125 protein-coding genes, 3 tRNA genes and 2 pseudogenes (2 of these 130 running past the window's edge) are annotated in these 107820 nt (G+C 67.3%); 52 read left to right on the forward strand and 78 right to left on the reverse strand.

Annotated elements, in window-relative coordinates; genetic code table 11:
* From ACQUSQ_RS02860 to ACQUSQ_RS02910, 11 genes are all read right to left on the reverse strand, one after another.
* Positions 1–224, reverse strand: partial view of an RNA polymerase Rpb4 family protein gene (locus tag ACQUSQ_RS02860; RefSeq protein ID WP_435066993.1) — the 5' portion only. 133 nt of this gene lie to the left of the window's left edge; the window shows 224 of its 357 coding nt (coding positions 1–224); the start codon lies at positions 222–224; its stop codon lies off the left edge, out of view.
* Between the two features lie 7 nt (positions 225–231).
* Positions 232–522 (reverse strand): 50S ribosomal protein L21e, encoded by a 291-nt coding sequence (locus ACQUSQ_RS02865; protein WP_435066995.1) that lies wholly within the window; start codon positions 520–522, stop codon positions 232–234.
* A gap of 50 nt (positions 523–572) precedes the next feature.
* Positions 573–839 carry an elongation factor 1-beta gene (locus tag ACQUSQ_RS02870; protein ID WP_435066996.1) on the reverse strand — a complete coding sequence of 89 codons (267 nt, stop codon included), beginning with the start codon at positions 837–839 and terminating at the stop codon, positions 573–575.
* A 2-nt stretch (positions 840–841) separates the two neighbouring features.
* A complete protein-coding gene (locus ACQUSQ_RS02875; RefSeq protein ID WP_049936424.1) occupies positions 842–1021 on the reverse strand; it encodes an HVO_2753 family zinc finger protein in 180 nt (59 codons plus the stop codon).
* A 62-nt stretch (positions 1022–1083) separates the two neighbouring features.
* Positions 1084–2304: a tripartite tricarboxylate transporter permease gene (locus ACQUSQ_RS02880; protein ID WP_435066997.1), complete on the reverse strand. Its 1221-nt coding sequence runs from the start codon at positions 2302–2304 to the stop codon at positions 1084–1086.
* Positions 2305–2392: 88 nt separating this feature from the next.
* Complete coding sequence (gene rpl12p, locus ACQUSQ_RS02885; RefSeq protein WP_435066998.1) at positions 2393–2734, reverse strand: 50S ribosomal protein P1; 342 nt, start codon at positions 2732–2734, stop codon at positions 2393–2395.
* A gap of 18 nt (positions 2735–2752) precedes the next feature.
* Positions 2753–3802, reverse strand: coding sequence for a 50S ribosomal protein L10 (locus ACQUSQ_RS02890; protein WP_435066999.1), 1050 nt, complete (start codon positions 3800–3802; stop codon positions 2753–2755).
* Complete coding sequence (locus ACQUSQ_RS02895) at positions 3799–4437, reverse strand: 50S ribosomal protein L1 (protein ID WP_435067000.1); 639 nt, start codon at positions 4435–4437, stop codon at positions 3799–3801. Before ACQUSQ_RS02895 ends, ACQUSQ_RS02890 begins: the two co-directional genes overlap by 4 nt.
* A gap of 111 nt (positions 4438–4548) precedes the next feature.
* Positions 4549–5313 (reverse strand): ABC transporter ATP-binding protein, encoded by a 765-nt coding sequence (locus ACQUSQ_RS02900; protein ID WP_435067001.1) that lies wholly within the window; start codon positions 5311–5313, stop codon positions 4549–4551.
* Positions 5313–6029 (reverse strand): ABC transporter permease, encoded by a 717-nt coding sequence (locus ACQUSQ_RS02905; RefSeq protein ID WP_435067002.1) that lies wholly within the window; start codon positions 6027–6029, stop codon positions 5313–5315. The genes ACQUSQ_RS02900 and ACQUSQ_RS02905 overlap by 1 nt, the downstream gene beginning before the upstream one ends.
* A gap of 2 nt (positions 6030–6031) precedes the next feature.
* Positions 6032–6958, reverse strand: a complete 927-nt coding sequence (locus ACQUSQ_RS02910; protein ID WP_435067003.1) for a substrate-binding domain-containing protein — start codon at positions 6956–6958, stop codon at positions 6032–6034.
* A gap of 139 nt (positions 6959–7097) precedes the next feature.
* Between ACQUSQ_RS02910 and ACQUSQ_RS02915 the strand changes: the two genes are divergently transcribed.
* Positions 7098–7793, forward strand: a complete 696-nt coding sequence (locus ACQUSQ_RS02915) for a TOBE domain-containing protein (protein WP_435067004.1) — start codon at positions 7098–7100, stop codon at positions 7791–7793.
* A gap of 116 nt (positions 7794–7909) precedes the next feature.
* Positions 7910–8944 (forward strand): NADH:flavin oxidoreductase/NADH oxidase, encoded by a 1035-nt coding sequence (locus tag ACQUSQ_RS02920; RefSeq protein ID WP_435067261.1) that lies wholly within the window; start codon positions 7910–7912, stop codon positions 8942–8944.
* Between the two features lie 4 nt (positions 8945–8948).
* On the opposite strand, the gene ACQUSQ_RS02925 is transcribed toward ACQUSQ_RS02920, so the two are convergent.
* From ACQUSQ_RS02925 to ACQUSQ_RS02965, 9 genes are all read right to left on the reverse strand, one after another.
* Complete coding sequence (locus tag ACQUSQ_RS02925; protein ID WP_435067005.1) at positions 8949–10289, reverse strand: DUF362 domain-containing protein; 1341 nt, start codon at positions 10287–10289, stop codon at positions 8949–8951.
* A 45-nt stretch (positions 10290–10334) separates the two neighbouring features.
* Positions 10335–10823, reverse strand: coding sequence for a 50S ribosomal protein L11 (locus ACQUSQ_RS02930; RefSeq protein ID WP_435067006.1), 489 nt, complete (start codon positions 10821–10823; stop codon positions 10335–10337).
* A gap of 74 nt (positions 10824–10897) precedes the next feature.
* On the reverse strand, positions 10898–11956 hold the full coding sequence (locus ACQUSQ_RS02935) for a M20/M25/M40 family metallo-hydrolase (RefSeq protein WP_435067262.1): 1059 nt from the start codon (positions 11954–11956) through the stop codon (positions 10898–10900).
* Positions 11957–12008: 52 nt separating this feature from the next.
* On the reverse strand, positions 12009–13796 hold the full coding sequence (locus tag ACQUSQ_RS02940) for an ATP-binding protein (protein ID WP_435067007.1): 1788 nt from the start codon (positions 13794–13796) through the stop codon (positions 12009–12011).
* 45 nt (positions 13797–13841) lie between these two features.
* Entirely contained in the window at positions 13842–14981 is a 1140-nt protein-coding gene (locus tag ACQUSQ_RS02945) for a DUF5305 domain-containing protein (RefSeq protein ID WP_435067008.1), read from the reverse strand.
* Between the two features lie 56 nt (positions 14982–15037).
* On the reverse strand, positions 15038–16186 hold the full coding sequence (locus ACQUSQ_RS02950) for a signal peptidase I (protein WP_435067263.1): 1149 nt from the start codon (positions 16184–16186) through the stop codon (positions 15038–15040).
* 8 nt (positions 16187–16194) lie between these two features.
* Positions 16195–17493 (reverse strand): DUF1102 domain-containing protein, encoded by a 1299-nt coding sequence (locus ACQUSQ_RS02955; protein WP_435067009.1) that lies wholly within the window; start codon positions 17491–17493, stop codon positions 16195–16197.
* Positions 17494–17558: 65 nt separating this feature from the next.
* On the reverse strand, positions 17559–18116 hold the full coding sequence (locus ACQUSQ_RS02960; RefSeq protein ID WP_435067010.1) for a hypothetical protein: 558 nt from the start codon (positions 18114–18116) through the stop codon (positions 17559–17561).
* 23 nt (positions 18117–18139) lie between these two features.
* A complete protein-coding gene (locus ACQUSQ_RS02965; protein WP_435067011.1) occupies positions 18140–18724 on the reverse strand; it encodes a hypothetical protein in 585 nt (194 codons plus the stop codon).
* A gap of 285 nt (positions 18725–19009) precedes the next feature.
* Here ACQUSQ_RS02965 and ACQUSQ_RS02970 point away from each other — a divergent pair, with 285 nt between their 5' ends.
* The 3 genes from ACQUSQ_RS02970 (at position 19010) to ACQUSQ_RS02980 (ending at position 20482) form a co-directional block, all read left to right on the forward strand.
* A complete protein-coding gene (locus ACQUSQ_RS02970; protein WP_435067012.1) occupies positions 19010–19546 on the forward strand; it encodes a DUF7344 domain-containing protein in 537 nt (178 codons plus the stop codon).
* Positions 19543–20073, forward strand: a complete 531-nt coding sequence (locus ACQUSQ_RS02975) for a hypothetical protein (protein ID WP_435067013.1) — start codon at positions 19543–19545, stop codon at positions 20071–20073. Before ACQUSQ_RS02970 ends, ACQUSQ_RS02975 begins: the two co-directional genes overlap by 4 nt.
* A gap of 70 nt (positions 20074–20143) precedes the next feature.
* A complete protein-coding gene (locus ACQUSQ_RS02980) occupies positions 20144–20482 on the forward strand; it encodes a DUF7113 family protein (RefSeq protein WP_435067014.1) in 339 nt (112 codons plus the stop codon).
* Here the strand turns inward: ACQUSQ_RS02980 and ACQUSQ_RS02985 are convergent.
* Positions 20479–21708, reverse strand: coding sequence for a DNA double-strand break repair nuclease NurA (locus tag ACQUSQ_RS02985; RefSeq protein ID WP_435067015.1), 1230 nt, complete (start codon positions 21706–21708; stop codon positions 20479–20481). The genes ACQUSQ_RS02980 and ACQUSQ_RS02985 overlap by 4 nt on opposite strands.
* Before the next feature lie 87 nt (positions 21709–21795).
* On the opposite strand from ACQUSQ_RS02985, the gene ACQUSQ_RS02990 reads away from it, so the two are divergent.
* Entirely contained in the window at positions 21796–22449 is a 654-nt protein-coding gene (locus tag ACQUSQ_RS02990) for an HAD family hydrolase (RefSeq protein WP_435067016.1), read from the forward strand.
* On the opposite strand, the gene ACQUSQ_RS02995 is transcribed toward ACQUSQ_RS02990, so the two are convergent.
* Positions 22446–22811 carry a hypothetical protein gene (locus tag ACQUSQ_RS02995; RefSeq protein WP_435067017.1) on the reverse strand — a complete coding sequence of 122 codons (366 nt, stop codon included), beginning with the start codon at positions 22809–22811 and terminating at the stop codon, positions 22446–22448. The genes ACQUSQ_RS02990 and ACQUSQ_RS02995 overlap by 4 nt on opposite strands.
* Positions 22812–22842: 31 nt before the next feature.
* Positions 22843–23298, reverse strand: a complete 456-nt coding sequence (locus ACQUSQ_RS03000; protein WP_435067018.1) for a DUF2240 family protein — start codon at positions 23296–23298, stop codon at positions 22843–22845.
* A 112-nt stretch (positions 23299–23410) separates the two neighbouring features.
* On the opposite strand from ACQUSQ_RS03000, the gene ACQUSQ_RS03005 reads away from it, so the two are divergent.
* Positions 23411–23782, forward strand: coding sequence for a 30S ribosomal protein S8e (locus ACQUSQ_RS03005; RefSeq protein WP_435067019.1), 372 nt, complete (start codon positions 23411–23413; stop codon positions 23780–23782).
* A gap of 16 nt (positions 23783–23798) precedes the next feature.
* On the opposite strand, the gene ACQUSQ_RS03010 is transcribed toward ACQUSQ_RS03005, so the two are convergent.
* The gene (locus ACQUSQ_RS03010) at positions 23799–24800 is read right to left on the reverse strand and encodes a PhoU domain-containing protein (protein WP_435067020.1); all 1002 of its coding nucleotides are present in this window, start codon (positions 24798–24800) and stop codon (positions 23799–23801) included.
* 318 nt (positions 24801–25118) lie between these two features.
* Between ACQUSQ_RS03010 and ACQUSQ_RS03015 the strand changes: the two genes are divergently transcribed.
* Genes ACQUSQ_RS03015 through phoU form a run of 5 tightly spaced genes read left to right on the forward strand, consistent with a single transcriptional unit; the run spans position 25119 to position 30344 of the window.
* Positions 25119–26117 carry a PstS family phosphate ABC transporter substrate-binding protein gene (locus tag ACQUSQ_RS03015; RefSeq protein ID WP_435067021.1) on the forward strand — a complete coding sequence of 333 codons (999 nt, stop codon included), beginning with the start codon at positions 25119–25121 and terminating at the stop codon, positions 26115–26117.
* 53 nt (positions 26118–26170) lie between these two features.
* The gene (pstC, locus tag ACQUSQ_RS03020; RefSeq protein ID WP_435067022.1) at positions 26171–27130 is read left to right on the forward strand and encodes a phosphate ABC transporter permease subunit PstC; all 960 of its coding nucleotides are present in this window, start codon (positions 26171–26173) and stop codon (positions 27128–27130) included.
* A 1-nt stretch (position 27131) separates the two neighbouring features.
* Entirely contained in the window at positions 27132–28730 is a 1599-nt protein-coding gene (pstA, locus tag ACQUSQ_RS03025; protein ID WP_435067023.1) for a phosphate ABC transporter permease PstA, read from the forward strand.
* Positions 28731–28739: 9 nt separating this feature from the next.
* Complete coding sequence (gene pstB / locus ACQUSQ_RS03030; RefSeq protein ID WP_435067024.1) at positions 28740–29609, forward strand: phosphate ABC transporter ATP-binding protein PstB; 870 nt, start codon at positions 28740–28742, stop codon at positions 29607–29609.
* A 48-nt stretch (positions 29610–29657) separates the two neighbouring features.
* Positions 29658–30344 (forward strand): phosphate signaling complex protein PhoU, encoded by a 687-nt coding sequence (gene phoU / locus ACQUSQ_RS03035; RefSeq protein ID WP_435067025.1) that lies wholly within the window; start codon positions 29658–29660, stop codon positions 30342–30344.
* On the opposite strand, the gene ACQUSQ_RS03040 is transcribed toward phoU, so the two are convergent.
* Positions 30341–30991: a helix-turn-helix domain-containing protein gene (locus ACQUSQ_RS03040; protein ID WP_435067026.1), complete on the reverse strand. Its 651-nt coding sequence runs from the start codon at positions 30989–30991 to the stop codon at positions 30341–30343. The two genes, phoU and ACQUSQ_RS03040, sit on opposite strands and share 4 nt — an antisense overlap.
* A gap of 83 nt (positions 30992–31074) precedes the next feature.
* Here ACQUSQ_RS03040 and ACQUSQ_RS03045 point away from each other — a divergent pair, with 83 nt between their 5' ends.
* Genes ACQUSQ_RS03045 through ACQUSQ_RS03055 form a run of 3 tightly spaced genes read left to right on the forward strand, consistent with a single transcriptional unit; the run spans position 31075 to position 32298 of the window.
* Positions 31075–31680, forward strand: coding sequence for a methyltransferase family protein (locus tag ACQUSQ_RS03045; RefSeq protein ID WP_435067027.1), 606 nt, complete (start codon positions 31075–31077; stop codon positions 31678–31680).
* Positions 31681–31705: 25 nt separating this feature from the next.
* Complete coding sequence (locus tag ACQUSQ_RS03050; RefSeq protein ID WP_435067028.1) at positions 31706–32077, forward strand: nuclear transport factor 2 family protein; 372 nt, start codon at positions 31706–31708, stop codon at positions 32075–32077.
* Positions 32077–32298, forward strand: a complete 222-nt coding sequence (locus ACQUSQ_RS03055) for a hypothetical protein (protein WP_435067029.1) — start codon at positions 32077–32079, stop codon at positions 32296–32298. The genes ACQUSQ_RS03050 and ACQUSQ_RS03055 overlap by 1 nt, the downstream gene beginning before the upstream one ends.
* On the opposite strand, the gene ACQUSQ_RS03060 is transcribed toward ACQUSQ_RS03055, so the two are convergent.
* The 15 genes from ACQUSQ_RS03060 to moaA form a co-directional block, all read right to left on the reverse strand.
* Complete coding sequence (locus ACQUSQ_RS03060) at positions 32295–33251, reverse strand: zinc-dependent metalloprotease (RefSeq protein ID WP_435067030.1); 957 nt, start codon at positions 33249–33251, stop codon at positions 32295–32297. The genes ACQUSQ_RS03055 and ACQUSQ_RS03060 overlap by 4 nt on opposite strands.
* A gap of 91 nt (positions 33252–33342) precedes the next feature.
* Positions 33343–34116, reverse strand: coding sequence for a 30S ribosomal protein S2 (gene rpsB, locus ACQUSQ_RS03065; RefSeq protein ID WP_435067031.1), 774 nt, complete (start codon positions 34114–34116; stop codon positions 33343–33345).
* On the reverse strand, positions 34113–35318 hold the full coding sequence (gene eno, locus ACQUSQ_RS03070) for a phosphopyruvate hydratase (protein ID WP_435067032.1): 1206 nt from the start codon (positions 35316–35318) through the stop codon (positions 34113–34115). The genes rpsB and eno overlap by 4 nt, the downstream gene beginning before the upstream one ends.
* A complete protein-coding gene (locus ACQUSQ_RS03075) occupies positions 35315–35494 on the reverse strand; it encodes a DNA-directed RNA polymerase subunit K (RefSeq protein WP_092630716.1) in 180 nt (59 codons plus the stop codon). Before ACQUSQ_RS03075 ends, eno begins: the two co-directional genes overlap by 4 nt.
* Positions 35491–35682 (reverse strand): DNA-directed RNA polymerase subunit N, encoded by a 192-nt coding sequence (locus ACQUSQ_RS03080; RefSeq protein ID WP_435067033.1) that lies wholly within the window; start codon positions 35680–35682, stop codon positions 35491–35493. The genes ACQUSQ_RS03075 and ACQUSQ_RS03080 overlap by 4 nt, the downstream gene beginning before the upstream one ends.
* A 12-nt stretch (positions 35683–35694) precedes the next feature.
* Positions 35695–36093: a 30S ribosomal protein S9 gene (locus tag ACQUSQ_RS03085; protein WP_435067034.1), complete on the reverse strand. Its 399-nt coding sequence runs from the start codon at positions 36091–36093 to the stop codon at positions 35695–35697.
* Complete coding sequence (locus tag ACQUSQ_RS03090) at positions 36087–36524, reverse strand: 50S ribosomal protein L13 (RefSeq protein ID WP_435067035.1); 438 nt, start codon at positions 36522–36524, stop codon at positions 36087–36089. Before ACQUSQ_RS03090 ends, ACQUSQ_RS03085 begins: the two co-directional genes overlap by 7 nt.
* Positions 36521–36871: a 50S ribosomal protein L18e gene (locus ACQUSQ_RS03095; RefSeq protein ID WP_435067036.1), complete on the reverse strand. Its 351-nt coding sequence runs from the start codon at positions 36869–36871 to the stop codon at positions 36521–36523. The genes ACQUSQ_RS03090 and ACQUSQ_RS03095 overlap by 4 nt, the downstream gene beginning before the upstream one ends.
* 20 nt (positions 36872–36891) lie before the next feature.
* Positions 36892–36976 (reverse strand) — tRNA-Leu (locus ACQUSQ_RS03100).
* A 134-nt stretch (positions 36977–37110) separates the two neighbouring features.
* On the reverse strand, positions 37111–37860 hold the full coding sequence (locus tag ACQUSQ_RS03105) for a DNA-directed RNA polymerase subunit D (RefSeq protein WP_435067037.1): 750 nt from the start codon (positions 37858–37860) through the stop codon (positions 37111–37113).
* Positions 37861–37864: 4 nt separating this feature from the next.
* Entirely contained in the window at positions 37865–38257 is a 393-nt protein-coding gene (locus tag ACQUSQ_RS03110) for a 30S ribosomal protein S11 (protein ID WP_092630734.1), read from the reverse strand.
* Positions 38254–38781, reverse strand: a complete 528-nt coding sequence (locus ACQUSQ_RS03115) for a 30S ribosomal protein S4 (RefSeq protein ID WP_435067038.1) — start codon at positions 38779–38781, stop codon at positions 38254–38256. The genes ACQUSQ_RS03110 and ACQUSQ_RS03115 overlap by 4 nt, the downstream gene beginning before the upstream one ends.
* Before the next feature lie 3 nt (positions 38782–38784).
* Positions 38785–39306: a 30S ribosomal protein S13 gene (locus ACQUSQ_RS03120; protein ID WP_435067039.1), complete on the reverse strand. Its 522-nt coding sequence runs from the start codon at positions 39304–39306 to the stop codon at positions 38785–38787.
* 17 nt (positions 39307–39323) lie between these two features.
* Positions 39324–39408 (reverse strand) — tRNA-Ser (locus ACQUSQ_RS03125).
* 150 nt (positions 39409–39558) lie between these two features.
* The gene (gene moaA / locus ACQUSQ_RS03130) at positions 39559–40527 is read right to left on the reverse strand and encodes a GTP 3',8-cyclase MoaA (protein ID WP_435067040.1); all 969 of its coding nucleotides are present in this window, start codon (positions 40525–40527) and stop codon (positions 39559–39561) included.
* Positions 40528–41016: 489 nt separating this feature from the next.
* On the opposite strand from moaA, the gene ACQUSQ_RS03135 reads away from it, so the two are divergent.
* Genes ACQUSQ_RS03135 through ACQUSQ_RS03150 form a run of 4 tightly spaced genes read left to right on the forward strand, consistent with a single transcriptional unit; the run spans position 41017 to position 44522 of the window.
* Positions 41017–42045: an Mrp/NBP35 family ATP-binding protein gene (locus ACQUSQ_RS03135; RefSeq protein WP_435067041.1), complete on the forward strand. Its 1029-nt coding sequence runs from the start codon at positions 41017–41019 to the stop codon at positions 42043–42045.
* 43 nt (positions 42046–42088) lie between these two features.
* Positions 42089–42730: a uracil-DNA glycosylase gene (locus ACQUSQ_RS03140; protein ID WP_435067042.1), complete on the forward strand. Its 642-nt coding sequence runs from the start codon at positions 42089–42091 to the stop codon at positions 42728–42730.
* A 49-nt stretch (positions 42731–42779) separates the two neighbouring features.
* Entirely contained in the window at positions 42780–43535 is a 756-nt protein-coding gene (locus tag ACQUSQ_RS03145) for a hypothetical protein (RefSeq protein ID WP_435067043.1), read from the forward strand.
* A 39-nt stretch (positions 43536–43574) separates the two neighbouring features.
* Positions 43575–44522: a hypothetical protein gene (locus ACQUSQ_RS03150; RefSeq protein ID WP_435067044.1), complete on the forward strand. Its 948-nt coding sequence runs from the start codon at positions 43575–43577 to the stop codon at positions 44520–44522.
* A gap of 3 nt (positions 44523–44525) precedes the next feature.
* Here ACQUSQ_RS03150 and ACQUSQ_RS03155 read toward each other — a convergent pair whose 3' ends face one another.
* On the reverse strand, positions 44526–44669 hold the full coding sequence (locus tag ACQUSQ_RS03155) for a DUF7557 family protein (protein WP_435067045.1): 144 nt from the start codon (positions 44667–44669) through the stop codon (positions 44526–44528).
* Between the two features lie 420 nt (positions 44670–45089).
* Here ACQUSQ_RS03155 and ACQUSQ_RS03160 point away from each other — a divergent pair, with 420 nt between their 5' ends.
* Both ACQUSQ_RS03160 and ACQUSQ_RS03165 read left to right on the forward strand, forming a co-directional pair.
* Positions 45090–45482, forward strand: a complete 393-nt coding sequence (locus ACQUSQ_RS03160; protein WP_435067046.1) for a winged helix-turn-helix transcriptional regulator — start codon at positions 45090–45092, stop codon at positions 45480–45482.
* Between the two features lie 190 nt (positions 45483–45672).
* Positions 45673–45978 carry a putative quinol monooxygenase gene (locus ACQUSQ_RS03165; protein WP_435067047.1) on the forward strand — a complete coding sequence of 102 codons (306 nt, stop codon included), beginning with the start codon at positions 45673–45675 and terminating at the stop codon, positions 45976–45978.
* 112 nt (positions 45979–46090) lie between these two features.
* On the opposite strand, the gene ACQUSQ_RS03170 is transcribed toward ACQUSQ_RS03165, so the two are convergent.
* Both ACQUSQ_RS03170 and ACQUSQ_RS03175 read right to left on the reverse strand, forming a co-directional pair.
* The gene (locus tag ACQUSQ_RS03170) at positions 46091–46366 is read right to left on the reverse strand and encodes a hypothetical protein (protein WP_435067048.1); all 276 of its coding nucleotides are present in this window, start codon (positions 46364–46366) and stop codon (positions 46091–46093) included.
* Positions 46367–46552: 186 nt separating this feature from the next.
* The gene (locus ACQUSQ_RS03175; protein ID WP_435067049.1) at positions 46553–46924 is read right to left on the reverse strand and encodes a hypothetical protein; all 372 of its coding nucleotides are present in this window, start codon (positions 46922–46924) and stop codon (positions 46553–46555) included.
* Between ACQUSQ_RS03175 and ACQUSQ_RS03180 the strand changes: the two genes are divergently transcribed.
* Positions 46923–47105 carry a hypothetical protein gene (locus ACQUSQ_RS03180; protein WP_435067050.1) on the forward strand — a complete coding sequence of 61 codons (183 nt, stop codon included), beginning with the start codon at positions 46923–46925 and terminating at the stop codon, positions 47103–47105. The genes ACQUSQ_RS03175 and ACQUSQ_RS03180 overlap by 2 nt on opposite strands.
* Before the next feature lie 295 nt (positions 47106–47400).
* On the opposite strand, the gene ACQUSQ_RS03185 is transcribed toward ACQUSQ_RS03180, so the two are convergent.
* A tRNA-Arg gene (locus ACQUSQ_RS03185) sits at positions 47401–47475 on the reverse strand.
* 93 nt (positions 47476–47568) lie between these two features.
* Here ACQUSQ_RS03185 and ACQUSQ_RS03190 point away from each other — a divergent pair.
* On the forward strand, positions 47569–48522 hold the full coding sequence (locus ACQUSQ_RS03190; protein WP_435067051.1) for an ATP-binding cassette domain-containing protein: 954 nt from the start codon (positions 47569–47571) through the stop codon (positions 48520–48522).
* Positions 48519–49271 (forward strand): ABC transporter permease, encoded by a 753-nt coding sequence (locus tag ACQUSQ_RS03195; RefSeq protein WP_435067052.1) that lies wholly within the window; start codon positions 48519–48521, stop codon positions 49269–49271. Before ACQUSQ_RS03190 ends, ACQUSQ_RS03195 begins: the two co-directional genes overlap by 4 nt.
* Positions 49272–49286: 15 nt before the next feature.
* Here ACQUSQ_RS03195 and ACQUSQ_RS03200 read toward each other — a convergent pair whose 3' ends face one another.
* The 4 genes from ACQUSQ_RS03200 to ACQUSQ_RS03215 all read right to left on the reverse strand — a co-directional run bounded on the left by ACQUSQ_RS03200 (position 49287) and on the right by ACQUSQ_RS03215 (position 53203).
* Complete coding sequence (locus ACQUSQ_RS03200) at positions 49287–50795, reverse strand: PH domain-containing protein (RefSeq protein WP_435067053.1); 1509 nt, start codon at positions 50793–50795, stop codon at positions 49287–49289.
* The gene (locus ACQUSQ_RS03205; protein WP_435067265.1) at positions 50792–51202 is read right to left on the reverse strand and encodes a PH domain-containing protein; all 411 of its coding nucleotides are present in this window, start codon (positions 51200–51202) and stop codon (positions 50792–50794) included. Before ACQUSQ_RS03205 ends, ACQUSQ_RS03200 begins: the two co-directional genes overlap by 4 nt.
* 123 nt (positions 51203–51325) lie before the next feature.
* Positions 51326–52426 carry an aminotransferase class V-fold PLP-dependent enzyme gene (locus ACQUSQ_RS03210; RefSeq protein ID WP_435067054.1) on the reverse strand — a complete coding sequence of 367 codons (1101 nt, stop codon included), beginning with the start codon at positions 52424–52426 and terminating at the stop codon, positions 51326–51328.
* A gap of 39 nt (positions 52427–52465) precedes the next feature.
* A complete protein-coding gene (locus tag ACQUSQ_RS03215; protein ID WP_435067055.1) occupies positions 52466–53203 on the reverse strand; it encodes a DUF7260 family protein in 738 nt (245 codons plus the stop codon).
* 249 nt (positions 53204–53452) lie between these two features.
* Between ACQUSQ_RS03215 and ACQUSQ_RS03220 the strand changes: the two genes are divergently transcribed.
* Positions 53453–54361 carry a DUF4349 domain-containing protein gene (locus ACQUSQ_RS03220; RefSeq protein ID WP_435067056.1) on the forward strand — a complete coding sequence of 303 codons (909 nt, stop codon included), beginning with the start codon at positions 53453–53455 and terminating at the stop codon, positions 54359–54361.
* Here the strand turns inward: ACQUSQ_RS03220 and ACQUSQ_RS03225 are convergent, their stop codons facing one another.
* A complete protein-coding gene (locus tag ACQUSQ_RS03225) occupies positions 54362–56248 on the reverse strand; it encodes a DEAD/DEAH box helicase (RefSeq protein WP_435067057.1) in 1887 nt (628 codons plus the stop codon).
* A gap of 40 nt (positions 56249–56288) precedes the next feature.
* Complete coding sequence (locus ACQUSQ_RS03230) at positions 56289–57653, reverse strand: NtaA/DmoA family FMN-dependent monooxygenase (protein WP_435067058.1); 1365 nt, start codon at positions 57651–57653, stop codon at positions 56289–56291.
* 144 nt (positions 57654–57797) lie between these two features.
* Between ACQUSQ_RS03230 and ACQUSQ_RS03235 the strand changes: the two genes are divergently transcribed.
* The gene (locus tag ACQUSQ_RS03235; RefSeq protein WP_435067059.1) at positions 57798–59348 is read left to right on the forward strand and encodes a BCCT family transporter; all 1551 of its coding nucleotides are present in this window, start codon (positions 57798–57800) and stop codon (positions 59346–59348) included.
* Here the strand turns inward: ACQUSQ_RS03235 and ACQUSQ_RS03240 are convergent.
* Entirely contained in the window at positions 59345–60493 is a 1149-nt protein-coding gene (locus ACQUSQ_RS03240) for a pyridoxal phosphate-dependent aminotransferase (RefSeq protein WP_435067060.1), read from the reverse strand. The genes ACQUSQ_RS03235 and ACQUSQ_RS03240 overlap by 4 nt on opposite strands.
* Positions 60490–60894, reverse strand: a complete 405-nt coding sequence (gene ribH / locus ACQUSQ_RS03245) for a 6,7-dimethyl-8-ribityllumazine synthase (protein WP_435067061.1) — start codon at positions 60892–60894, stop codon at positions 60490–60492. The genes ACQUSQ_RS03240 and ribH overlap by 4 nt, the downstream gene beginning before the upstream one ends.
* Before the next feature lie 92 nt (positions 60895–60986).
* Between ribH and ACQUSQ_RS03250 the strand changes: the two genes are divergently transcribed.
* The 5 genes from ACQUSQ_RS03250 to ACQUSQ_RS03270 are packed head-to-tail and all read left to right on the forward strand — an operon-like array spanning position 60987 to position 67890.
* Positions 60987–62780: a flippase activity-associated protein Agl23 gene (locus ACQUSQ_RS03250; RefSeq protein WP_435067062.1), complete on the forward strand. Its 1794-nt coding sequence runs from the start codon at positions 60987–60989 to the stop codon at positions 62778–62780.
* Positions 62781–62825: 45 nt separating this feature from the next.
* Positions 62826–64166 (forward strand): ArsR family transcriptional regulator, encoded by a 1341-nt coding sequence (locus tag ACQUSQ_RS03255; RefSeq protein WP_435067063.1) that lies wholly within the window; start codon positions 62826–62828, stop codon positions 64164–64166.
* Between the two features lie 56 nt (positions 64167–64222).
* Complete coding sequence (folP, locus tag ACQUSQ_RS03260; protein ID WP_435067064.1) at positions 64223–66664, forward strand: dihydropteroate synthase; 2442 nt, start codon at positions 64223–64225, stop codon at positions 66662–66664.
* A gap of 32 nt (positions 66665–66696) precedes the next feature.
* Positions 66697–67482 carry an NRDE family protein gene (locus tag ACQUSQ_RS03265; RefSeq protein WP_435067065.1) on the forward strand — a complete coding sequence of 262 codons (786 nt, stop codon included), beginning with the start codon at positions 66697–66699 and terminating at the stop codon, positions 67480–67482.
* Between the two features lie 57 nt (positions 67483–67539).
* On the forward strand, positions 67540–67890 hold the full coding sequence (locus ACQUSQ_RS03270) for a helix-turn-helix transcriptional regulator (protein WP_435067066.1): 351 nt from the start codon (positions 67540–67542) through the stop codon (positions 67888–67890).
* A 27-nt stretch (positions 67891–67917) separates the two neighbouring features.
* Here the strand turns inward: ACQUSQ_RS03270 and psmA are convergent, their stop codons facing one another.
* Positions 67918–68688: an archaeal proteasome endopeptidase complex subunit alpha gene (gene psmA / locus ACQUSQ_RS03275; protein WP_435067067.1), complete on the reverse strand. Its 771-nt coding sequence runs from the start codon at positions 68686–68688 to the stop codon at positions 67918–67920.
* 278 nt (positions 68689–68966) lie between these two features.
* Here psmA and ACQUSQ_RS03280 point away from each other — a divergent pair, with 278 nt between their 5' ends.
* Positions 68967–69740 carry a phytanoyl-CoA dioxygenase family protein gene (locus tag ACQUSQ_RS03280; protein ID WP_435067068.1) on the forward strand — a complete coding sequence of 258 codons (774 nt, stop codon included), beginning with the start codon at positions 68967–68969 and terminating at the stop codon, positions 69738–69740.
* A gap of 13 nt (positions 69741–69753) precedes the next feature.
* Here ACQUSQ_RS03280 and ACQUSQ_RS03285 read toward each other — a convergent pair.
* The 9 genes and pseudogenes from ACQUSQ_RS03285 to ACQUSQ_RS03325 all read right to left on the reverse strand — a co-directional run.
* A pseudogene (locus ACQUSQ_RS03285) lies at positions 69754–70089 on the reverse strand (Rpp14/Pop5 family protein); the annotation flags it as partial.
* The gene (locus ACQUSQ_RS03290) at positions 70086–70787 is read right to left on the reverse strand and encodes an RNase P subunit p30 family protein (protein ID WP_435067069.1); all 702 of its coding nucleotides are present in this window, start codon (positions 70785–70787) and stop codon (positions 70086–70088) included. The pseudogene ACQUSQ_RS03285 and the gene ACQUSQ_RS03290, both read right to left, overlap by 4 nt.
* 38 nt (positions 70788–70825) lie before the next feature.
* Entirely contained in the window at positions 70826–71938 is a 1113-nt protein-coding gene (locus tag ACQUSQ_RS03295) for a M20/M25/M40 family metallo-hydrolase (RefSeq protein ID WP_435067070.1), read from the reverse strand.
* Positions 71935–72819 (reverse strand): diaminopimelate epimerase, encoded by an 885-nt coding sequence (dapF, locus tag ACQUSQ_RS03300; RefSeq protein WP_435067071.1) that lies wholly within the window; start codon positions 72817–72819, stop codon positions 71935–71937. Before dapF ends, ACQUSQ_RS03295 begins: the two co-directional genes overlap by 4 nt.
* Complete coding sequence (lysA, locus tag ACQUSQ_RS03305; protein ID WP_435067266.1) at positions 72816–74063, reverse strand: diaminopimelate decarboxylase; 1248 nt, start codon at positions 74061–74063, stop codon at positions 72816–72818. Before lysA ends, dapF begins: the two co-directional genes overlap by 4 nt.
* Before the next feature lie 2 nt (positions 74064–74065).
* A complete protein-coding gene (locus ACQUSQ_RS03310) occupies positions 74066–74899 on the reverse strand; it encodes a 2,3,4,5-tetrahydropyridine-2,6-dicarboxylate N-succinyltransferase (protein ID WP_435067072.1) in 834 nt (277 codons plus the stop codon).
* Positions 74896–75651 (reverse strand): 4-hydroxy-tetrahydrodipicolinate reductase, encoded by a 756-nt coding sequence (gene dapB / locus ACQUSQ_RS03315; protein WP_435067073.1) that lies wholly within the window; start codon positions 75649–75651, stop codon positions 74896–74898. Before dapB ends, ACQUSQ_RS03310 begins: the two co-directional genes overlap by 4 nt.
* Positions 75648–76550 (reverse strand): 4-hydroxy-tetrahydrodipicolinate synthase, encoded by a 903-nt coding sequence (gene dapA / locus ACQUSQ_RS03320; protein WP_435067074.1) that lies wholly within the window; start codon positions 76548–76550, stop codon positions 75648–75650. The genes dapB and dapA overlap by 4 nt, the downstream gene beginning before the upstream one ends.
* A 220-nt stretch (positions 76551–76770) precedes the next feature.
* Positions 76771–77271, reverse strand: a complete 501-nt coding sequence (locus tag ACQUSQ_RS03325; protein WP_435067075.1) for a DUF7549 family protein — start codon at positions 77269–77271, stop codon at positions 76771–76773.
* Positions 77272–77384: 113 nt separating this feature from the next.
* Here ACQUSQ_RS03325 and ACQUSQ_RS03330 point away from each other — a divergent pair, with 113 nt between their 5' ends.
* From ACQUSQ_RS03330 to ACQUSQ_RS03340, 3 genes are all read left to right on the forward strand, one after another.
* A complete protein-coding gene (locus tag ACQUSQ_RS03330; RefSeq protein WP_435067076.1) occupies positions 77385–77858 on the forward strand; it encodes a DUF5793 family protein in 474 nt (157 codons plus the stop codon).
* 3 nt (positions 77859–77861) lie between these two features.
* Positions 77862–78488 (forward strand): uracil-DNA glycosylase family protein, encoded by a 627-nt coding sequence (locus ACQUSQ_RS03335; protein WP_435067077.1) that lies wholly within the window; start codon positions 77862–77864, stop codon positions 78486–78488.
* Between the two features lie 402 nt (positions 78489–78890).
* The gene (locus ACQUSQ_RS03340) at positions 78891–79175 is read left to right on the forward strand and encodes a DNA-directed RNA polymerase subunit L (RefSeq protein ID WP_435067078.1); all 285 of its coding nucleotides are present in this window, start codon (positions 78891–78893) and stop codon (positions 79173–79175) included.
* Here the strand turns inward: ACQUSQ_RS03340 and hisF are convergent.
* Positions 79172–79987 carry an imidazole glycerol phosphate synthase subunit HisF gene (hisF, locus tag ACQUSQ_RS03345; RefSeq protein WP_435067080.1) on the reverse strand — a complete coding sequence of 272 codons (816 nt, stop codon included), beginning with the start codon at positions 79985–79987 and terminating at the stop codon, positions 79172–79174. The two genes, ACQUSQ_RS03340 and hisF, sit on opposite strands and share 4 nt — an antisense overlap.
* An 89-nt stretch (positions 79988–80076) precedes the next feature.
* Here hisF and ACQUSQ_RS03350 point away from each other — a divergent pair, with 89 nt between their 5' ends.
* Positions 80077–80235, forward strand: coding sequence for a DUF7550 family protein (locus ACQUSQ_RS03350; RefSeq protein ID WP_435067081.1), 159 nt, complete (start codon positions 80077–80079; stop codon positions 80233–80235).
* On the opposite strand, the gene ACQUSQ_RS03355 is transcribed toward ACQUSQ_RS03350, so the two are convergent.
* Together ACQUSQ_RS03355 and purL are read right to left on the reverse strand one after the other, a co-directional pair.
* Positions 80232–80393, reverse strand: coding sequence for a hypothetical protein (locus tag ACQUSQ_RS03355; protein WP_435067082.1), 162 nt, complete (start codon positions 80391–80393; stop codon positions 80232–80234). The genes ACQUSQ_RS03350 and ACQUSQ_RS03355 overlap by 4 nt on opposite strands.
* 45 nt (positions 80394–80438) lie before the next feature.
* Positions 80439–82559: pseudogene (gene purL, locus ACQUSQ_RS03360) on the reverse strand (phosphoribosylformylglycinamidine synthase subunit PurL); the annotation flags it as partial.
* Positions 82560–82649: 90 nt separating this feature from the next.
* On the opposite strand from purL, the gene ACQUSQ_RS03365 reads away from it, so the two are divergent.
* Together ACQUSQ_RS03365 and ACQUSQ_RS03370 are read left to right on the forward strand one after the other, a co-directional pair.
* Positions 82650–83333 carry a PHP domain-containing protein gene (locus ACQUSQ_RS03365; RefSeq protein WP_435067083.1) on the forward strand — a complete coding sequence of 228 codons (684 nt, stop codon included), beginning with the start codon at positions 82650–82652 and terminating at the stop codon, positions 83331–83333.
* Positions 83333–84403 carry an asparagine synthase C-terminal domain-containing protein gene (locus ACQUSQ_RS03370; protein ID WP_435067267.1) on the forward strand — a complete coding sequence of 357 codons (1071 nt, stop codon included), beginning with the start codon at positions 83333–83335 and terminating at the stop codon, positions 84401–84403. The genes ACQUSQ_RS03365 and ACQUSQ_RS03370 overlap by 1 nt, the downstream gene beginning before the upstream one ends.
* Here ACQUSQ_RS03370 and ACQUSQ_RS03375 read toward each other — a convergent pair.
* Positions 84400–84861 (reverse strand): NUDIX domain-containing protein, encoded by a 462-nt coding sequence (locus ACQUSQ_RS03375; RefSeq protein ID WP_435067084.1) that lies wholly within the window; start codon positions 84859–84861, stop codon positions 84400–84402. The two genes, ACQUSQ_RS03370 and ACQUSQ_RS03375, sit on opposite strands and share 4 nt — an antisense overlap.
* Positions 84862–84947: 86 nt before the next feature.
* Here ACQUSQ_RS03375 and ACQUSQ_RS03380 point away from each other — a divergent pair, with 86 nt between their 5' ends.
* A complete protein-coding gene (locus ACQUSQ_RS03380; RefSeq protein ID WP_435067085.1) occupies positions 84948–85094 on the forward strand; it encodes a hypothetical protein in 147 nt (48 codons plus the stop codon).
* Between the two features lie 7 nt (positions 85095–85101).
* Here ACQUSQ_RS03380 and ACQUSQ_RS03385 read toward each other — a convergent pair whose 3' ends face one another.
* The gene (locus ACQUSQ_RS03385; RefSeq protein ID WP_435067086.1) at positions 85102–86088 is read right to left on the reverse strand and encodes a transcription initiation factor IIB; all 987 of its coding nucleotides are present in this window, start codon (positions 86086–86088) and stop codon (positions 85102–85104) included.
* Positions 86089–86243: 155 nt separating this feature from the next.
* On the opposite strand from ACQUSQ_RS03385, the gene ACQUSQ_RS03390 reads away from it, so the two are divergent.
* Positions 86244–87347 carry a CobW family GTP-binding protein gene (locus tag ACQUSQ_RS03390; protein ID WP_435067087.1) on the forward strand — a complete coding sequence of 368 codons (1104 nt, stop codon included), beginning with the start codon at positions 86244–86246 and terminating at the stop codon, positions 87345–87347.
* Positions 87348–87350: 3 nt separating this feature from the next.
* On the opposite strand, the gene ACQUSQ_RS03395 is transcribed toward ACQUSQ_RS03390, so the two are convergent.
* From ACQUSQ_RS03395 to trpB, 4 genes are all read right to left on the reverse strand, one after another.
* Complete coding sequence (locus ACQUSQ_RS03395; RefSeq protein ID WP_435067088.1) at positions 87351–87509, reverse strand: hypothetical protein; 159 nt, start codon at positions 87507–87509, stop codon at positions 87351–87353.
* Between the two features lie 57 nt (positions 87510–87566).
* Entirely contained in the window at positions 87567–88727 is a 1161-nt protein-coding gene (locus ACQUSQ_RS03400; RefSeq protein WP_435067269.1) for a glutathione-independent formaldehyde dehydrogenase, read from the reverse strand.
* Between the two features lie 5 nt (positions 88728–88732).
* Positions 88733–89161, reverse strand: a complete 429-nt coding sequence (locus ACQUSQ_RS03405; RefSeq protein ID WP_435067089.1) for a GlcG/HbpS family heme-binding protein — start codon at positions 89159–89161, stop codon at positions 88733–88735.
* A 362-nt stretch (positions 89162–89523) separates the two neighbouring features.
* A complete protein-coding gene (gene trpB / locus ACQUSQ_RS03410; protein ID WP_435067090.1) occupies positions 89524–90675 on the reverse strand; it encodes a tryptophan synthase subunit beta in 1152 nt (383 codons plus the stop codon).
* A gap of 96 nt (positions 90676–90771) precedes the next feature.
* Between trpB and gatC the strand changes: the two genes are divergently transcribed.
* The 4 genes from gatC to ACQUSQ_RS03430 are packed head-to-tail and all read left to right on the forward strand — an operon-like array spanning position 90772 to position 94683.
* Positions 90772–91050 carry an Asp-tRNA(Asn)/Glu-tRNA(Gln) amidotransferase subunit GatC gene (gatC, locus tag ACQUSQ_RS03415; RefSeq protein ID WP_435067091.1) on the forward strand — a complete coding sequence of 93 codons (279 nt, stop codon included), beginning with the start codon at positions 90772–90774 and terminating at the stop codon, positions 91048–91050.
* Entirely contained in the window at positions 91047–92315 is a 1269-nt protein-coding gene (gene gatA / locus ACQUSQ_RS03420) for an Asp-tRNA(Asn)/Glu-tRNA(Gln) amidotransferase subunit GatA (protein WP_435067092.1), read from the forward strand. Before gatC ends, gatA begins: the two co-directional genes overlap by 4 nt.
* A 41-nt stretch (positions 92316–92356) precedes the next feature.
* Positions 92357–93031, forward strand: a complete 675-nt coding sequence (locus ACQUSQ_RS03425) for a potassium channel family protein (protein ID WP_435067093.1) — start codon at positions 92357–92359, stop codon at positions 93029–93031.
* Positions 93031–94683, forward strand: coding sequence for a potassium transporter TrkG (locus tag ACQUSQ_RS03430; RefSeq protein ID WP_435067094.1), 1653 nt, complete (start codon positions 93031–93033; stop codon positions 94681–94683). Before ACQUSQ_RS03425 ends, ACQUSQ_RS03430 begins: the two co-directional genes overlap by 1 nt.
* 194 nt (positions 94684–94877) lie before the next feature.
* Here the strand turns inward: ACQUSQ_RS03430 and ACQUSQ_RS03435 are convergent, their stop codons facing one another.
* The 7 genes from ACQUSQ_RS03435 to ACQUSQ_RS03465 form a co-directional block, all read right to left on the reverse strand.
* Positions 94878–95300, reverse strand: a complete 423-nt coding sequence (locus ACQUSQ_RS03435) for a hypothetical protein (RefSeq protein ID WP_435067095.1) — start codon at positions 95298–95300, stop codon at positions 94878–94880.
* On the reverse strand, positions 95300–96046 hold the full coding sequence (locus ACQUSQ_RS03440; RefSeq protein ID WP_435067096.1) for a cell surface protein: 747 nt from the start codon (positions 96044–96046) through the stop codon (positions 95300–95302). The genes ACQUSQ_RS03435 and ACQUSQ_RS03440 overlap by 1 nt, the downstream gene beginning before the upstream one ends.
* A gap of 44 nt (positions 96047–96090) precedes the next feature.
* Complete coding sequence (locus ACQUSQ_RS03445; RefSeq protein WP_435067097.1) at positions 96091–98754, reverse strand: alkaline phosphatase PhoX; 2664 nt, start codon at positions 98752–98754, stop codon at positions 96091–96093.
* A gap of 238 nt (positions 98755–98992) precedes the next feature.
* Positions 98993–100597: a TrkH family potassium uptake protein gene (locus ACQUSQ_RS03450; RefSeq protein WP_435067098.1), complete on the reverse strand. Its 1605-nt coding sequence runs from the start codon at positions 100595–100597 to the stop codon at positions 98993–98995.
* Positions 100598–100646: 49 nt separating this feature from the next.
* Positions 100647–101984, reverse strand: coding sequence for a Trk system potassium transporter TrkA (gene trkA / locus ACQUSQ_RS03455; RefSeq protein WP_435067099.1), 1338 nt, complete (start codon positions 101982–101984; stop codon positions 100647–100649).
* Positions 101985–102054: 70 nt separating this feature from the next.
* Positions 102055–102591, reverse strand: coding sequence for a type II toxin-antitoxin system RatA family toxin (locus ACQUSQ_RS03460; RefSeq protein WP_435067100.1), 537 nt, complete (start codon positions 102589–102591; stop codon positions 102055–102057).
* Positions 102592–102630: 39 nt separating this feature from the next.
* Positions 102631–102888, reverse strand: coding sequence for a hypothetical protein (locus ACQUSQ_RS03465; protein WP_435067101.1), 258 nt, complete (start codon positions 102886–102888; stop codon positions 102631–102633).
* 87 nt (positions 102889–102975) lie between these two features.
* Between ACQUSQ_RS03465 and coaBC the strand changes: the two genes are divergently transcribed.
* From coaBC to ACQUSQ_RS03505, 8 genes are all read left to right on the forward strand, one after another.
* Positions 102976–104139 carry a bifunctional phosphopantothenoylcysteine decarboxylase/phosphopantothenate--cysteine ligase CoaBC gene (gene coaBC / locus ACQUSQ_RS03470; protein ID WP_435067102.1) on the forward strand — a complete coding sequence of 388 codons (1164 nt, stop codon included), beginning with the start codon at positions 102976–102978 and terminating at the stop codon, positions 104137–104139.
* Between the two features lie 111 nt (positions 104140–104250).
* Entirely contained in the window at positions 104251–105333 is a 1083-nt protein-coding gene (locus ACQUSQ_RS03475; RefSeq protein WP_435067103.1) for a monovalent cation/H+ antiporter subunit E, read from the forward strand.
* Positions 105333–105656 (forward strand): cation:proton antiporter, encoded by a 324-nt coding sequence (locus tag ACQUSQ_RS03480; RefSeq protein WP_435067104.1) that lies wholly within the window; start codon positions 105333–105335, stop codon positions 105654–105656. Before ACQUSQ_RS03475 ends, ACQUSQ_RS03480 begins: the two co-directional genes overlap by 1 nt.
* On the forward strand, positions 105653–105973 hold the full coding sequence (mnhG, locus tag ACQUSQ_RS03485; RefSeq protein WP_435067105.1) for a monovalent cation/H(+) antiporter subunit G: 321 nt from the start codon (positions 105653–105655) through the stop codon (positions 105971–105973). The genes ACQUSQ_RS03480 and mnhG overlap by 4 nt, the downstream gene beginning before the upstream one ends.
* On the forward strand, positions 105970–106506 hold the full coding sequence (locus tag ACQUSQ_RS03490; RefSeq protein WP_435067106.1) for a DUF4040 domain-containing protein: 537 nt from the start codon (positions 105970–105972) through the stop codon (positions 106504–106506). The genes mnhG and ACQUSQ_RS03490 overlap by 4 nt, the downstream gene beginning before the upstream one ends.
* Complete coding sequence (locus tag ACQUSQ_RS03495; RefSeq protein WP_435067107.1) at positions 106503–107033, forward strand: MnhB domain-containing protein; 531 nt, start codon at positions 106503–106505, stop codon at positions 107031–107033. The genes ACQUSQ_RS03490 and ACQUSQ_RS03495 overlap by 4 nt, the downstream gene beginning before the upstream one ends.
* Positions 107034–107399, forward strand: coding sequence for a sodium:proton antiporter (locus ACQUSQ_RS03500; protein ID WP_435067108.1), 366 nt, complete (start codon positions 107034–107036; stop codon positions 107397–107399).
* On the forward strand, positions 107392–107820 hold the 5' portion of the coding sequence (locus ACQUSQ_RS03505; protein ID WP_435067109.1) for a proton-conducting transporter transmembrane domain-containing protein. Its footprint extends 1065 nt past the window's final position; 429 of the gene's 1494 nt are visible here — the first part of the coding sequence; it begins with the start codon at positions 107392–107394; its stop codon lies off the right edge, out of view. Before ACQUSQ_RS03500 ends, ACQUSQ_RS03505 begins: the two co-directional genes overlap by 8 nt.

Below are 107820 nucleotides of genomic sequence, written 5' to 3' on the forward strand. Positions count from 1 at the left end.
GATTCGTCCACCTGCTCGAGTTCGAGCAGTTCCTCCACGAGTTCGCGCGACTCCTCGGCTTCGAGGACGGCGAACGTGTTGGCGTGTTCGATGGCTCGCGCGAGTTCGTACCGCATCTCGCGGTCGGGGTCTGCGGCCCGCTCGGCTTCGACCTCGGCGAGGAGTTCCTTGACCTCGGAGACGGTGACGAACTCCTCGTCGAGTTTTTCCTTAAATATAGTCATCGCGCGACTACTGCTGGGCCTTGAGGTGTGCCGCGCCCACGATGAGCGTCTTATCTTTGCCGCCGTCGTTGATTTCGACCTTGAAAGCGCGACCCTGCATTCCGACGACAGTTCCGGTGTGCCCGTTGAATCGGGGGTGGAACCGGCCGTCGGAGACGCTGGGGTCGAGCGTCAGGTGAACTTTCTGACCGTCGTCGTACTCCTGAATCGCGCGCTGGGGCGGGGAGGCGCCACGCTCTCGGGGGTCGTTCGAGAGCTTACCGCGCGTCCCCTTCAGCGGCCCATTTGAACTCGGCATTGTCGTGTGAGTGATTACTGCGGTGGCGATTATAAATGGTGCGTTACGCGTTAGATGCGACCGACGTTCTCGACGGCGACGCTCTCGACGCCGTCGACGCCCGAGAAGGCTTCCTCGACGGCCTCGGTGCCCCCGGCGTCGTCGGGGACGATGACCGTCGGCAGGAGCGCGACCAGACCGAACGCGACTTCGTCACGCTCGAAGCCGTTGATTTTCGCGCCCTCGGGGAGCGACGCCTCCAGTCGGTCTTGCAGGTCGTCGAGGTCAACGTCCGGGCTCTGGGGCATGACCTTCATCTTGGCAGCGACCTTTCCCATGGTTACGGCCCCCTGAATCCGCAGTCCGGGCATTCATAGAGGTTGCTCTGTTTGCGGCACTTCGCGCAGCGGTAAATCTGCTGGCCGCAGTCCGGGCACTTGAACGCAGCGGCGCTCATCCCGGAGATGTTGATGCCACAGGAGACACACTGGCGCTCCTGTTTTCCTTCCGTCTGGCTCATACGCTAACGAACCCGCCCGCGGCTTTTAATCGTTGTCTTTCGGGCTTCGATGACGACCCACATCAGCGAACGATAGCTGGCGCGAGGACGGCCATGAGATGGACGCGGCGCACGCCGACCAGCGGCGGCAACAGACCGACGACGGCCGCGAGCGCGAACACCGCGAGTCCCAGCCAGCCGGCGAAAATATAGGCCAGAACGACCAGCAGTCCGCCCGTCGCGAGCGAGACGCGAGTGTGGTCGAGTCGGCCGACGGTGCGAAGGTAGGCGTCGCCCACGGAGACGACGAGCGCGAACCCCACCGCCGACGCGAGACACGCCGTCGCGACGAGGAGGCCGGCCGCCGCGGGCACCTCGGCCCGGTCCATCGCGACCATCACGCCCGTTCGCGGCGTTCCGAGCGCGAGCAGGGCGAACAGGGCAAACAGTGTGTTTGCCGTGTTCGCACCGCTGGATGCGACGAGGAAACCGCGCGCTCCCGAATCGCCGGGGACTGCGGGCAGGACGAGCACCGTCCCGACGGCGGCGGAGACGCCGGGCAGGTAGCCGACCAGCGCGCCCGCGCCGGCGCCCGCTCCCGCCGTGCCGGCCAGCGTCCGCCGGTCGAGCGTCACCGTCGGGTCGGCCTGTGGCGGTATCCCCTCCCCGTCGAGCGCCTCGACCAACACCGGCGCCCCGAACAGACCGGCAAAGAGCGGCGCGAGGACGCCACCCGCGGCGACCGGCCCCGAGAGCGACAGGTCCAGAACCGCCCACCCGAGCGCGCCGGCGACGGCGAGCACACAGACCGCCGCGGCCCGCCGTCGCCACGTCGGTTCGGTGGCGACGAGGATACCGCCGACGACGGCGAGCGTGACCGGCAGGTGTCGACGGAGCGTCGGGTACGCGGCTTCGACGGCGCGGGTCAAGGGCACCGCGACGACGAGGGCGACGACGACGGCGAGGCCGCTTCCGAGCGCCGAGAGCCGGAGGGCCTCCCGCCCCCGCCCGTCGAGGACGAGCCGATGGCCCGGGAGCGTGACTGCCGCCGTGGCCGGGTCGGGGACGCCGAGTGCGAGGGCGGGCACCACGTCGAGAAACGTGTGGACGACGCCCGCGGCGAGCATCGCGGCGCCGAGCGCGACGGTCGGTCCCGGCATCACGGGGACGACGGAGGCGAGCAAGAGCGCGAAGTTGTTGGCGTGCAGGCCGGGCGTCAGCCCGCTGCAGGTGCCGAGTGCAACGCCAGCGAGAGCGTACGCGAGCGTCGTCACCCCGGTAGTCGGGAGCGAGACGGGGAGCATCCCGCGGAGGTGGCGGCGTGACCGCTCTTGAATCTACGCGTCGCTGGCGACGTGGCACCGAAAAAAATCGAATCTGGAAGTGGCCGAGTTAGCCGAAGAGTTCGCCGAGACCCTCGCCGCTGGCCTCTTCGTCCTCTTCGTCCTCTTCTTCGGCGGCTTCCTCTTCCTCGGCGGCTTCGGCTTCCTCGCCACCGTCGCCGTCCTCGTCGGTGTCCGAGGAGCCACCGGCAGCGGCGCCGCCTGCGGCGGGTGCGGCGGCGGCCGTGTCGATGGCTTCCTCGATGTCGACGTCTTCGAGAGCCGCGACCAGCGCCTTGACGCGGGACTGCTCCACGTCGACACCGGCGGCTTCGAGGACCGCGGTCACGTTGTCTTCGTTGATCTCTTCGCCAGTCTCGTTCAGGATGAGTGCTGCGTAAACGTATTCCATTGTCGTGTATCTCCGTTGTTAGTCGAACATTGCACCGAGGCCTTCGCCGGCGTCACCGTCGTCCTCATCGTCGTCGGTGTCGGTATCGGCGTCCGTCTCGGTGTCGTCCGTCGTCTCTGCTTCGTCGCTCGATTCTTCAGTCTCTGCTTCCTCGGTGGCTGCGGGCGCTTCGACGCCGCGCAGTTCCTCAGGAAGCGCCTCGTCGTCGTCGATTTGGGCCGCGAGCGCGCGAACCTGTCCGTCGGCCTGCGCCACGAGGTCCGGCATCAGCTCGGGGTCCTCGATGGCGGCAAAGAGACCGACTGCCTTGGCCTGCCCGGCTGCCTTGGCCAGCAGCGTCCCCGCCGTCCGAGCGGTGGGGTACGATGCGTTGACCGAGAGGTTCCGAGCGGCGGCCGCCGCGGACTCGACGTCGGCGCGGTACTCGTCCACGTCGATGGCGAGTTCCTCGGGGGCGAACAGGACGCCCTCGGAGTACACCGAGCGCAGGTCGAGGCCGACTTCCTTCGGCTCGATGCCGAGTTCGCCGAGGACGTTGGCGAGTTCGTCGCTGACCTCGCCACCGGCTTCGAGTACGGTCGAATCGGCGGTGACCTGAATCGAGCCGTCCATGATGCGGGCTTCCGCGCCCACCTGCTGGAGTTCGCCCACGAACGGACCGGGGTCGACGCCGGTGTCGCCCTCCGGAATCACGATGTCGTTGGGCGCGATTTCGCCCGCGTTGATGGGAGCGGGCGTCTTCGAGGCTTCGAGCTGCTGGAACAGACCGAACGGATTGTCGTCGGTTCCGATAAGCGCCACCTGCCCGTTGACGAACTCCGAGAGCTGTTCGTGGCCCTCGTCGACCTCCTCGAGCGCTCGGCGGACGAGCGTGTTGCGGCTCATCCGCACTTCGGCGCTGCCGTGGAGGTCACGGCGCATGTTCTGGAGCTGGCGGCTCGGAATGCCGGCGACGCCGACGATGCCGACGCTGCTGTAAGACCGGATGAAGTCGACGAGTTCGTCGACCTCCTCCTGTTTCCACTGGGGAATCGTCTCCGTCTTGCGGACGGCCTCGCTCTCGCTCATGCGGGCACCTCCACGGACGGACCCATGGTCGTTTTGACGTAAATCGCGTCGATGTTGAGCGGCCCCTTTTCCAGAGCGGCTTCGAGTCGACGGACAATCACGTCGATGTTGTCGGCGATTTCCTCGGCGTCCATGTCCTCTGCGCCGACGCGCGTGTGGAACGTGCGTCGGTCACGGCTTCGGAGCTGGACGGTGTTTTTCATTCGGCTCACCGTCTCGACGACGTCGTCGTCGGGCTGGAGCGGCGTCGGCATCTTACCGCGCGGCCCGAGGACGGTCCCGAGATAGCGACCGATATCCTGCATCATCGACGCTTCCGCGACGAAGAAGTCCGTTTCGTCGGCGAGGTCCTTCGCGGCGTCGTCGTCGTCCCCGAGTTCTTCGAGTTCGTCGGGGTCGAGGACGTCGTCCGCGACGTCTTCCGCACGAAGTGCGGTCTCACCGGTAGCAAAGACGACGATTTGTGTCTCCTGACCGGTTCCGGCCGGCAGGACGACACTCTCGTCGACACGATTCGACGGGTCGTTGAGATCTAGATCACGCAGATTCACGGCGAGGTCGACCGTCTCGCGGAAGTTCCGCGGCGGGGCCTCGTCGAGGGCGTGATTGACTGCTTCCTCTATTGTATCTGCCATCTTTCACCTCCGTAGTACGCGTAGTGCTCCTACGGGTCAGTGAAACAGGCGGTGGCCTGTCTCATCGGAACGAGGTGGAAGTCGGACTTAAACCCGTCGAAGCGCCGACAGTCAGTACACGAGTTCGCCGGAGACGAACTTCGCGGTCCGCTCGTCGCTCGGGTTCTCGAACACCTGTTCGGCCGGGCCGAACTCCGCGATGCCGTTGCCGAGAACGACGGCGACTCGGTCGGCGATGCGCTCGGCCTGATGCATGTCGTGGGTTGCGATTCCGATGCCGATACCGCGGTCCCGAGCCTCGAGTATCGCCTCCTCGATGAGGTCCGTGTTCCGCGGGTCGAGGTCGGACGTCGGCTCGTCGAGGAGGAGATATCGCGGCTCGTAGGCGAGCGCCCGCGCGAACGAGACGCGTTGGGCCTCACCGCCGGAGAGCGAGCGCGCCTCCTGATTCACCTTCTCGGTCAAGCCGACGAGGTCGAGCGCTTCGGTGACGGCCTCGGGCGTGCCGTTCGACCCCGCAATCGACCAGAGTTCGTCGCGGAGCCGGTCGCGCCACGACTGTCGAACCCGCAGGCCGTACTCGACGTTCCGGGCGACGGTGGCGTCGAACAGGCTCGCCTCCTGAAACACCATCCCGATTCGGCGGCGAAGCCGCAGGCGTTCGTCCTCGTCCAGCGACCAGATTGGCTTCCCGTCGATTCTGACCTCACCCTCGGTCGGTTCGAGAAAGAGCGCGAGGATGCGCAGAATGGTGGTTTTGCCGACCCCCGAGGGGCCGATGATGGCCACCACCTCGCCGGGGTCGATAGAGAGCGAGAGGTCCTCGACGACCGTCTCGCCGTCGTACGCGTGGGTGACGTGCGACAGTTGGACCATCAGCGCATCGCCCCCTCGTCGCCGAGACGAACGACGATAGCGTTGACCGTCAGCACGATAGCGAGCAAGACGACGCCGAGCACCATGGCCGTATCGTACTGCCCTTGTCGCGCTTCGAGTTGTATGGCCGTCGTCAGCGTCCGCGTCTTCGAGATGCCGTCCGAGCCGGTGATGTTGCCACCGACGATGAGCACCGACCCAACCTCGCTGATGGCGCGGCCGAAGCCGGCGAGAACTGCCGTCGCGATGCCGTAGCGGGCCTCCTTGATGATGACCAGCGCCACGTCGAGTCGCGTCCCGCCGAGCGCGTGGGCCGCGTCCCGGACGTTCGTGTCGACGCCGGCGATGGCCGCGAGGCTGATTGCCGTAATCGGCGGCGTCGCGAGCACGAACTGCGACATAATCATCGCCTCTTTGGTGAAGATGAGTTCCAAGTCACCGAGCGGTCCCTGATTCGAGACGATAAAGAGGACCATGAGCCCGACGACGACGCTCGGAAAGCCCATGCCGGTGTTGATGATTGACTTCACGAGCTGTTTGCCCCGGAAGTCGGTAAAGCCCATCAGCATCGCGATTGGGAGACTGAACAGCGTACTCAGCCCCACCGCGATGAGACTCACGTACAGCGAGACGTAGATGATACTCCGGACGTACCCCTCTCTGAAGGGGAACTCGACGAACGCGGGGAGCAGTTGTGCGACCGGTTCGAGTAGCACGCTTACTGGCTTGTGGAGTTGCTACTCCAGCCTTCCGGAACGTACTGCTGGAAGTCGGGGTCCTCCGAGAGCGCTTCGGGGAAGAACAGCTGCTCGCCGTTCATGGTGTAGTTCGAGATGCTGTCCTGTGCGTCGGGACTCGTAATCCAGCCGATGTAGGCCATGGCGAGGTCGTAGTTGGTGTCGGAGTGAACCGCCGGGTTCACCGCCATGATGCCGTACGGGTTGGAGAGAATCTCCGGCCCGCCCTCGATGGGGCCTTGGACCAGAATCACGAGGTCGATTTCCGAGCGCTGAGAGATGAAGGTCCCGCGGTCCGAGAGCGTGTAGGCACCCTGCTGGTTGGCGACGTTGAGCGCCTCGCCCATGCCGCTCCCGGTCTCCTGATACCAGTCGCCGCCGGGGTCGGTGCCCGCGGCCTCCCAGAGGTTCAGTTCCTTCGTGTGGGTCCCGGAGTTGTCACCGCGGGAGACGAACGCCGACTCCGACTCGGCGATGGCGTTGAGCGCCTCCGTCGCCGAACTCATACCCTGAATCCCGGCCGGGTCGGACTCGGGACCGACGATGACGAAGTCGTTGAACATCAGGTCGCGGCGGTTGACGCCGTACCCGTTGCGCATGAACTCGTCTTCGAGCCCTCGGGCGTGGACCATCACCACGTCGGAGTCGCCGTTCCGAGCAGATTCGAGCGCCGCGCCCGTCCCCTGTGCGACGGCGTCGACAGTCACACCGTACATCTCCTCGAAGTCGCCGTGGATGGCGTCGAGAAGCCCCGTGTCGTAGGTACTCGTCGTCGTGGTGAGCGTGAGTGTCTCGCCGGCGACACCGGCGCCGCCTTCACTCTGACCGCCGGTGCCGGAACAACCGGCCATACCAGCGACGACTCCGCCACCGAGCGCTGCGATAAACTGACGACGTTGTATCGTCATGGAAATAACCATGCGAGATACCGATAAAATAAGTTTCGATAAGTCGATTTAGGGAGCCCTTAGTAACCTCTAACAATTTCATTTTCAGTCTAACGTAACCGGTAGCAAGACCTTTGCTTGCGCGACCTGTAGCTTTCCCATGGAGTTTTCGACCGAGTTCGACGCTCGAATCGGTCAGGGCGACGTGACGCTCAGCGCGCGCGACGTGGCGTTGCTGCGGGCCATCGACGACCACGGGTCGATTAACGCCGCAGCGACAGCGCTGGAGCGGTCGTACTCGCGGGCCCAACAGCGCATCGTGACGCTGGAGGAGACCTTCGGCTCGCTCGTGACCCGCGAGCGCGGCGGGTCGGGCGGGGGCGGGAGTCGCCTCACCGACGACGCTCGCACCCTTCTCGCGCGATACGACCGCCTGCGCGCGGAGTTCAGCGGCGTCGCCGAGACGGCGGAGACGGTTCTGGACGGGGTAGTCGTCGACCGCGAGGGCGAACTCGCGACGGTGGAGACGACGGCGGGCACCCTTCGAGCGCTCGTCCCCGACGACAGCGGGACCGACGAGGTTCGACTCACGATCCGGGCCGACGCCGTGACGCTCCAGTCGACGTCGGACGCGGCCGGGTCTGACCGGACGAGTGCCCGCAACCGACTGGAGGGAACGGTCCGGGCCGTCGACGCCGGCGAAGCCGTCGCACTCGTCGACGTCGACGTCGGGAGCGTGACGCTCTCGGCGCTCGTTACGGACGCGAGCGTCGAAACCCTGAATCTGGCCCCCGGCACGCCGGTCGTCGCCTCGTTCAAGGCGACGGCGACGCGGGGCGTCCCCGCCGAGAAGTAGGCCACACCTTCGCCGGTTCCGGCAGGTGTATCGCCGCCGCGCCACAACGTCGACCCGTGTCAGCCGACCTGTTTACACCGCTCGAACTGCGTGGCACCGAGATACCGAATCGCGTGATGGTGTCGCCCATGTGCCAGTACTCCTGCGAGGGCCGTGACGGCCTCGCCACCGATTGGCATCACACCCATCTCGCCAGTCGCGCCGTCGGCGGCGCCGGTCTCGTCATGTCCGAAGCCACCGCCGTCGAAGCGCGCGGCCGCATCACGCCCCACGACCTCGGCATCTGGAGCGACGACCACGTCGACGCCCTCGCCGACATCACCGCCTCGATTCGCGACCACGGGAGCGTGCCCGGCATCCAACTCGCCCACGCCGGCCGAAAGGCGTCCAAGACCCGCCCGTGGGAGGGAAGCGACCCACTCACCGACGACGACGGTTGGGAGACGGTCGCGCCCAGCGACGACCCGTGGCCCTACGAGTCGGAGACGGTTCCGACCCGAGCGATGACGACCGACGACATCGACGACCTGATAGAATCCTTCCGGGCCGCCGCCGAACGCGCCCACGAGGCGGGCTTCCGCGTCGCCGAAATTCACGCCGCCCACGGCTACCTGATTCACGAGTTCCTCTCGCCGATCACCAATCAACGGGACGACGAGTACGGCGGCGGGTTCCGCGACCGGACCCGGCTCCTCCGCGAAATCACGACCGCCGTCCGCGAGGTGTGGCCCGCGGACGACCCGGTGTTCGTCCGGATTTCGGCGACCGACTGGCTGCCCGATCGCGAGTCGTGGGACGTCGGCAACTCCATTCGACTGGCCGACGACCTCGCCGAACTCGGCGTCGACCTCATCGACGTGAGCGCGGGCGGCATCCACCCCGACCAGCAGATTCCGTCGACCGGCCCCGGCTATCAGGAGCGCTACGCCCGCCGCATCAAACAGGAGTCGGAGAGCGATATCGCCGTCGGCGCCGTCGGCGGCATCACCACGCCCGAACAGGCCGACGCCCTCGTCCGTAACGGGCGCGGTGACCTCGCCATCGTCGGCCGCGAACACCTCCGCGACCCCTACTTCGCCCTCCACGCGGCACAGGAACTCGACCGCCTCGACGACGTCGAGATTCCGCCCCAGTACTACCGCGCGTTCTAACCCGTCAGTCGTGGCCGCCGCTATCGGGCGACGGCGCCGCGAAATCGCCCGAGTCGTCGAACGCGACCGGTTCGGGTTCGCTAATTACGCGCAGGTCGTCGCGCTCGCGCGCCGCCTCGACCAGCGGCTCGGAGGCGTAACACCGCTCTAACCGCATCGTGTCGGTGACGCGGAGGACTCGCGCCTCGTCGCCCGAAACGGGGCCGATGGTGCCGAGCGCCCCGAACAGGCCCGCGCGGTCGTTCTCGACCACCGGCGGGAGCCGCACCCCGCGGACGGTGCTGGCGGTGATGGCATTGATGAGCGACTTCGACCAGTCGAGGGTCGCCTTCACCTCTTGATGGGCGAAGTCGGCCTGTCCCATCCCCATCGCGTTCCCCTTCGACTTCTCGGTCAGGCCCCGGAGGTAGATGCGCTTGACCGTCGGCGACTCGGGTTCGGGTTCGTTTATCGTGAAGTGTCGCCGCCCGGTGACGTTGGTGTCCATGCCCTGCCCGCTCACGTCCTTACCGATGCGGTCGACCACGAGGACGTCCAAGTCGTCGTAGGGGAGTTTGGGCATTCGGTCGTGAGCCATTTCGAGGAGTTCGCGCTCCCGTTTCAGGAAACCAGAGGCGGGGACGCCCTCGATGAGCGTCGTGTCGTCGTGTTCGTCCTCGACGATGGCGACGCCGCCGGCGACGGGTAGGGAGTCGAGCAACAGGCTCGCGATTTCGGGGAGCATGTTGCGGAGGCTCCAGTCGACCGCCCAGTCGTGGGCCATCTTCGCCCCGCGTTGTTTCCCCATGCCGATGACGAGCATCTTCGAGAGGCCGCTCTCCACCTCGCCGCCGAAGTCGGTGTGGGGCTTGATTCGGTTGACCATCACGATGCTGTCAGCGGCAACGGCGTTGGCGTCGGCGTACACCGGCACGCCGCGTTCGGGCGTCTCGCCCACCGTCTCGACGTCCATCGTCGCGCGAATCTCGCAGCCAATCGACTCCTCGGTGACGCCGAGGGTGGCGAGTTTGTCTCGCTGGCCCTCGGCGGTCGCCCCGCCGTGACTCCCCATCGCCGGGAAGACGAAGGGTTCGTACCCCCGTTCGCGGACGCCACCGACGACGCCGCGGACGATGGCGGCGAGGTTGGCGATGCCGCGACTGCCGGCGCCGATGGCCACTTCGCCACCCTCGGGCACGCCCTCGAAGTCGAGGTCGTAGGCGGCGTCGGACGCTCGGGACTCTATCTCCTCGGTCGGAATCGGGTCGGTGTCCCAGACCTGTTCGACGACGCCCATGCGCGGCATGGCGATGTCGCCGACGGTCGTTCGGATGGTGTCCTCGGGGACGACGAGCGAATCAGTCATCCCGAGACGATTATCGGGACGTGGAAAAGAAACCCGCGGTCGGCGTTACGCGGCGGCCTCGTCCGCGAACCGGTCGTCGTACTCGCCCTCGTCGATGCGCTCTTTGAACTCTCGGGGGTCGTTGCCCTCGATAGTGACGCCGAGCGAGACGCAGGTGCCGACGACTTCCTTCGCGGCGTTTTTCAGGTCGTACGCGAGCAGGTCGGACTGCTTCTGCTCGGCAATCTTCTGGACCTGTTCGACGGAGAGGTCGGCGACGAAGTTCTCTTGGGGTTCGCCGCTGCCCGTCTCGAAGCCGGCTTCGTCCTTGATGAGTTCCGCCGTCGGCGGAACCCCCACTTCGATGGTGAACGAGCCGTCGTCCTCGTATTCGACGGTGATGGGAACTTCCATCCCGTCGAACGCTTCGGTTTCGTCGTTAATCTGCTGTACGACGGCCTGCACGTCCACGGGCGTCGGACCGAGTTCCGGCCCGAGCGGCGGGCCAGGCGTGGCCTCGCCGCCGGGAACGAGCACTTCGATAGTTCCAGCCATATCGCATCAAACCCGCGGGCGACTTTTAACGGTTTTCTTTCGACGTACGGGTGTGACTCCCGGTCACAGACCCCTCACACGTCGACGGCGAACGACTCCACGTCGCCGGCGCGCTCGGCCATCGCCCCGAGAAGCGTCGCCACGGCGTCCAAGTCGTCGGTGTCGACGACTTCCACCGGCGTATGCATATAGCGGTTCGGGAGGCCGAGATTCAGCGACGGCGTCCCGCCCCGTGACGTGTAGAAGGCGTCGGCGTCGGTGCCCGTCCGACTCCCCGCCGCCTGCGTCTGCACGTCGATATCGGCGTCGTCGGCCGCGTCACGTGCTAGTTCGACCACGAGCGGGTGGTTGACGCTCCCGCGCGTCACGACCGGCCCCCCACCGAGTTCGACCGGCCCCTGTGCCTTCTCCGGAATCCCCGGCGAGTCCGTCGCGTGTGTCACGTCCACCGCGACGACGGCGTCCGGGTCGAGGTCGAACCCGACCATCTTCGCGCCCTGCAGGCCGACCTCCTCCTGAATCGTCGAGACGGCGTACACCGTCGCCGAGACGTCCGTCTCGACGGCGCGGCGCAGACCCTCCGCGACGGCCCACGTCCCGACGCGGTTGTCGAGTGCGCGCGCCGAGACGTGGGAGCCGTGCAGGTCCTCGACGGTGGTCGAGACGGTGACGGGGTCGCCGACCGACACCAGCGACTCGGCCTCGTCGCCGTCGGTCGCGCCCACGTCGACGTACTGCTCCTCGATGTCGTCGTAGCTCTCTTCCTCACCCTTGCGCAGGTGAATCGCCGTCTGCCCGACGACGCCCGACACCGGTTCGTCGGCGTGAATCGTGACGTGTTGCCCCTTCGAGACGGTGCGGTCGGCGCCGCCGATGGAGCCGATGCGGACGAAGCCGTTATCGTCGATTCGGCGGACGATGTAGCCGATTTCGTCGGCGTGGCCGGTGAGTGCAATCTCGGTGTCTGCCTCGCCCTCGTGGACGGCGACGGCGTTGCCGTAGTCGTCGGTCCAGACGTCGTCCGCGAACTCCGAGACGTAATCTATCCAGACGCGCTGTCCCCGAGTCTCGAAGCCAGACGGACTCGGCGTCTCCAGCAGGCGGTCGAGAAACGCTCGCCGCTCGGATTCCAAGGCCATGCTTTCGCGTACGCGAGCGCGGCCATGAACCCAGCGGTTCCGGGCGTCAGTCGCCGTGTCGCGTCACGCAGGTCGACAGCCCCGTCAACTCTACCGGCTCGGAGTTGTCCGGCGAGTAGACCACCATCTGCCCTTTCTCCATGTAGGGCACCTTGTCCTCCAGCGTCGGGGGGATGTTGACGCTCTTGATGGCGTCTTCGTCGCCGAGGTTGAGAACGAGTTTCGTGTTCACCTGTTTGAACACCGAATCCGCGACGTCCTGCGGGTCCTGCGTGATGAGGAAGAGTCCGAGACGCTCCTTGCGCCCCTGTTTGGCCGCTTCGGTGAACTTCGTGATGACCTTCCGGGCCTGCACGCTCTCGGCGTCGGTGAGGAAGTTGTGGGCCTCGTCCATCCCCACGATGAGCGGCGTCTCCTTGATGCGGTCGTACGCCGGGTCGTTCGACAGTTTCTCGTCAACGAGCAGGCTCGCGACGGCCAAGACGACGAGTTCCGTCGCCCGCGAGTCGTTGACGTGGTAGGTCGGGACGACGGTCAATCCACCGGGTCGGACGAGTTCGTGGACGAGGTCCGTGACGGGGCGGGCGTCTTGGTCGAAGACGCGTCGGAACGCGCTCCCGAGGGCGCGGCGGCGGACGGCGTCGAACGTCGCCTCGTGGACCCGGCCCGACTCGTCGAGTTCCTCGCGGAGCGCGGGGTCATCGAGATACGTCGTGAACTGGTCGTAGGTGGCGTCGGCGCCGTAGTCGTCGAAGAATCGCCCGAGGAGGTAGTCGAGTGCCTGATACTGGTTGTCGTTGAGGCGGGCGCCCGCGACAAGCCACGGCCGGTGTTCGACCATGCTGAACGGAATGGTGAAGGGGACCTGCTCGGCGCGGTGGGAGCCGCCGCCGTAGGCCGCGTCGCCGATTGCGGGCACGAACGCGATGGTGTCGTCGTGGCCGCCGTGGGCGACGCCCTCGCGGTCGAGTCGGCGAGCGGTCGCGTCGTCCATCGAGGGGTTGTCGTCGTGCATCTGGGCGTACTCGTCCTGCGGGTCGAACTGGACGACGGCCGTCGACACCTCGCGCCCGTCGGCCATCGGATACGTCGTGTCGAGATACTGGCGGAGGACGTTCTTCGAGGCGTGTGTCTTGCCCGACCCCGTGCCGCCGGCGACGAGGGTGTGCCGAAAGACGAGGGGGTCGCCGTCGGCGTAGTCGTCTTTCAGCCGGTAGTCGATTGTCGGCGGACTCGCCGCCGTCCGCACCGTCTCGCCCCCGACCGAGAGGTGACCGAGGAAGACGCCGTCGGACGGGATGGCGAGTCCGGTCTTGATTTGCTCGGCGTCCGTCGCCTCGCCGACGACGGCGCCGGGTTTCGGCACGCGGTCGACCATCCGACGCTTCAGTTCGGTGTCCCCGTCCTCCCCCTCCTCGAACAGCACCGCCACCGGGTCGAGGGAAGCGACGAACTTGTAGTCGCGCTCGGTGAAGCCGTCGCGGCGCATCGCCCGCCGGGCGTGAATCTCGGTCGCGTCGTCGGCTTCGAACTCTTGGTCGTACTCCAGCGCCGTGATGCGACAGAACAGCGTCTCCTCGTCCGGATAGGGGACGAGGAGGTACTTGCCCAGCCGGACCGACTCGCGGTTGTCGCTGGTGACGAAGGCCTTGAGCGCCGTGTCGTCGCCGTCCTCGGCCACGCGAAGCCCCTGTGAGACGGAGATGGAGCCGAGCCCGCGGTCCGAGCCCGAAGGCGAGACGTCGTACGATTCGAAGTCGTCGGCCGACGAGTCGCCGGCGTCGTCGGCGTCGTCGTCCGCGGAGAAGTCGGTGAAATCGCCGAGGTCGGACATGGTCCCTACCACGGAGGTGGGGACCAAACCCCTTTCGCCCCGTCGTCAGGATGCGTCGCCCTCGGCCGCGTCGACCTCTCCCTCGTCGTCACCGAGCATCGCATCGAGCCCCGCAGTCGGCGGTTCGAACACGTACAGAAGCCCCTCGTGAGTGACGTAGAAGACGCCGTCCTCGGGGTGTTCGAACACGCGAGCGTCCACGTCGATTGCGGTGTCGACCAGTCCGGCGAGCGAGTCGACTTCGACTCGGGGTCGGTCGAGGACGTCGTCCGGCAGACGAGCGGTCGTTATCCAGTCGTCGAACTCCGCACGGGTCGACTCGAACTCGAGCATCGTTCGGTCCGCCTCGGAGACGGTAAAGCGGTCGTCGTAGCGGCCGTAGCCGAGGCCGACTGCGCCGACCAACCCCACGAGTAGCGCGAGTGGCCCGCCGAGTCGATAGAGCGGGCCGTACTCTCGCTCGCGAGTAATCTGCTCCGTCGTCGACCCGGTGAGGGACTCGCCCTCGACGGCGCCGGGTTGATAGGTCGACCCGTCGACGACGATTGGGAGCCGGTACGTCGCGCTGCGGTCGACCGACTCGCCGTTTATCTCTCCCTCCACATCGATGTCGCTACGGACGACGATTTCGGACGACCCGGGCATTCCGCCGAGGCTTTCGTCGATTGTATCTATCCGGGACTGGACCTGACTCACGTTCCGGGAGAACGTCGCCGTCGCCGATTCTCCGGGGCCGACGTCGCTCGCCGTCGTGGTGTCCAGTGGCTCCTCGATGCGCCAGTACTCGGTGGTCGAATCCTCTTCTTCGGAAATCGACCGCAGAACGAGTGTCTGGCTGACGGTCACGTCGACGGACCCGCCGTCGCTCGCCTGATATTCGAAGACGAACGTGCCGTCGAGCCGAGGGCTCGCAGCGAAGAAGTACGCGGGCCGGTCGGTGAGTTCCGTATCGACGTCGAACAGCGGGTTCGGTTCGGTGACGGTGGCCGACGTGGTGTAGGTTCCGTTCCCTTGCCAACGCGCGACCTCTCGCTGTTCGGTAGTGGTTCCCGGCGACTGATACGCCGTATAGGTCGCGAATCCCCCGACTGCGGCCAACACGACAGCCAACAGAACGATGACCCAGAGCCACTGGTCGAGCGCTGCGCGGACACGTACCTCTGTTCTGTCTCCCCCCGACGACATTGAAACCTCGTTTCTGACGGGTGGTTAAGAAACTTGAGTATCCGACAACTTCGCGATTAGCGCAGCCGACTCGCCAGCCGTCGGAGTTTCGACGGCCGGTCGTGTGACCGGTCCCGAATCCGACCGGTACCGACGAGAACCGTCCCGAGGAGATACACCGTGCCACCGATGACGAAGTCGATGGCGACTATCGGTGCCCACGGGTGGAGTCGATAGAGGGCGTCGATGACGCCACCGGGCAGGACTGCCAGATACCGATGCTCGACGAGATATCGACGGTAGTACCCCGTCTCCGGCGGCGCGTGGAGCGTCATGGTGGCGTTGACACTCGCTCGTCCGCCGACGTAGACTCGCTCCGGGTCGACTTCGACACCATCGCTTCCCGGCTCTAGATACACGTAAACGGGGACGAGGCCGGCGTTCGGGACGGTGTACTCGAGGTCCGACGACTCGCCCTGTGGTATCGTCGTCGGGCGGTCCGATTCGAACTCGGCGCTGACGATGCCGAACTGCTGGGAGCCCGCGGGGACGACCATCGCCGCCGTCGCCGTCGAGACGACGAGCAACGCCATCCCGAGGAGGATGAGTTGGGTCGACACCCCGTCGTCCCGGCTTCGCGACCGCTCGCGGGACGGCCCCCCGCCCGCAAACAGGAGGTCGAGGACGTAGACGACCGCCGAGAGACCGAATGCCAGATAGAGCAGTCCTTGCGACCCGAGCAGCGAGCGCATGCCGAGCGTGGTCGCGAGCCATCGCTGAGCGCCACCGACGACGCTCTGGAGCCCCATCACGGCCGTTCCGAGATGCGGAATCACGACCGCCGTGCCACCGATTTGGAGCGCCTCGGCGACGATTTGGGCGTCCTTCACCGGGGGTTCGCCCCCATCTTGGTCGGTAAACGGGTTGGCGTCGCCGCGTGTCACGTACCCTTCGTCAGTCTCCCCGACGACTCGATGGGTCGTGAGCCCGCCGCCCTGAATCTGCTCGGCGCGGAAGACGACGATGTCCCCGCTCTCGGGCGGGCCGGTGAGCGCCGAGGGCACGGCGATGAAGCCGTCGCCGGGCTCCATCGTCGGCGACATACTCCCCGTCTCGACGTAACTCAGGAGCACCGGCTGCCCGAGCATCTGCCCCGCGAGCAGCGAGATGACGAGGACGACGACCAGCAGTTCGACAGCCAGCGAGAACGCGCGTCGGGGCGACATTGCGGTGGTCATCGAGTGGACGTGTCAATCCGATAAAAATGGTTGGACGCTTCAGCGACCACGGACACCCCTCCATCCGAACACCACCAAACCGAGACTAACTCCGGCGCGGTCGCCAGCCGCCCAACCGATATCGCATCGAATATTGCCCCGAGAGCGGTCGTCGAAGGCGACCCGGCTCCTGCAGATTCGCGGTTGACGCCGTGAGAGTCGACCGCTGAGCGCTCGATGTCCGCGGCCGAGTCGTCCGCCGGCACCGGATCGCTCGAATCGACACTCGTCTCGGCGTCGGCATCCCGCTCCTCGTCGACACGGGTCGTCGTCTCGGTAGCCCGGCCCGTCCGTTCGACGGCGACGACGAACGTCGAGAACCCCGTCGACTCGGCAGACACGGCCCGTCCATCGTCCAGTTTCTCGACGGCGAGCCGACTCGACTCGTTTCCGCTGTACCGGTAGACTGTCAGTCTCTCCGTGCTGGCGTTCACCCCAGCAACGCCGAAGCGGAAGACAGCGCTATCGACGGTATCGCCGCCGACCGTGGGTGTGACTCGCACTGCTCCGAGGACGCGCGCCTCATCGATATCGGCGTCGGCCGGCACCCCCGCCTCGACGTCGAAGCCCAGATTCCCGGTCCCCGTTCGACGTACACGCAGTTCCTCGAGCGTGAGCGTGCGCCCGTCCGTCTCGTTGACCACCAATCCGTCGAACTGCACCGCGACCGTCTCGCTGGTCGAGACGTCGGAGGCCATCACCAGACGGCGGTCGGCGGCCGGGCGCCCGATGCGGATAGATGGGTCACCGCCGTCGCCCTCGGTATCGGAACTCTCGGCCTGCGTCGCTCCAACTCGCTCCGAGTCGGTGACCGTCGCGTGAACCTCGAACGCGTCGATTCGGCCGTCGAACTCCCGCGCGTCGATAGCGAGTCCGACCGTCTCGGACTCGTTCGAACCGAGGACGACGGCGTTCGTCTTCGACTGAACCGGTCGCCCGTCCGCAAGAAACGTCACTGCGTCGGAGTCGGCCGTAAACCACACTCTCGCGCGCTCCTCACCGTCGTAGCGAACCCGGAACACGTCGCCGAGATTCGTCAGTCCGTCGTCGTTGACGCCGTCGGCATCGAGCGCCGGATTCGACGCCGAGACGTCGATAGTGAGTTCGCCGTCGGCGTCGAGATAGGCGTAGTCGCTCGCTGGCGAGAGGTGTATGTCGTCAGTTACGCCGTCCGTCGCGAGCGGCGTCGCACCCGTGGAGATGGCTGTCGCTCCCGCGAGTGTGAGGGCTACGAGCAGGGCGACATCTCGTCTCATTCGTCGACTCGAAAGCCCACCGGCGGAGTCGAACCGCCGAAAAAGACCGTCGTGGGGGAATGCCGTCAGACCGCTTGTGCGATTATCTGGATGGTCTCTTGGAAGCTGCCGATGGCCACACCGTGGGTCGTGATTCGGACACCGACATCGACCGATTGGCCGACATTCAGCACAATCGGGCTGTCTCGTAGGGCTGTCCGGCTGGAGTCGGTCACGTCATACAACTCGAACTCCAGCCCGGAGTTCGACACGTCGTTCGAGTAGACCTCGACCGGTTGTGTTCCCTGATTTTCGATACGGAGGAGTCCCATCACCGGGTTGCTCGCTCCGATTTCGTCGACGTCTTGGTCGAACTCGTAGACCGAATCGGTACCGAGCCCGAGGTCGGGGTCGGCAGCCCGCTCGCTCATGCTGGGGAAGCGAAACTTGACTTCGCCACCGTCTTCGACACTTCGACCCCCATCACCCAGCTCTGTGAGCGTCAGCAGTGCGTCGCTGTCGCGAGCGATTTCGACCGACAGCTGTCGGTCCGCCGTGGTGGCAGTGAAGGCACCCGTTCCCAGAGTGGCGCCCCCAATACCAGTAATCGCTCCCAACCCAGCGATGAAGACTCTTCGTTTCATTTCTGAACCCTCGTTTGGAAGGTCTACGTGCCGCTCGTGCTGCTTTCTGCAGTGAAGTTAGAGGGAACGTCGTTCGAGTCGGTGACGGCGTGGATTCGAAGCTCGCCGTTACCGAACTTCGAACCCATCATGCCGTCCTCGACGTCCAGGAACATCCCGACCGTGACAGACTGTCCGGTCGGAATCTTCTGGGCAACTCGGGAGGCACCCTGTGACGAAACCGCACCGCCGTTGCTGCCGTACGTCGTCAGGGTCTCACTCCGGTCGTCGTCGGGGTAGAAGTACACCTGCGTTTTGAAGCCGTTGCCGGTGAGCGTGAACCAGACCCAGATGTCCTGCGTGCCGTTGTTGGTAATCTGGAAGAGGCTGTCGATCCACGTCTCCGCGTCCGTGTTGACGTTCGAGACGTCGATGTCGATTTCCCCACTGCTACCGTCACTCGTCAGGTAGGCGGCGTTGGGATGATTGCTGTTCCCGGGCGCCGGGCCGAGCCCGAGCATCGCGGAGTTGTCGTCTTCGATGGTCACGTCGAGGCCACGGTCCGCGGTGACACTCGTAAACGCACCTGTACCAGTTGCGGCCGCCGCGCCGGCGACCAGCGATCCCACACCAGCGATGAACTTTCGTCGTTGCATAGTCGTTCACGTGCCCCGTCTGGAGCACATCTCACCCCTGAACCCCTACCCCGTTTGTAGTGAGCCGATTGAAGGGAGTACAACGGGTGTCCGAAGCGATTCGAAGCCCGGTTGAACCCCGGTAATGACTGATTACCGCCGGTTCAAGCGGTGCTTTCTCGACCTTCTAACACAGCCATCGAACCCGGTCGGTGGCGCTTACTTATGTGGGATACCGGCATGAGATGCACTTGCAATGGACGGGGGGACCTCAAAGGGATGAGTCTGGCACGAGACGACGTGTACGAGGTGCTGAGTAACCGTCGCCGCCGGTTCGCCATTCACTATCTGCGGCGAAACGGCGCGAAGGCGGCGCTCGGTACACTCGCCGAACACGTCGCGGCTTGGGAGAACGGTATCGACGTCGCGGCCGTGGGTGCGGACGCGCGAAAGAACGTCTATACGTCGCTCCAACAGTTCCACCTGCCGAAGATGGAGGAACTGAATTTAGTGATTTTCGACCGCCGCGCCGGCGAGGTAGAACTCACCGACGAGGCCGACAGCGTCGACGTGTATCTGGAAGTCGTCGAGGGCCACGACGTTCCGTGGAGCCTCTACTACCTCGGCGTCGGTGGACTGACGGGGTCGGTGATGCTCGGGCACGCACTCGGCCTGCCGCCGTTTGCAGGCCTGAGCGACGTGGCGTGTGCGGTGTTTACCGTCGCCGCCATCTCGGTACTGGCGCTGGTCCACACCTACTACACGCGGGGGATGCGACTCGGAACGGAGGGTGAACCGCCGGAAATCGAGCAATGAGCCGATACCTCCGGCGCCTGACCGTGGTGCTTGCCCTCTGCGTAGTGGCGAGCATGTCCTTCGGCGTCGGAGGGTACAGTTCGGTCGATGCCGACCGGAACGTCTCGGTATCCGTCGTCGAGGACGAGGACGCCTATCTCGCGTTCGACGACAGTCTCGGCTGTGGCGTGGGCAACAACGTCCTCGTTCGGAATCAGTTCGTCGGCAATACGACCATCGAGCGTATCGAGGTGGACGTCACGGCCGTCGGCGGTTACGTCCGCGTCGGGGTGCGAGGACCGGGCACCCAACTCGCTCCCGGCGACTCGACGCAACTCACGTTCCTCGGCCCGTACGAACCCGGCGATGCAGCTCGGATGCAGGTGAAGCCTCCGACGGGGAACGTCTCCGGTGCGGACAGCCTGAACATCGAACTCCTCGAAGCCACGGGACAGGGGGTCAGCGTCTCCGTCGCGACACAGTCGTACGTCGTGAACTGTCCCGGTGGACCGAGCAAGAGTACCGGCAACGACGGACAGGGCAACTGAGTCGGACGCCGACGCTCGGGGCCGAGCCCGGCACACGCACCTTTTACGTCTCCCACACGTACCCGAGCCAATGCTACTCATCCGGGGCAACGGCGGCGGCACGACGCTCACCGGAACCGTGTACGAACGGGGGGAGAACGCCCCCTCGTTTCAGGGAGCGCCGGACGAAGACGCCGCCTACGTGTGGGTGTGTGACGAATTTTACGAGGTGCAGAGCGGCGGGTCGACGACCCAAATCGACGGCCGCGAGATTCAGATTGCCTTCGAGTCCCCGATGCCGCGCGGGTTCGACACCCGCGAACAGGCGATTGCGGCGGCGAAAGAGCATCTCCGAACCCAGTTCGCACGGGTCGGCGTCCCGGAGGCGACGGTCGATATCGAAGTCGAGAAGGCCGACCCAATCGACTAGAACTCACCCTCCCAGCGCACGTCGTCGTAGGTGCGGACGAAATCCGAGTCGAGTCGCTCCTCGAACTTCCGTCTGAGCGCCGTCTTCTCGTCGACGCCGATGCGTGCGAGGGCGTCGGCTCGCTCCACCACCGGTGGCGGCCCGCGCGACACCGCGACGTCGCGCAGTATCTGACGCGTGAGTCGGTCGCGCGACGCCTCGTCTCGCGTCAGGCCGGCCGGCGCCTCCACCCGATAGCACAGGTCTTCGCGGGGGTCGTAGACGACGAAAAACGTCACTTCGTAGTCGGCAGGGTCGCGCTCGCGGTCGACACCGAGTGCGTCGCCGTCGGCGGCGAGGGTGCGGTCCGACCCGCCTCGCGAGTAGAACCAGTTGGTGAAGGTGAGTCGGTGGTCGTCGCCGTCGGTCGGCTCCAAGAGTCGGGTGAAGAAGGCGGTGTCGTCGACCCACGGCGCGTCGACGCCTTTCTGTCGGAGCGTCCGCGTGATGAGTTTCGGCGAGGGGTTCTTGACGAACCCCGCGAGGGCGACGTCCCGGTCCAGCAGTCGCTCGACGAGTCGGACGTAGTTTTCGACGATGGCTCGGGGTTTGGCCTCCGTCGTCAGCGCGCCGAGTTCGGCGTCGCGGTCCTGCCAGTTGAGGAGTTCCTTCGGGTACAGCGGGCCGTCGAGGACGAGACAGTCGTCGACGGCGTGTGCGTGTTCGAGGGCGTGCGAACTCTCGGCGAGATAGAGCGCGAGGGCGTGGACGACGCCCTCGGCGTAGCGGTTGACGCGCGGGGCGTGAAGCACCTTCCGGCGGAGATAACCCTCGTCTCGCTTGACCCACTCGGAGTCGAGGGCAAGCGTCGGGTCGTTGGCGTGGACCGTCGTCACCAGACTCCGGGCGCGATGGAGGTCGAGGTCGGAGGGGTCGGCGGCCATCGCGGCGTGGGCCACGTCGAGCACCAGCCCGTTCTTGAACGTGGTCGGGTTGATGGTGCCCGAATCGAGGCCGTGGACGGTCGGATAGGGGTCGTCGACGAGCGCGACGTCGTCGACGGGGACCGAGCGAAGGCGCCGGTCGCCGAGGGGTTCGACCACCGGCCGCCCGTCGACGCGGAGCGGGTCGAGCCACTCCTCGAACGCCACCTGCGCCAGGTCGTCGTGGTCGGTGTCGTCGACGCGGGTCGCGAGATAGCCCGCGAGGTCGGCAATCCCGTCGACGTGGACCGGGTCGAGCGTCATGGCCACCCATCCAGCGCGAGACACAAAGAGCGTCGTGGTCGATGGAGAAGACGGCACCCTCATACTCGGGGAGCGTCTACTGAGGGTATGAACACCGCCGCGGTCGCGTTCGACCTCGACGACACGCTGGCGGTCACGCGCACCGACCGCGAGACGCTGCTTCGTGAAGCGCTCGATGCGGTGGGCGCACCCCAGCGGTCGCGACAGGCGTATCTCGACGCTCACGCCGACAATCTGACGGCCGAGAGCCGAGAACCCGTCTTCGAGCGACTGCTCGCGGGGACGGAGGCCGACCCCGCGGCGCTGGCGCGGGCGTACCGCGAGCGGGTGAACGCCGCCCTCGAACCCGTCCCGGGCGTCGAATCGATGTTGGCGACGCTCCGCGAGGAGTACCGACTCGGCCTCCTGACGAACGGACCGGTCGTCGCCCAGCGGTCGAAACTCGACGCGCTCGGCTGGACCGACGTGTTCGACGTCGCGCTGGTGACGGGAGAGCTGTCGGCCGGCAAGCCGAATCGGGCGGCCTTCGAGACGCTCCTCGACGAACTCGGAAGCGAGGCCGGTGAGACGGTGTTCGTCGGCGACGACGTGACGGCGGACGTGGAGGGCGCGACTGACGCCGGCATCGACGCGGTGCAGGTGTGTTACTCCGGCGGCCCGGAGCGCACGCCGTCGGCTATCGCTCACGTCGACCGGCCGAACCTGCCGACGCATCTGCCGACGATTCTCGCCGAGCGCTAAACGGCGGCTTCGACGACGCGGAGCGCCCGCTTTACCTCGGCACCGTTCTCGATGAAGACGACCGTTCGCGGCGGGTCGACGGCCTTGGGTCGGACGCGAAGTCCCGCCTCGCGAGCGGCGTCGAGAGTTGCGTCCGCCCCTCGCTCGAATTCGATGCGGGCGCGGTCGGGGTGGACGAACACCGTCGCGAGACGCTCGTCGGCGACGCGAACGCGGTAGGCCATCGCGCCGTCTGCCGTCGGTTCGACATCGGGGTCGGCGTCGGTGACCGTCACGGGGTCGAGTCGCCCCTCGTGGCCGACGAGTTCGGAGGCGAGCAGTTGGGCGATACGAACGCCGTCGTCGAGTTCGGTCGTGACCATGGGTGGGATACGCGCTCCGGCACCGTCAACGTCAGGAATCGCCGTCGGTGAGGTCGGCGAGCGCGCGGTCGGCGGCGTCGCCGACGCCGACGCCCCGCTGACGTGCGTAGAGAATCGCCGCGGCTTCGATGGTGATCCCGAGCGCTCGCTGGTGTTCGTTGATGTCGGCGACGGCCTGCTGTTTCTCGACGCCGGCGTCGACGAGCGCCGAGAGGACGCGCTCGAACGTCGACTGCTCGCGGAGGACGGACTCGTCGGGGACGAACCCGTCGGGGATGGTGACGCTGGCCGGGTCGAAGGCAGCGACGAGTTCGTCGTCGTCGCGGGAGAGGAGCCCCCGTCCGACGGCGACGTCGACGAGGCGCTTGGCCTGGTCGGGCGTGAACCAGTCCCGGTCCAGCGATAGCGCGACGACGAACTCGCCCTCGCCGAGGCGGTCACGCCCCCGGTCGCGGAAGGGTGCGGCCACGGCCACCTCGAGACTCATGGACCAGAATCGGGCGACCGGTCCACTAAATCCTGTCGTGTCCGGGGCGTGACGACCGCCCTACCGGCCCACGTTCGACAGTCTCAAGTACCTCCTTGGACTGGCTAGCCGTATGAAAGACCAGGGACGCTCCACGCGGAAGCGCACTGGGGGCCGCCTCCGGCCCTTCCGAAACAAGAAGCGGTACCAGCTCGGACGCCAGCCCGCCGAGACGACGCTCGGCGAGCCCCGCTTCCAGACTATCGACGCCCGTGGTAACGAGACGAAGACCCGCGCCCTCGCCACGAACGTCGCTCACGTCGCCGACGGTGGGGAGACGGTCGAGGCCGAAATCGAGAACGTGACCGAGAACCCGTCGAACATCAACTACGTCCGACGGAACATCATCACGAAAGGCGCCATCATCGAGACGAGCGAGGGGCGCGCTCGCGTCACCTCCCGACCGGGTCAGAGCGGTCAGGTCAACGCGGTCCTGCTGGACTGAGCGGGAACGGTTCCTTCTACGGTGTCGGCGCTGCCTTCTGGAGCGCCGTCTCCGCGATGTTACCGCCGTAGTCGGCGCTTCGTGACAGCGAGTCGACGACCAGCCCCAGCAGTTGCGCCCGTGTCGGGTCGAGTTCGCGGAGGAGTTCGTCGATAGAGCGGGCGTGGCTGTCGATGCCCTGTACCGACTCGCGGGCCTCGTTGGCCCGGCGGGTGGCGTCGTCGCTGTCGTCGAGGAAGAGCGCCTCCATCGCCCCGTCGACGACGGCCGCGGCGTCGTCGTGCAGGTCTTCGAGTGCGTCGGCCACGTCGGCCGGGAGCGATTCGTCGACGTTGAGCGAGAGGTGGGCAATCTTGGTCGCGTGGTCGGCAATGCGTTCGAGCTGTCGAGCCGCGGACTGGTAGTCGAAACACACCTCGCGGGAGACGCCGAGTTCCTCGGCGGCCCGCGGGCTCCGAAGCGTCGACCGGAAGATGCGCGAGACGACCATCCACAGGCGGTCGACGTCGTCGTCGCGCTGAATCACGTCGCGCGCGAGGTCCTCGTCTCGCTCGACGAGCGACGTCACGGCGTCTTCGAGCATCGACAGCGCGATGAGACGCATTCGGGTGACGGCGTTGTTGATGGACAGCTCCGAGGAGTCGAGCAGGTCACGAATCACCACGCGGTCACGCGTCTCCTCCAGCACTTCGAGCCCGACGAGACTCTGGGTGGCCTGTCGGATGGTCCGTCGCTGGTCGGTCGTGATGCGTGCGCTTTCGAGGGCAATGATGTCGAATCCGCTGACGTACATGGTCATCACGGCGCGGATGAGTTCCTCGCCGGAGAGGTCACCCACGTCGAGCGTTCCCTCGGTCCGCTCGTCTTCGGTCCGGGGGGTCATGAACAGGGAGTCACCCTCTGGATAGAACGCCACCTCACTGCCCGCCGACACGCCGTTGTCGGTCGCCCAGTCCTTCGGAATCGACACCGTGTACGTCGACCCGCCCGTCACCTGCACCTTTCGGGTTTCGACCATACTCGGAGACAGTGAAGTCGCTAAAATAAAACCTCGCATATCTATATACCTCTGCCGCTACGTTGCTTCGGGTAGGACACCGAACGAACCGGTCAGACGGGATATAACAGCAATATAGAGCCTCTTAAACCCGAGAGGAGTGAATCTCGGATTGGGGGCGGAAGAACCCTTTATATCGATACATAGCTGTTTTATTGCTCTTTCAGTACCCCTACTGCCAATTCTACTGTATCGTGGCGCTCGTTATCGCATCCCATTCCAATATCTATATAGAAATCATAGTAGGGTACTTACGTTCCAGTCGGCCATCCACGGGTGATGACGAAGCAATCCACGAGTGGACGTGTGTCGCGCCGAACGTTTCTCGCGTCGGCCGGAACGGTCGGCGCAGTCGGACTCGCTGGCTGCACGCAGAGTGGCTCCGATGGAAACGGCAGCGGCGACGGTCTCTCCGGCACCATCGACATCGCGGGGAGTTCGACGGTGTTCCCGCTGGCGACGGCGATGGCCGAGCGCTTCCAGACCGACCACTCGGGAGTCAACATCAACATCCAGTCGACCGGGTCCGGCGGTGGCTTCGCCAATCACTTCTGCCCCGGTCGCACCGACTTCAACAACGCCTCGCGCCCCATCCAGCCCGAGGAGGAGCAGGCGTGTTCCGAAAACGACGTCACGCCAGTCGAACTCACCGTCGCGACGGACGCGCTGACGGTCGTCGTCAACAACGACGCCGACTGGCTCGACTGCATCACCGTCGAGGAACTCCGCCAAATCTGGTCGGCCGAGGAGTCGCCGTCGACGTGGAGCGACGTGAACTCCGACTGGCCCGACGAACCGCTCGAACTCTACGGCCCCACCGACGCCTCCGGGACGTACGACTACTTCATCGAGGCCATCATCGGCGAGGAGGGTCCGGGCCACCGACAGGATTACTCCGCGACCGAACAGGACCGAACCATCATTCAGGGCGTCGACGGCTCGCAGTACGCCATGGGGTATCTCGGCTTCGCCTACTACTCCCAGAATCAGGACCGCGTGAAGGCCCTCGGCGTCGACGACGGCGACGGCTGTGTCGAACCGTCGCTCGAAACCGCTCGCGCGGGCGAGTACACCCCCCTCTCCCGACCGCTGTTCACCTACGTCAAGCAGTCCTCGCTCGCCGAGGAACACGTCGCCGAGTTCGCTCGCTACTGGCTCGAGAACGCCACCAGTCAGGATATCGTCGCCAACGAAGTCGGCTACGTCCCCCTGAGCGATTCGGACCAGCAGGAAGCGATGGACGCGCTCGAAGCGGCCATCGAGGAAGCGCAGGGCTAGCGACGACCGAACGAAGAGTTTTTTCGCCCCAACCGAAAATCCGAACCCAGTAGATGAGCACGGACGACATCCAACGGGACCTCACCCGCCGAACGGAAAACGCGCCGCAGGAGCTTCTGACTCGCTCATTTTTCTTCCTGTGCGCGGTACTGTCCATCGTCACCACCATCAGCATCATCCTCATGCTGACCACCGAAGCGGCGAAGTTCTTCACCATCACCGCGCCGCTGATGGGCATCGAAGGCCCGACTGCCTCCGTCGTCGACTTCCTCACGGGAACCGAGTGGGTCATCAACAACGAGCAGTTCGGCGTCCTCCCGCTGGTGTCGGCGACGCTCGCCATCACCATCGGCTCGGCCGTCGTCGCCATCCCCCTCGGCGTCGCCACCGCAATCTATCTCAGCGAGTACGCCAGTCCGCGCGCCCAACGCGTTCTCAAGCCGGCGCTCGAAGTGCTGGCCGGCGTCCCGACGGTCGTCTACGGTTTCTTCGCTGTCGTCTACATCACGCCCGCGCTCCGGACGATTATCCCCGGACTCGGCACGTTCAACATGCTCTCGGCGAGCATCGTCGTCGGCATCATGATAATTCCGATGGTCGCGTCGATTAGCGAGGACGCGATGTCCGCCGTCCCCGACTCGCTCCGACAAGCGGGCTACGGGATGGGCGCGACGAAGTTCGACGTCTCCGTCGGCATCGTCGTCCCCGCCTCCCTCTCCGGCATCTTCTCTTCCTTTATCCTCGCGCTGTCGCGAGCCATCGGCGAGACGATGGCCGTCACCGTCGCCGCCGGCTCACAGGCCAACCTCCTCAACCCGCTGAACCCCGCGGCGTATCTCGAAGGCGCGCTTCCGATGACGGCTGCGATGGTGAACCTCCTGACCGGCGACGTCACCGGCGGCGGCATCGCCTACCGGAGTCTCTTTGCTATCGGCCTCACTCTCTTCGTCATCACACTCGTCATGAACGTCATCAGCGACCTCGTCGCACAACGCTACCGGGAGGAGTACTGACATGGCGACACAAAACGACGTCATCGAGAACTTCGGGCAGGTCAGTCGGACCGTCGGCACCGTCTTCCGGTATCTCCTGCTCGCGGCGACGCTGTTCGGCATCGTCGCCCTGACGGTCCTCCTGATTTACGTCGCCAACGACGCGATTCAGCCGCTGACCGCCGACCCCGGCTGGCATCTCACGTTCTTCCTGACGCTCGTTCTCCCCACGCTCGCGGTGAGTGGCTACCTGTTCCGCACCGACCCCGCATCCTTCCGCTTCGGGGCGAGCGTCGTCGGCATGCTCGCGGTCAGCGCCATGTTCGGCGCCGGCGCGGCGATGATATTCGTCGACATCGTCCCCGCCGTGGTCTGGTTCAGTTACGTCCTCGCGCTCTGTCTCGCGCTCGGGGGCGTCGTCGCCATCGAGCGCTTCGACCGACAACTCCCCTTCACCGCCCGGTTCGTGGGCGCGGGCGCGGTCATCGTCGGTTCGCTCCTCGTCGTCCCGAACCTCGTCCAGTCGCTTCCCGTCTATCCGACCGACGACATCCTGCTGACGCTCTCGCTCGGCGCCCCGGTTGCGCTCGTCGTCGGCCGGTACGCCGCTCACGAGGCGGAGCGACGGGGGCGCGCGCTGGCCGTTCTGGCCGGCGTCGCCGCCATCGGAACCGGGAGCGTCCTCGGCCCACTCCTCGGAATCGGGGCCGTGCCCGCGACGGTGTTGCTGGCCGTCGCCGTCGTCCCCACCGCGGGCTACGCCGTCGGCCTCGTCCGCCGCCATCCGGCACGCCGGCCCGGACTCGCCCTCGCCGGCGTCGTCCTCCTCGGCGCGTTCGGCGGGGCGGCCGTCGCCGACGCCGCCGGCTTCGCCGGCCCGCAGTCGTGGGTCGACTGGCAGTTCCTCACCAGCGCCCACAGCGGGACCGCCGCCGACGCGGGGCTCTACCCCGCCATCGGCGGCTCGATTCTGCTGATGGTCACCGTCGCCGCGCTCTCGTTCCCGCTCGGTGTCGGCGCCGCCGTGTATCTGGAGGAGTACGCCCCGGACAACCGCCTCACCCGCTTTATCGACGTCAACATCTCGAATCTCGCGGGCGTCCCCTCCGTCGTCTACGGACTGCTCGGACTGGGCGTGTTCGTCACGTATCTCGGCCAGCCGACCGGAACCGTGCTAATCGGCGGCGCGACGCTCGCGTTGCTCATCCTGCCCATCGTCATCATCTCCTCTCGGGAGGCGCTCCGGAGCGTCCCCGACTCGATGCGGGAGGCCTCCTACGGCATGGGCGCGACCCGATGGCAGACCATCAAGAACGTCGTGCTGCCGCGGGCGTTCCCCGGTATTCTGACGGGGACGATTCTCGCTCTCGGCCGGGCCATCGGCGAGACGGCGCCGCTCATCATGATTGGCGCCCCGAACGTCCTCTTCTCGCTCCCCACGAGTCTCTCCTCGAAAGTGAGCGCGATGCCCCTGCAGGTGTACGCTTGGGCGAGTCTCTTCGCCAGCGAACCTTTCTATCAGGCGGCCGTGCCTGCCGGCGTCGTCGTGTTGCTCGTCGTCCTGCTCAGCATGAACTCCGTCGCAATCGTGCTGCGCAACAAATACCAGACCGACAAGTGAGACCCTACAATGACTGATAACACAGAGTACGCGGCCGACGAATCGACTGACGACCCGACCACCGACGACATGCGCGCCCAGACCGACGTGAGCACGAGCGTCGCGTCGTCCGGCTCGACGGGCCACACGAACACCGTCGTCAGTGCGGAGAACATCAACGTCTGGTACAACGACGAACAGGCGCTACAGGACATCACCCTCGACATTCCCGAGAATCAGGTGACGGCGATGATAGGTCCCTCCGGCTGTGGCAAGTCCACGTTCCTCCGGTGTATCAACCGGATGAACGACCTCATCGACGCCGCGCGCGTCGAGGGTGACCTGCATCTCCGCGGGAAAAACGTCTACGACGACGACGTCGACCCCGTGGCGCTTCGGCGCCGCGTCGGGATGGTGTTTCAGTCGCCGAACCCCTTCCCCAAGAGCATCTACGACAACGTGGCCTACGGCCTCGAGATTCAGGACAAGGAGGGCGACTACGACGAAATCGTCGAGCAGTCCCTGAAGCGAGCGGCGCTGTGGGACGAGGTGAGCCACCAACTCGACCAGTCCGGTCTCGAACTCTCGGGCGGGCAACAACAGCGACTCTGTATCGCCCGCGCCATCGCCCCCGACCCCGAGGTCATCCTGATGGACGAGCCGGCGTCGGCGCTCGACCCCGTCGCCACCTCGCAGATTGAAGACCTCATCTCCGAACTCGCCGAGGAGTACACGGTGGTCATCGTCACCCACAACATGCAGCAGGCGGCACGCATCTCGAACAAGACGGCCGTCTTCCTCACCGGCGGCGAACTCGTCGAGTTCGACGACACCGAGAAAATCTTCGAGAATCCCGAGAGTCAGCGCGTCGAGGACTACATCACCGGCAAGTTCGGGTAGCGCTCTCGACGGGACAACGTTTTAGGCCAGTCCCACCGAGCAAGTGATATGGCGCGAACGGATTATCAGTCGTCGCTGGAGGAGCTTCGCGACGACGTTCTCTACATGAGTGAGGTTGTCGCCGAGCGGCTCCGGACGGGGCTCGACGCCCTCGAACGGAAAGACGAGCGACTCGCCCGCGACGTTATCGAAGGCGACGACGAGGTCAACGAGATGTATCTCGAACTGGAGGGTGAGTGTGTCGACCTGATTGCCCTTCAGCAACCCGTCGCGAGCGACCTGCGCTTTATCGCCGCGTCGTTCAAGATTATCACCGACCTCGAACGCATCGGTGACCTCGCGGTCAACCTCGGTGGCTACACGCTGGACGCCCAGCGCGACCTCTTCCCCGACGTCGACATGCAGCGCATCGGGCGAACGACCCTCGACATGCTCCAAGATGCGATGGAGGCCTACGCGAACGAGGACGTCGAGGCGTGTTACGCCGTCGCCGACCGCGACGACGAGGTGGACGCGATGTGTGAAGCCGCGAGCGAACTCGTCGTCCGCGACCTCATCGAGAGCGACCGCCTCGCCGACGACCTCGACGACGACGAGGAGATGGAGACGCTGATGCAGGACGTCTCCCGACTCCTGCTCACCATCCGCGACTTGGAGCGAGTGGGCGACCACGCGGTCAACATCGCCGCCCGCACCCTCTACATGGCCGAGAACAACGACGAACTCCTGTACTAACGCAGGTCACGCATGACCGTCGCCTCCGCCTTCCGGAGGTGTTCGGCGGCCGTGCCCGGCTCGATTCCCAGTTCTGCGGCCACGTCCGCGACCGACCCCGACCGCGGGGTGTCGTAGTACCCACAGTCGACGGCGGCGCTGACTGCCTCGCGCTGTCTGTCGGTGAGCCGTGCCGCCGCCGACCCGGCCCGGCGACGATAGGGACCGACCGAGCGCACCGTCACGTCCATCTCCTCCGGAAAGCCGTCGACGGCGGTGCCGAGGTCCGCCGCCGTCCCCACGAGCGTCAGGTCCGTCGTCCCGTCGGCCCCGAAGCGAACGGGCGGGACGACCACGAGTGTCCCCCGTGCGAGGGCGTCGACGTATCGCCGGTCGGCGGCCGTCAGCCGGTCCCGAACACAACAGTAGAAAACCCCGTCGACCGCCTCGGTGACGCTGTAGGCCGCCGTCGCGTCGCGGTCCTCTAACTTCGCTCGAAACGGGGCGGGCGCGCCCCGAACCCGGAAGACCTGCGTGTTCGTCTCGTCGGCGGAGACGTTCCAGTGGAGTAGTTCCGCCCACTCGATACGGTCGTGACGCATCTCGAACGCGTGCATCGGATGGACCGCCTCCTCGGCGTGGTCGATGCGTAGCCGCGCGTACTTCATCGCCTGACCGTTGCGAGCGTATAAATAAAACCCTCACTCGTGAGGCAGTTCGCCCTCGGAACGTCGGCCCCATTAGCCACTGTATGACACCGACGCAACTCGCTTTCGCCGCCGGATTGCTGGCGGCCGCCGGCGTCTACGGCATCGTCATCGGAACCCTGCTGACGGACCACGAGTGGTGGCCACCCGGTGACCGCACCGCCGCGTACTACGTCCACTGGACGTGTGTCGGCGTCTTCGACGTCGCACTCCTTCTCACCGCCGCGCTCGACTGGGGTGGCTGGGGACTGGCGACGCCCGTTCGGGTCGGGGGCGTGGCCCTCGCGCTTCTCGGGACAGCCGTCTTCGTCTGGGGCGCCCGGGCCATGCGCTCTGCGGAGACGATGGGCGTGACTGGCGAACTCTACACCGACGGCCCCTACGCCTACACGCGGAACCCGCAGTACGTCGGGATGATAGTCGGCGTGCCCGGCATCGCGCTCGCGGTCGGTTCCGCCCTCGTGGCGGCGCTCGCGACCGTCCACGTCGGCTGGGTCCTCCTCCTCCCCCGAGCCGAGGAGCCACATCTCCGCGCCGAGTTCGGGAAGCGCTACGAGCGCTACGCCGCGCGCGTCCCGCGCTTCGTCGGCTTCGCGACGGTCCGCCGGGCACTCGACCCGACGACCGGCGAGCCACCTGAAAACAGTTAACTCGCGCCGGCCTGTTCGCTGGCACATGAACGCGGCGGCGACGATTCGCGAGTATTACGAGTCGCTCAGACGCGGCGAACCGCTGTACCCGTACTTCGCCGAGCGGCCGGACGTGGTGAAGTTCGGCGTCGGCGAGCGACTCGTCGGCTACGACGCCGTCGCCGAGGGGCTGCGCGAACAGACCCGGACGACCGAGAACTGGACCGTCGAGAGTCAGGACCTTCGCGTGACCGAGCGCGACGACTACGCCCACTTCTCGGATTCGGTGTTCATGTCGTGGACGACGCCGGACCACGAGTACGCCCTCTCGACGCGATGGAGCGGGACACTCGAACGCCGCGGCGACGAGTGGGTCTTCGCCGGCATGCACGTCAGCACGCCCTACGTCGAGGACTGATGGTCGGTCCGAGCATCACCGACGAGGACCGCCGCCGGGCGAACCGCCGGCTCAAAGGCGGGTTCGTCGCCCTCGTCGGCGTCTCCGGCGGCCTCGTCTCCCTCGCCATCGGCGCCTCGCTCGAACAGGCCGCACTCGCCGTCGTTGCCGGCTGTCTCGTCGGCGCGATACTCGTCGTCTACCTCGGACACATTGGGCGCGAGTGGCGCCAGAGCCGCTAGACACGCGCCAGCCACTGCTCGGGCGCGTCGAGTTCGGCGTCCGTCGGCAGGTTCTCGGGGCGCTCCCACACCACGCTCGCGCCCGCCAGTCCGCGCGCGTCGGCGACGGCGTGGAAGAAGTCCGCACCGCGCTCGTACTGCCGTCGCTTCAGGCCCAGTCCGAGGAGCCTGCGGGCGAGTCGCGCCACCGGCCCGCCACCCTGTCGGCGGGCGTCGAGTTTCGCCCGCAGGTCGGCGTAGTCGTCGTCGAACGCCCGGTCCATCAGGAGTTCGGCGTAGCCCTCGACGGCCGTCATCGCCGTATCGAGTTCCGCGAACGCCTCGCGGTCGATGTCGCCCGCGACGAGGGCGTCGATGCCACGTTCCACTCGGGTTTCGAGGTAGTCCGAGAGCCACGGCGCGGCGCCGAACTCGGCGGCGTGAGACACCTCGTGGAAGGCAATCCAGCGTCGGAACCGCGGGTACGACACGTCGAGTTCGTCAGCGACCCTGACGATATTCGGGTGGACGAAGTAGAGGGCGTGGTCCCGGTCGTCGGCCTCCGCGAGCAACAGCGGGTCGTACTGCCCGAGGACGTTCCGGCCGAGAAACGCGAGCATGAAAGAGAGCGTCCCCGTGTTGACGACGCGGCTGACGCCGGGGAAAAGCGCCTGCGGCCCGTCTCGCTCGACGGGCGCCATCACCCGCCGGAAGGTGTCGACGTTGGCGTCTATCCAGTGATGGCGGTTCTGAATCTCGACCGTGTCTGGAAGGTCGAACGCGACGTCGCCGAGCGAGCGAAGTCGGTCACGGGCGTCGCGAACGTCGGTCGCATAGCCCGACCGCTCGGCGTCGCTCAGGTCGAGCGAGCCAGCCGCCGTGCTGGCCTTGGCGGCATCGGCGACGGCGGCCCAGTCGACGTGGCCGTCGCCCGACGCGTTGGTGACGGTCCGGACGCTGCGAAACAGGTCCATACCGAGTCGTGTCGACAGCGACTGAAAACGCTTCCGCGCAGGCGACGGCTGTGGCTCGCGACCCTGATGAGCCCAAAACGTTCGTCGACCCTTAGATGCCGGCCTCGAAGTCTTCGAGGGCGTAGCCGGGTTCGGCGCCGCGGCGGTCGAGCGTCTCGTTGGCCAGCAGCCAGTAGACGACCGACAGGGCGCGTCGACCCTTGTTGTTCGTCGGGATGACGAGGTCGACGTTGCTGAGCTGGTTGTTCGAGTCGCACATGGCGATGACGGGGATGCCGACCGTGATGGCCTCTTTGACCGCCTGCGAGTCACCGATGGGGTCGGTGACGACCAGCACGTCCGGCTCGATGTAGCCGTCGTAGTCGGGGTTGGTCAGCGTGCCCGGGATGAATCGCCCGGTGCGAGCGCGAGCGCCGATGGCTTCCGCGAACTTCTCGGCCGGGAAGCGGCCGTACTGGCGCGAGGAGGTCACGAGGACCTGCTCGGGCGAGTAGTTCGCGAGGAAGTCCGCAGCGGTGCGGATGCGCTGGTCGGTCTGGCTCACGTCCAGCACGTACAGACCGTCGTCACGGACGCGGTGGATGAACCGCCCCATGTCGTCGGTCTTCTGCTGGGTCCCGATGTGGACACCGGCGCCGAGGTAGTCCTCGACGGGGATGAGCAGGTCTGCCTCGTCGTCGGGCATGACGTTCTCGTCGAACGGCGACCCGGCCTCCTCGTCGGCTGCCTCGTCGGTTTCTGGCTCTGCCTCGGCCGCCTCCTCGGCCGCCTCGGCGGTCGGTTCCTCCGCGGTCTCGGCAGGGGCGTCCTCGTCGGCCGCCTCCTCGCCGTCCGGGGTTTCGAGTTCGTTATCGTTGTCAGTCATACAGCGTCCTCCGCGATGCGGATGAGTTCGTTGAGTTTGGCAGTTCGCTCGCCACCGACGGTGCCCGTCTTGATGAACGGGGCGTCGGTCGCCACGGCGAGGTGTGCAATCGTCGCGTCCTCGGTTTCACCCGAGCGATGCGAGACGACGGCGTCCAGTCCGTTTCGGGTCGCAAGCTCCACCGCGTCCACGGCGTCGCTCAGCGTCCCGATTTGGTTGGGTTTGACGAGGATGGCGTTGCCCGCCCCCTCGTCGATACCGCGTTGCAGGCGCTCGACGTTGGTGACGAACAGGTCGTCACCGCAGAGCACCGTCCGGTCGCCCACCCGTTCCGTCAGGTCGGCGAAGCCGTCGAAGCCGTTCTCCTCGACCGGGTCCTCGACGTACGCGAGGTCGTACTCCCGAATCAGGTCGGCCATGTAGTCGACCTGCTCCGCGGGCGTCCGCTCCACGTCGCCGTAGCGATAGACCTCATCCTCGGGGTCGTACAGTTCCGAGGCGGCCACGTCGAGACCGACACCGATGTCGAAGCCCACGTCGTCGGCCACGTCCGCCGTCGCCTCCGCGACGATTTCGAACGCCGCCGCGTCGTCGACGGCGGGCGCCCACGCGCCTTCGTCGCCCTTGCCGGCCGGAACGCCACGCTCGTCGAGCAGTTCGCCGATGCGCTCGTGAACTGCGGCGTTGGCGAAGACGGCCTCCGAGACGCTCGGTGCGCCGACGGGGGCGGCCAAGAACTCCTGAATGTGGGTCGCCTCCTTGGCGTGTTCACCGCCGCCGACGACGTTCCCGAGCGGAATCGGGAAGTTGTCGCCGCGGAAGGTGCCGCCGAGATGTTGGAAGAGCGGCGCACCCAGCACGTCGGCGCCGGCTTTCGCCGCGGCCATGGAGATGGCGACAGCGCTGTTGGCCCCGATGGTCGAGAAGTCGTCGGTGCCGTCTGCGCCGTGCAGGGCGGCGTCGACGTCGCGCTGGTTGCCCGCGTGCACCTCGCCGACGAGTCGGGGGATGGCGTGTTGCCGAGCGGCGGCGATTGCCTCGCCCGTCGGAAGTTCGATGGCCTCGTACTCGCCGGTCGAGGCGCCGCTCGGTGCGGCCGCGCGGCCGAAGCCGCCCGACTCGGTCAACACGTCGGCCTCGACGGTCGGGTTCCCCCGAGAGTCGAGGATGCGACGCAGACTCACCGAGCGAATCAGCGTCATTTGCCCTCCCGCCTCACCGTGAAGGGGAGCACACCGGCGTCGTACTCCTCTGCCGCGACGAGAATCGGCTCACTCTGGTCCGTCTCGACGAGGACCGGTGCGCCGTACGACACCTGCAGGGCTCGCGCCCCGAGGATGCGTGCCTTCTCGTAGCGGTTGTAGCGTCCCTGACTCATTGGTAGGGAGAGACCACGTCGACCAGGTCCTTGTGCGAGACGAACATCCGTCGACAGCAGTGCCGGGTCACGTCGAGGTCATCGAGCACCTTCGCTGGGTCCTCGCCGTCGTCGAGTCGAGCCTGGTACTCCTCCCAGTGCTCGCCGATGACTTTCCCGCACGTGAAACACCGGACTGGAATCATCATGGGTGTATCACCTCAGCGGTAGGACTTCTGGTAACGGGCCCGCGCACCGGGACCGCCCCACTTCTTGGGTTCGGACTGCCGGACGTCGTTGACCAGCAGCGACCGGTCGAACTCCATGAACGCGTCGCGGAGTTCGGCATCGTTGTGGTGCTGCACCAGCCCGCGAGCGATGGCCGTTCGGACGGCGTCTGCCTGTCCGGCGAAGCCGCCGCCGGAGACGCTCACGTCGATGTCGACGGTGTCGCGGAGGTCGTCGCCGGCGATGCGGAACGGCTCCAGCATCTTCAGCTTCGACAGCTCCGGTTCGACCAGTTCGACGGGCCGAGAGTTGATTCGAACGCGACCCTCACCCTCGCGCACCGTGGCGCGGGCGACGGCCGTCTTCTTCTTGCCGCTCGTGTTAGTTACCATGTGACGTTCGCACCCAGTTCTTTGGAGACGTCTCCGAGGGAGACGAATTTGATGTTCGAGAGCCGGTCCAGCGACGTTCCGTCGAGAACCTCGCCGTCCTCGTCGAAGGGGTTGCCGACGTAGACGCGGACGTTCTCGAACGCCTCGCGCCCGCGCGGCTTCTTGTACGGGACCATGCCGCGGACGGCCCGCTTGAAGATGCGGTCCGGCCGCTTGGGGTAATACGGTCCACTGTCGGAGCCCAGATTCGCACGCTTGCGGTAGGTCTCCATCGTGGACTCGGCGTTGCCCGTGATGACCGCGTCCTCGGCATTGATGATAGCCACGCGCTCGCCGTCGAGCGCGGACTGGGCCACTTCGCTCGCGACACGGCCCATGATGCAGTCGCGGGCGTCAACGACGACGTCGGCGTCGAACTCTGCGAGACTCATCGAATCACCCGCACGTTAGACCCTTCGGGGTTTCGTTCGGCAACCTGTTCCAGCTGTTCGGCGTCGCCAACCTGTTCGATTTTCGTCCGGGCCGTCGACGAGAAGTCGACAGCGGCGACGGTGACGTTCTTTTCGAGCACACCACTACCCAGCACCTTGCCGGGCACGACGACGGTTTCGTCCTCTCGGGCGTACCGTTCAATCTGCCCGAGGTTGACCTCTGCGTGGGTGCGCCGTGGCTTCTCCAGGCGGTCTGCGATGTCCTGCCACACTCCAGCACCAGACTCGCGGGAAACCGCCTTCAACTCGGCGATGAGACTATTGAGTCTCGGATTCGTTTTACTCATTGTCTTCCTCCAGAAAGGAGTGCAGGGAGCAGGATTTGAACCTGCGGACCCCTATGGGACAGCGCCCTGAACGCTGCGCCGTTGGCCTGACTTGGCTATCCCTGCACGCATAGCGCAGTATCGGTCGCCCCTTCAAACCACTTTCGGTCCCCGGGCCGCCGGTCGGCCGGAAGACGCGAGCAGCGTCGCTCGCGACCGCCGCGAGCGTCGATGTGGTGGTGTGTCGGGGCATTGGGGTCCTAAACTGCGACTTTGGTTTCCAGTTCCGCCGCGCGGTCGCCGATGGACTCGACGGCGCGCGTGACCAGTTCCTCGACGCTGAACGACCCGTCCGTCTCCACGTGGAAGACGAACGCGTCGGGCACGTCATGAATCTCCAGTTCCTTGCCGGGGTAGCGGTTCGTGAGGTCGTGGTCGAACTCGCTTGTCGCGACGAGTTCGCCGTCCTCAGTCTCGATGACCCCGCGAAGGATGTTCGGCTCCTGTTCGTCGAACTCGCCAGCGTCGTCGACAACCTCGACGCGCTGGAGATGGCGGTAGCCGACGGCCACGCCGCCCTGATGTTTGGCGTGGTCGCGGCCACGGTCCAGCACGGCGTCCGCCTCGAGTTCGATTCGCTGCTGCTCTTTGAGTTCGATAATCGGGATGTTGTCGTCGGCTGGCTGGACGAGGTCGTCGGACGTCTCGATGTCGCCCGAGTACGCCGTCGCCGGCCCCTCGACGTCGAGTGCCAGCGTCACTTCGTCGCCCACCTCGAAGTCGTCGAGGGGGGTCGTCAGCGGCACCAGCCCCAGTCGAAGCCCAATCATCTCGTCGAACATGACCGAGGAGTTCTCCACGAACCTGACGGTGTCGATGGAGAACGTCGGGACGTCGGCTATCATCGCCCGGCGAATGCCGTTGGCGAACGCCGGCGTCACACCCCGGACTAGGAACCGGGCGTTCCGGTCGTCGCGTTCGATGAACTCGACCTCGAAGTCGGCTACCATGATGTTAGAGGCGGCTGTTTTTGGGCGCTCGCGTGCCGTCGTGCGGAATCGGGGTCACGTCCTCGATGCGACCGATTTCCAGACCGGCACGAGCGAGTGCGCGAATCGTCGCCTGAGCGCCGGGCCCGGGCGACTTGTTGCCGTTGCCACCGGGGCCGCGGACGCGGACGTGGACGCCCTCGACGCCTGCGGCGATGGCTTCCTCGGCCACGACTTCGGCCATCTGCATGGCGGCGTACGGCGACGCTTCGTCGCGGTTCTGTTTCACGACCGTCCCACCGCTGGACTTCGCGAGGGTTTCGGCCCCGGTCTGGTCCGTGATGGTGATGAGCGTGTTGTTGAACGACGCGTGGACGTGAGCGATGCCCCACTTGCTCTCTTGCTCTTCGGCACTCATTCTTGACCCTCCGCGCGTTCGGGGTGGAGGTCGTCCGCGAGCGGACTCGTCTCGTCGAACTCGACGGAGCTCTGCTCGTCGGCCTCCACTTTCTTCGACGGCGTCTGCACGCGGGCGCCGTCGACCGTGATGTGGCCGTGACTGACGAACTGTCGAGCCTGCTGGGGCGTGTGTGCCAGCCCCTTCCGGTAGACGACCGTCTGGAGACGGCGCTCGAGCAGGTCCGTCACTTCCAGCGAGAGGACGTCACTGATGTCGTCCTCACCGCCGAGGATGCCGAGACGCTGGAGCCGAGCGACGAACTCGGAGCCTGCCTCGGCGGCAACCTCGACGTCACCCTGAGCGTTGCCCAGCAGTCGTCGCGCCTCGCGGCGCATCGACCGCAGTTCGGACTGTGCGCGCCAGAGTTCCTCTTTGTTCTTCAGGCCGTAGCGCCCGAGGAGGTCGGCCTCCTCGGCGATGCGCTCGCCCTGGTAGGGGTGATTCGGCGTCTCGTAGAACTTGGTGTTCTTGCCGGTGCTCATTGGTTACTCCTCCTCGGCCGCTTCTTCTTCGGCCATGTCTTCCTTGATGGCCTCGACGTTGACGCCGATGGTGCCTTCGGTACGGCCGGTGGACTTCGTCCGCTGGCCGCGCACCTTCTGTCCGCGCTTGTGTCGGACGCCACGGTAGGAATCAATCATCTTCATGCGATTGACGTCCTGCGTGCGCGTCTGACTGAGGCTGGAGCCGACGATGTGGTCGCTCTCGCCGGTGTAGAAGTCGTTTCGCCGGTTGACCATCCACTCGGGGACTTCGTCGGCGAAGTTCTCCACAACCTCGATTACGCGGTCGATTTCGTCGTCGTCGAGTCGGCCGAACGTGGCGGTTCGGTCCACGTCTGCCGCGTCGGCGACGATGCGCGCCGTGCGCTTGCCGATTCCGTTCATGTCGGTGAGGCTCCGCTCGACAGCTTTCGTACCGTCGAGGTCGGTCTGTCCGATTCGGACGAAGTACCGAAGGTCTTCGTCGTCCTCGGGGGAGCCGTCCTGTGGTTCTTCTGCACTCATGGATATGTGGGTGCCAGCGTTGCGGCGGGGATTCGAACCCCGGAGGCTTGACGCCACAGAGTTAGCAACCCTGCGCCTTGGGCCAGGCTTGGCTACCGCAACACGTGCGTTCTGTATTGTCGCCCTTGCGGACTCGGGGCCGAACGCCCCTGCAGCATGCATCCGAATGAACCCGGGGGCAGTACTTAAACATCACGAAAGGGAGAGCGGCGTGGGGCGCTCTCGCAGAGCGCCGGTCGAAAAAGAAGCCGCCTACGCCGTCGGCGCGCCGATGTACTCCTCGTTTATCTCCCACTCGCCGTCGTCGTTTTTCACCATATACTCGCCGTAGTAGGGGACGCGGTTGGCGACGGTGGTTTCGAACGCCTCGCGGATTTCGTCGCGGGTCATGTCACCCATCGACCGCAGGTCGTCGTTGCGGTTGAGACAGCCCTTCAGATAACCCTCGTGAGTGACGCGGACGCGGTGGCAGTTGGCACAGAACGTCGGGTTCTCCACGGGGTCGACGATTTCGACCATCCCGCCGTTGACCCAGTAGCGTTTCCGGTCGTGCATCTCGCGGTGTTCCACCTCGTCCGCCATGTCGGCCAGCCAGTCGTGGACGCGCTGGATGTCGATGTTCCACTCCGGCTTGCCCGTCAGTTCGGGCATGTACTCGATGAGTTGGAGTTGGAGGCCGTCGTTCTCGGCGACGTGGTTGACCATCCCCTCGACGTAGCCCGCCGTGTGCTCGAACACGACCATATTGAGCTTCACCGGGTCGAGGCCGGCATCCAGCGCCGCCTCCACGCCCTCCATCACCTTGTCGTACGCGCCCGACTTCGTGATTTCTGCGAACTCCTCGGGGTCGAGGGCGTCCTGCGAGACGTTGACGCGTTCGAGGCCGGCGTCGACCAAATCCTGTGCCCGGCCGGGCAGATAGGTGCCGTTCGTCGTCATCGACACCTCCATCGAATCCGGCGTCCGGCGGATTATCTCCTCTAGGTCGTCGCGGAGCATCGGCTCCCCGCCCGTGAACTTCACGCTGTCGACGCCGTACTCCGCCGCGACCTCCAGAAACCGAACGATGTCGTCGGCGGACATCTCGTCGTCCTGTGCCTCCATCGGACCGCGCGTGTCACCGAGCCCCTCGTTGTGACAGTAGACACAGTCGAAGTTACAGCGGTCGGTGAGCGACACCCGCACCCCAGTCACCTCTCGACCGAAATCGTCCTCCAGCATTCTACCTGACTCTCCGCTCGAAGACGCTTAAATTCGCGCCATTCAGACCCGGCGGAGTAACCGTATATCATTACGCTTCGTCCCACAACGTTGACTCGTTCGGGTTCGCTTGGGGATAGTGTTCAGATTAGCGCGCTCGAACTGAAAACACCTCGAAAGCCCCCGGTGTCTCGGCTCCCGGGACTCGCTGCGCTCCTCACTCCGTTGCGGTGCTTGCGTCGTCCGGGCACGCCGAGACACCGGCCCCTTTCAGTCCCGCCCGCGTCGACTGGCTGACCGGCTGCCGCCGGGCGGGACTGAAAGGGGCGACTCGCTGGAGGAAGGAAGCCGACGCAAGCACCGCAGGCCGAAGGCCGAGGAGCACAGCGAGGCTCCCGACTCCAGCGAGTCGGGGCTTTCGAGGTGGTCCCAAATGCATCCGCTTATCTGAACACTGCCTCGCTTGGGTGTGACAAAACCCTTATCCGCGCCTCACACCCACCCTGAGACATGGACGAAGCCGACGTACGGGCGGTTCTCGGCCGGGTCGAGGACCCGGACCTCGGCGACGACATCGTGTCGCTCGGGCTGGTCAACGCCGTCGCCGTCGAGGACGGCGTCGCGAAGGTGTCGCTCGCCCTCGGCGCCCCCTACGCGCCGACCGAACGCGACATCGCCACGGACGTCCGGGAGGCACTCGCCGAGGCCGGATTGGAGGCCGAACTCACGGCGAAACAGCCGACCGCCCTCCGCGACGACGACGTGTTGCCCGGCGTGAAAAACATCGTCGCCGTCGCCTCGGGCAAGGGCGGCGTCGGGAAATCGACCGTCGCCGTCAACCTCGCCGCCGGCCTCTCGAAACTCGGCGCGCGCGTCGGCCTGTTCGACACCGACGTCTACGGCCCCAACGTCCCCCAGATGCTCGGCTCCGAGGAGTCGCCGACGACCACCGAGGACGACACCATCATTCCGCCGGAGCGCCACGGCGTGAAACACATTAGCATGGGCTATCTCGTCGGCGAAGACGACCCCGTCATCTGGCGGGGACCGATGGTCCATCAGGTGCTCACCCAACTCGTCGACGACGTGGAGTGGGGCGAACTCGACTATCTCGTTCTCGACCTGCCGCCCGGCACGGGCGACACTCAACTCACCATCCTCCAGACGCTCCCCCTGACCGGTGCGGTCATCGTCACGACGCCCGAGGAGGTGGCCATCGACGACGCGCGGAAAGGCGTCGAGATGTTCGGCCGGCACGACACGAACGTCCTCGGTCTCGTCGAGAACATGAGTTCGTTCGTCTGCCCGGATTGTGGGAGCCAACACGACGTGTTCGGCTCCGGCGGGGGACAGGCGCTCGCCGAGGCCACCGACGTCCCGTATCTCGGTGGCGTCCCCCTCGACCCCGAGATTCGAACCGGCGGCGAGCCGATGGTGCTGACAGACGACAACGCGACGGCCGACGCCTTCCGCGTCGTCACCGAAGACGTGGCCAACCACGTTGGCATCGTCAACCGTCGGCGCGTCTCGGAAACCTGACGCTGTCCGACTGCTTTTGTGCGCGGAGGGTCGAAGTGAGCACGTGGACCCAGCACAGGAGTCTCCCGAGAACCCGTTCGGCATGGACACCGACTGCCAGAACTGCACCGACCTCTGTGACGCGCGCACGAACGTCGTCCACGGGTACGGCGACGCGGGCGCGGAGTTCCTGTTCGTCGGCGGCCGACCCGGCCCCGGCGCGGACCGAACCGGCATCCCCTTCACCGGCGACGAGGCCGGCCGCCGCCTCCAGCGTATCCTCGGCGAGCTAGGCTTTTCGAACTCGTCGCCCGACGCCGAGCGACCGGAACTCGACAACGCCTACCTCACCTACCTCACTCGCTGTCGGCATCCGGACCGCGGCCCGACCGACGAGGAGATAACCACCTGCGACCCCTATCTCACCGCCGACCTCCGGATGATAAACCCGGAGATTATCGTCCCCGTCGGCACGACGGCGCTTCGCGGCGTCGCCGTCGAACACACGACGCGCGACCCCGAGACGCTCGACGCCGCCGAGTCCCACGCCACGACGATTCGGGGCCGCGGCTTCGAACTCGTGCCGATGCGCGCTCTCGACGAACAGACCGACGCCGAGACCGAGGCGTTCATCGAACATCTCGCCGAGTCCGTGTTGGGGCGAGACTACCGGCAGACCAAGGGCCGGAGCGGCGCGCACGACTGACTCTCCGCCGGACCGGCGCGTTCAAGGGCGCGCCGCCACGAGCGAAGATATGACCACCATCGCCGTCCTGGCAGACCCGCCGCGGACGGGCCTCGTCGCCACCGAACTCGCCGCGACCAGCCCACTGAGCGAGGCCGCGGCCGCGCAGTGGTACGAGGCCGTCCTGAAAGACATCCTCGTCGCCGTCGACCGCTCCGGCGGCGACTTGCTCGTCAACTACCGCCCCGACGATATGCTCCCCGACGACCACGTCACGGAGACGGCGTCCGAGGCGGCGGTGCGAGCCGTCGCGGCGTCGGCGCTCGAAGACCTCGACGACGTCCGGTTCGAGCCACAGGTCGGGTCGTCGGTCGACGCGCGCGCCGGCAACACCGTCACGCACCTCCTTCGCGAGGAGGCGGTCAACTCCGCGGCCGTCGTCGAGCCGACGATTCCCTTCCTCACGCGCCCGCTCATCGACAACGCGGCGATGAAGCTCCGGCGCTCTGCAGTCGTCCTCGGCACCTCGACTCGCGGCCGGGCGTACTACGCGGGCTTCACCGAGCCCATCGACTTCACGGACGCCTTTGCCGACCCCGCACTGGAGACGCTGACCGCCCGCGGGCGAGACGTTGGCGAGGAGGTCGACTTCCTCCCGGTCCAACCCGTCGTCGAGACGGGCACCGACCTCCTCGACGCCCTCCCCATCCTGAACGCGCGCGTCGGCGCCGAGCGCGCCGTCCCGGTGCATACGGCCACCGTCGTCGACGAACTCGGGCTCCGGGTCGCTCGCGACGACGACGAGCCACGGTTGGTCGTCGACTAGGCTTGGTTTTCTTCCGTCCGACGCCCTAATTTTGAATCGATGGTGAATCGCCGGTCCTACCTGCAGGGCGGCGCCGTGTTCGCACTCGGCGTGGGCGGAGTGGTCGACCGCCTCGCGTCGATGACCGAACACCGCTGGACGCGCGTGCAGACGCCGACCAGTCGCGCCCTCTACGCCGCTACGAAGGCGGCGTCCACGCAGTTCGCCGCCGGGAGCAACGGCATCGTCCTCCAGCGAACGAACGACGGGTGGACGGTCGTCCGACGCAACGGCCCCAGCGGGAACGGCAACAACCTCCGGGCGCTCGGCGTGACCGACGACGGCGCCCGCCTCTGGATGGCCGGCGCGAGCGGCGCCCTCGGCGAGTACGACGTCGACGCCGACGAACTCACCGACCACACGGCGCCGGACGACGTGACGGACACCTTCACCGCGCTCTCGGTTGCGGGGTCGGGCGACGAGCCGACCGTCTACGTCGCCGACGCCTCGGGGTCGGTCCACGTCTCGCGCGACGGCGGCGGGTCGTGGACGCATCTGACCCCCGGTTCGGGCGCGACGATTCACGATATCCACTGCTACGGGGAAACGAGTGGCGTCCTCGTCGACGGGAACGGGCAGGCCTTCGAGACGACGACCGGGACCGACTGGCGACGCGCCGGCCTCGACACCGACGACCACCTCGCCGCAGTCGACGCCCACGGGGCCGACGACGCTCACGTCGTCGGAACGCGAGTTCACGAGCGAACCGGCGACGGCTGGAGCGCCACCGACGTGACGGAGGCGGCGCTCAACGACGTGACCGTCTGCACCTGCGGCTGTATCCACGCCGTCGGCGCGAACGGAACTATCGCCCACTATCCGGGCGAGGAGATGGGACACGCCGACGGGTGGCAGGTGTCGACGCCGACGGCGACGACGCTTCACGGCGTCGCCCTCGGTCACCCACACGTCGCCGTCGGCGAGTCGGGAGCTATCTTCGAGAAGTGACGCCTACAGGCCGGAGTCGGTGAACCGGCCTTCCTGCTCGTAGATGTTCACGAGTTCCTCGATGAACTCCTCAACCGATTCGTCCTCGGCGCGGTGGTTCTCCAGCCGGTCTGCGAGTTCGTCGCTGAGTTCGACCGTTCGTGGCATGGGTCAACTGTCTCCCTCCAAGGGTTAAAATCCCAGCCAAGTCAGACATCGACTACCGCTTCGCGTGGCAGTTCGGCCGAGCACGAGATACATCCGGAGAGCACGGACGATGGTCGGCGTCGGCCAGTACGCCGTGACCCACGGGAGGCACGCCCGCGCATCGACAACCTGTTTTCGGGTTGGTAACGCGTCGTGAAGAAATTCCCTCGGTGAGTGTACTCGTGTCCTCCCGAGCCACACGGCGACAGTAGATGTTAGTTAGAATGAAATTATTGGTGCTTGTAGATAACTAACGAGCGACAATGGACTCCGCCTCGTCTGACGACGCGCCGGGTATCGTCCGGGCCGATATCGAATTACGTTGCGTTATCTGATTTCTCTGGGTGACTATTATAGCGTCCCCGGCCGTATGGAACGAGCATGAGCGACGATACTGAGAGGGAATCTACCGCCACCCAACTCGAAGTGTGGTGTGCCGGTGAGGACTGGTGCCCGGTGACGTCGACGGCGTCGCTCCTCAGCAAGAAGTGGCACCCCGTAATCATTCATCGACTGCTCGAACACGGACCGAGCGGGTTCAACGACCTCAAAACGGAGGTGGACGGTATTTCGAGCAAAGTCCTCTCGAGTAGCCTCGACGACCTCGAAGAGAAACAAATCGTCGACCGCGAGATTATCAGCGAAAAACCGGTTCGGGTGCAGTACTCGCTCACGGAACACGGCCAGTCGCTCGAACCGGTGATTTTCTCGATGCGCGACTGGGGTCTCGAACATCTCACGGACCCCGACGACGACGAGTCGTCGGTCGTATAGGAACCTGTCGAGCGCCGCGAGCGGACACAATCTTCCTGAGGCGCCGAAACTCGCCGCCGGCCGCGGATAGGACAGTCAGAATCGTCGGGACGGCACAGACCGCCGGTGTTGCGTGAGTTTCCGTCCTCGTGCGACGGTGCCGCACATCTGCCAAGCGCATATACGCCCACGTCTCTCGGCTAGGAGTGTAATGCTCGTCGTCCACGCGACGTTTCCGATAGACCCGGCCCACCGCGAGCGAGCGGTCGAACTGATGCGAGAACTTGCCGAACAGTCCCGAGCAGAGGATGGGATTATCGACTATCGGGTCACCACCGACATCGACGACCCGAACCTGTTCCGATTCGTCGAACAGTACGAAGACGAAGCGGCGTTCGGCGCCCACGTCGAGACGGACCACTTCGCCGAGTTCGAGGCCGCACTCCCCGACTTGCTCGACGGCGAACCCGACGTGACCCGCTTCGACGTCGAGAGCGTCAGCGACGTCGAACTGTAGGGCAGGCGACAGCCAACGCAATCCGTATAAATGGCCGGCGGTGCCGTAGCCGGCACGCACAGCCACGTCTTCATCCTCGCCAGAAATACGTCGAATACGCGGTCTGCGGCGCTTACCCGCCGGCGCGCAGCGCTTTCTGCGCGAACTCCTCGATGAGTGGGTCCAGAACGTCGGGATCGCCCTCGAAGACGAGGTCGACCTGTGTCAGCGTCATCGACGGCCCGATACCGACAGTCTGTGCCGAGAGGTCGGCCACCCAGTCGTCCGCCTCGACACGGCCGTCGTCCACCTGTTCGGCGCCGAGCGTTTCGAGATACTTGATTGAGAGTCGTTTCGAGATGCCGCGGAACGAGCGCTCCCGTCGTACCCAATGTTCGTTCGCATTCATGCGTTTTGCAGCCCCCAGAGAGGAATTCGTACTCGGAAATCCATACCGTGAGGCAGACGCTCTAGTATCAAAAGCCACGGGGCGATGTGCAGCAACTGCACACGACCGACCGCATCCGCGACGATCAGAGCCGAGCGACAGCCGTGCGCTATGCGTGTCGCCAGAAGCGACGTGGAGGGCGACAACCTACGTCGACATCGCGTACGCGATGGTGAGGGGAATCGCGTAGACGACGTGACCGAGCGTCGAGACGATAGTCGCCGGGAACGCGACGTTCGGGAACGGGGGCGCAGCGGGGAAGCCGACGGCGGCGAGCCACAGGGGCATCACGAGCACCGCGAGGACGAGCGTCGTCAAGATGCCGTAGCCGACGCCGAGACCGACTGCACCGGTGAATTCGCGGGCCGGTTCACGCAGCGGTCCGAACTGGACGAGCGCGACGTACGCGAGGCCGAGGACGACACCGTGGAACTGGTGAATCGCCCAGCCCGCGAGCACCGCTGGGCCTTCGATACCGTACATCGCCGGGATGACCACCTCCAGCAGTGGAGCCGGCATGACGAACATCATCATCAACCCGAAGAGGATGCTCCCGACGAATCCGCCGGCCGCTCCGGCGAGCCATTGCGTCGACGTTACGGACGATACTGACGAGACCGTTGTGGTATTGGTTGCCATAGTTGCCTCCACGCTGGACGACACAACCCAGACTAATATCAGCTGGCTAACTGATTGGTGAGTAGGTTACCGTGACGAAATGTCGGAATGCAACCGGGTGTTCATACTCGAGGGCGGGTAAACGAGCTCGCGATGACAGGGGGCGGGCACACTCACTGCTGGACCGTGACCAGCGAGGCTAGCCCCCAATCGTCATCGTTCGGCGGTCGTGAATGAGTAGACGGCACTGTTAGGCGACGGAACATGGGGATAGGCGCTACAGGATTCGAACCACGGTCGTTTCGCGTCGCTCCATCCCCTGATTCAACTCCGTCACGGTACATCACCCGCTCCTCATTTCGTTCGTCGCAGGAAGATGGGCGCTGCAGGATTTGAACCCGCGACAATCTGGTCCGAAGCCAGACACTCTGTCCAGGCTGAGCTAAGCGCCCTCGATGCAAACTCGGGTGGTGGTGAGACATAAATGGACCGATTCACTCGCCCGAAACAGAACCCTTACTGTCACACCGACGCCAGCGTCGGGTATGGTCGAGGCCGAAGCGAAATCCGAGACGGCGCCGGCGCTCGTCGCCGAGGACGTACGCAAACGCTACGGTGACACCGTGGCGCTCGACGGCGTGTCGCTCTCCGTTCCCGAGGGTGAAGTGTTCGGGCTCGTCGGCCCGAACGGCGCGGGCAAGACGACGCTCGTCCGCGCGCTGACGGGGACGACCCGGTGTGACGGCGAGATATACGTCCTCGGAGCGGCGCCAGCGAGCGTCGACCCCGACCGCATCAGCCTCCTCCCGCAGTCGTTTCACCCCGCAGACCGCCTCACGGCGCGCGAACTCATCGAATACTACGCCGGCCTCTACGACGACCCGCGGAGCGTCGACGGCGTCCTCGACGACGTGGGGCTCACGGACACAGCCGAAACGTGGTACGAGAACCTCTCCGGGGGGCAGCAGCGCCGCGCCTGTGTGGGGACGGCGCTGGTCAACGACCCCGACGTCCTCTTTCTGGACGAACCGACGACGGGCATCGACCCCGCGGGTCGGCGCTCGCTCTGGTCGCTCGTCGAGGAACTGGCGGCGGGTGGGACGACGGTGTTGCTCACCAGTCACTCGATGGCCGAAGTCGAGCGCCTCGCCGACCGCGTGGGACTGCTTCGCGACGGGAGCCTCGTCGCCGTCGGGTCGCCGACGGAGTTAATCGACACCCACGCCGGCGACAGTCACCTGCTCGTGGAGGGCCGGAACCTCGACGCGAGCGCCGTCGCCGACGCAGTGGGCGCGACTGTCGACGACCGCGACGGAACTCTCGTCGTCCGAAACGTCGCGCTCGCGGACGTCGGGCGCGTCGTCGACGACCTGAAGAGCGCGGGCGTCGACGTCGAGTCGTTCACGTGGAGCGAGCCGAGTCTGGAGGACGTCTACCTCCAGTTGACCGGCGACGCGCTGGACGACGGAGCGAAGGCGACGCTGGAGGCCGAGCGATGAGCCGGGGTCGCCGGATTCGCTCGGCGTTCGTCGCCGCACTCCGAGCGTTCGTCCGCCGGAAGACGGCGGTCTTTTTCACCTTCTTCTTCCCGGTGTTGCTGATACTGATTTTCGGGGCGCTGGTCCAGACACAGCCGACGGGTGGCGGCCTCTTCGCCCGCGAACCGGCGTACTACCTGCCGGCGTATCTCGGCGTCGTCGTGGTGTTCACGCCGCTCTCGCGGGTGGGAAGCACCATCGCCCGCCACCGCGACGGCAACCGCTTCGAGAAACTGGCGACGACGCCACTGCGGCGCTGGGAGTGGCTCTTCGCCCACACGCTCGTCAACGTCGGCATCATCGGCCTCGCGGGCCTGCTCCTGTTCGGGCTGGTTCTGGTCGTGACGGGGGCGTCCGTCGTCGGCGGCCCGGCACTGCTGGCACTCCTTCCGCTGGTCGCCTTCGGCGTCGCGCTGTTCTGTGGCCTCGGCTCCGTCATCGGCCGGGTCGCGGACTCACAGGACGGCGTCATCGCCGCCAGCAACGCCGTCGCGCTCCCGGTGTGGATGCTCTCGGAGACGTTCGTCCCGCCGTCGATGCTCCCGGCGTGGTTCCGCCCCGTGACTTCGCTCTCGCCGCTGACGTACTTCTCGCGCGGCGTGCGCGAGGCGACTGCGGGCGTCGCCCCGACGACCAATCTGGTCGTTCTCGGCGTCGTCTCCCTCGCGGTGTTCGTCGTCGGCGCCGTCGCCGTCCCGCGAACCGAGTGAGCGGGCGCCGCGCCGTCAGCCGTCGCTCGTCGTGTCCGAGCGCTCGGCGTCTATCCACCCGCGCCGGGCTGCGAGCGCCTCCCGAAGCCGGGTTTCGAGTGTCGCTCGGAGGTCGGTCGCCGTCGCCTCGTCGACGTCGACTGCGGCGGCGGCGTTGCCGCCGAGCGAGTTCGACCCCGCCGTGTCGGCGGTGACCGTCGCGACGCTCCACCGCCGCTGGAACACCGTCCGCGAGTCGATGACGGTCTGAATCCGGTAGTACGGGACGACCCTGATTCGCCGGCGGAAGAAGCCGTTTCGGGTGACGATGTGGTGGTCGCCGAGCCAGACGCCCCGGTGGCGCCACGTGAGGTGGGCGCCGATGGGCGCGAGCGGCGCCAGCGCGAGCGGGGCGTACGCCGGCCACGGGAGCGACCACCCCATGACGGTGACGACGCCGTAGAGGAGTGCGGTGAGCACGCCGAGGACGAGCAGATAGCGGAGCGTGTACCGGCGGCGCACCCGCTTGGGCGGGCGCTCGAACGACGGCGAGCCGAACGGCTCGATGCGGTTGGCGAGGCCGAACACCCGGTCGCGGCTCGCGAGCGGGACGGCGGCTTCGGACCCGCTCTCGCCCGCGCCGGGCGCGTAGCCCGCCGTCTCGATGTGGAGCGACGCGTACCCGAACCAGCGCTTCAGCGGGTCGTCGGTGATGGTCAGCGTCTGCACCTTATCCAGCGGAATCGACCCGTCGTAGCGGCGCAACAGCCCTCGCTCGTACTGGAGTTCGTCCTCGATTCGCGTCAGCCGGAACTCGTAGTAGTTGAGGATGGCCGCGGCGGCACCCCCGAGCCACGAGACGAGGACGATGACGAGGGCGGCGGCGACGAGGCCGACGACGGCGACCGGTAGGCCAGTGCCGGGCGGTAGGGCCGACGACAGCGCGGGCATACTCCCCGAGACGAGGACGAAGAGGAGGCCCGGAATCCGAACGTCAAAGGAGAGCGCGCCGACGAGCGCAAGTTCGCGCGGCGACAGTGCAAACAACTCTGTCTCCTCTGTCGTCCTGTCGGCGGTTCCCTCGTCCGACTCGGTGTCGACGTCCTGTTTCCGGCGTCGGACCTCGCGCTGGAGGCGCTTTGCTTCCTCGAACGTGACGTAGCGGAGGGAGGCTTCCGTCTCGCTTCCGCCCGCCGTCTCGAAGTCGACGGCGGCGATGCCGAGGAGGCGCTGGACGACGTTCCGGCTGATGTCGACGTTCTGGACGCGCCGAATCGGAATTTCGCGGTTGCGCCGGGAGACGACGCCGGAGCGAATGTCGAGCGTGTCGGTGCCGAGCGCGTAGTCGAATCGGCGGTAGTAGGCGATTTCGTAGCCGACGAGGAGGCAGGCCCCGAGCGCTATCAGCGCGGTGGCGATTGAGTCGCCGTTGGGGCCGAGCACTGCCGACGCGCCGGAGAAGAGTATGAAGGCGGTGACGGCGAGGCCGCCCCCGCGCTCGACGATGCGGTAGGGCACCGAGCGTGGCGAGAGCGACCGACTCATACGGCGTCCTCGCCCTCCGCGCGGATGGCGAGACGCTTCAGTCGCTCGCGCAGGTCGTCGGCGCCCTCCGGCGTCAGCCCCGGAATGGCCACGTCGGCGCCCCGCGACCCCGCGGTGTAGACGACGGTGCTTGCGAGACCGACGAGTCGCTCCAGCGGGCCGCGAGAGGAGTCGACGTGCTGGATGCGGACGAACGGAACCACCGTTCGGACGCGCGTGAACACGCCGCGTTCGAGATAGAGGGCATCGTCGCGCACCTCGTAGCGCCACACCCGATACCGCGCCAGCGCGACGCCCACGCCAAAGACGAGGACGGCGAGCGAGGCGGCGACGGGGACCCACCACGGAACGACGGGTAGCAGTCGGGACGCGGCCAGAGAGACAATGCCGACGACGGCGGCGGCGATGACGGCCTGCCCCACCCAGATGACGCGAATCCGAGGGTCGAGGCGGTTCACGCGGCACCTCCAGCGTGGCGCTCAATCATGCCTACGGCTTCCGGTCGGCGCGGCAAATAGGTGCCGGGCGCGTCACAGCGCGTCGAGGAGGGCGTCGACGTCGCCGGCGGTGTTGAAGACGTGGACCGATGCCCGCACCGCGTCGGGATAGGGGAGCGACCGGATGTGGATACCCTCGTCGGCGAGGCGGTCGACCAGCGCCTCGGGGTCCTCGGCGGTGAAGGTCACCAGCCCCGATTCGTACGGTCGGGGACTGAGGAGACGGTCGCCGAGGCCATCTTTCAGGCGGTCGGTCAGACGCTCGATGCGGTCGGTGATGGTGTCGTAGCCGACCGACTCCACGATGTCGATGGCCTCGGTCAGCCCGCGGTAGGGCGCCGGCGACGTCGTCCCGACTTCGAGTCGGGGTGCGCCGGCGGTGAGTTCCAAGTCGAGCGCGCCGGGGTCGACGACGCTTCGATACCCCGCGACGCCGGGCGTCAGGTCGTCGGCCACCTCGCGGTCGACGTAGAGGAAGCCGGCGCCCCACGGCCCGAGGAGCCACTTGTGGCCCGCGGCGGCGACGAAGTCGGCGCCCCAGTCCCCGACGTCGACCGGGACTTGCCCCGGCGACTGCACGCCGTCGACGAGGACGAGCGTATCCTGCTCGTGGGCGATGTCGACGATGTCGGCGATGGGGAGTCGGGTCCCGTAGTTCCACGTGATGGAGTTCAGACAGAGCAGGCGCGCGTCGGCGACGGCGTCGGCGAGTTCGTCGAGGTCGATTCGGCCCGCCTCGGTTTCGAGGACGTGCACCTCGACGCCGCGGTCACGGAGGTTCCACCACGGAATCACGCCCGCGGAGTGTTCGAGGTCGGTCCGCACGACCACGTCGCCGGGCGACCAGTCGAGGGCGGCCGCGACGCGGGCGATGCCGTCCGCGGTGCTCTCGGTGAGCGCGATTTCCTCGGGGGCGGCGCCGAGGAAGTCGGCGACTGCGGCCCGCGTCTCGTCGAACACCTCGAACGCGGCGGGGTAGGCGCCCTCGGCGACGGGCGCGACGAACTCGTGATGCTCCTGAAAGTCGGTCGTCGCGTCGACGACGGGACGGGGGGCCGGCCCAGACGCGCCGGTGTTGAAGTAGACGTCGTGGTCACAGACCGGAATCGACGCCCGGAGGTCTTCGGGTCGCATACCCCACCGTCGGGCGGGCGGCCACCTCAACGTTTCCCGTCAGGCCGTCGACGCCAGCGCGCGCTCGACTCGCTGCCGGCGCTCTGCTACCCGCTCGCCGACCGTCGCCAGCGTCGCGAGGACGGGGTACGGCGTCGGCAGGTCCGCGTAGAGATACTCACTCAGGTCGGCGGGGACGCCGGGCAGGTCGCTCCGGTGGCCGCGGATGGTCTCCTGTCGACGTCTGGCGATGCCGTCGATGCGGGCTTCGAGGTCCCGGAGGTCCGACCACGCCCGCCGCAGGTCGTCGAATCGCCGCCTCGGCGAGCCGTCGCCGCCCGGTATCGCCGACCGGACCGCCGCCACGTCGCTCGCGGCCGCGTCGAGCGACGCCGCCTCGCGGTCCAGCACGTCGAGAAACTCCTCGCGCTCGTCTCGGGCCGACACCGCCGCGGCGCGGACGGCGTTCCGGACGGTCGGCGTCAGCGCCGCGCCGTTCAGGAGCGCGGCGGCGAGGTCGTCCCCGAACTCGGCCGCGAGGCTCTCCGCGAGCGTGTCGCCGTACTCCTCCTCGTAGTGAGGGACGCTCATCACCGTCTCCGCGTACACCTCGCGGACGCGTTCGAGCGACCGGTCGGACTGTCGCTGGTCAGCCACGAGCGACGGCCCGACCGAGACGGTCACCGTCGACAGGTCGGCGACGCGGCGGTCGAACGCCATCAGCGCGTCGCGCTCGGCGGCGATAGAGACCCGTTCGTCGGCGACCGCATCGAGTGCGGCGTCTATCCGCTCGCTCATTCCCACGCGCGCCGTCGCGGTCGGTCACCGCCGGTCGGCGACGGTCTCCCCGTCGCAGCGGCGGTCGGCAGCCGAGGCGCGCGGCCTCTGCGGTCGGTCGTCATACGTCGACACTATCGTTATGTCACGATAAAAATAACGTATATAATATATAGTTCGCTCCCCTGAGAAACGGACCCGTACGCGTCGGTCAAACGCCCGTTTGTGTCTTGGTGGACACTTTTCCATACCCGTGGTGTACGCCGGAGTATGGCCCACTCACGAACGGTCGTCGTACTGCTCACGGCGCTCGTCCTTCTCGCCGGATGCAGCGGCGCGAGCGGCGGCGCAGAGGTAAGTGGCGGGGACTCCTCGGTCGCGGTGACTGCCGAGCAAGCGGGCGGTGGCAGCGGCGGCGGGAGCGCCGACGCCGAGTACGGCGCCACCGCCGGCGACGCCACGAACGTCGCCACCGGGCGCTCGATAATCCGCACCGGCGAGGTCCGCCTCCAAGTCGACGACTACGAATCGTCGCGTTCGAACCTGACGGCCGCCGTCGAGGCGCGCGGCGGCTACGTCGCCGACACCGCACAGCAGGTCCACGACAGCGACGACACGCCGTGGACGTCCGGCCGGGTCGTCCTCCGGGTGCCCGCCGAGAACTTCTCGGAGACGATGACCGTCGTCGAGCGCGAGGGCGAGGTCCTCGAATCCCGAACCTCGACGCAGGACGTGACCGACCAAGTGGTCGACCTGCAGGCGCGACTCGACAATCTCCGCGCCGAGCGTGACCGCCTGCGCCAACTCTATCAGCGCGCCAACGACACGGAGGACGTCCTCGCCGTCGAGCGGCGGCTCTCGGAAGTGCAGACTGAAATCGAGCAGACGGAGGCGCAGTTGCAGAGTCTCGAACGCCGGGTCGCCTACTCGACCATCACCGTCGAGATGAGTGAGCCACGCCCCGACCGCGTCGCGCCCGACCAGTGGTACGACACGCCCGTCCTCGCCGCGTTCCTCGAATCCGTTCACGGCGTCGGCGTCGTCCTCCGCGCCGCCGTCGTCGCCGCGGCGTACATCGCCCCCTACCTGCTCGTCTTCCTCACGCCCTTCGCGGTGGCCGGCGGCCTGCTCTATCGCTACCGGCACCGACTCCCCGGCGGTCGCGACGGCGAGAACTGACTATAGCCGCGCCCGAACCGCCCGGAAGGGCACCTCGGACTCGGCGTCGACGACGCGGGCGATGGCGTCCGCCGCCCCCAGCAACCACTCCGCCCGCTCGATGCGGGACTCCAAATCGCCGGGGCCGATGCGGAACCGCTCGACCAAGTCCGCGGCGCTTGCACCCTCGGTCCACTCGTGGAGGATGCGCGCCGTCTTCACCGCGGTCAGCCACTCCTCGAACGCCTCCGTCTCCCCCATCTTCGTCGTGAACTCGTCGGCGTGAGTCTGGGCGAACCGATACATATCCGCCCGCTCGCGATTTCCGAGGTAGGTGTCTGGCATATCCGGCGTGTCACAGACGATTTCGAGCGCGGTCAGCCGCGTCACCGACGCGGCCGCAGTCCGGACGCCGTCGACGATGCGCGCACCCGTCTCGGGCGTGACGTACTGTTTCGACACCTGTTTCCCGAGGTCCGTCGCCCGCAACCCGCCGTCGTCGACGAGCATCTCCATCTCCGCGAGGTCAGTCACCGCGGTGTCGAGGACGCCGCTCAGCCGCTCGGTCGGCGTTCCGTGAGCGAAGAACGTCGCGTCGAGGAGGTCAAGCACGCCAGCCCGCGAATCGGCGAAGCCGGAGGCGACGACCGAGAGGACGTGGGTTCGGAGCGCGTTCGGGTCCGCAAGTTTCGACTCGACCCGCTCGGGGTCGGCCTCGACGTACCGCTCCCACAGGTCGTCGCGCGTGGTCGAATCCCCGACTAACACCGCCTCGCCGTAGGGGTCGAGGTGGGGACGGCCCGCCCGGCCACACATCTGGTGGACTTCGAGCGTCGGCAGCCACTCCATCCCCGACCCCGTGTACCGCTTCTGGTCGCGGATGACGACTCGGCGCGCGGGGACGTTGACCCCCGCTGCGAGCGTCGGCGTCGCACAGATGGCGCGGAGGTCCCGGTCGCGGAACGCCCGCTCGACGGCGACGCGGTGGTCGCTCCGCAGGCCCGCGTGGTGGAAGGCGACGCCGCCCTCGATGCACTCCGCGAGTCGGCGCCCCGTCTCCGTCCCGTCGAGGTCACGCACCTCCTCGGCCACGTCGGGCGACGAGCCGAGTCCAGACAGGCGCTCGGCCAGCGTCTCCGCCTCGCGGCGCGACCGGACGAACGCGAGCGCCTGCGCGCCGTCAGCGACCGTCTCGGAGACGAGGGCATCCGTCGCATCGGTGGCGTCGTCGGGGTCGCCGGGGACCGACAGGTCGTGGACGGCGTCGCTGTCGAAGCGCACCGACTCGTCGGCGTAGACACCCGTCCGAAGGTCGACGGGGCGCCACGTCGACTGCACGAGGCGGGCGTCCAGCCAGTCGGCTATCTCGTCCGGGTTCGCCACCGTCGCCGAGAGCGCGACGATTTGGACGCCCGGTGCCCGGCGCTGGAGGGTGGCAAGCGTCACCTCCAAGGTCGGCCCGCGACCCTCGCTCCCCACGAGATGCACCTCGTCGACGACGACACAGGCGAGGTCAGAAATCCAGTCGGCGCCGTTGCGGATGGCCGAATCCACCTTCTCGCTCGTGGCGACGACGATGTCGTTGTCGGCGAGGTCGGCCGCGGCCGAATCGAAATCGCCCGTCGAGATGCCGACGCTCACGCCGGGCAGCGCGTCGAACGTCTCGTACTTCTCGCGGGCGAGCGCCCGGAGCGGGACGATGTAGAGTCCGGGGCCGTCGGCGGTCAGCATCGCCAGCGTCGCGACGAAAGTCTTGCCGCTCGCGGTGGGGACGGCGGCGACGAGGCGGCGCCCCTCGGTGACGCCCGCCTCCACCGCCGCGACCTGTGGCGGGTAGAGTTCCTCGATGCCCTGTGACTCGAAGTGGTCGATGACGGCCGCCGACAGGGGCAGGTCCCGGACGCGCATGCCAGTTCTGGGCCGGCATCACACCTAAATCCACGGTCCGTCAGCGCTCTCCCTGCTCGGGAGCGACCTCCCACGCGCGGTGCGACGCCGCGAGGGTGGGGTCCTCGCGGTCGAACAGTCGCTCTCGGAGGGTCCGGGGCGCCGTCGGCGGCGACTCGGGAAGCAGCCCGCGGGAACGGAGTTCGGGGACGAGATGGTCGCAGACGGCCTCGAACGACCGGGGGACGAGCGGCGCCAGTACGACGAGGCCGTCCGCGCCGGCCGCGTGCCACTGCGCCAGTTCGTCCGCGACGCTCGCGCCGTCGCCCACCAGTTCGACGGCCGGATATCGGGCGTAGCGTTTCGCCGCCTCGCCGACCGTCCACTCTCGGTCGTCATCGATAAAGACCTTCAGCGCGCCGCGGATGCCCTCGACGGGCAGGTCGGCCAGCGGCGCGTCGGGGTCGTACTGACTGTAGTCGTGATTGAAGTGATTCGACAAGCGAACCAGTCCCGTCTCGGGGTCGATGTAGTCGATGACGCGGTCGTACAGCGACTCGGCGTCCGACTCGGTGGGCGCGACGTAGGGCGTGACCGCCGGGAAGAAGCGAATGTCGTCGCGCGACCGCCCGTACTCGGCCGCCCGGTCGACGATATCGGCGACGTAGTCCTCGAACCCTCCGCGGCTGAGATGAAACGAGAAGGTCGCCTCGGCGTGTTTCGCGGCGAACTCCCGGCCGCGTTCGGACTGCCCCGCCTGAAACAGCATCGGCGTCCGCTGTGGCGACGGCGCACACATGTGCGGCCCCGGAACCTCGAAATACTCGCCGTCGTGGTCGATGAAGGAGACGGCATCGGGGTCGGCGTAGGTGCCACTCGCCCGCTCCGTGACGACGGCGTCGGCGTCCCAGCTATGTTCCCAGAGCCGATAGCAGACGTCGAGATACTCGTCGGCAACCTCGTAGCGCTCGTCGTGGGCGACGTACTCGCCGACGACGTTGCGAAACTCCAACTCCCCCGACGACGTGACGACGTTCCAACCCAAGCGACCGTCGGTGAGGTGGTCGATGGTCGAGAGTTTCTTCGCGAGAAGGTAGGGCGGATAGAACGACGTCGAGGCGGTGGCGATTAGACCGAGGCTGTCGGTCGCCGCCCCCAGCGCCGACAGCAGGGGCAACGGGTCGTTCTCGGGGAACTGCTCGCCGCGACGGACCGTCGGTCGGATGCTTCCCCGATACTGCGACGCCACGTTGAACGCGTCCGCGAAAAACAGCGCCGAGAACCCGCCTCGCTCCAGTCGGCGCGCGAGGTCAGTCCAGAAGTCGACGTCGCAGTACCCCGCCGCCTGCCCGTGGTCCGGGGCTTTCCACGCGTCCTCGACGGCCGGCGAGTGAGCGCAGTTCGTGTACGCGATGAGGTCGAGCATATTCTCCACAAGGAATCATCGACCGGTTAAATCTTCGCCCGCTGGTCGACGATGAGACGCACCGAAGAAATAATTTCTTCACATACTTGGTCCGAAAGACATCTTTAACTCTATCGACCGTTGGTATCGAATACATCCAGCACTATGTCGCTTCGTTCCACACTCGGACTCACGGACGCAACGCGCGGTGAGATGGCGCTGTTCGGCGTGCCGGCGCTGCTCTCTATCGGTCTCGCGGCGGCGGGGATTCGGTATCCATCGGCCGTCGGCGACGCCTTCAGTCGCAGTTTCGACTTGGTGTTGAACTACTTCGGCTGGTGGTTCATCCTGCTGAGCTTTCTCTTGACGCTCGGTCTCACCGCCCTCTCGCTGTCGCGCTACGGACACCTCCGCATCGGCGGGCCGGACGCGACGCCAGCCTTCGGCCGCTTCTCGTGGCTCTCGATGGTGTTTACCGTCGGCTACTCCATCGCCGTCCTCTTCTGGGGCGTCGCAGAGCCGGTGTCCATCCTGCAGTCGCCGCCGGACCCCTCACCGGTTCCGGGTGCCTCGCCCGAGTCGCTCGCACTCGCCTTCACCTACCTCCACGACATCCTCCCCGGACTCGTCGCGTGGTATCTCCCCTTCGCCGTCGCCTTCGGCGTCATCGTGTGGGGCACCGGCGACTGGCGCGTCAGCACCGTCCTCGTGCCGATTCTGGACCGCGAGCGATACGCGAGCGTCTACTGGGTGGTCGACCTGCTGTCGCTCGTCGCCATCGTCGGCGGGCTGGCCACCTCGCTCGGCTTCATCGGCCGCCAACTCTCCTCCATCGTCGCCGTCGTCTACGGCGTCGACTCGCAACTGCTCACGATTGGGCTGTTTCTCGGCGTCGCCGCGCTCTTTCTGGTCGACGTGTGGCTCGGCCTCGAACGCGGTATCCGCAACGCCGCCCGCATCGCCGTCGTCGCGAACGTCGTCGCGTCGGTTGCGCTGTTCGTCCTCGGCCCCACCCTCTTCATCCTCGAACTCGGCCTCGATGCGATGGGTGTCTGGCTGAGCAACCTCCCGCGACTCATGCTCTACACCGACCCCGTCGAGCGGAGTCTCTGGCCGCAGAACTGGACGAGTTTCTGGTGGGCGTGGTGGGCGTCGTGGGGCGTGTTCGTCGGCAGTTTCGTCGCCCGCGTCTCTCGGGGGCGGACTATCCGCGAGGTGTTTGTCGGTCTCTGTATCGTTCCGACGACCCTGCTCGTGTTCCAGCACGCGGTACTCGGTGGATTGGCGCTCGCCCCCGGTAACACGGGCGTCGTCGCGGACGCCCTCGCGAGCGGCGGCAACGCGGCGGCGCTGAGCGCGGCGGTCACGCTCGTCCCGTACGCCCGGGTCGTGGGTGCGTTGCTCATCGTCGCGCTCGTCGGCTACATCGTCACGTCGCTCGACTCGGCGGTGTACATGCTCGCCGCAATCAACACGGGCGACCGCGTCCCCAACGCCCGCATCCGGGCGACGTGGGGCGTGTTGATGCTCGCCGTCGGCGTGATGACGACCTATCTCGGCGGCGGCACGCGCGTCCTCGAATCGTTCTCGACGACGCTCGCGCTCCCCTTTACCGTCCTGTACGCCGTCGTCCTCTACGCGGTTTACGTCCACGTCAAACGAGAAATCGACTGGACCGAGTACGCCCCGTGGCGTACGGAGACGACGGGCGACTAGAGGTAGTCGTTCTCGACCAGCCGCTCGACACCCTCCTGCAGACGCTCCTGACTCGCCGCGTAGGAGATGCGGGCGTAGCCGGGCGTGCCGAACGCGCTGCCGGGTACCGTCGCAACGTGGGCGTCCTCGATGGCGCCCTCACACCACGTCTGGTCGTCGTCGTCGACGGGGAGCATCATGTAGAACGCGCCGTCGCCGACGGGGACGTCGACGCCGTGGTCGGCAAAGAGGTCGACGAGCATGTCGCGCCGGTCGCGGAAGGCGTCGCGCATCTTGCCCACCGCCTCCTCGGTGTTTCGGAGCGCCTCGATGCCCGCGTGCTGGACGAAGTTGACCGCACACGACACCGAGTGGGACTGAATCTTGCCCGCCTGCGAGACGAACTCGTCCGGCGCACAGAAGTAGCCGAGTCGCCACCCGGTCATCGCGTAGGCCTTCGAGAAGCCGTTGACCGTGATGGTGCGGTCGCCCATCCCGTCGAGACTGCCGAGGCTCGTCTGCTCGACGCCGTACGTGATTTCGTCGTACATCTCGTCGGAGATGACGGTGAAATCGTGTTCGACGGCGAGGTCACGGACGCCTTCGAGGGCGTCGTCGGAGTAGACAGCGCCCGTCGGGTTCGACGGCGAGTTGACGACGAGGAGTTCGGTGTCGTCGGAGACGGTGGCTGCGAGGTCATCGAGCGCGGGTTCGAGTTGGAACCCGTACGGCGAGAGGTCGACCCGAGAGAGGTCGGCGCCGGCCATCTTCGCCTGTGCCTCGTAGGACACCCACGCCGGGTCGAGGAGGACGACTTCGTCGCCCGAATCGATGAGCGTGTGGAAGATTTCGTAGAGCGCCTGCTTGCCGCCGGGGGTGACGACGACGTTGTCCGACGTGCAGTCGATGCCGTCGGCCTGCAGTTTTGCCGCGATGGCGGCGCGGAGTTCGGGCACGCCGTTCGAGGACGTGTAGCTCGTGTCGCCGGCGTCGAGCGACGCCTTCGCGGCGTCTTTGATGTGTTCCGGCGTGTCGAAGTCGGGTTCGCCGACCGAGAGGTCGACGACGTCGATACCCTCCGCCTCCAGTTCGTTCGCGAGGTTGCTAATCGCGAGCGTCGCACTCGGCTCGACGCGCTCGACGCGAGACGCGAAGTCGAAGTTCATGGTAACGTGCGTACCATCTCGACCGCCGCGTTTACCGCTTCCGCTCCTTTCTCGACGCGCTCCCGAGCCTCCGCCCCGCTCATGCCCGGGCCGCTGACGCCGAAGGTGACCGGTGTGTCCCGGTCGAGACTCACGCGCGTCAGCGCCTGCGCCGTCGCGTCGCCGATGACTTGGTCGTGGCTCGTATCGCCCGTGACGATGGCGCCCACGACGGCGACGGCGTCGATGTTGTCTCGGCGCGCGAGTCGGTCCGCCGCCAGCGGCGCGTCGTACGCCCCCGGCACCTCGACGGTGACCCCCACGGTGGCGCCGGCGTCGTCCGCCGCCGCCCGTGCCTCTTCCTCCATCGGCTCGGTGACCGACGCGTTGAACTGCGCCACCACCAGCCCCAGCGTTATCATATCCGCGGGGTCGGCGCCACGTGGCAAAGGCCTTACTGTCGCTTTCCCCCGAAACAAAAGAGTTGTAACCGGTGAGAGAGCAGACAGGAGCGATGCGTCTCGACGGTCGCCGCCGCGCCCTCCCGGCGGTCCTCGTACTCACGGCGCTTGCCCTCGCCGCCAGACTCGTCGGTCTCGGCGGGCGAATCTTCCACTGGGACGAGGGCCGCGTCGGCTACTGGATTCTCCGCTATCACGAGACGGGCGAGTTCGCGTACCGTCCCATCGTCCACGGCCCCTTCCTCTTCGTCGTCAACGACTGGGTGTTTGCCATCCCCGGCCTCGGCGCCTCCGACTTCAGCGCGCGCCTCGTCGTCGCGCTTGTCGGCGGCCTGCTTCCGCTCTCGGCGTGGCTCCTCCGCGACCACCTCGACGACGCCGAAGTCGTCGCGCTCGCGCTCGTCCTCGCGCTCAACCCCCTGCTCGTCTACTACTCGCGGTTCATGCGCAACGACGTCCTCGTCGGCGCCTTCGCCTTCGCCGCCCTCGCGCTCTTCGTCCGCGCACTCGACCGGAGCGACGCGCGCCTGCTCTACCCCGCCGCCGCCGTCTTCGGGCTGGCCTTCACCACCAAGGAGAGCGCCGTCGTCTACCTCCTCTGCTATCTCGGCGCCGGCGCGTTGCTCGTCGACCACGGCCTGTTCCGGGCGGCCCGCGGCGGGCGGTCGGTCCGCCGCCTCGTCATTCACGACTGGCGGACGGCAATCACCTACCGCCTCCAGTCGTGGGGTGGCTCGGTCCCGCGGGGCCTCGGCCTCGCCGCGGGCCACACCGTCGCCGCCGTCGCCGTCTTCTTCGCCGTCGTCATCTTCTTCTACGCGCCCCGGCCCGAACTCTGGACGGCGCTCGCCGCCCCGGCGCAACTCCCCGGCGTCGTCGAGGAAGCGACCGTCGGCTCGTGGGAGGCCTTCTACGGCCTGTGGGTGAGCGGCGGCCACCAGAGCCACGACTACCTCCCCTTCCTCTATGACTACCTCGAAACCATGCTGTACGGCGCGCTCTTTGTCTCGCTGTTTGCCGCAATCGGCCTCGTCGCCGACGGCTACGACGCCGACGGCACCCGGGCGCTCGTCGCCTTCGCCACCTACTGGGGCGCGGTGAGCGTCATCGGCTACCCCATCGCGACGGACATCCGCGCGCCGTGGGCCGTCGTCCACGCCGTCATCCCGCTCGCTATCCCCGCCGCCGTCGGCGTCGCGGCCACGGCCCGGCAGGTCGAGTCGGTCCTCGACCGAGCGCGAACGGAGGTAGCGGACGCCGACACGCTCGACGCTCTCACGACGACGGCGGCGTGGACGCCGCGGGCCGCCGTCGCGGCGCTTCTCCTCTCCGCGGCCGTCGTCGGCGTCGCCGGCGCCAACGTCACCTACACCAACGCCGCGTCCGAGGAGCGCGCCGGCGAGGTCATCCAGTGGGCACAGCCCGAGAACGAACTCAAGGAGACGCTGGCGCTCGTCCACGGCGTCTCCCGCGTCAACGACGGCCGGGACGTGCTCTTCGTCGGCACCCACCCCCCGAACAATCCGAGCGACGTCCACTTCCACGTCGAGAACGAGAGTTCGCTGTTACAGCCCCGACCCGGCGGGCCGTCGTGGCACACCCGCCTCCCGCTGCCGTGGTATCTCGAACGCTACGGCGCGAACGTGACGAGCATCCCGCCCGACGCTGAAATCGGGTCGAACCCGCCGCCAGTCGTCGTCGCCGCCGGGTGGGACGACGACCGCGTCGCCGGCCAACTCTCGGGATACGAGCGCCACCGCCACGACTTCCGGCTCTGGAGCGACGAAATCGTGATTTTCGTCGACGAGTCGGCGCTCGAACGGGCGCGCGAACGCGGCCACGTGTAGCGTTCGACCGGAAGCTATTCCGGCCCCACGCGCCACTCGTCGCGTGTGATTTCTCGACGAACCGCTCTCAGAGTCGCCGCCCTGTCGGTCGTCGTCGTCCTCCTCGCGCCGTCGGCAGTCGCGGCGCTGACGTACGACCCCGAGACGGATTCTGGCCTCGAACGGGGGACGGTCCGGAGCGAGGCGAACGGTTCGACGGTCATCAGCGCACAGGGGTACACGTTCCGCGGCGAGACGAACCCGCGAAAGCCCGCGCGACTCGTCTCCGTCGGGCCGAACGGGACGTACGAGTGGTCGCACGCGGAGGCGAACGCGTGGTTCTTCGAAGTCGACCCCATGCCGAACGGGAACCTGCTCGTCTCTTCGCCTCGCGGGAGCGAAACCGTCGTCTTCGAGTTCGACCCCGAGACCCGAGAGCGCGTGTGGACAGAGCGGTTCGCGATGGACGACACCCACGGCGTCGCGTGGCTCGGCGACGACCGAATCGCCATCGCGAACATGCGAGCGTGGAACGACTCGACCGGCGTCAGCGAGGATAGGGTCGTCGTCTACAACCGCTCGACCGACGAAATCACGTGGGAGTGGTCGTTCGAGGAGCACTATCCGGCGGACACGGCGGGCGGCTACGACGAGGACTGGACCCACGTCAACGACGTCGAACCGGTCGGCGAGAATCGACTCCTGCTGTCGCCACGGAACTTCGACCAAGCCATCGTCGTCGACATGGAGAGCAAGGAAGTCGTCGAGCGACTGGGGGCAGACGGAGACCACGAGGTGTTGCACGCCCAGCACAGCCCCGACTGGCTGGTGAGCGAGAACGGAACGCCGACGATACTCGTCGCCGACAGCGAGAACGACCGGGTCGTCGAGTACGCCAAAGAGGACGGCGAGTGGACGCGGACGTGGACGGTGGGCACGGAGTCGCTCAACTGGCCACGCGACGCCGACCGCCTCCCCAACGGCAACACGCTCATCACGGACACGCTCAACCACCGCGTGATGGAGGTCACGCCCACGGGCGAGGTTGTCTGGGAGTACTACGCGACGTGGGGGCCGTACGACGCGGAGCGACCGGTACACGGCGACGACTCGAACGGCCAGACGATTCGGGACATGAACGCGAGCGGCACGTACGCGATAACCGGGAGCGCGAACCACAGCGTCATCAGCGACGCGACGGGGGTCGCCGACTGGCTCACCGCGACTGCCGAGGGGACGCCCGCCGAAGGGGCGGCAAGCGAGGTGGCGACGCAGTGGGCGCACCTCCTGCCGTGGGTTCAGCCCGTCTGGATGTCCGAGTGGGGCGTCCTCCGAACGCTCTGTGCGCTTCTCGTCGGCCTCGGTTGGCTGGGCACCGAGTCGGTCGTCCGCTGGCGTAGGACATAAGACGGCTATCTGCGCCGACCGTGGGACTAAAACCACACCCGCCGAAAGCGTGAGGCATGAACTATCACGCCGCGGCGGATTTTCTCTCCGACCTCCGCCGGTTCGCCATCGAGCCGGGGACGGAGTCGACGCGGGCGCTACTCGCCCACCTCGGCGACCCACACGAGGATATCGATTTCGTCCAGATAGCGGGGTCGAACGGCAAGGGGAGCACGGCCCGGATGACCGAATCGATTCTCCGTGAAGCGGGCTACCGAACCGGGCTCTACACCTCGCCGCATTTCGACGACCTGCGCGAGCGTGTCCGGGTCGACGGCCGCAAGATTTCGGAGTCGGCGGTCACGGATTTCGTCGAGCAGGCCCGGCCGTTCCTCGTCGACCGCGCCGTCGAGGGCGACCCCCTCACCTCCTTCGAGACGCTCACCGCGATGGGGCTGTGGTACTTCGGCGAATCTGACGTCGACGTGGCGGTGCTCGAAGTCGGACTGGGTGGCCGCCTCGACGCGACGAGCGTTGTCGACCCCATCGCCGCGGCGGTGACGGCGGTCAGCCTCGAACACACAGACATCCTCGGCGACACGCTGGACGACATCGCCGCCGAGAAGGTGACCGTCGCGCCGGCCGACACGCCACTCGTGACGGGCGCGACCGGTGACGCTCTGACAGCCGTTCGCCGGCACGCACCCGACGCGCTCAGCGTCGGTACCGCCGCGACAGCGCCCGACGTGGCCGTCGATTACGGCGGGCTTCGCAACCACACCGAGGCCGCCGTCGCCATCGACGGCGGCGACTGGGGCGTCGAGACGCGAGTCCCCGTCCCGGGGTCGTATCAGGCGCGCAACGCCGGCGTCGCGGCGACGCTGGCGCGACAGGTGGGCGGTGACCGCGTGACCGAACCCGTCCTCGCTCGCGGCCTCCGGAGCGCCCACTGGCCCGGCCGGTTCGAGGTTGTCGAGTGCGACCCGCTGGTCGTCCTCGACGGCGCCCACAATCCCGGTGCCTGCGAGGCGGTGGCCGCCACGCTCGACGAGTACGACTACGACGACCTCCATCTCGTCTTCGGCGCGATGCACGACAAGGACCACCGGTCGATGGTGGCGGAACTCCCCGCGGCGGCGTCGGTCTGGACCTGCGCCCCAGTTCACGAACGCGCCGCCGACCCCGAGGTGCTCGCGGGCGCCTTCGCCGCCGGGAGCGACGCCGACCGGGTGTCGACCGCGCCCTCGGTCGCTACCGCACTCGACAACGCCCGCTCGGCCGCCGCGCCCGACGACTGCGTTCTCGTCGTCGGCTCGCTGTTCGCCGTCGCCGAGGCCCGGCGGACGTGGTCGCGACTCGCCGTCGGGCGGCACGTCGACGGCACCGAGGACGTGCGGGCCGTACTGGACCGGGCGAACGCCGACGCCGACACCGTCGACGAGACGGCGGCGGAGGGGACCCACCGCGTCGTCAGCCTGCGTCTCGACCGGCGCGAGGCGCGTGACCTCGACCGGGCGGCCGGCCGGGTCGGCGTGACCGCCGTCACCGCCGACTACCGCTCCGGGCGCGAACTCCGAGACGCCGTCGTGATGGGGTCGCGCGCCGCTCACCGGGCGCTTCTCGCCGAACTCGACGACGAGCGCGTCGCCGAAACGCTCCGTGCCCGTCTCAACGACACGACTCCCGCCCGCGAGTATCCGTGGACGGAGACACCCTCGGTCATGGGCATCCTGAACGTGACGCCCGACAGCTTCCACGACGGCGGCGACTTCTTCGACCCCGAAGCCGCCATCGCTCGCGCCGAGGCGATGGTCGACGCCGGCGCCGAGATAATCGACGTGGGCGGCGAGAGTACGCGCCCCGGTGCCGACGTCGTGCCCACCGAGGAGGAGATACAGCGCGTCCGCCCCGTGATAGAGGCACTCGCGGACCTCGACGTTCTGGTGTCGGTCGACACGCGGAAGGCGGCGGTGGCGCGGGCGGCACTGGAGGCGGGCGCGGACATCCTCAACGACGTGACGGGACTGGCCGACCCCGAGATGCGATTCGTCGCCGCGGAGTTCGACGTGCCGGTGGTCGTGATGCACAGCATCGACGCCCCGGTCGTGCCGGGCAAAGACGTCACGTACGACGACGTGGTGTCCGACGTCATCCACGAACTCGGCGAGCGGGTGGCACTTGCCGAACGCGCGGGGTTGGACCGCGAGCAGATTATCGTCGACCCCGGCCTCGGCTTCGGGAAAAACGCCGTCGAGAACTTCGAACTCCTCGACCGACTCGACGAGTTCGAGGCGCTCGGCTGCCCGATTCTCTTCGGTCACTCCCACAAATCCATGTTCGCCCACGTGGGACAGGGCGCGGGCGAGCGCCTCTCGGCGACGATTGCGGGGACGGCCCTCGCCGTCGACCGCGGCGCCGACATCGTCCGCGTTCACGACGTGCCAGAGAACGTCGCGGCGGTCCGAACCGCCGTCGCCACCGACGACGCCGCGGGCGTCCCCTCGGCGTGGCAAGAGTAGGATTGACTTAGTCCGCGCCCCTACGCCGACTCGTGTGCACGCTCACTCTCGCGTGGCAGGTGTTTCCGGACGACCCCGTCCTCGTCGCCGCCAACCGCGACGAGCGCCGTGACCGCCCCTCTGAGCCGCCGCGCCGAACGGAGGGCGACCCCGCGGTCGTCGCGCCGCGCGACGCCCGCGCCGGCGGCACGTGGATAGGGTACAACGACGCCGGCCTGTTCGTCGGGGTTACGAACCGCTGGGTCGACGGCCCCGACCCCGAGCGCTCCCGCGGACTGCTCGTCGACGACGCGCTCCGCGAACCCGACGCGCGCTCGGCGGCCCGCCTCGTCGAACGCGCCGTCGAGACCCACGACTACGAGGGGTTCAACCTCGTCGTCGCCGACCGGACCGCGGCCTACCTCCTCGAATGGGACGGCCATCTCCGCACGTCGCAACTCGAACCCGGCGTCCACGTCGTCGTCAACAGCGGCGCCGCCCTCGGTGGCGGCGGCGCGGTCATCGACTCCTTTCTCACGCCCGCGGACCCGGAGCGGGCCGACCGCGCCGCGGAGCAGGCGGCAAACGCCCGCGCCGTCCGCACGGCGCTGACGCCGAACCCCGGCGAAGACGCCGGCGCGTGGCTGGACCGGAGCGCGGCGGTCCTCGCCGACCACGACTACGGCGTCTGTATCCACGAGAACGGGTTCGGCACCCGCTCTTCGTCGCTGATTCGGCTGGGGCGCGAGGTTAGCGAGTACCGCTTCGCTCCCGGCCCACCCTGCGAGACGGCGTATCGGTCGGTGACTGGGGCCAACACTGACGAAAGTCAACTTTAAACCCGCGCCGCCGGTTTGTGGCTGTATGTTCGGTACCGGAGACTGGAGGGTGTGGCGATGAGTGCCGCCGAGGAAGTCGACCTCTCGGCGGACGAACGCGCGGCGCTCGACCTCGTCCTCGAGACGCGAGGTATTCACCAGAGCGAACTGTGGAAGGAACTCGACATCTCGTCGCGAAAGGGCAGTCGCCTCGCCGAGTCGCTCGTCGAGAAGGGGCTCATCGACCGCGAGGAGACCGTCTACGAGGGTCACAACACCTACTTCTTGATGCCGACGGCGCGTGACCTCGATTTCTCCCTGCTCATGGCGGGCGATATGCTCTCGCCGTTCATCGGTGAGGAGGAAGTCGACCCCCGGAGCGACGCCTTCTCGCAGTGGTTGATGAATCTCGCGTACGACGAGTACTGAAACGGAGAAGACGGAAAGCGGAAGTCGTTACTCCTCGTCCGACTCGTCCTCGTCACCCTCGGTGGGCAGGAGGTCGAGGTCGGCGAGGTGGGTCTCGATCTCGTCGTTGTCGAGTTCGTGGAACGATTCGCTCTCGGTGTCGACGGTACCGACGTCGACACCGGCAGGTTCGAGCGTATCCTCGTTGGTCGAGGCGAGCGCGCGAAGTGCCAGTGCGATGCCGTCGTCGAGGTCGAGTTCGTCCGCGTCCGTGTAGTTCTCTTCGAGGTACTCCTGAAGGTCGCCCCGGTTGGCGCCGATGGAGACGGCCTTCCACTCGTAGGGCGTCCCCGAGGGGTCGGTCTCGTAGAGTCGCGGCTCGCCGTCCTCGATGCCGCCGATGAGGAGGGCAACACCGAACGGGCGGGCGCCACCGACCTGCGTGTACTGCTGGATGTGGTCCGTGACTTCCTTCGTGAGCGCCTCGATGCCGATAGGCTCGCTGTATCGCAGGCGGTTGACCTGTGCCTGTCGGCGAGCGAAGTCGATTAGCTGGCGCGCGTCGGCCACGTGGCCAGCGGACGCGATGCCCGCGTGGTCGTCCGCCTTGTGAATCTTCTCGACGCTGGTCGGCTCCATCAGCGGCGAGCGGGAGCGCTTGTCCGCGGCGAGAACGACGCCGTCTTTGGTCCGGATGCCGATACTCGCTGTTCCTCGCTTGACTGCCTCTCGGGCGTATTCGACCTGATAGAGGCGGCCATCGGGCGAGAAAATCGTTATCCCACGGTCGTAGGCCTGCTGTTGAGCTTGTCCCTGCATTGTATCACGTTGACTGTGACTCGAGATCGAGTTCGGTCGCGTTCCGGATGCCTGGCGAAAGGCGGGGCGCCGCAGCGCCGTCGCGGCGGAAACCACGCCGACTGGCGGTCTCGAACACGACGTATCTCTCGGCCAGATTTCCGGGCCGGCGTCCTAAATACCTTTCTTCCTGTCCCGCGGCGTCGGCTGCCGTATTTCTGCGCCGCCGCTCAGGCCGTCAGACGCGACGTTCGACGGCGACCCCGGGGATTCATTACCGGAGAATATCACCACGAGATATGCGTCTCAGCGACCAGCAGTTCGAGCAGTACCAGCGCGAGGGGTACGTCGTCGTCGAGGACCTCCTCTCGGCGGACGAGGTTACGGAAGTCACCGAGCGAATTCGAGAGTACGTCGTCGGCAATCGAACGGAGAGCGAGTTCAGTCGGATGCTCGAACCCGACGCCGACCCGGATACCTTCGACCACGAGGGCGAGCCGGTTCGGAAGTTCGAGGGCGTCGGGATGGCCCGCGAGGACGACGTCTTCGCCGCCCTCGCCAATCACGACGAGATTCTGGACGTCATCGAGCAACTACAGGGCCCGAACCTCGACCTCCTCCGCAGCGCCGGGATGCTGAAGCCGCCGCAGGTCGGGAGCGAGAAGAAGTTCCATCAGGACGCCGCCTACTACCCGATTCAGCCCCGCGACCACGTGACGGTGTGGATTGCGCTCGACGAGGCGACGCCCGAAAACGGCTGTATGCGCGTCGTCCCGGGCGCGCACACGGACGGCCTCATCGGCCACGACGCCATCGACTACGACACCGACATCACGATAACCGAGCGCGACTACGACATCGACGACACCGTTGCCCTGCCGATGGAGCCGGGGAGCGTACTGTTCCAGCACTGCCTCCTGCCCCACTACACCGCGCCGAACACCACGGAGTCGTGGCGGCGAGCCTTCATCCTCGCGTACATGCGCTCGCGCTCGCGCTTCACGGACGACGAACCGCCCGAGTGGGTCGAATCCCTCCACGTCGCCGGCGAGGAGTTCCCCGGCTGCGTCTGAGGCCCGCTCAGTCCAGATACGCCTCCTCGCAGGCGCGTATCGTCCCCGAGACGCCGCGCACCCACACGCCGACCGAACCCCCGTTCACCTCGTGGACGCAGGCCAAGGCCGCCCGCGCCGGGCCGACCTCGCCGCGACGCGCGCGGACGACGGCCTCGCCGGTGCCGTCGTCGAAGTCGAATCGCAACACCCGGAGGTCGGCGTCGGCGCTCCCCGCGTCGCCCAGCAGGTTGCCGGCGGCGTACCACACCGCCCGCTGGAACGCGCCCCGCGAGAGGTCGGCCTCCGCCTCCAGTCCGACGGCCAGATAACGCCAGTGTGGACGGAGATGTTTCGGTAAGTGTTTCATGAGTCTTGGGACTCCTCGTACCGGCCGCGTTCGACGCCGGGGCTAACGAACGAGTCTGACTGTCGGTGACGGTTGCGCTCGGCGAGCGCGCCCCACTCGCGCAAGCCGGTTCTGACCGTCTCGGCGTCGAAGCCGATGACCTCGCCGACGGCGACGAGTTCGCGCGGCGCTCGCAGGTCGAGATGCGAGTCGGGCGTCGCGCTGACGACGTAAGGGGCGTCGGCGTCGGCGACGAGTTCGCGGAGTTTGCGCAGGTTGCGGAGGGCGCGCACTCGCTCGCCGCCGGTCGAGCGAAGCACCGGCCCGAAGTCGAACTCGATGCGGACGCCGTTGTCGGCCGCCCGCTTGGCGAGGACGTGGTTCACGTCGCCCTCGCCGTCCATCGGGCGGGTGAGAACGTCGACCCGGTCGTTCTCGACCGCGAATCGGTTGAGGCGGTCGGTCCCGCCGCGCACGCAGATGAGCGTGTGGTCGGGGCGCTCCCCGCCCACCGCGCCGCTCGCGCGTTCTGGGTCCGGCGCCACGATTTCGACGGCGTCGACGACGTCGATGCCCGCCGAGTCGCGGAGCGCGGCGTGGTCGGGCGACGCCGTCTCGCCCCGAATCACGACGCCCTCGTACCCCACGCGCGCCGCGGTGTCGACGAGTCGCGCCGCCGTGCTCGCGCCGTCGGGGTGGGCGTGGACCGCCTCGTACATACGTCGAATCAGACCCCCCGGGCGCTTGGGGGTTGCGCTTACGACCGCAGCGCCGCGAGCGCGTCGGTGAGCGCCGTCGCCGCCCGCTCCACCTCGGCGACGCGGACGTACTCCCGGTCGGCGTGGGCGACGGGTCCCGAGTCGTCGGCGAGGACGCCCGGCCCGAAGACGACAGTCGGCGCCGGCGCGAAGTACGACGCCTCCGTCGCGGCGGTGAACGGACGCACCGCACCGGCGTCGCCGTCGGTGACGCGTTCGGCCGCCGTCGAGAGGTGACGGACGACCGGCGCGTCCGGGTTCGTCGCGAAGGCTTCGAGGAAGGGCGTCGGACGCTCGGTCAGGTCGAAGGCGACGCCGACGCCGGGGGGCGTGGCGTCGTCGACGGCGGCTTCGAGCGCCGCGCGGAACTCGTCCGCGGACTCCGGGGGGACGCTCCGCCGGTCGACGGTGAGCGCGCAGTCGGCGGGCACCTGATTCGTCGCCCCACCGCCCTCGATTACCGTCGGCGTCAGCGTCGCCGGGCCGAGGTCGGGGTGGGGGTCGCGCTCGGCGTCGAACTCCCGAATCGCGGCCAGCGCCCCCTCCGCGGCGGCGACGGCGTTGACGCCCGAATCGGGTTCCGCGGCGTGAGCATTCTGTCCCGAGAGCCGAACGGTGCCCTCGAACCGCCCCTTCGCGGCCGTACAGACGTCCAGACCGGTGGGTTCGCTGACGATGTAGCAGTCGCCGGCCGTCTCCACGTCGGGGAGGACGGTCAGGTCGAGCGCCGCGGCACCCGTCGAATACACCTCCTCGTCGGGCGTCACGGCGAGGGTGACGCGCCCCGAGTCGTCGGCGTCGACGGCGAAGAAGGCCGCGAGCAGCGCCGCGAGCGGCCCCTTCGCGTCACAGGAGCCGCGGCCGCGGAGCACGTCGCCGTCCCGTTCGTAGGGGACGTGTGGCGACACGGTGTCGATGTGCGTGTTGAGGACGATATGTGGCGACCCCGCCCCGCGCGTGGCGAGGGTGTTGCCCGCGTCGTCGACGAGGGGGTCCGCGCCCCGGTCGGCGAGCGTCTGGACGAGGAACTCCCGCATCTCGGTCACGTCCTCGTGGGAGTCGATGGGGACGGCGGTTTCGAGGAAGTCGATGGGGTCGAAGGCGTCGCTCACGCCTCGGGAACCTCCAGTTCGACTTCGAACTCGCGCTCGACCGGGCCGGTGAGCGTCGCCGGGCCGTCGTCGGGGACGACGATGACGAGGTCACCGCCCGGCGGCGACACGCGGACGGGGCCGTCGGTGTCGAGTCGCCCCGTTCGCTTCGCGGCGGCGACGACGGCCACCGCGCCCGTCCCGCAGGCCATCGTCTCGCCCTCGACACCGCGCTCGAAGGTGCGCTGGCGGAAGGCCGCTGGCTCGCCGGGCGCCCCCTCGCGGGCGTCGTCGTCGAGACTCGCCCGCGCGGCGACGGTGACGTTCGCCCCTTCGGGGAAGACGTCTGCGTGCCGGACCGGCGGAGCGACGCTGTCGAGGTCGATATCGGCCACGTCGTCGACGAAGGCGACGGCGTGAGGGACGCCCGTGTTCACCGCGGTGACGGTCAGGCCCTCGACAGTCTCCTCGACGAGCGGCCGGTCGTGGTCGGGGGCGAGCGGAACGTCCGTGGGTTCGAACGACGGGCGACCCATCTCGACGGTGACGCCGTCGCTCTGGACGACGGCGTGGCGGTCGCCCGCGGGCGTCTCGATGAGGACTTCGCGGGCGTCGGTGGCGCGGGCCGCCCAGACGGCGGTGACGCGCGCGCCGTTGCCACACATCTCGGCGACGGAGCCGTCGGGTTGGACGAGCGTCATCGTCACCCGGACGGGCCGTGTCGTGGCGTCCAAATCGAGAAACAGGACGCCGTCGGCGCCGGTTCGCTCGCCGCCGACGCCCGTCTCGCGGTCACAGTGGACGCGCGCGAACGCGGCCCGGTCGGCGACCGGTGCGTCCGCGGGGAGGACGAGGAAGTCGTTGGCCGTCCCGTGGTACTTCTCGGCGGTGACGGTCGTCATCGCTCCACCTCCAGCGCGGTTAGGTCGGCGAGCGTCTCCCGTTCGCGAGCGAGGCGCGTGCCGTCGCCGTCTCGGACTACCTCTGCGGGCCGGGGCCGAGAGTTGTACGTGCTCGCCATCTCGTAGCCGTAGGCGCCGGCGTTGCCGATGGCGAGCAGGTCGCCCCGGCGCGGCGCGGGCATGGGTCGCTCCTCGCAGAACAGGTCCGCCGTCTCGCAGACGGGGCCGGCGACCGTCACCGGACGCTCCGGGCGCTCCTCTGTCAGGTTGCGGATGGCGTGGTAGGCGTCGTACATCGCGGGGCGAAGGAGCGTCGTCATGCCGGCGTCGACGCCGGCGACGACGGGGACGGCGCCCGACGCGTCCGCGTCCTCGACCGCTTTCACGGTGTTGACGCGGGTCAGGAGGACGCCCGCGTCGGCGACGAGATAGCGACCGGGTTCGACGGCCAGCGTAGCGTCGACCGGGCCGAGCGCCTCTCTCGTCGCCTCGGCGACAGCGGCCAAATCGAGCGGCGACTCGTCCTCGTGGTAGGGGACGCCGAAGCCGCCGCCCACGTCGACGAATTCGAGAGGGCCGACGGCGCGCGCCAGTTCGCCCATCCGCGAGACGAGTTCGCGGTGGGCGTCTAAGTCGTCGCCGCTGATGCCACTGCCCGCGTGGGCGTGAATCCCGACCACGTCGAAGTCGGCGCGCGCGTCGGCGACGAGGTCCGCGGCGCGGTCGTAGGGGACGCCGAACTTGGCGTGGCCGCCGGTCGTCACTTTCTCGTGGTGGCCGGCGCCGACGCCGGGGTTGACGCGGATGGCCAGTTGGCCGTCGAAGCCGCGCTCGCGGAGTCGCGCCACGGTGTCGTGGGCGCCGGCGACGACGGTCACGGTCGCGCCGTCGCGCCAGCGGTCGAGGACGATATCGAGGTCCTCGGCCGGCGGGTTGACGGCCGTGTACTGCACCGCGTCGTAGCCGGCGTCGAGGGCGCGCACCACCTCGCCGGCGGAGGCACACTCGGCGCCCAGTCCCGCCTCGCGGACGGTTTCGAGAACGGCCCGACCGGTGTGTGCCTTGACGGCATAGCGCACCTCCGTATCGCCGACATCGAAGGCCGCGCGGAGCCGCTCCGCGTTCTCGCGCACCCGGTCGAGGTCGGTCACGTACAGTGGCGTGCCGTACTCCTCGGCGAGGTCGGCGAGGTCGGCAGCCGACCAGTCGGCGAGGCGTCGCACGGCCGGGCCGGCCGCCTCCACGTTCATTCCCGGAGCGCCTCCTCCCGCTTCGTGGCGTCTCGGGTGTCGGCCTCGATGTCCATCGCTACCACCGCGGGCTTGTACGCGCCGCCCGCAAAGAGGTCGTGGTCGCCGATGGAGGACTCGACCATCCGGGTGAAGGCACGTCGCTCCGGCGGCAGGTGGCCGTAGATGACTTCCTCCTCGACGAGGTCGTAGACCGGGATGCGGGGCGAGAGGAGCGTGTTCTCGCCGACGACGGTGTTCTCGCCGACGACGAACCCGCTCGTGACCCGGCAGCCGGCGCCCAGCGAGACGCCGTCCTCGACGATGACCGGCGCGTCCTCGACGGGTTCGAGGACGCCGCCGATGAGCGTGTTGGCGCCAAGTTTCACGTTCTCCCCGATTTGGGCACAGGAGCCGACGGTGTCACAGGAGTCGACGAGGGTGCCGTCGCCGACGTGAGCGCCGATGTTGACGAAGGAGGGACTCATCATGATGCAGTCGCTGCCCAGATAGGCACCGCGACGGATGGTCGTCCCGTCGGGCGTGTTGCGGGTGCCACGGTCGCCCAAATCGCCCGTCTCGCGAAGCGGCAGGACGTCGTGGTAGTCGACGCCGCCGTAGGTTCGGGCCTCGGTGTCGCGGAGGCCGAAGTTGAGCAGGATGCCCTGTTTCACCCACTCGTTGGCCTCCCACTCGTCGCCCCGCTTCTCGGCGGCGCGAACCTCGCCCGCTTCGAGCGCGTCGAGAAACGCGTCGAGCGTCGCGTGGTCGTCGGCCGTCGCCGTCTCGGCGTCGACCGCGTCGTCGTCGTAGCGCTGCCACAGGTCGGATACGTCGGATTGCAGTGTCATAGTACGTCCTCGAAGTCGTACTCACCAGCCGGGCGGCCGGCGAGCCATTCTGCGGCATCGAGCGCACCCTCGGCGAAGACGCCGCGGGACTCGGCTCGATGCGTGAGCGTCAGTACCTCGTGGTTCCCCGCAAGTAGTAGTTCGTGTTCGCCTCTGATGTCGCCGGCCCGGAGCGCGTGGACGCCCACCTCGTCCCCTTCTCGGGGCTGGTCGCCCTCGCGGCCGTGCACGCGGTCGAACTCGCCGCGAATCTCCTCGATATCGTCGAGGATGTCGTTGGCCGTCCCCGACGGGGCGTCTCGCTTGCGGTTGTGGTGCGTCTCCGAGAGTTCGATGTCGTAGTCGGGGAGCGCGGCGACGGCTTCCCGAATCACGCCCCGGAACGCGGTCATGGCGCGCGAGAAGTTCGGGGCCCGGAGCAGGGGAATCTCCCGGGCGGCGTCGGCGAGGAGGTCGAGTTGGGCGTCCGAGAAGCCGGTCGTCCCGATGACGGCGGCGACGCCCGCATCGGCACAGGCCTCGACGTAGCGCGTACTCGAATCGGGGACGGTGAAATCCACCAGCACGTCGGGGTCGCGCTCGTCGAGGAGTCGCGGCAGGTCGCTCTCGTCCTCGACGGTGTAGCCCTCGACGGGGCCGACGGCCGTCCGGTTGACCGCGAGAGCGACGTCCATTCCCTCGCGCTGGTCGACGGCGGCGACGACTTCACGACCCATCTGGCCGCCGGCGCCGGTGACGGCGACGCGTATCATGCCTCCACCTCCACGGGGTCGAGGTCGTCCAGAACGGCCGCCAAGTCGTCGCGCAGGTCCTCGGAGAGGCGGGTGAGCGGCAGGCGGACGTTGCCGGGGCCGTAGCCCCGGATGTCCATCGCCTCGTTGACGGGGATGGGGTTGGTCTCCCAGAACAGGGCACGCATCAGCGGGCCGAGTTCGTGATGTCGCTCGCGGGCGTGTTCGTAGTCGTCGGCAAGCGCCGAGTGGACCATATCGACCGTTCGCTCGGGTTCGATGTTGGCGACGACGCTGATGGTGCCCGTCCCGCCGACAGAGAGCGTCGGGAGGATGAGGCCGTCGTCGCCGGCCAGCACCGCGAAGTCCTCGTCTTGGGTGCGCTCGACGATTTCCGACACCTGACTCAGGTCGCCGCTTGCGGCCTTGTAGCCCAGAATGTTGGGGTGAGAGGCGAGGTCGACCGCGGTGTCGACGGCGATGTTCTGGCCGGTTCGGCCGGGGACGTTGTAGACGATTTGCGGGAGGTCAACCTCGTCCGCGATGGTCCGGTAGTGTTCGTACATCCCCGCGGGTTCGGGCTTGTTGTAGTACGGCGAGATGAGGAGGAGGGCGTCGGCGCCAGCCTCGGCGGAGCGCCGCGAGAGTTCGAGCGCTTCGCGGGTGTTGTTCGAGCCGGAACCGGCGATGACGGGGACGTCGTCGCCGACGGCGTCGATGACGGCTTCGACCACCTCGATGTGCTCGTCGTGTGAGAGGGTGGCACTCTCGCCGGTGGAGCCGACGGGAACGAGGCCGTCGACGCCGGCGTCGGCGAGGCGTCGGGCGTCGGCGCGTAACGTTTCGAAGTCGATGCTGCCGTCCTCGTAGAACGGCGTCGTCATGGCGGGGTAGACCCCGCGGAACTCGGAGACGGTCATGTGGTCTGATGGGGTGGCTGCGCTGTTAGTGGTGTCGGAACGATTCGGCCGGAGACCACCCGAGACGGGGGCGCTACGCCCGCCACGAGCGAGGCTACCGACCGCGCTTCGTCAGGAAAGCGGCGGGGCCACGCGTCGCTGGCGAGCGACGGTCACCGGAGACGGCGCGTGGCGTTGGCACGTGTAAGCGTCGATGCGCCTCGTTATTATGCGTTCCGTCTCAGTCCGTCCGCTCGACGGTGAGCAGAACCCCGCCGAACAGGAGGAGGAAGACGACGCCGAGCGGAATCGGGAGGCCGCCGAAGCCACGAGAGAGGAGGAGATACGTCGCGCCCGCGAAGACGACGCCGGTGGCACCGAGGAGGACGCCGAGGAGTCGAACGGGGTCGACGGGCCACGACTCGGCCCACGCCTCGTTCCAGTAGTAGAGCGCGGAGACGAGGAGCGCGACGGCGAAGACGGCGGAGCCGCCGGCCCACACCTGATACGCGAGTTCGATGGACTGCCCGCTCTGGAAGGCTATCGCCGAGAGCGGGTCGCTGACGGCGACGCCGCGGGCGACGGGGATGCCGAACACGTACCGGACCTGCACGAGCGGAAAGCGGACGAACAGTAGCGACGCTCCCGACTGGGACGCAAACGAGACGTTCCACGGGATGAACGCGGACAGCCACGTCAGGAGGACGGCCAGTTCGCCGGCGTACTCCGACCGGACCCACATACGCGGGGCCGACGGGGGCCACGGGATAAAACCCATCGGCCGACGCCGACAGACGGCGGCAGAACGCGGGGCGTTACGTTCATACCCTCTGAACTCAAAGGCAGTCGTAGGGAATGAGGCGCGACCACTTCGAGTTGGAAGTACACAACGTCGACTGGGTGGAGTCCGGGGAGCCACCAGCAGAACCGCGCGTCGTCATCGATTTCACCGGTCCGGAGGAGACGCTGACCGACCGGCTGACGGGCGCGGACGGTGACCTGCTCGACGCCTCGGAGACGGACGTGACCTTCCGACTACAGGACCCGCTCGACAGTTCGGACGCGACGGGCGTCGTGAGCGTCACGGACCGCATCACCGGCGACTTCCTCCTCGAACTCAACGAGGACGCAGACGACGTGTTGCGGTTCGTCCGCGCCGCCCGCGAGTACGGCCAGACCACCGACGACGACGGCGGGCGATACAGCGTCGTCATCCGCGTCGACGGCGACACCGTCGCCACCTACGCGAAGAGCACGTTCCTCGTCTACGACGCCAACGGGAGCCTCCTGCGGTCCAAGAGCCTCATCCCGTCCGGCGTCGAACTGTAGGCCGTGCAAACCGTCACCGACCGCGTCAGTAACCCGTTCGGGATGCAACCGCCCTGCGAGCGGTTCGTCCCCGGATACGGCGACGCGAACGCACACTTCCACGTTATCGGTGACCACCCCGGCGTCCACGGCGGGAGCGAGACGGGCGTCCCCTTCACGGACTGCGAGGCCGGGCGGCGACTTCAGCGCGCCCTCCACGACGCCGGCCTCCTGCGGACGACGGGCGACGCCCCCGACGTCGAGTCTACCTATCTCTCCTATCTCCACACCTGCGTCCCGGACGCGGAGCCGGCCGAGGACGACTACGCCCGGATGGAGCCGTTTTTCGACGCCGAACTCCGCGCCATCGCCGCACACGTCCTCCTCCCCGTCGGAGAGCGCGCCACACGCCACATCCTCGAAACCTGTACGGCCCGCCGGCCGGACGACGTCGACATCGAGAGTCTGCACGCGACGGAGTTGCTGGGTAGCGGGTGGCTCGTCATGCCGATTCGGGAGCCGTCGAGATGGGCGTCCGACGACGCGACGCGCCTCGTCGACGCCATCGACACCCTCCAGTCCACGGACTACCGCCGCGAGACTGACCTCGGGCGGTTCGTCGCGGGCACCGACCGATATCTCGTTCGGTGACCCGATTCAGTATCGGGTCGCACCTCCCTAGCCCGTGGCTCGTCGCGCGAACGGGCCGTCTGGGTGGTAGTGGCTCCAGAGACACACATACGCACAGATAGACACTAGATTGTGGTGCATATTGGTCTAGTCAACAGATTTTTCAACACATACGTAAACCTAGTAACCGACGCGGTCGGTGTTTCACCGGACGCGTCACAGTATCGCACAGCACATTGCGAGTCAGGTGCTCCTCGCAGTGGCTTGGTCAGTCGGATGGCCACGACGTGTGGTCCCGTACGTTCTCCGTTCGGGGGACGCCATCTCGGCGTCGCCCGTTCGTTCGGAGCGACGGGCGGCCAAGCATCGTTCTTCGCGTCGACATACGAAACCTTGAAACGCGAACCGCCGATATCGAGGGGTATGGAACTGCGGGTCATCGAGAAGACGGACGAGGAACTTCGCATGGAGATTGCGGGCGAGGACCACACGTTCATGAACGTGCTGAAGGGGGCGCTGCTGGAGACGGCCGGCGTCGCCGCGGCCACCTACGACATGAACCCCGAGCAGTCCGGTGGGCAGACCGACCCCATCCTCTCGGTCAAGACGGAGGACGGCACCGACCCCCTCGACGCCGTCGGTGACGCCTCGCGCCGCGTGCAGGACCTCACCGACGATTTCATGACGGCGTTCGACGCCGCGGCCTAGAGCCGAACCGGAACGCCGCGCTCGTCCAAATACTCCTTCACGTCGCGGATGCTGTACTCGTCGAAGTGGAAAATCGAGGCCGCGAGCGCCGCGTCCGCGCCCGCTTCGGTGAACACCTCGTAGGCGTCTTCCGGGCCACCACACCCCGACGACGCGATAACGGGCGTCGAGACGTTCTCGCAGACGGCGCGCGTGAGCGGGATGTCGTACCCGTCTTTGGTGCCGTCGGCGTCGATTGAGTTGACGAAGAGTTCGCCCGCGCCCCGGGACTCCACCTCGCGCGCCCACTCGACGACGTCGACGCCGGTGCCCTCGCGGCCGCCCTTGATGGTGCATTCGAACCAGCAGGACTCGCCGTCTATCTGCTCGTAGTGTTCGCCCTGTTCGTCGTAGCGGCGGCGGGCGTCGACGCTGATGACGATACACTGACTGCCGAAGGCCGCCGCACCCTCGTCCACGAGGTCCGGATTCTCGATGGCCGCGGTGTTGATGGACACCTTGTCCGCGCCGGCCCGAAGCGTCTCCTTGATGTCGTCGCGGGTGCGGATGCCGCCGCCGACGGTCAGGGGGATGAACACCTCGTCGGCCACCTGTTCGACGACGTGATGCATCGTCTCGCGCCCCTCGGCGCTGGCCGTGATGTCGAGAAAGACGAACTCGTCGGCGCCTGCCTCGTTGTACTCGCGCGCCATCTCGACGGGGTCGCCCGTGTACTGGAGGTCCTCGAAGTTGACGCCCGTGTAGACGGCCGCGTTGCCGTCCTCGTCGATGTCCACGTCGATACAGGGAATGATTCGCTTGGTTACGGCCATCCGTATCGCGGGCTACGCCCGGCCCCGTCAAAAGCCGCCCGGTGTCGCTGATAGTAGTGTTTTTGTAACGCCGCGCCACAGAGGCGAGCATGGACGACCACGCTGACCACGAGCATCATCCCCACGAAGAGGCGGAGGGTCGCGTCACGTCGCCGATGCAGGACTTTACGACCGGACAGGCGGGCGTCGGGTTCGTCGTCCTCCTCGTCGGCCTCGCGGTGACCTTCGGCCTGCCGCTGCTGTTCTAACCGCTCCGGACGAGTCCGTAACCGAGCAACGCCGCCAGCGCCAGCAGTCCAATCGTCGTTTCGGGTGTCGACTGGAGCCCGATACCGAGCAAGAGAAGGAAGTTAGCGACGAGCAAGACGAGTGCGGCGTCGAGACGCGTGCGGAGGGCATCGTCCATGGGCCGGCCCTGTCTCTCGCCTGACTAAACGACGGCGATAGGCGGTTACGACAGTTCCCGCGCAATCACGTCACGCAGTTCCGCGATGGCGTCGACGTCGCGAGTGAGTTCGTCGTCGCCGACCGACAGCGACAGCGTCGCATCGGCCGTCGCGGTGCCGAGTTCGCGAACGGGCACGTCGCCCGCGGCGGCCCGCACCGCCTCGGGGTCGGTCGTCTCGACGACGATACGGCCGGGCGTCTCGTCGAACAGGGCCTCGACGCTCTCGACGCTGGCGTCGACGCCGGCGTCGGCGACCATCTCCGCGAGCGTCACCGCGAGGCCGCCGTGGCTCACGTCGTGAGTCGCGAGCGTCGAGTCCAGATTCGCGACGGAGCGAACGGCGTCGACGGCCGCCGTCGGGTCGGACGGCAGGTCGGGGAAGCCGTCGCTCCCGCCCACCTGTGCGAGATACGTCGACCCGCCGAGTGCGTCACCGCGGGCGCCGACTTCGAGGAGCGTCCCCTCGCCCGAGACGGCCATTGGTGGCGCATCGTAGCCCTCGCGGACGCCAATCATCGCCAGCGTCGGCGTCGGCGGAATGGGGCCGGCGACGGAGTCGTTGTACAGCGAGACGTTGCCGCCGACGACGGGTACCGCGAGGTCCCGACACATGTCCGCGAGGCCGTCGACGATGGCGCCGAAGCCGCCGTAGACGTCCGGTTTCTCGGGGTTGCCGCCGTTGAGGCAGTCGACCGCGGCGTGGGGGGAGGCGCCTTTCGCCGCAATGTTGGTCGCGTTCTCGAGTGCGACCCCGCGGGCGCCGTCGTAGGGGTTGGCGTCGGTCCACGCCGGAATCGCGCCCGCCGAGAGTGCGAGGCCGGTTCCGGCCTCTCGAATCGCCATGATGGCGGCGTCGTCGCCGGGGCGGCGCGCCGTCCGCGTCCCCACCTCGTGGTCGTACTGGCGGTAGACCCACGCCTTGCTCGCCGTGTTCGGACTGCCGAGAACGGCGTCGAACGCGGATTCGAGGTCGGCGTCGGGCAGGTCACGGCTGGCCTCCGTCGGCTCTTCCATCGGCAGGTCGTTCATCGGCGCGCCGTCCGCGAGGAACTCGGCGGGCACATCGACGACCGTCTCCCCCTCGAAGGTACAGACGTAGTTGCCCTCGCGTACCTCGCCGATGACGGAACAGCCGAGGTCGTAGCGCTCGGCAATCGCCCGGACGTCCTCGACGTCCTCGGGGCGAACCTCGTAACACATCCGCTCCTGAGACTCTGCGAGCAGGATTTCGAGCGCGGACATGTTGGGTTCGCGCTGATGGACGCGTTCGAGTTCGATTTCGGCGCCGAGCCCCCCTTTGGCGACGAGTTCGCTGGAGGCGCCACCGAGGCCCGCGGCGCCGAGGTCACGGGCCGCCCGAATCAGGTCGGCGTCGACGAGTGCCTCGTTGGCCTCGATGAGGAGTTTCTCCGTGTAGGGGTCGCCCACCTGCACGGCGGGGCGGTCCTCGGTTTCGGCGTCCTCGCTCAGGTCCTCGCTGGCGAAGGAGGCGCCGCCGAGGCCGTCGCGACCCGTGGCGTTGCCGACGAGGACGAGTTTGTTGCCCGGCGACTTCGCCTCGGCGGTGACGAGTCGGTCCGGGGAGACGAGGCCGACACAGGCCACGTTCACCAGCGGGTTACCCTCGTAGTCGTCGTGGAACTCGACGCTCCCGCCGACCGTCGGGACGCCGATGGCGTTGCCGTAGTCGGCGATGCCCTCGACGACTCCCTCGAAGAGATAGCGGGAGTGCTCGCGGTCGAAGCCGCCGAAGTAGAGCGAGTCGGTCAGGGCGATGGGGTAGGCGCCCATCGAGAGGATGTCGCGGACGATGCCGCCGACGCCCGTCGCCGCGCCGTCGTACGGGTCGACGTACGAGGGGTGGTTGTGGCTCTCGATACCCATGGCGACGTACGTCTCCTCGCCGTCGCCGTGGGTGGGGAGTGAGACGATGGCGGCGTCGTCGCCGGGGCCGACGACGACCTGTTCCGCCTCGCTGTCGAAGGCCGACAGGAGGGGGCGCGACGACCGATACGCACAGTGTTCGCTCCAGAGGTTCTCGAAAAGCGCCGCCTCGGCGGGCGTGGGGTCCCGCCCGAGTTCGGCGGCGACGAGGTCGTGGTCCGGGTCGGACAGGCTCATTCGTCTCCGTCTTTCACGCTGCGGAGGTAATGTCTTTCCATTAGCCTGCCGCGTATCGGCGCGCTTTTTACCGCCCGTATCGACACGTCGCGTGTGTTATCGGTCGAGTTGCACACGCACTCGTCGCTGTCGCACGACGGCCGGGACCCGGTCGAGCATCTGCTGGAACAGGCAGAGTCGGTGGGACTCGACGCCATCGCCGTCACCGACCACGACGAAATCGCCGCCAGCCTCGACGCGGTGGAACAGGCCCCCGACTACGGCCTGATTGGCATCCCCGGCATGGAGATTACGACCGCCGTCGGCCACGTCCTCGCGCTTGGAGTGCGCGAGGCCGTCCCCGCCGGCCTCTCGTTCGAGGCGACGCTCGACCGAATCCACGAGCAGGGCGGCATCGCCGTCGTCCCCCACCCGTTTCAGTCCTCGCGACACGGCGTCGCGCCCCACATCTCCCGCGAAACGCTCGCGACTGCGGACGCCATCGAAGTGTACAACTCCCGACTCCTCACCGGGCGGTCGAACCGCAAGGCCGAGCGCTTTGCCATCGCCAACGACCTCCCCATGACCGCCGGGAGCGACGCCCACATCGCCGAGATGGTTGGGCAGGCGGTCACCGAAGTCGACACCGACGACCGCTCGGCGGCGGGCATCCTCGACGCCATCGCGGCGGGGCACACGAGCGTCGTGGGGCGGCGGACGCCGTGGCACATCAGCTTCAGACAGGCCGCCGGCGGGGCGAAACGCCGCGTTCTCAGAGCCATCGGCGAGTGGCTGTGATTCGCGGCGCCACGCCCGAGACGGTCCGCGAGGCCCGCGAGTCGGGCGACCCACTTCCCGGAACGAACGGCTTTGCCGGCCACCTCGACGGCGCGCTCGCCCGAGACGTACTCGGTCGCCAGCCGATTTTCGGCACGCCCGACGACTGGGGATTTTCCCCGAGCGACGTCGACGCCGCGGACCCGACGCCCGTCCCCGCCGGCCACGTCCGCGACGACGACGGTGACCGACGCGTCTGGTCGCTCCCCGACCCACCGGTCGCGACTGACGACGCGGCCGCTATCGACGCGCTCCGCGCGGCCATCGACAACTCGCTGACGGGCCTCGACGGCGAGGGCCTCGCCGTGGCCTTCTCCGGCGGCGTCGACTCCGCGCTCGTCGCTCGGGGCGCGCCCGACGCCCCCTGTTACGTCGTCGGCTTCCCCGACGCTCACGACGTGGCCGCGGCGCGGGCCGCCGCCGAGACGATGGACCGTGACCTCCGCGTGGTCGAACTCACGCACGAGGATTTGGAGCGAGCGGTCCCCGAGGTTGTCGCCGCGACGGGCCGGACGAACGCCATGGATGTCTGTATCGCCCTCCCGCTGTATCTGGTCGCCGAGCGCGCCGCGGCCGACGGATTCGACCGACTCGCGCTCGGACAGGGCGCGGACGAACTGTTCGGCGGCTACGCGAAAGTCGTCGAGCCGGCCGCCGACGACCGGGTGGACGCGACGACGGTCCGTGGCGCCACTCGCGAGGTAATCGAGAGCCTGCCCGACCAACTCGAACGCGACGTACTCGCGCTCCGGGCGGCTGGCGTCGAACCGGCAACGCCGCTGCTCGCCGACGGCGTCGTCGAGGCGGCGCTCCCGCTCCCCGACCACCTGCTCGCGACCCCCGACGAGCGGAAGGTGGCGCTTCGCCGCGCGGCCAGCGAGTGGCTCCCCCCGTCGCTCGTTGAGACGGACAAGAAGGCGGTCCAGTACGGCAGTCTCGTCTCGCGCGAACTCGACCGCCTCGCTCGGCAGGCGGGGTTCAAGCGCCGGATGGACGACCATCTCGGCCAGTATATCCGCTCGCTGGCTTAATCCGCCACGTCGATAGCCTCTAACCCGAGTTCGCGCACGTCGGGGTCGATGTCTTCGGCACGGAGCGCCGCCGCGTCGTACCAGTCCCACGCCGCCGCCCCGGCCTCGCCGGGTTCGGGGTCGATGGCCCGGTCCTCGACAGTCGCGTAGAAGACGTGGTCTACGTGCTGGTGGCCTACCTCGCCGTTACAGATGTTCACGTCCGCGAGCATCAGGTGTCGCGGGCGGGGGATGGCCCGCGCCGTCTCCGACCGCACGTCGTCGTGGTCGGTCAACAGCGTCGGCTCCAACCCCGTCTCCTCGCGCGCTTCACGGAGCGCCGCCTCGTGAGGGAGTTCCCCGCGTTCGACGTGGCCGCCGGGCGGCAGGTGAATGCCGAGTCGCGGGTGGTCGTGGAGTGCGATGGCGCCGTCGGCGACGAGATAAATCGTCGCGGTGAAGTGTCGCGTCGTCTCCATAGGGAGGCATGAGACGCCGTCCGTATCGGCGTTGCGACGCGTAGCTTTTTGTTAATTGACACGGATACGCTATTAGGGGCCCTCCGATGACGCACGTACGCATCACAGACGACTATCTAGACCGGACGATACCCGTCGATTCGACGGTCGGGACCATAGAAATCGACCTCTCGGGTGACGACGTCACAATCGTCCTCCCGCCCGACGCCCCGGTGAGCATCGAGCACGAATAGCCGGAGATTAGGGAACCTGAATCTTCTCTTCGGCTTCGAGCAGTTCGTGGTAGCGGTTGCGAATCGTCACTTCGCTGATGTTGGCCACCTCGCTCACTTCGCTCTGGGTCACCTTCTCGTTGGTGAGGAGGGCGGCGGCGTAGATGGCGGCGGCGGCGAGGCCGACGGGACTCTTGCCGCTGTGGACGCCCTGCTCCTTGGCGGTTTTCAACAGGTCGCGAGCGCGGCGCTCGGACTCGTCGGAGAGTTCGAGTTCGGAGGCGAATCGGGGAACGTACTGCTCGGGGTCGGCAGGCTGGATTTCGAGGCCGAGTTCGCGGACGACGTAGCGGTAGGTCCGCGCAATCTCGTCCTTCTCGACGCGGGAGACGGTGGCGATTTCGTCGAGCGAGCGGGGAGTGCCGGCCTGTCGAGCGGCGGCGTAGAGCGCGCTCGTGGCGACGCCCTCGATGGAGCGGCCCGGAAGCAAGTCGTCGGAGAGGGCGCGGCGGTAGATGACGCTGGCCGTCTCGCGGACGTTCTCGGGTAGGCCGAGCGCAGAGGCCATCCGGTCGATTTCGCCGAGCGCCTGCTTCAGGTTGCGTTCTTTCGAGTCGCGGGTGCGGAAGCGCTCGTTCCACGTGCGCAGACGCTGCATCTTCTCGCGCTGTCGCGAGGAGAGCGTCTTGCCGTAGGCGTCTTTGTCCTGCCAACCGATGTTCGTCGACAGCCCCTTGTCGTGCATCATCTGTGTCGTCGGGGCGCCGACGCGGGACTTCTGGTCTTTCTCCTTGGAGTCGAAGGCGCGCCACTCGGGGCCGTGGTCGATTTCGTCCTCTTCGACCACGAGCCCGCAGTCGGCACACACCGTCTCGCCGTGTTCCGTGTCCGTGGTGAGTTGGCCGCCGCATTCGGGACACTGCAACTGTTCACTGCTGTCGGTACTCTCGGCTTCGTCCTCGCTCTCGCGCGCGCGTGAGCGCTCGGTCGTGTAACCGCGTACGCTATCGGTCATTGGGTATCAGTGAGCAAAACGGCTCTATACAGACAGTAATTCAGGGCAAACAGTTAAGTCTGTCGGAGTTGTTATAGGAGAATCGGCAGCGGCACCCTCTCCGAACCGCCGACGACATGGGGTTAATACCTGCCCGGCTCTTCGATAGAAACGTCATGTCCACCGACGACACAACGATTCCCATCACACTCATCAGCGGCCCGCTCGGCGCTGGAAAGACGACGCTCGTCAACCGTCTCCTGAACAACCCCGGAGACAGACGCATCGCCGTCATCGTCAACGACATGGGCGAGGTGAACGTCGACGCCGAACTCCTGTCACAGGAGAGCGAAGACGGCGTCATCGACCTCTCGAACGGCTGTATCTGCTGTCGACTGCAGGACGACCTCGTGACCGAAGCGACCCGTCTCGCCGACGAGCGCGACTTCGACTATCTCGTCATCGAAGCCTCGGGCATCAGCGAGCCCATCCCCATCGCGCGGACGCTGACCGTCGGCACGGACGAGAGCGTACTCGACGACCGGTTCCACCTCGACACCACCGTCTCGGTCGTAGACGCCTACGGCTTCTGGAAGGCGTTCGACCCCTCGGAGACGCTGCCCGACGAGGCGCCGACCCCCGAGCGACCGCTGACGGAGGTTCTCGTCGACCAAATCGAGTTCTGTGACGTCCTCCTGCTGAACAAATGCGACCTGGTTCCGGACGACGAACTCGACGCCGTCGAGGAGGCGATTCGAGAGCTTCAGCCGCGGGCAGAGCTCTATCGAACGACGAACTCCGACGTCGACCCCGCGGCCGTCCTCGGCACCGGACGCTTCGACTTCGAATCCGCGAAACGACAGCAAGGGTGGAAACAAGCGCTCGCCGAGGCCGAAGACGGCCACGGCCACGACCACGGCGATCAGCCAGCGGCCGCGGCTCACGGCGTCGAGTCCTTCGTCTACCGTCGAACGAAGCCGTTCCACCCCGAGCGCTTCAATAGCTGGCTCGACGAGTGGGAGGGCGACATCGTCCGCATGAAGGGGTTCGCGTGGGTCGCGAGCCGACCCGAGACGGTCGTCGGCGTGAGTCAGGCCGGGCCGGCCGTGCAGGCGGGACCAATCGGTGAGTGGGGGCAAGACGAACCGGGAACGCGACTCGTGATAATCGGCCGCAATCTCGACAGCGAGGCTATCACGGCCGAACTCGACGACTGTCTGGCCGACGAGGCGGAGCGGGCGGCGTCGTACGAGGACGACCCGTTCCCGCGAGAATCCTAACGACTACGCGCCGAGACCCACGTCGTCGCGAAGGTCGTCCCACGACTCGTGGAAGCCGTAGGTCGATTCGGATTCGGGCTCTATCGTCGTTTGATACGTCTGGTCGTACGAGAGCAACTGCGTCCACCCGGAGTGTAAACGGTAGCTACAGTACTGGCACATGTGTTGAAATAATCGCGGGCTGGTAATAGAGCTGTCGCGGTCAGCGGGACGACGGACCTACGGTTCGAGGAGAACCTTCGTCACGCCTTCCTCGCGGTTGTCGAAGGCCTCGTACATGTCCGGCGCGTCTTCGAGGTCGACGCGGTGGGACACGACCCAGCTCGGGTCGGCACGGCCGGCGACAATCATGTCGCGGAGTTCGCGGTTGTACTCCTTGACGTTACACTGACCGGTACCGAGCGCCTGGCCCTTCTCGAAGAGGAGGCCGAAGTCGATGCCGATGCGGCCCTGTGCGGCCATGTCGTCCGGTGCGCCGGGGTCTTCCGGGACGTAGAGGCCCGGAATGCCGAGTTCGCCGGTCGGCTTGACCGTCCGAATCAGGTTGTTGATGACGACCGCGGGGTTCTCGCGGGCCGGGTCGTACGCGTCGCCGCTGCCTTCCTTGTCGGGGTCAACGGCCTGGTAGCCGACTGCGTCGACGCCCTTGTCGACGCCGCCGCCGTGCAGGTCCTTGATTTGCTCGACCGGGTCGCCCTCCTCGAAGTTGATGGGCGTCGCGTCGCAGTGTTCCTCGGCGAGTTCGAGACGGCTCGGGACGCGGTCCACGATGTAGATTTCGGAGGCGCCCTTGAGCTTCGCGCTGTAGGCGGCCATCAGACCGACCGGACCGGCGCCGTAGACGGCGACCGAGTCACCGGCTTCGAGGTTGGCGAGTTCGGTGCCGTGCCATCCCGTCGGGAAGATGTCTGCGAGGAGCGCGAAGGAGTCCTCGTGTTCGGTCCCTTCGGGGAGCTTCAGCGCGTTGAAGTCCGCGTACGGGATGCGGAGCTTCTCCGCCTGCCCGCCCTTGTACGGACCCATCGCGACGTAGCCGTACGCACCGCCGGCGAAGCCGGGGTTGACGTTCGTACAGAAGCCCGTGTAGCCGTTCTCACAGTTCTCACAGTGACCACAGGCGACGTTGAACGGAGCGACGACGCGGTCACCGACTTCGAGGCTGGATACTGCATCGCCGACCTCTTCGACGATGCCCATGTTCTCGTGCCCGAAGACGATGCCCGGTTCCGCGGCCGTTCGACCCTCGTACATGTGGAGGTCGGAGCCACAGATACACGTCGTCGTGATGTCGATGATGACGTCGTTGGGGTGCTCAATCTCGGGCTCGTCGACTTCCTCGACGGCCACTTCGTGCGGACCCTTGTAGACGACTGCGTTCATCGACATTAGAGGTCACCTCGGATGGACTCCCAGTGTTCGACGCCCGCTTCGGCGACTTCCATGTCCTGCGAGACGGCGCCGCCGGAGACACCGAACGCGCCGACGACGTCGCCCTCTTCGTTCATGAGCGGATAGCCGCCGCCGAAGATGACGATGCGTCCCTCGTCTGTCGTCTGCAGACCGTAGAGGGAGTTACCGGGCTCGGACGGCTCGGCGAGTTCGTGAGTCGGCATGTCGAGCGCCGCCGAGGTGTAGGCCTTGTTTCGCGAGATGGAGACGGAGGCGAGCCACGCGCCGTCCATCCGGTGCTGTGCGATGAGGTTGCCCTCGCTGTTGGTAACCGCGATTACCATCGGGTTGTCGATTTCCTCGGCCTTCTCCTTGGCCGCTTCAATCAACTGCGTTGCCGTGTCAAGAGTTATAGACTGAACCATTGCACTCGTCTATTGCGAAGCCGCCATCATAAACATTTGCCTTTACATACCGTTGTCGGGCGAAATGCAACCGAGGGCGGAGGGAAGACCGGCCTAATTCGCCAGTATCCTCTCTTTAATACCCGTATAGCACACTTTTATCCATCCGTAGCCGAGGAATAACGTATCCTGAGTGCCGTTAACAACCATCCGTGAGGTAATCAAAACTACTTACAAATTGTTGTTAGCGGAAACTGGCGGTTCACCCGCCTACGCGCACCAATTTGGCAAGCCTAAACAAACTCGGTGCTGATTGTCGCTCGACTGCCGCCGGAACGGGGACTGAGCGGAGGCCGTTCAGTCCGGGAAAACGACGCTGGCGCCTACAGGTCGAAGTGCGCCGCGGCCGTCTCCATGTCCTTGTCCCCTCGCCCGGAGAGGTTCACGAGGATGCTGTCGTGGTCGCCCTGTTCGGCCAGTTCGATTGCGAGCGCCACGCCGTGACTCGATTCGAGCGCCGGGATGATGCCCTCCGTCTCCGAGAGTTCGCGGAACGCGGCGAGCGCCTCGTCGTCGGTGACGGCGGTGTACGTCGCGCGACCGACCGACCGGAACATGGCGTGTTCGGGGCCGACACCGGGGTAATCGAGGCCCGCAGAAACCGAGTGGACGTCCGTCTCCTCGTCGAGGACGCGAGTCTTCATGCCGTGGATGACGTCGTCAGTCCCCTCGGCGAGCGGAGCGGCGTGTCGACCCGAGCCTTCGCCCTCGCCGCCGCCCTCGGCGCCGTAGAAAGCCACGTCGTCGTCGCGGAAGGCGTGGAACAGGCCGATGGCGTTCGACCCCCCGCCGACGCAGGCGACGGCCGCGTCCGGGAGCGACCCGGTGCGGTCGAGCATCTGCTGGCGCGCCTCCTCGCCGATGACCGATTGGAAGTCTCGGACCATCCGCGGGAACGGGTCGGGGCCGACGACGCTCCCGACCAAATAGTGAGTGTCCTCGATGTTCTCCGCCATGTCTTCGAGGGCGGCGTCGACGGCGTCGGCGAGGCCCGACCCGCCACGGGTCACCTCGTTGACCGTCGCGCCCATCAGCCGCATCCGGAAGACGTTCATCTTCTGGCGCTCGACGTCTTTCTTCCCCATGTAAATCTCCGTGTCGAGGCCCATGAGCGCACCGGCCATCGCCGTCGCCGTCCCGTGTTGACCGGCGCCCGTCTCGGCGATGAGTCGGGACTTGCCCGCCCGCTTCGCGAGGAGGGCCTGTCCGAGCGTGTTGTTGATTTTGTGGGCGCCGCCGTGGAGCAGGTCCTCCCGCTTGAGGTAGATGTCGGCGCCGTAGCGCTCGCTGAGGTTGCGGGCGTAGTGTATCGGCGTCGGTCGTCCGGCGAAATCCTCTAACAGGTCGCGCAGGTCCGACTGGAACGACTCCGTCTCCGCAACCTCATCGTACGCGTTCGCGAGGTGTTCGAGGGGCCCTTCGAGCGCTTCGGGGACGTGACGGCCACCGTAGCCGTCGAAGGTTCCGTCAACCATCGGGGGAGGATGCTCACCCGACTCACATAAGCGCTACTAGCCGGCGCCAGCGTCCGGACCGAAACCCTTAGTGCCGGGCCGGCAGTCCCCAGAGACATGAGCGAGACGCCCGTCGATTCCGACGAGGTGCGCCACGTGGCCGACCTCGCCCGAATCGACCTCGACGAGGAGGAGGTGGACCGCTTCGCCGTGCAGTTCGCCGACATTCTCTCGCACTTCGACGCCCTCGACGACGTGCCCGAGGTGGACGCCGAGGCCGACTTGGTGAACGTCATGCGCCCCGACGAGGTTCGCGAGGGACTGACGCAGGAGGAGGCGCTCCAGAACGCCCCGGAAACCGAGGACGGCTACTTCAAGGGACCGAGCGTCTCATGAGCCACGACGCCTTCATCACCGAGACGACTATCGACGGCGCCGACGACGGCCCACTCGCGGACTACGCCGTCGCGGTCAAGGACAACATCTCGACCGAGGGCGTCCGGACGACCTGTGGCTCCGAGATGCTCGCCGACTACGTCCCGCCGTACGACGCGACGGTCGTCGAGCGGCTGAAAGACGCCGGCGCGACGCTCGTCGGCAAGACCAACATGGACGAGTTCGGGATGGGAACGACCACGGAGACGTCGGCGTTCGGGCCGACGACGAACCCCGTCGACGAGTCGCGCGTGCCCGGCGGCTCCTCCGGGGGGAGCGCGGCCGCCGTCGCCGCCGGCGAGGCGGACGTGGCGCTCGGAAGCGACACCGGCGGGTCGATTCGCTGTCCGGCCGCGTTCTGTGGCGTCGTCGGCATCAAGCCGACCTACGGCCTCGTCTCCCGCTACGGGCTGGTGGCCTACGCCAACTCGCTCGAACAAATCGGGCCGCTGGCACCGACCGTCGAGGACGCCGCCGAAGTGCTCGACGTCATCGCCGGCCCCGACGAGCGAGACGCCACCACGCGCGAGGCGGGTGCCGACACCGACTACGCGAGCGCCGCCGACGGCGACGTGGAGGGCCTGACTATCGGCGTCCCGACCGAACTCGTCGAGGGCGCCGACGAGCGCGTCGTCGAGACGTTCGAGGACGCCCTCGCGGACCTCGAAGCACAGGGCGCCGAGACCCACGAGGTGAGTCTGCCGTCCATCGAGCGCGCCGTGCAGGCGTACTACGTCATCGCCATGTCGGAGGCGTCGTCCAACCTCGCGCGCTTCGACGGCGTGCGCTACGGACCCGACGTCGACGCGGAGGGCAACTGGAACGAAGCGTTCGCCGAGATTCGTGAGGAGGGCTTCGGCGACGAGGTCAAGCGCCGCATCCTCCTCGGGACGTACGCGCTCTCGGCGGGCTATCACGACAAGTACTACGCGAAGGCACAGGACGCCCGCGCGTGGCTCAAGCAGGACTTCGACGAGGCGCTCGCGGAGGCGGACGTCCTCGCGTCGCCGACGATGCCCGTCCTCCCGTTCGAACTGGGCGAGAGCCTCGACGACCCGCTCCAGATGTATCTCGCCGACGCCAACACGGTGCCGGTCAACCTCGCCAACCTGCCCGCCATCTCCGTCCCGGCGGGTCGCGCCGACGGCCTCCCCGTCGGCCTGCAGTTGATTGGCCCCGCCTTCGGTGAGCGGGCCATCATCCGCGCGGCGAGCGCGCTGGAGTGAGGCGGTAGTTTTTCCTCGCGACACCGGTCACACTCCTCCGAATGTATATCGTCATCGTCGGCGCCGGTGACATCGGGACCCCGCTTATCGAAGTCGCCACGAAGAGTGGCAACGAAGTGGTCGTCGTCGAACGCGACGAGGCGCGCGCCGAACGCGCCGCGAACTACGACTGTCTGGTCATCAACGACGACGCGACGGTCAAGGACACCCTCATTGACGCGGGCACCGACCGGGCGGACGCCCTCATCTCGACGACGGACCGCGACGCCGTCAACATCATGGTCTGTCTGCTCAGTCAGGAACTCGACGTGCCGAACGTCGTCTCGGTCGTCCACGACCCCGACCACATGGGCCTGTTCGAGCGCATCGGCGTCAACACGATGCAGAACCCCCAGCGGCTCATCGCCGAGTATCTCTACCGAGCGGTCGAGCGACCCTCCATCGTCGATTACATGCGGGTGGGCGAGCAGGCGGAGGTGTTCGAAATCGACGTCGCGGCCGACGCTCCGGTTGCCGGCCAAACTATCCGGGATGCCGACGAAGCCGGACTGCTCGGCGACGACCTCTTCATCGTCGCCATCGAGCGAGCGGACACGGACACGCCCGTTGTTCCGCGCGGCAACACGACGCTCCAGCCGGGCGACCGCCTGACCGTCTACGCGTCGAGCGGCGCGACCGACGGCGTGACGGCGGCGTTCGACCCCGGTGACGAGTGATGCCCCGGCGTCGCACCGTCGCTGGCGTCCCCGCGGACCTCGCGACCATCACTCGGGACGTGGGGTCGCTGCTCGTCATGCAGTCCGGGCTGATGGGTCTCTCAATCGGCGTCGCAGTCCTCGCCCGCGAGTTCTACGCCGCCGGGGCCTTCCTCCTCGCGGGAGTGCTGACGGGGGCCGTCGGGATGGCGGCCCGGCGCCGCTTTGCCGAGGCCCCCGAGCCTCGACTGAAACACGGGATGGTCGTCGCCGCGGCGGGGTGGCTTTCGACTGCCGTCTTCGGCGCGCTCCCCTTCTTCCTGACCGCGTCGCTGACGCCGCAGGCCGTCGCCGCCGGGTTCGTCCCCGCCGGGGCCGACTACGCCACGTCGAGTCTCTACGTCTTCCGTGACCCGCTGCACGCCCTCTTCGAGAGCATGAGCGGGTGGACCGGGAGCGGACTCACGATGGCTACCCACGAGCCCTCGCTCCCGCGGACGATTCAGTGGTGGCGGTCGCTGATTCAGTACGTCGGCGGCGTCGGCGTCATCGTGCTGACAGTGACCATCCTCGCGCGCCCCGGCAGTGGGAGTTACGCGCTCTACCAGAGCGAAGCACGCGAGGAGCGCATCCATCCGAGCATCGTCTCGACGGTTCGGACGGTCTGGAAGCTCTTTCTCGGCTACACGCTCCTCTCGGTCGTGGCGCTTTTCGTCGCTATCCGCCTGAGTGACTACGGCTCGTCGCTCCCGCTCTGGCAGGCGGGATGGCAGGCGCTCAACCACGCCATGACGGGGCTGTCGACCGGCGGGTTCAGCGTCACCGACAACTCCGTCGCCACCTACGACTCGCCGCTCATCGAGACGGCGCTGCTGCCGGTGATGACCATCGGCGCCATCGCCTTCCCCGTACACTACGCCGTCCTCGCGGACCGCGACGTGAGCCAACTCTGGAGCGACCTCCAGACGCGATGGCTGTTCGTCCTCCTCGCCGTCGGCGCCGTCGTCCTCTCCATTCAGAACGCCGTCACGCTGCCGGCCGGTTCGTTCACCGGGACGGCGAACTACGCCGGCCTCCGCTCGGTAGGCGTCCCGGCACCCGTCGCCGACGCGGTCCGTGACTCGACGTTTCAGTTCGTGAGCGCCCTCTCGTGTACGGGCTTCCAGTCGGCGCCCATCGGCGACTGGGCCGCGGGCGGCAAACTCCTCGTCGCGGGCGCGATGACGCTCGGTGGCGCCGCCGGGTCGACGGTCGGCGGCCTGAAAATCATCCGTGGCTACACCATCGTCCGCGGCATCAAGTGGCAGTTCTCGCGGGTGTTCCTGCCGCCGAACGCTGTCGTCCACGCCCACATCGGCGACCGATTGCTCGACCGGGAGACCATGGAGCGCGAATTCAGCGAGGCGGCCATCGTCTCCCTGCTCTGGCTACTGCTCCTCGTCGCGAGCAGTCTCCTCCTCGTCAACGTCGTGGGGGCGGAGTTCACCTACGCCGACGCGCTGTTCGAGGTGGCGAGCGCACAGGGGAACGTCGGCCTCTCGACGGGGATTACCGGCCCCTCGATGCCCGCCGCCGCCGAAGCGGCCTTCCTCGTCAACATGTGGGTTGGCCGACTAGAAATCATTCCCGTCCTCGTCTTCGCTCGGTCGGCACTCTACGGACTGGACCCGTAACGAAAGGGAGGGCGATTGTCACACGCGAGAGGCGCCCCGATTCGATAGATGACGCGTTCCCCCCGGAAGCGCGTCACGTCGGTCGGCCGGACGACAGACGTCGCCCCGGCGTCGAATCGGACCGCCCACTGCAACGACCGCCGGGCGCAGATATAACGGTATGCCCCGAGTTCTCAGTTACGATATTCGGGGCGTCAGACGTGGCCTCGCTCTCGTGTCCCCTCCCGAATTCGGTCCGCCCGCTTGCGGACTCGGTTGACGTAGCGGTCGACCTTCTCCGGTTTCTCGCCGTAGAACGACGCGACCCAGTGCGCGTCCGCGTACGACTGGGTGAGGAAGTACGCGGCGAGCGTGTCCCGCCCCGCCTGAATGATGGCCGGCGGCACGCCCCGGTCACCGACGCCGTCCTCCGCGAAGCCGTTGACGTCGAAGTAGACGTCGGCGTAGAGCGTCGCCATCTCGGGGTCGTCGAACGTCACCCCGTCGTGCTTTGGGGCCTCGAACCGGTAGCCCGTCTCGCCGTCGTCGGTCGTCGCCTCGACGACTCGGACGTCGAGGACGTAGTTGCGATAGGTCGATGCTGTGCCGTCCGTCGGGTCGTGTGTGTGCGTGGACATTAGTCTCGTCGCCAGAGGGCACCGAGGGTCAGGACCGCGAAGGCGACGCCGACGAGCGTCGTGGAGAGAGTCCCGAACCCGGTGGTCGGTGCCGGGGTGGTCGTTCGAGTCGATTCGTCGCCGTCGGCGGGCGTCTGCTGCTGACTGGCGCCATCCGAATCGTCCATCTCCGACGCGGAACTGTCGGCCGCCGCGGTGCTGTCAGTCGCCCCGGTCACGGTGACCGTGCCCGCCTGCGTGGCCGGCTGGAAGGCCTCTCCGGTGTCGGCGTCGAACTGCCGGGGGCGGACGGTGAGTTCCGTGTCACCCGACGCGGCGCCAGCGAGTTCGACCGTCGCCAGCGTCACGTCGGTCGCGCCGGGTTCGATGGCGCCCTCCATGTCTGCCGCTTCGAGCGTGACCGTCGCGCCGTCGTCACTGACCTGTGGCTCGGTCGTCAGCCCGAACCGGTCGGGGTAGCTCGCCGATTCGATACGCGCGGTGCCGGCCGTCTCGACGCTCACGTCGAGGTAGTAGCCCGCTAGCCCGTCCGGGGCTGTCGTGAGGACGATGCCGACGGTGGTCGTGTCGCCCGTCGTCGTGGTGGCGTCGGTGACGACGACGGCGGGCTGGTCGCTCTGTGCCGTGACGGCGCCCGTCGCCGCAACGGCGAGGAGGGCACACACCGCCAGTGCGACGACGGCGACGCGACGACCGGTGATCGACGTCGAGCGTGAACTCGGACTGGAACGAACGTGTGGAATCATGAGTGGTGAAGTGAGTGGGGTCGGGTGTCGACCCCTGTGTCGGCTCAGTTGACCTCCTCGTAGAGGTCGACGATGTCGTCGAAGTCCAGCCGGCCGTTCTCGTTGAAGTCGTACGCGGACTCGTTCATCGTCACGCTGTCGGCGTCGAAGTTGTTGAACAGGACCTCGATGTCCTCGTAGTCGAGGCGACCGTTACCGTTGAGGTCCTCGTACAGGCCGTCGCCGTCGGGGTCCGTGGGCGCGCTCCCACCGGTGACCGTCGGCGGCCCGGTAATCAGCAGTCCCGACCGCGCCTCGGCGTCGATGGCATTGCCATCCTCGTTGTCCAGACTCGAGACGTCGACCGTCAGGTCGGTCGTCCCGGTACTGTCACCGCGGACGGTCAGGGTCGCGAGCGGGACGTTCCGGCCGCCGCCCTCGATGTTGCGGTCCGTGTCCGCGACGCGGAGCGTCACCGACGAGCCGTCGGAACTCATCGAACTCTCGGTGAGACCGAGGTCGTCGGAGAACTCGATACCCGTCAGCGTGGCGACCTCGGGGTTCGAGAGCGAGACGGTGAGTTCGCCGCCGGAGAACCCGGTCGGGAGCGACGAGGCCGTGAGCGTGACCGTTCCAGTCTTCCCGTGACCGACGGCCATGGATTCGACGTCGAGCAACACGTTCGGCTGGAAGACGTAGAGACCGTCGTTGGGATAGGAGCGCGCTGGGCCGCCGAAGCCGTCCTCACAGCAGAGGACGCGCCCGTCGCGCATCGTGTAGACGTTGTCGATGTTGCGGAGGGCGTCGTCGGCGGCCTCCGGGCCGTCGGTGAAGTCGGGACCCGTGATGACCGGTTCGAGCGTCGAGACGTTGTAGTTGGGTTCGAGTTCCGCGCGGTAGACGACGCCGCCGTCGACGCGGTCCATCTGGATGTCGCCCGTGTCGTCGGCGAGGTCATCGTTGAACTCCGAGATGCCGAAGTAGACGAAGTCGCCGGGCTGGGAGTCGTCGACGCTGTCGACGCCTTCGGCCTTGTTGAACTCGATGCTGGCGCCGATTTCCTTGGCCGCGGCGCGCGTCTCCAGGAACGGCACGCGGCGGAGTTCCTCGTCGACGCCGTCGGGACCGTTTGCCTCGTACTGGCTCGCCCACTCGACGATGTCCTCGTTCGAGATGTAGTTCTGATTGCCGTTCGCGATGACTTCGAGGTCGGCCTCTCGAAGCGCCGCCGCGGGGTCAGACTGCCAGTCCGTCTCCGCGTGGGCTTCGAGGTAGTCGACCTGCGTCACGTCGTCGTACTCGGCAATCCAGGCCTCGACTTCGCCGTTCGTGGCATGTCCGAGCGGCAGCCAGTCGATTTCGAGCGGCGTCTGGGCCGGGGAGTTCCGTTCGCCCGCCTCCTCGGCGTTGGCCGCGTCGTTCGTGATTTTCGGCGCGTAGAGCGTGCCCGCGATGTCGGCTGGGTCGTCGTAACTCGGAATCGGCTCGTCGGCGACGAACTTGTAGATGCCCTTGCTGTCGCCGTCCGAACAGCCGTAGACGGTCCGCAGGTCGCCCTGGATGTCGGGGGACTCCCACGAGGCGCGACCCATCACCCAGTATTTGATGGCGTCGGGCTCCGCCGCCGTCGGCTCTCGGATGTCGACGAAGTAGCCGTAGCGGTAGGGGTTGGGGTAGACGTCGCCGATGGGCGTCGTCGCGAGGTTGCTGTCGCCGCTCTGGTCGGACCGCTCGGCACCGAGATAGTACGCGAGGAACTCGACGCCGGTGAGCGCCCAGTAGCCCTGCGGCCCCCAGCTTTCGTTCAGGTCGCCGTCCTCGGCGTAGGTGCCGATGGCGTCACCAATCTCGCTCGGGTTCGGCCGGTTCCAGAACTGACAGCCACCGATGAGGCCTTCGCCGCTCCCGGCCTCGACGATGTCGCCGACCGTATTGGTCAGCGAGACGCGTGGGTGTGCGTAGTTCTCCTCGGCCGAAATCATCGTCTCCCACGGGCTGAGGTCGCCGTAGCAGTTGATTCGGGTGCCGCCGATGCTCCGAAGCGAGTCCGTGTTGGCCACGTTCATCGCGTCGTCGGTGTCGGCGCTCCACTCCCCGTTCTCGTCCTGACTGATGAAGACCCGCGAGATGTTGCCGGGGCTGTTCTCCCAGTTGGTGAACAGATACCCCTCGGTTCCGTCGTCGTCCGTCGGGACGAACTGGTTGCAGTCGGGGTTCGTCGCCGCCCCGCCGTACTGCGTGCCCGCGAACTCATCCTGCGTGATGTCGACGCCGTCCGGCGTCTGTGTCACGCCGAGCAGTTCGTCGCCGCCGCGTATCGGCTCTCGCCCTTGGACCAGAATCTCGTAGTCGCCGGCCTCGGAGCGAACTCGCCCCTGTTTCTCATCGGTGTCCGGAATCCCCACTTCGGGGAAGTCGTCGTTCGAGCCGTCGAACTCGAACTGGAAGCCGCTGAAGTAGCCGACTGCTGCCCGGCCGAACGGCTCCGGATTGCTCCCCTCGGGGTGCTGGAGGCTGTAGAGCAGCGAGCCGTCGTCGAAGACGAACGGGCCGGTCACCTCGGCGCCGAACGCCGTCGTCGAGAGACGTTTGAGTTCGCCCTGCACGCTCGGCGCGCCGGGCGTGTCCGATTCGGGTACTTCTGCCGCGCTCGCGACGCCAGTCACGCTGGCACCGAGTGCCGCCGCGACTGACGTTGCCATCAAGCTGCGTCGAGTTAAGTCGACCATGCAGGAGTACCGCGGCCGAGCGCCACAAAGGACGTTTATATTTTTAATATATCGAGGAAATAAAGAAACAGATGGCGGGATGTGCTACACACTGACAACGAACTACCATCGAGTGGTATGGACTGATTAACAGACGGACCCACGTCTCCCCATCCACGGCAGTCACCGCGGTTGCACTCGTGACTCTTCCGGTCGAACGGATAAACCCGGTGGGCCAATTTTCAGCGCTGATAGCGGTCTACTGCCGCCAGTATTCGGGCGTCAGGACGACCAGCACCGGCAGGATTTCGAGTCGGCCGACCCACATCAACGCGACCATAAACAGCTTCGCCGGCGCCGAGAACTCGATGTAACTCCCCATCGGGCCGACGAGGCCGAACCCCGGACCGACGTTGCCGAGCGTCGCGGCGGTGGTGCTCATGACCTCCAACACCGACAGCGAGAGACCCGTCCGTGCGGCGTCGAGAAAGAGCAGTCCCGTCCCGACCAGAAACAGCACGAAGTAGAGGACGGTGAAGGCGTAGATGCCGCGGATGGCTCGCTCGTCGACGGTGCGGCCGGCGAGTCGGACCGGGCGAACCGCCTCGGGGTGGGCCGTCGTGAACAGTTCCCGCCGAATCGACTTCAGGATGATGTACCAGCGGACGACCTTGATACCACCACCGGTCGACCCCGCAGAACCACCGATGAACATCGCAAAGAGGAGGAGATACTGCGCCGGCGACCCCCACGCGTTGAAGTCGATGCTCGCGTATCCGGTGGTCGTCACCAGCGAGACGACCTGAAAGGTGGCGTGTCTCAGCGCCGGTTCGACGTGACCAACCAGCGTCGCCCGCATCTCGGCGAGATAGACCGAGTCGAACGTCGTCCCCGGCGGGGCGAACGTCGCGATGCCCTGTCCGACGAACAGCAGCGCCGTCACCAACCCCGTGAGGACGGCCATAGCGCCGACGTAGACGCGGAACTCCGAGTCACCGGGGAGTCGCTTCGGGTCGCCCGTGAGCGCGTGCCAAAAGAGGGCGAAGTTGGTCCCCGCGACGACCATGAAGGGGATGATGAGCCACTGGACGGCGGCGGAGAACGCCTCGATGCTCCGCGCTTCGGGGGAGAACCCGCCCGTCGGCAGCGTCGTCAACCCGTGGGCAACGGCGTTGTACGCGCCCATCTCGGGCGCCATCCCGCCGCGATGGAGACCGTAGAGCAACAGGATTTCGAGGACGGTAAAGCCGAGATACGCCACCCAGAGCGCCCGCGCCGTCTCCGCGATTCGGGGCGTGAGTTTCTCGATGCCCGGTCCCGGCGCCTCTGCGTCCATCAACTGCGCGCCGCCGACGGAGAGTTCGGGGAGGATGGCGACGGCGAGGACGACGATACCCATGCCGCCGAGCCACTGGGTGAGTTGTCGCCACAGCATGATGCCGTGGCCGTGAGCGTCGAGCGAAATCTGTCCGAGGACGGTCGCGCCAGTCGTCGTGAACCCGCTCATGCTCTCGAACAGGGCGTTCGGCGGGTAGGCGAGCGTCGAGTCGGGCGCCGTCGCCGGGGTGACGCCCGGAATCCCGTGGGCCTCGACCAGATAGGGAAGGGCGCCGATGCTCGACACCGCGAGCCACGTCACCGCGACCATCAGAAAGCCCTCGCGGGCGCCGATATCGGGGTCGGGGCGCAGTCGCTCCAGTCCCCACCCGATGCAGACGGTCACCGCCATCGTGACGAGAAACGGCGCGACCGACTCGCCGTAGGCGACGGCCACCGCCAGCGGGAGCGCCAGCGGTACTGCCAGATGCTTGAGGACGCTCCCGACGAGACTCAGACTCGCTCGGTAGTCGACACGAATAGCCATCAGACCCGTCGAGCGGTCGCCCGCGGAGCGGCTTTAAACTGCTGGTCGGTCACAGAAGCGGCGTCGCTTCGTCGGCAACGCTCGCGTCGAGGAAGACGACGACGTGGTCCCCCGCCTGAATCACCGTATCACCGCGGGGCGTGATGAACTCGCCGTTACGCGTGATGGCGCCGATGACGACGCCGTCGGGGAGGTCCTGCACGGATTCGTGAATCGGTCGTCCGGCGAGGGTGCTCTCGTCGTCGATTTCGACTTCGAGAACCTCGGCACGGTCGCTCTCGATGAGCGCGATGTTCTCCGCGCCGCCGTCGCGGGTGAACCGCGTAATCTCCTCGGCCACCACTTCGCGGGGGTTGACGGCCACGTCGATGCCCACCGTCTCGAACAGGTCGACGTACTCCGCGGTGTCGATGACGGCCACCGTCCGGTCGACGCCCAATCGCTCGCCCAGCAGCGAGACGAGCAGGTTCTTCTCGTCGGAGTCGAGGGCCGCGACGAGGAAGTCGGCGTCGCCGACGTGTTCCCGCTCGAGGAACTCGATGTCGGTCGCGTCGTTCTGCATGACGACGGTGTTCGGTAGCTCCTCGGCGAGACGGCGGGCGCGCTCCGGGTCCTGCTCGATGAGCCGGGGCTTGAACCCCCGGTCACCGAGGAGGCGGGCGACGTGATACCCGATTTCGCTCCCGCCGACGATGACGACTTCCTCCGCCGTTCCCGGCGGTTCGTTCGGCGCGACGGTCGACGCGAACTCGCTGACAGCCGAGGGGTTGCCGATTACCACCACCCGGTCGTGTTCCCGGAGCGTCGAGTCGCCGCGCGCGATTTCGACCTCGTCATCCCGGAGGATGGCGGCGAAAGTGAGCTGTTCGAATCGGTCGGCCTCGGCAATCGTTTGGCCGGTGACCGGGCTGTCGCGTGGCACCTCGAACTCCGCCATCTGGACGCATCCGTCCGCGAACGAGTCCACGTCGCGCGCGGCGGGAATGCCGACGACCCGGACGATGGACTCGGCGGCCAGCAGGTTCGTACACACCATGAAATCGATGCCGAACGCGCGCTCCGAGCGCTCCCACGTCCGGAGGTACTCCGTGTTCTTCACGCGAGCGACGGTGAAGACGTCGCTCACGGCGCGGGCCGTCGAGCAGATGACGATGTTCGTCTCGTCGTCGTCGGTGCTGGCGATGACCATGTCGGCCGTGCCGACATCGACCTCGTCGAGCGTCGTCAGCGACGTTCCGTCGCCCTCCACCGCCAACACGTCGAGCGAGTACGTCATGTCCTCGACCCGGTCGCTGTCCCTGTCGACGACGACGATTTCGTGCGCGTCGGCGAGGTCGGCGGCGATGCTCGACCCGACCTGTCCCGCGCCGACGATGATTATGCGCATATCCAGCCCCCGCGAATGACCATGCATTCACGTGCTCGCGCCCACGGTTTCACGATTTCGCTTCGCGGGATTACTCCGCGCCCGGTCCCTCGTGGACGACGAGGTCGACGTCCCGCGGCCGGCCCTCCAAGTCCGCGACGATGCGCTCGACGACCTGCTCCGCCTCCTCCAACAGGATGGGCTGGACCTTCTCGACCACCCAGTCCAGTGAGACGAAGCGTGGCAGGTCGAGCAGGCCGCTGTCGACCGATTCGGAGTCGAACTCGACTTCGAGGTGGACGCGACAGGCCGGCCCCTCGCCGGGCACGTCCGCGGGCACCGAGTCGAGCGGTTCGACGCGCCACCGCCCGCGGGCGTTCAGGTCCGCGGTCACGCGCCAGTCGAGACGCGTCGGCGGGTCGGCGTCCGTCACTTCGGTGTGGGCCGTGTAGGTGAGCTTCCACCACGCGAACCGCAGGCGGTACTCGGTGCCCGGCGACCCATCGCCGCGGGCCGTCACGTCGGTCAGATGCTCCGAGTAGCGGGCGTAGCGCGGGAAGTCGACGAGGAAGTCGTACACCTCCTCGGGCGGGAGCCGAACGACCGTACTGACGTGGATTCGGTCCACAGCGGCAGGTCGGCCCGAATCGGGGTAAGCGTTCCGCGCCTACTCGGGGAGGGGGTCCTCGCAGTAGTCACAGTTCCCGCCGGCGTCGGTTCGCGAGCCACAGCGCGGACAGTTCACGCGCTCGGGGCCGTCGTCTCCGTCGTCGCCGCCTCGGAGGGCGGTGACGCCGAGGACGGCGATACCGAGGAAGGCGGCGAGAAACCACCCAATCGGCCCGAGCGTCAGGAGGACGACCCCGACGACAATCGCCGGAATCCCGAGGAGGGCAGAGAGCATAAGCTCCGATTCGCGGGTCACGGGCGGCGTGACGCCCGCCACCGGCAAACCCGTTTCGGTGCCGCTGGGTCCCCCCGCTTAAGACCCTCGGCGCGGAAGTGCGGACGAATGCTGGCAGACACCAACGTCGCCCTCGGCGTGACGGGGAGCATCGCGGCGGTGACGACGGTGGAACTCGCCCACGAGTTGCGGCGGGCGGGCGCGTCGGTCCGCACCGTCACGACGCCGAGCGCCGAGCACATCGTCCACCCGTGGGCGCTCGCCTTCGCCACCGACCACGACCCCGTCACGGAGATTACGGGCGCGGTCGAACACGTCGACCTCTGCGGGCGCGAGGGCTGGGCCGACGTGTTGCTCGTCGCCCCGGCGACGGCGAACACGATTGGCAAAGTCGCGGCCGCCGTCGACGACACGCCGGTCACGACGTGTGCGACGACGGCGCTCGGCGCCGGCGTCCCAGTCGTCGTCGCGCCCGCGATGCACGAGCCGATGTACGACCACCCCGGCGTGTTAGACGCCATCGACCGCGTCGAGTCGTGGGGCGTCGACTTCGTCGACCCGCGCATCGAGGAGGGGAAGGCGAAGATTGCGAGCGAGGAAGCCATCGTCACCGAGACGGCGCGAGCGACGACGGCCGCGAGCCTCGACGGCCGCCACGTCGTCGTCACGAGCGGTGCGACGACGGAGTCAATCGACCCGATTCGAACGCTCTCGAACCGCGCGTCCGGGCAGACGGGACGGGCCATCGCGCGCGCCTGCTACGTCCGCGGCGCGGACGTGACACTCGTCCACGACGGACCAGCGGTTCCCTACGCCGACGTCCGGCGCGTCGAGAGCGCGGCCGAGATGCGCGAGGCCGTCATCGCCGTCGCCGACGAGGCCGACGCCCTCGTCTCCGCCGCCGCCATCGGCGACTTCACCGTCGAGACGCGGAGCGAGAAGATTCGCTCCGGCGAGTCGCTGACGCTGGACCTCGAACCGACGCCGAAACTCCTCGACACCGTCCGCGACTCTCACCCCGACCTCACGATGGTCGGGTTCAAGGCCGAGACGAGCGGGGACGACGACGCGATGGTCGAGCGAGCGCGGGCGCTCCGTGACCGGGTCGACCTCGCCTTCGTCGTCGCCAACGACGCGACGGTGATGGGCGAGGACGAAACACGGGCGCTGGTCGTCGGCGAGACGACGGAGACGTACGCGGGGTCGAAGACCGGCCTCGGGGCGCGCGTCGCCAGTGACCTCGCGGCCGCCCTCGACGGAGCGGGGGTGTGAGCCGGGTGGTCCTCCCGTATAGCAATAGTTATCAAACCGGAAGCGAAGGCTACAGAGTGACAAGTATGAACGGGGGAGCTACCGCTCGGGCCACCGGAGGTCGACCGCCGGATGGAGGTTGAGAAACCCGGGGACCTGCTCGTCCCCGTCGGCGACTCGGAGACGCTTCGGCGGACGGTCACGTACGCCATCGAACGCGCACACGAGTCGGCCGTCGACGCCGGCGAACCCGTGACCGTGCATTTCGTCTACCCCGCCCGATGGCGCATCTTCGAGACGGACCGCGCCGCCGTCGAGGCCGCGGGGTCGCTCCTCGACAAGGTCGTCGCGTGGGCGGAGGAGGACATCGACGAACTCCACACCGAGGACGAACCGCGGCTGGTCGCCGTCGAGTCGGCGACCGTCGGGACCAACGAGTACGTCTTCAGCCCCGGCGACTTCGCCGACGTCATCCGCCGGTACGCGGACCACAACGACGTGGGTCGAATCGTCGTCGACCCCTCGTTCCGCCCCGGCGGGAGCGTGCCCCTCCTCCAGTCGTTCGAGGAGGAACTCGCTCGCCGCGGGTTCGACGTCCTCGAAGCGCCGGTTACACGCAAAACCCGGCGCCAACTGCCCTTTACCGCAATCGGCGTCCCCGAGTTCGCCTTCGTCTTCGCCGTCTCCTTCCTGTTTTACATCGCCCTCGGTGGCTGGCACGTCACCGACGGGTACGAACTGCTCACGGGCGTCGTGACGGCGGGTGCCGTCACGGCCACACTCGGTCGCATCGCGCTCAAGGGACCGCTCCCGAAACTCCGCGACATCGGCGTCACGCTCGGCCGCATCGCGCTCTACACGCCGATACTGCTCTGGGAGATAGCGAAGGCGAACGTCGCGCTCGCGTACGTGGTGTTGCATCCGAGCCTCCCAATCGACCCGCGGGTCGTCGAGTTCGACGCCGCGGTGTGGGGTGACCTCCCCGTGACCACGCTCGCAAACTCCATCACGCTGACGCCGGGGACACTGACCGTCGACGTGAGCCGCCAGCATTTCCTCGTCCACGCCCTGATTCCCGACGCGGAGGCGGACCTATTGGAAGGCAAACTCGAACGCCTCGTCCGCTTCGTCTTCTACGGCCGGGAGTCGGCGCGCATCGCCTCGCCTCGGGAGCGACTCGACGCGAGCGGCGACGACTCGGAGGGTGAGAGCTGATGCTGCCGACACCGCTCGCCGCGTCCGGCGGGAGTGAAGTCGCCATCTCGTCGACGCTGTCGACGATTCTCCTCCTCGCCGCGGGCGCGTTCGCCGTGTTCGCCGTCGCCCTCCTGTATCGGGTCGTCCGCGGTCCGACGACACAGGATCGCATCGTCGCCATCAACGTCGTGGGGACGAACACCGTCATCGTCATCGCCCTCCTGAGCGTCGCCTTCGGCGAGTACGGCTACCTCGACGTGGCGCTCGTCTACGCCCTGCTCAACTTCGTCATGAGCATCGCCGTCTCGAAGTTCACCGTCGAGTGGGGTGGGGTCATATGACGCCGCTCGAAATCGTGGCCGCGCTGTTGGTCGTCGTCGGCACCTTCTTCGGGTTCGTCGCGACGGTCGGTATCATCCGACTCCCGGACCTCTACTCGCGGCTCCACGCGGCGTCGAAAAGCGACACGCTGGGGTCAGTGCTCTCGCTCGCGGGCATCGCGCTCGTTCTCGGCCTCCGCACCGAGTCGCTGAAACTCGTCTTCCTGCTCGTCTTCCTGTTCCTGACGAGTCCGACCGCGGCCCACGCCATCGCCCGCGCCGGGAAGGAACAGGACGTCGAACCGGCCGGCGACGGTACGTGGGAGGGCGAAGAATGAGTTCCACGCTGCTCATCGCCGCCGTCCTCGTGTTCATGCTCGGGAGCGCGCTCGCCGCGGCGCTGCTTCGGGACGTCGTCGCGAGCATCGTCGCCTTCGCGGGGTACAGCTTCGGGGTCGCCGTCCTCTGGGCGTTCCTCCGCGCGCCCGACGTGGCGCTCACCGAGGCGGCGGTCGGTGCGGGCATCACCACCGTCCTCTTCCTGCTCACCATCGCCCGAACCACGGTGTCGCGCTCCGAGCGCTTCGAGGGCATCAGCCTCCGCTCGGGGCTGGCCGTCGTCGCCATTATCGTCACCGTCGGCGCGACGGTGCCGGCGCTCCCGGCGATGGGCGCCGCCGGCACGCCCGTCCTCGACGGCGAGGTGAGCCAGTACTACCTCGACAACGCCTACGAACAGACGGAAGTGACCAACGTCGTGACCGCCATCCTCGTCGGCTACCGCGGGTTCGACACCCTCGGCGAGGCTGCAGTCGTCTTCGCCGCCGGCATCGCGATGTTGCTCGTGCTCCGGCAGGAGGAATTCGTATGAGTGACACACCCGACGACATCGAATCGACCGACAACGGGAGTGGACAGCTCTCACGCCCCGGCGAGGACCGCCCGCCCTACGTCGAGAGTACGATAATCATGACGACCGTCAGGGTGATTGCGCCGTTCGTGCTCACGCTGGGCCTGTTCGTGATGTTCCACGGCGCGAGTTCGGCCGGCGGCGGGTTCCAAGGCGGCGTCATCGCCGCGACGACCGTCGTCATGCTCGGATTCGCCTACGGCATCGAGCCAATCGCGACGTATCTGCGGAACGAACACCTCGCAGTGCTGGTTCTCGGCGGCCTCGGCGCCTTCCTCCTCGTCGGCTTCGGCGCCTACGCCGTCGGTGGGACCTTCCTCGAATTCACGCGCTATCCGATTCACCATGGGAGCAAATACAGCATCGAACTCGTCGAACTCGGTATCGGCGTCATCGTCGCCGGGGTCATCACCGGCCTCTTTTTCCTGCTGGGAACGGGGCTCGATATCGGCTACGACGCCGCCGAACCCGGAGAGGAGGACCGCTGAATGATTGAGCTACTGGCCACGCGATACACGTACGTCGTCGTGGTTGCGCTCCTCGCCATCGGCGCGTACGTGATGATAGAGAGCGACAACTTCGTGAAGAAAATCATCGGCCTGAACGTGTTCCAGACGGGCATCTTCGTGTTCTTCATCTCGGCGGCGTTCCGCACGGGCGGAGAGTCGCCAGTCGTCCAGTCCGGCGGCGGTGGCGGGCCGTTCGTCTCGCCGCTCCCGCACGTCCTCATCCTGACGGCCATCGTCGTCGGCGTGAGCCTCACGGCCGTCGCACTCGGCCTCGTCATCCGCATCTACGGCAGTTACGGCACGATAAACGAGGACACCCTCGGGGAGGTGCGGGCGGATGAGTGACGGCCTCGTCCCCCTGTTGGTCGCGGTGCCGCTTCTCGGCGCGGTACTCGCCGTCGCCGCCGGCCTCGTGAGCGAACGCGGCCCACCCGCCGTCGCGGGCGGCACGCTCGCCGTCCAGACGATACTCGCCGGCTGGCTCGGGAGTCAAGCCATCGCCGCCGGCCCGCTCTCGGTTGCCGTGGGCGGGTTCGTCGCGCCGTACGGCATCGAACTCGTCGTCGACGGCGTGTCGGCAGTCGTGGTCACGCTCGTCGCCGCCGTCTCGCTGGCCCTGCTGGTGTACGCGATTCGCGACGACCCCGGCGGGACGGCGTTCTACACGGAGTATCTCCTGCTCGTGACTGGGTTGTCGGGGATGACCGTCACCGGCGACGTGTTCAACCTCTACGTCTTCCTCGAAATCTCGGGGCTGGCGACGTAC

The sequence above is a fragment of the Haloplanus sp. C73 genome, from assembly GCF_051195115.1.
GTDB lineage: Archaea > Halobacteriota > Halobacteria > Halobacteriales > Haloferacaceae > Haloplanus.

Coding starts and splice junctions, on each gene's coding strand:
- ACQUSQ_RS03160 (WP_435067046.1), top strand. CDS start 45,090: ATGAGCGACGATACTGAGAGGGAATCTACCGCCACCCAACTCGAAGTG.
- ACQUSQ_RS03290 (WP_435067069.1), bottom strand. CDS start 70,787: ATGTACGAGGCGGTCCACGCCCACCCCGACGGCGCGAGCACGGCGGCG.
- ACQUSQ_RS03405 (WP_435067089.1), bottom strand. CDS start 89,161: ATGGTTCAGTCTATAACTCTTGACACGGCAACGCAGTTGATTGAAGCG.
- ACQUSQ_RS03500 (WP_435067108.1), top strand. CDS start 107,034: ATGATTGAGCTACTGGCCACGCGATACACGTACGTCGTCGTGGTTGCG.
- ACQUSQ_RS03375 (WP_435067084.1), bottom strand. CDS start 84,861: ATGGAGACGACGCGACACTTCACCGCGACGATTTATCTCGTCGCCGAC.
- trkA (WP_435067099.1), bottom strand. CDS start 101,984: ATGCGCATAATCATCGTCGGCGCGGGACAGGTCGGGTCGAGCATCGCC.
- ACQUSQ_RS03395 (WP_435067088.1), bottom strand. CDS start 87,509: ATGTGCCAGTACTGTAGCTACCGTTTACACTCCGGGTGGACGCAGTTG.
- ACQUSQ_RS02865 (WP_435066995.1), bottom strand. CDS start 522: ATGCCGAGTTCAAATGGGCCGCTGAAGGGGACGCGCGGTAAGCTCTCG.
- ACQUSQ_RS02980 (WP_435067014.1), top strand. CDS start 20,144: ATGCTACTCATCCGGGGCAACGGCGGCGGCACGACGCTCACCGGAACC.
- mnhG (WP_435067105.1), top strand. CDS start 105,653: ATGACGCCGCTCGAAATCGTGGCCGCGCTGTTGGTCGTCGTCGGCACC.
- ACQUSQ_RS03310 (WP_435067072.1), bottom strand. CDS start 74,899: ATGACACTGCAATCCGACGTATCCGACCTGTGGCAGCGCTACGACGAC.
- ACQUSQ_RS03000 (WP_435067018.1), bottom strand. CDS start 23,298: ATGAGTCTCGAGGTGGCCGTGGCCGCACCCTTCCGCGACCGGGGGCGT.
- ACQUSQ_RS03080 (WP_435067033.1), bottom strand. CDS start 35,682: ATGATGATTCCAGTCCGGTGTTTCACGTGCGGGAAAGTCATCGGCGAG.
- coaBC (WP_435067102.1), top strand. CDS start 102,976: ATGCTGGCAGACACCAACGTCGCCCTCGGCGTGACGGGGAGCATCGCG.
- ACQUSQ_RS03145 (WP_435067043.1), top strand. CDS start 42,780: ATGACCACCATCGCCGTCCTGGCAGACCCGCCGCGGACGGGCCTCGTC.
- ACQUSQ_RS03045 (WP_435067027.1), top strand. CDS start 31,075: ATGACACCGACGCAACTCGCTTTCGCCGCCGGATTGCTGGCGGCCGCC.
- ACQUSQ_RS03105 (WP_435067037.1), bottom strand. CDS start 37,860: ATGGTAGCCGACTTCGAGGTCGAGTTCATCGAACGCGACGACCGGAAC.
- ACQUSQ_RS03115 (WP_435067038.1), bottom strand. CDS start 38,781: ATGAGCACCGGCAAGAACACCAAGTTCTACGAGACGCCGAATCACCCC.
- ACQUSQ_RS03005 (WP_435067019.1), top strand. CDS start 23,411: ATGAAAGACCAGGGACGCTCCACGCGGAAGCGCACTGGGGGCCGCCTC.
- ACQUSQ_RS02975 (WP_435067013.1), top strand. CDS start 19,543: ATGAGCCGATACCTCCGGCGCCTGACCGTGGTGCTTGCCCTCTGCGTA.
- ACQUSQ_RS03250 (WP_435067062.1), top strand. CDS start 60,987: ATGCGTCTCGACGGTCGCCGCCGCGCCCTCCCGGCGGTCCTCGTACTC.
- ACQUSQ_RS03350 (WP_435067081.1), top strand. CDS start 80,077: ATGGACGACCACGCTGACCACGAGCATCATCCCCACGAAGAGGCGGAG.
- ACQUSQ_RS02875 (WP_049936424.1), bottom strand. CDS start 1,021: ATGAGCCAGACGGAAGGAAAACAGGAGCGCCAGTGTGTCTCCTGTGGC.
- ACQUSQ_RS03330 (WP_435067076.1), top strand. CDS start 77,385: ATGAGGCGCGACCACTTCGAGTTGGAAGTACACAACGTCGACTGGGTG.
- ACQUSQ_RS03210 (WP_435067054.1), bottom strand. CDS start 52,426: ATGCGACCCGAAGACCTCCGGGCGTCGATTCCGGTCTGTGACCACGAC.
- ACQUSQ_RS03495 (WP_435067107.1), top strand. CDS start 106,503: ATGAGTGACACACCCGACGACATCGAATCGACCGACAACGGGAGTGGA.
- gatA (WP_435067092.1), top strand. CDS start 91,047: ATGAGCCACGACGCCTTCATCACCGAGACGACTATCGACGGCGCCGAC.
- ACQUSQ_RS03270 (WP_435067066.1), top strand. CDS start 67,540: ATGAGTGCCGCCGAGGAAGTCGACCTCTCGGCGGACGAACGCGCGGCG.
- ACQUSQ_RS03280 (WP_435067068.1), top strand. CDS start 68,967: ATGCGTCTCAGCGACCAGCAGTTCGAGCAGTACCAGCGCGAGGGGTAC.
- ACQUSQ_RS02960 (WP_435067010.1), bottom strand. CDS start 18,116: ATGAAACGAAGAGTCTTCATCGCTGGGTTGGGAGCGATTACTGGTATT.
- ACQUSQ_RS03075 (WP_092630716.1), bottom strand. CDS start 35,494: ATGAGTCAGGGACGCTACAACCGCTACGAGAAGGCACGCATCCTCGGG.
- ACQUSQ_RS03055 (WP_435067029.1), top strand. CDS start 32,077: ATGGTCGGTCCGAGCATCACCGACGAGGACCGCCGCCGGGCGAACCGC.
- ACQUSQ_RS03085 (WP_435067034.1), bottom strand. CDS start 36,093: ATGGTAACTAACACGAGCGGCAAGAAGAAGACGGCCGTCGCCCGCGCC.
- ACQUSQ_RS02985 (WP_435067015.1), bottom strand. CDS start 21,708: ATGACGCTCGACCCGGTCCACGTCGACGGGATTGCCGACCTCGCGGGC.
- trpB (WP_435067090.1), bottom strand. CDS start 90,675: ATGGTTGACGGAACCTTCGACGGCTACGGTGGCCGTCACGTCCCCGAA.
- ACQUSQ_RS03340 (WP_435067078.1), top strand. CDS start 78,891: ATGGAACTGCGGGTCATCGAGAAGACGGACGAGGAACTTCGCATGGAG.
- ACQUSQ_RS03060 (WP_435067030.1), bottom strand. CDS start 33,251: ATGGACCTGTTTCGCAGCGTCCGGACCGTCACCAACGCGTCGGGCGAC.
- ACQUSQ_RS03230 (WP_435067058.1), bottom strand. CDS start 57,653: ATGCTCGACCTCATCGCGTACACGAACTGCGCTCACTCGCCGGCCGTC.
- ACQUSQ_RS03445 (WP_435067097.1), bottom strand. CDS start 98,754: ATGGTCGACTTAACTCGACGCAGCTTGATGGCAACGTCAGTCGCGGCG.
- gatC (WP_435067091.1), top strand. CDS start 90,772: ATGAGCGAGACGCCCGTCGATTCCGACGAGGTGCGCCACGTGGCCGAC.
- ACQUSQ_RS03425 (WP_435067093.1), top strand. CDS start 92,357: ATGTATATCGTCATCGTCGGCGCCGGTGACATCGGGACCCCGCTTATC.
- dapB (WP_435067073.1), bottom strand. CDS start 75,651: ATGATACGCGTCGCCGTCACCGGCGCCGGCGGCCAGATGGGTCGTGAA.
- dapF (WP_435067071.1), bottom strand. CDS start 72,819: ATGACGACCGTCACCGCCGAGAAGTACCACGGGACGGCCAACGACTTC.
- moaA (WP_435067040.1), bottom strand. CDS start 40,527: ATGCTGGAGGACGATTTCGGTCGAGAGGTGACTGGGGTGCGGGTGTCG.
- ACQUSQ_RS02890 (WP_435066999.1), bottom strand. CDS start 3,802: ATGAGCGAGAGCGAGGCCGTCCGCAAGACGGAGACGATTCCCCAGTGG.
- ACQUSQ_RS03235 (WP_435067059.1), top strand. CDS start 57,798: ATGTCGCTTCGTTCCACACTCGGACTCACGGACGCAACGCGCGGTGAG.
- ACQUSQ_RS02940 (WP_435067007.1), bottom strand. CDS start 13,796: ATGTCCGACCTCGGCGATTTCACCGACTTCTCCGCGGACGACGACGCC.
- ACQUSQ_RS03090 (WP_435067035.1), bottom strand. CDS start 36,524: ATGAGTCTCGCAGAGTTCGACGCCGACGTCGTCGTTGACGCCCGCGAC.
- ACQUSQ_RS03490 (WP_435067106.1), top strand. CDS start 105,970: ATGAGTTCCACGCTGCTCATCGCCGCCGTCCTCGTGTTCATGCTCGGG.
- ACQUSQ_RS03240 (WP_435067060.1), bottom strand. CDS start 60,493: ATGAACTTCGACTTCGCGTCTCGCGTCGAGCGCGTCGAGCCGAGTGCG.
- ACQUSQ_RS03385 (WP_435067086.1), bottom strand. CDS start 86,088: ATGACCGATAGCGTACGCGGTTACACGACCGAGCGCTCACGCGCGCGC.
- ACQUSQ_RS02955 (WP_435067009.1), bottom strand. CDS start 17,493: ATGAGACGAGATGTCGCCCTGCTCGTAGCCCTCACACTCGCGGGAGCG.
- ACQUSQ_RS02995 (WP_435067017.1), bottom strand. CDS start 22,811: ATGGTCACGACCGAACTCGACGACGGCGTTCGTATCGCCCAACTGCTC.
- pstA (WP_435067023.1), top strand. CDS start 27,132: ATGGCGACACAAAACGACGTCATCGAGAACTTCGGGCAGGTCAGTCGG.
- ACQUSQ_RS02895 (WP_435067000.1), bottom strand. CDS start 4,437: ATGGCAGATACAATAGAGGAAGCAGTCAATCACGCCCTCGACGAGGCC.
- ACQUSQ_RS03325 (WP_435067075.1), bottom strand. CDS start 77,271: ATGTGGGTCCGGTCGGAGTACGCCGGCGAACTGGCCGTCCTCCTGACG.
- ACQUSQ_RS03050 (WP_435067028.1), top strand. CDS start 31,706: ATGAACGCGGCGGCGACGATTCGCGAGTATTACGAGTCGCTCAGACGC.
- folP (WP_435067064.1), top strand. CDS start 64,223: ATGAACTATCACGCCGCGGCGGATTTTCTCTCCGACCTCCGCCGGTTC.
- ACQUSQ_RS03480 (WP_435067104.1), top strand. CDS start 105,333: ATGCTGCCGACACCGCTCGCCGCGTCCGGCGGGAGTGAAGTCGCCATC.
- ACQUSQ_RS02950 (WP_435067263.1), bottom strand. CDS start 16,186: ATGTCGCCCCGACGCGCGTTCTCGCTGGCTGTCGAACTGCTGGTCGTC.
- ACQUSQ_RS02925 (WP_435067005.1), bottom strand. CDS start 10,289: ATGACTGATTCGCTCGTCGTCCCCGAGGACACCATCCGAACGACCGTC.
- ACQUSQ_RS02915 (WP_435067004.1), top strand. CDS start 7,098: ATGGAGTTTTCGACCGAGTTCGACGCTCGAATCGGTCAGGGCGACGTG.
- ACQUSQ_RS02970 (WP_435067012.1), top strand. CDS start 19,010: ATGAGTCTGGCACGAGACGACGTGTACGAGGTGCTGAGTAACCGTCGC.
- ACQUSQ_RS03440 (WP_435067096.1), bottom strand. CDS start 96,046: ATGATTCCACACGTTCGTTCCAGTCCGAGTTCACGCTCGACGTCGATC.
- ACQUSQ_RS03190 (WP_435067051.1), top strand. CDS start 47,569: ATGGTCGAGGCCGAAGCGAAATCCGAGACGGCGCCGGCGCTCGTCGCC.
- psmA (WP_435067067.1), bottom strand. CDS start 68,688: ATGCAGGGACAAGCTCAACAGCAGGCCTACGACCGTGGGATAACGATT.
- dapA (WP_435067074.1), bottom strand. CDS start 76,550: ATGACCGTCTCCGAGTTCCGCGGGGTCTACCCCGCCATGACGACGCCG.
- hisF (WP_435067080.1), bottom strand. CDS start 79,987: ATGGCCGTAACCAAGCGAATCATTCCCTGTATCGACGTGGACATCGAC.
- rpsB (WP_435067031.1), bottom strand. CDS start 34,116: ATGACTGACAACGATAACGAACTCGAAACCCCGGACGGCGAGGAGGCG.
- ACQUSQ_RS02920 (WP_435067261.1), top strand. CDS start 7,910: ATGGTGTCGCCCATGTGCCAGTACTCCTGCGAGGGCCGTGACGGCCTC.
- ACQUSQ_RS03355 (WP_435067082.1), bottom strand. CDS start 80,393: ATGGACGATGCCCTCCGCACGCGTCTCGACGCCGCACTCGTCTTGCTC.
- ACQUSQ_RS03110 (WP_092630734.1), bottom strand. CDS start 38,257: ATGAGTGCCGAAGAGCAAGAGAGCAAGTGGGGCATCGCTCACGTCCAC.
- ACQUSQ_RS03220 (WP_435067056.1), top strand. CDS start 53,453: ATGGCCCACTCACGAACGGTCGTCGTACTGCTCACGGCGCTCGTCCTT.
- ACQUSQ_RS03380 (WP_435067085.1), top strand. CDS start 84,948: ATGACGCACGTACGCATCACAGACGACTATCTAGACCGGACGATACCC.
- ribH (WP_435067061.1), bottom strand. CDS start 60,894: ATGATAACGCTGGGGCTGGTGGTGGCGCAGTTCAACGCGTCGGTCACC.
- ACQUSQ_RS03015 (WP_435067021.1), top strand. CDS start 25,119: ATGACGAAGCAATCCACGAGTGGACGTGTGTCGCGCCGAACGTTTCTC.
- ACQUSQ_RS02945 (WP_435067008.1), bottom strand. CDS start 14,981: ATGTCGTCGGGGGGAGACAGAACAGAGGTACGTGTCCGCGCAGCGCTC.
- rpl12p (WP_435066998.1), bottom strand. CDS start 2,734: ATGGAATACGTTTACGCAGCACTCATCCTGAACGAGACTGGCGAAGAG.
- ACQUSQ_RS03120 (WP_435067039.1), bottom strand. CDS start 39,306: ATGAGTGCAGAAGAACCACAGGACGGCTCCCCCGAGGACGACGAAGAC.
- ACQUSQ_RS03155 (WP_435067045.1), bottom strand. CDS start 44,669: ATGCCACGAACGGTCGAACTCAGCGACGAACTCGCAGACCGGCTGGAG.
- ACQUSQ_RS03450 (WP_435067098.1), bottom strand. CDS start 100,597: ATGGCTATTCGTGTCGACTACCGAGCGAGTCTGAGTCTCGTCGGGAGC.
- ACQUSQ_RS03135 (WP_435067041.1), top strand. CDS start 41,017: ATGGACGAAGCCGACGTACGGGCGGTTCTCGGCCGGGTCGAGGACCCG.
- ACQUSQ_RS03435 (WP_435067095.1), bottom strand. CDS start 95,300: ATGTCCACGCACACACACGACCCGACGGACGGCACAGCATCGACCTAT.
- ACQUSQ_RS02870 (WP_435066996.1), bottom strand. CDS start 839: ATGGGAAAGGTCGCTGCCAAGATGAAGGTCATGCCCCAGAGCCCGGAC.
- ACQUSQ_RS02930 (WP_435067006.1), bottom strand. CDS start 10,823: ATGGCTGGAACTATCGAAGTGCTCGTTCCCGGCGGCGAGGCCACGCCT.
- ACQUSQ_RS03040 (WP_435067026.1), bottom strand. CDS start 30,991: ATGAAGTACGCGCGGCTACGCATCGACCACGCCGAGGAGGCGGTCCAT.
- ACQUSQ_RS02990 (WP_435067016.1), top strand. CDS start 21,796: ATGAACACCGCCGCGGTCGCGTTCGACCTCGACGACACGCTGGCGGTC.
- ACQUSQ_RS03215 (WP_435067055.1), bottom strand. CDS start 53,203: ATGAGCGAGCGGATAGACGCCGCACTCGATGCGGTCGCCGACGAACGG.
- ACQUSQ_RS03175 (WP_435067049.1), bottom strand. CDS start 46,924: ATGCCGGCTCCACTGCTGGAGGTGGTCATCCCGGCGATGTACGGTATC.
- ACQUSQ_RS03400 (WP_435067269.1), bottom strand. CDS start 88,727: ATGAACGCAGTCGTCTACAAGGGTCCGCACGAAGTGGCCGTCGAGGAA.
- phoU (WP_435067025.1), top strand. CDS start 29,658: ATGGCGCGAACGGATTATCAGTCGTCGCTGGAGGAGCTTCGCGACGAC.
- ACQUSQ_RS03095 (WP_435067036.1), bottom strand. CDS start 36,871: ATGAGTAAAACGAATCCGAGACTCAATAGTCTCATCGCCGAGTTGAAG.
- ACQUSQ_RS02900 (WP_435067001.1), bottom strand. CDS start 5,313: ATGGTCCAACTGTCGCACGTCACCCACGCGTACGACGGCGAGACGGTC.
- ACQUSQ_RS03010 (WP_435067020.1), bottom strand. CDS start 24,800: ATGGTCGAAACCCGAAAGGTGCAGGTGACGGGCGGGTCGACGTACACG.
- ACQUSQ_RS02910 (WP_435067003.1), bottom strand. CDS start 6,958: ATGACGATACAACGTCGTCAGTTTATCGCAGCGCTCGGTGGCGGAGTC.
- ACQUSQ_RS03475 (WP_435067103.1), top strand. CDS start 104,251: ATGGAGGTTGAGAAACCCGGGGACCTGCTCGTCCCCGTCGGCGACTCG.
- ACQUSQ_RS03195 (WP_435067052.1), top strand. CDS start 48,519: ATGAGCCGGGGTCGCCGGATTCGCTCGGCGTTCGTCGCCGCACTCCGA.
- ACQUSQ_RS02880 (WP_435066997.1), bottom strand. CDS start 2,304: ATGCTCCCCGTCTCGCTCCCGACTACCGGGGTGACGACGCTCGCGTAC.
- pstB (WP_435067024.1), top strand. CDS start 28,740: ATGACTGATAACACAGAGTACGCGGCCGACGAATCGACTGACGACCCG.
- ACQUSQ_RS03170 (WP_435067048.1), bottom strand. CDS start 46,366: ATGAATGCGAACGAACATTGGGTACGACGGGAGCGCTCGTTCCGCGGC.
- ACQUSQ_RS03165 (WP_435067047.1), top strand. CDS start 45,673: ATGCTCGTCGTCCACGCGACGTTTCCGATAGACCCGGCCCACCGCGAG.
- eno (WP_435067032.1), bottom strand. CDS start 35,318: ATGACGCTGATTCGCTCGGTGAGTCTGCGTCGCATCCTCGACTCTCGG.
- ACQUSQ_RS03180 (WP_435067050.1), top strand. CDS start 46,923: ATGACGAACATCATCATCAACCCGAAGAGGATGCTCCCGACGAATCCG.
- ACQUSQ_RS03430 (WP_435067094.1), top strand. CDS start 93,031: ATGCCCCGGCGTCGCACCGTCGCTGGCGTCCCCGCGGACCTCGCGACC.
- ACQUSQ_RS03150 (WP_435067044.1), top strand. CDS start 43,575: ATGGTGAATCGCCGGTCCTACCTGCAGGGCGGCGCCGTGTTCGCACTC.
- ACQUSQ_RS03390 (WP_435067087.1), top strand. CDS start 86,244: ATGTCCACCGACGACACAACGATTCCCATCACACTCATCAGCGGCCCG.
- pstC (WP_435067022.1), top strand. CDS start 26,171: ATGAGCACGGACGACATCCAACGGGACCTCACCCGCCGAACGGAAAAC.
- ACQUSQ_RS03200 (WP_435067053.1), bottom strand. CDS start 50,795: ATGAGTCGGTCGCTCTCGCCACGCTCGGTGCCCTACCGCATCGTCGAG.
- ACQUSQ_RS03225 (WP_435067057.1), bottom strand. CDS start 56,248: ATGCGCGTCCGGGACCTGCCCCTGTCGGCGGCCGTCATCGACCACTTC.